The 113,034-nt window shown below is 66.8% G+C and carries 115 protein-coding genes, 2 tRNA genes and 1 pseudogene (2 of these 118 cut by a window edge); 47 read left to right on the top strand and 71 right to left on the bottom strand.

The genetic code is table 11. The features are described from left to right. The 6 genes from V6S02_RS04930 to V6S02_RS04905 form a co-directional block, all read right to left on the bottom strand. Positions 1-619, bottom strand: partial view of an aldo/keto reductase gene (locus tag V6S02_RS04930; RefSeq protein WP_336400082.1) — the 5' portion only. It extends 374 nt beyond the left edge of the window; 619 of the gene's 993 nt are visible here — the first part of the coding sequence; it begins with the start codon at positions 617-619; the stop codon falls past the left edge of the window. Positions 620-684: 65 nt separating this feature from the next. Then, on the bottom strand, positions 685-1,608 hold the full coding sequence (locus V6S02_RS04925) for a L,D-transpeptidase (protein WP_336400081.1): 924 nt from the start codon (positions 1,606-1,608) through the stop codon (positions 685-687). Between the two features lie 41 nt (positions 1,609-1,649). Beyond that, complete coding sequence (locus V6S02_RS04920; protein ID WP_336400080.1) at positions 1,650-2,219, bottom strand: mismatch-specific DNA-glycosylase; 570 nt, start codon at positions 2,217-2,219, stop codon at positions 1,650-1,652. A gap of 39 nt (positions 2,220-2,258) precedes the next feature. Then, a complete protein-coding gene (locus V6S02_RS04915) occupies positions 2,259-2,630 on the bottom strand; it encodes a YchJ family protein (RefSeq protein ID WP_336400079.1) in 372 nt (123 codons plus the stop codon). After that, complete coding sequence (locus V6S02_RS04910) at positions 2,627-3,022, bottom strand: VOC family protein (RefSeq protein ID WP_336400078.1); 396 nt, start codon at positions 3,020-3,022, stop codon at positions 2,627-2,629. Before V6S02_RS04910 ends, V6S02_RS04915 begins: the two co-directional genes overlap by 4 nt. Before the next feature lie 12 nt (positions 3,023-3,034). Beyond that, the gene (locus V6S02_RS04905) at positions 3,035-3,301 is read right to left on the bottom strand and encodes an ArsR/SmtB family transcription factor (protein ID WP_124292980.1); all 267 of its coding nucleotides are present in this window, start codon (positions 3,299-3,301) and stop codon (positions 3,035-3,037) included. 67 nt (positions 3,302-3,368) lie between these two features. On the opposite strand from V6S02_RS04905, the gene V6S02_RS04900 reads away from it, so the two are divergent. After that, positions 3,369-4,223, top strand: a complete 855-nt coding sequence (locus V6S02_RS04900) for a MerR family transcriptional regulator (RefSeq protein WP_336400077.1) — start codon at positions 3,369-3,371, stop codon at positions 4,221-4,223. A 13-nt stretch (positions 4,224-4,236) separates the two neighbouring features. On the opposite strand, the gene V6S02_RS04895 is transcribed toward V6S02_RS04900, so the two are convergent. After that, a complete protein-coding gene (locus V6S02_RS04895) occupies positions 4,237-4,449 on the bottom strand; it encodes a multidrug transporter (RefSeq protein ID WP_124292979.1) in 213 nt (70 codons plus the stop codon). A 149-nt stretch (positions 4,450-4,598) separates the two neighbouring features. Here V6S02_RS04895 and V6S02_RS04890 point away from each other — a divergent pair, with 149 nt between their 5' ends. Beyond that, positions 4,599-5,687, top strand: coding sequence for an alkene reductase (locus tag V6S02_RS04890; RefSeq protein ID WP_336400076.1), 1,089 nt, complete (start codon positions 4,599-4,601; stop codon positions 5,685-5,687). Positions 5,688-6,425: 738 nt separating this feature from the next. Here V6S02_RS04890 and V6S02_RS04885 read toward each other — a convergent pair. The 4 genes from V6S02_RS04885 to V6S02_RS04870 form a co-directional block, all read right to left on the bottom strand. After that, entirely contained in the window at positions 6,426-7,331 is a 906-nt protein-coding gene (locus V6S02_RS04885; RefSeq protein WP_336400074.1) for a hypothetical protein, read from the bottom strand. 34 nt (positions 7,332-7,365) lie between these two features. After that, on the bottom strand, positions 7,366-8,817 hold the full coding sequence (locus V6S02_RS04880; RefSeq protein WP_336400072.1) for a hypothetical protein: 1,452 nt from the start codon (positions 8,815-8,817) through the stop codon (positions 7,366-7,368). Beyond that, a complete protein-coding gene (locus V6S02_RS04875) occupies positions 8,807-12,295 on the bottom strand; it encodes an AAA domain-containing protein (protein ID WP_336400071.1) in 3,489 nt (1,162 codons plus the stop codon). Before V6S02_RS04875 ends, V6S02_RS04880 begins: the two co-directional genes overlap by 11 nt. Positions 12,296-12,528: 233 nt before the next feature. After that, entirely contained in the window at positions 12,529-13,122 is a 594-nt protein-coding gene (locus V6S02_RS04870) for a hypothetical protein (RefSeq protein WP_336400069.1), read from the bottom strand. Positions 13,123-13,165: 43 nt separating this feature from the next. Between V6S02_RS04870 and cmtR (V6S02_RS04865) the strand changes: the two genes are divergently transcribed. Genes cmtR (V6S02_RS04865) through V6S02_RS04845 form a run of 5 tightly spaced genes read left to right on the top strand, consistent with a single transcriptional unit; the run spans position 13,166 to position 16,902 of the window. Next, the gene (cmtR, locus tag V6S02_RS04865) at positions 13,166-13,525 is read left to right on the top strand and encodes a Cd(II)/Pb(II)-sensing metalloregulatory transcriptional regulator CmtR (RefSeq protein ID WP_336400068.1); all 360 of its coding nucleotides are present in this window, start codon (positions 13,166-13,168) and stop codon (positions 13,523-13,525) included. Further along, entirely contained in the window at positions 13,522-15,438 is a 1,917-nt protein-coding gene (locus V6S02_RS04860; RefSeq protein ID WP_036297919.1) for a heavy metal translocating P-type ATPase, read from the top strand. Before cmtR (V6S02_RS04865) ends, V6S02_RS04860 begins: the two co-directional genes overlap by 4 nt. Further along, positions 15,438-16,046, top strand: coding sequence for a cadmium resistance transporter (locus V6S02_RS04855; RefSeq protein WP_036297875.1), 609 nt, complete (start codon positions 15,438-15,440; stop codon positions 16,044-16,046). The genes V6S02_RS04860 and V6S02_RS04855 overlap by 1 nt, the downstream gene beginning before the upstream one ends. After that, positions 16,043-16,573: a signal peptidase II gene (locus tag V6S02_RS04850; RefSeq protein ID WP_036297873.1), complete on the top strand. Its 531-nt coding sequence runs from the start codon at positions 16,043-16,045 to the stop codon at positions 16,571-16,573. The genes V6S02_RS04855 and V6S02_RS04850 overlap by 4 nt, the downstream gene beginning before the upstream one ends. An 11-nt stretch (positions 16,574-16,584) precedes the next feature. Continuing rightward, entirely contained in the window at positions 16,585-16,902 is a 318-nt protein-coding gene (locus V6S02_RS04845; protein WP_058631820.1) for a hypothetical protein, read from the top strand. Here the strand turns inward: V6S02_RS04845 and V6S02_RS04840 are convergent, their stop codons facing one another. The 4 genes from V6S02_RS04840 to V6S02_RS04825 all read right to left on the bottom strand — a co-directional run bounded on the left by V6S02_RS04840 (position 16,903) and on the right by V6S02_RS04825 (position 20,836). Continuing rightward, positions 16,903-18,174, bottom strand: a complete 1,272-nt coding sequence (locus tag V6S02_RS04840; RefSeq protein ID WP_336400066.1) for a hypothetical protein — start codon at positions 18,172-18,174, stop codon at positions 16,903-16,905. Positions 18,175-18,857: 683 nt separating this feature from the next. Then, positions 18,858-19,193: a helix-turn-helix domain-containing protein gene (locus V6S02_RS04835; RefSeq protein WP_058631822.1), complete on the bottom strand. Its 336-nt coding sequence runs from the start codon at positions 19,191-19,193 to the stop codon at positions 18,858-18,860. Further along, positions 19,183-20,238, bottom strand: coding sequence for a tyrosine-type recombinase/integrase (locus V6S02_RS04830; RefSeq protein WP_336400781.1), 1,056 nt, complete (start codon positions 20,236-20,238; stop codon positions 19,183-19,185). The genes V6S02_RS04835 and V6S02_RS04830 overlap by 11 nt, the downstream gene beginning before the upstream one ends. 202 nt (positions 20,239-20,440) lie before the next feature. Beyond that, positions 20,441-20,836 (bottom strand): hypothetical protein, encoded by a 396-nt coding sequence (locus tag V6S02_RS04825; protein ID WP_336400065.1) that lies wholly within the window; start codon positions 20,834-20,836, stop codon positions 20,441-20,443. 137 nt (positions 20,837-20,973) lie between these two features. Here V6S02_RS04825 and V6S02_RS04820 point away from each other — a divergent pair, with 137 nt between their 5' ends. Further along, positions 20,974-21,180: a hypothetical protein gene (locus tag V6S02_RS04820; RefSeq protein ID WP_336400064.1), complete on the top strand. Its 207-nt coding sequence runs from the start codon at positions 20,974-20,976 to the stop codon at positions 21,178-21,180. Positions 21,181-21,309: 129 nt separating this feature from the next. Here V6S02_RS04820 and V6S02_RS04815 read toward each other — a convergent pair whose 3' ends face one another. The 3 genes from V6S02_RS04815 to V6S02_RS04805 form a co-directional block, all read right to left on the bottom strand. Continuing rightward, a complete protein-coding gene (locus tag V6S02_RS04815) occupies positions 21,310-21,690 on the bottom strand; it encodes a sulfate permease (RefSeq protein WP_336400063.1) in 381 nt (126 codons plus the stop codon). 83 nt (positions 21,691-21,773) lie between these two features. Then, positions 21,774-25,259, bottom strand: coding sequence for a MobF family relaxase (gene mobF, locus V6S02_RS04810; protein WP_336400062.1), 3,486 nt, complete (start codon positions 25,257-25,259; stop codon positions 21,774-21,776). A gap of 185 nt (positions 25,260-25,444) precedes the next feature. Continuing rightward, positions 25,445-25,819: an ArsR/SmtB family transcription factor gene (locus V6S02_RS04805; RefSeq protein WP_336400061.1), complete on the bottom strand. Its 375-nt coding sequence runs from the start codon at positions 25,817-25,819 to the stop codon at positions 25,445-25,447. Positions 25,820-25,920: 101 nt separating this feature from the next. Here V6S02_RS04805 and V6S02_RS04800 point away from each other — a divergent pair, with 101 nt between their 5' ends. The 3 genes from V6S02_RS04800 to lgt all read left to right on the top strand — a co-directional run bounded on the left by V6S02_RS04800 (position 25,921) and on the right by lgt (position 28,644). After that, on the top strand, positions 25,921-27,174 hold the full coding sequence (locus tag V6S02_RS04800; RefSeq protein WP_336400060.1) for an MFS transporter: 1,254 nt from the start codon (positions 25,921-25,923) through the stop codon (positions 27,172-27,174). A gap of 73 nt (positions 27,175-27,247) precedes the next feature. Further along, positions 27,248-27,844 (top strand): cation transporter, encoded by a 597-nt coding sequence (locus tag V6S02_RS04795; protein WP_336400059.1) that lies wholly within the window; start codon positions 27,248-27,250, stop codon positions 27,842-27,844. A gap of 47 nt (positions 27,845-27,891) precedes the next feature. Then, the gene (lgt, locus tag V6S02_RS04790; protein ID WP_442927896.1) at positions 27,892-28,644 is read left to right on the top strand and encodes a prolipoprotein diacylglyceryl transferase; all 753 of its coding nucleotides are present in this window, start codon (positions 27,892-27,894) and stop codon (positions 28,642-28,644) included. A gap of 265 nt (positions 28,645-28,909) precedes the next feature. Here the strand turns inward: lgt and V6S02_RS04785 are convergent, their stop codons facing one another. The 4 genes from V6S02_RS04785 to V6S02_RS04770 form a co-directional block, all read right to left on the bottom strand. Then, complete coding sequence (locus V6S02_RS04785) at positions 28,910-29,314, bottom strand: four-helix bundle copper-binding protein (protein ID WP_336400058.1); 405 nt, start codon at positions 29,312-29,314, stop codon at positions 28,910-28,912. 278 nt (positions 29,315-29,592) lie between these two features. Then, positions 29,593-30,423, bottom strand: a complete 831-nt coding sequence (locus V6S02_RS04780; protein ID WP_336400057.1) for a F510_1955 family glycosylhydrolase — start codon at positions 30,421-30,423, stop codon at positions 29,593-29,595. A 68-nt stretch (positions 30,424-30,491) separates the two neighbouring features. After that, positions 30,492-31,103, bottom strand: a complete 612-nt coding sequence (locus tag V6S02_RS04775; protein ID WP_336400056.1) for a DUF305 domain-containing protein — start codon at positions 31,101-31,103, stop codon at positions 30,492-30,494. A 96-nt stretch (positions 31,104-31,199) separates the two neighbouring features. After that, positions 31,200-31,637, bottom strand: a complete 438-nt coding sequence (locus V6S02_RS04770) for a DUF6153 family protein (protein ID WP_336400055.1) — start codon at positions 31,635-31,637, stop codon at positions 31,200-31,202. 255 nt (positions 31,638-31,892) lie between these two features. Between V6S02_RS04770 and V6S02_RS04765 the strand changes: the two genes are divergently transcribed. From V6S02_RS04765 to V6S02_RS04730, 8 genes are all read left to right on the top strand, one after another. Next, positions 31,893-32,102, top strand: a complete 210-nt coding sequence (locus tag V6S02_RS04765) for a heavy-metal-associated domain-containing protein (RefSeq protein WP_336400054.1) — start codon at positions 31,893-31,895, stop codon at positions 32,100-32,102. 41 nt (positions 32,103-32,143) lie between these two features. Continuing rightward, positions 32,144-33,064 (top strand): hypothetical protein, encoded by a 921-nt coding sequence (locus tag V6S02_RS04760; protein ID WP_336400053.1) that lies wholly within the window; start codon positions 32,144-32,146, stop codon positions 33,062-33,064. 35 nt (positions 33,065-33,099) lie between these two features. Then, positions 33,100-35,373: a heavy metal translocating P-type ATPase gene (locus V6S02_RS04755; protein ID WP_336400052.1), complete on the top strand. Its 2,274-nt coding sequence runs from the start codon at positions 33,100-33,102 to the stop codon at positions 35,371-35,373. Between the two features lie 52 nt (positions 35,374-35,425). Next, positions 35,426-35,668: a YHS domain-containing protein gene (locus tag V6S02_RS04750; protein WP_336400051.1), complete on the top strand. Its 243-nt coding sequence runs from the start codon at positions 35,426-35,428 to the stop codon at positions 35,666-35,668. Positions 35,669-35,935: 267 nt separating this feature from the next. Continuing rightward, positions 35,936-36,154, top strand: a complete 219-nt coding sequence (locus V6S02_RS04745) for a YHS domain-containing protein (protein ID WP_336400050.1) — start codon at positions 35,936-35,938, stop codon at positions 36,152-36,154. Positions 36,155-36,225: 71 nt separating this feature from the next. After that, a complete protein-coding gene (locus V6S02_RS04740) occupies positions 36,226-37,446 on the top strand; it encodes an NAD(P)/FAD-dependent oxidoreductase (RefSeq protein WP_336400049.1) in 1,221 nt (406 codons plus the stop codon). A 4-nt stretch (positions 37,447-37,450) separates the two neighbouring features. Beyond that, a complete protein-coding gene (locus V6S02_RS04735) occupies positions 37,451-39,634 on the top strand; it encodes a heavy metal translocating P-type ATPase (RefSeq protein ID WP_336400048.1) in 2,184 nt (727 codons plus the stop codon). A 16-nt stretch (positions 39,635-39,650) separates the two neighbouring features. Next, a complete protein-coding gene (locus tag V6S02_RS04730; RefSeq protein ID WP_336400047.1) occupies positions 39,651-39,965 on the top strand; it encodes a metal-sensitive transcriptional regulator in 315 nt (104 codons plus the stop codon). Positions 39,966-40,486: 521 nt separating this feature from the next. Here V6S02_RS04730 and V6S02_RS04725 read toward each other — a convergent pair. Genes V6S02_RS04725 through cmtR (V6S02_RS04710) form a run of 4 tightly spaced genes read right to left on the bottom strand, consistent with a single transcriptional unit; the run spans position 40,487 to position 44,324 of the window. Further along, positions 40,487-41,095 (bottom strand): DsbA family protein, encoded by a 609-nt coding sequence (locus V6S02_RS04725; protein ID WP_336400780.1) that lies wholly within the window; start codon positions 41,093-41,095, stop codon positions 40,487-40,489. Then, entirely contained in the window at positions 40,980-41,846 is an 867-nt protein-coding gene (locus tag V6S02_RS04720; protein ID WP_336400046.1) for a TlpA disulfide reductase family protein, read from the bottom strand. Before V6S02_RS04720 ends, V6S02_RS04725 begins: the two co-directional genes overlap by 116 nt. Continuing rightward, on the bottom strand, positions 41,839-43,950 hold the full coding sequence (locus V6S02_RS04715; protein WP_336400045.1) for a heavy metal translocating P-type ATPase: 2,112 nt from the start codon (positions 43,948-43,950) through the stop codon (positions 41,839-41,841). Before V6S02_RS04715 ends, V6S02_RS04720 begins: the two co-directional genes overlap by 8 nt. After that, positions 43,947-44,324 carry a Cd(II)/Pb(II)-sensing metalloregulatory transcriptional regulator CmtR gene (gene cmtR, locus V6S02_RS04710; RefSeq protein ID WP_336400044.1) on the bottom strand — a complete coding sequence of 126 codons (378 nt, stop codon included), beginning with the start codon at positions 44,322-44,324 and terminating at the stop codon, positions 43,947-43,949. Before cmtR (V6S02_RS04710) ends, V6S02_RS04715 begins: the two co-directional genes overlap by 4 nt. Positions 44,325-44,613: 289 nt before the next feature. On the opposite strand from cmtR (V6S02_RS04710), the gene V6S02_RS04705 reads away from it, so the two are divergent. Both V6S02_RS04705 and V6S02_RS04700 read left to right on the top strand, forming a co-directional pair. Next, positions 44,614-45,204, top strand: coding sequence for a vitamin K epoxide reductase family protein (locus V6S02_RS04705; protein ID WP_336400043.1), 591 nt, complete (start codon positions 44,614-44,616; stop codon positions 45,202-45,204). A gap of 228 nt (positions 45,205-45,432) precedes the next feature. After that, positions 45,433-46,288: pseudogene (locus tag V6S02_RS04700) on the top strand (IS5 family transposase). Between the two features lie 297 nt (positions 46,289-46,585). Here V6S02_RS04700 and V6S02_RS04695 read toward each other — a convergent pair. Continuing rightward, positions 46,586-47,521, bottom strand: a complete 936-nt coding sequence (locus V6S02_RS04695) for a cation diffusion facilitator family transporter (protein ID WP_336400042.1) — start codon at positions 47,519-47,521, stop codon at positions 46,586-46,588. Next, positions 47,521-47,910, bottom strand: coding sequence for an ArsR/SmtB family transcription factor (locus V6S02_RS04690; RefSeq protein ID WP_336400041.1), 390 nt, complete (start codon positions 47,908-47,910; stop codon positions 47,521-47,523). The genes V6S02_RS04695 and V6S02_RS04690 overlap by 1 nt, the downstream gene beginning before the upstream one ends. A 208-nt stretch (positions 47,911-48,118) precedes the next feature. Between V6S02_RS04690 and V6S02_RS04685 the strand changes: the two genes are divergently transcribed. After that, entirely contained in the window at positions 48,119-49,441 is a 1,323-nt protein-coding gene (locus V6S02_RS04685) for an Nramp family divalent metal transporter (RefSeq protein WP_442927895.1), read from the top strand. Between the two features lie 163 nt (positions 49,442-49,604). Here V6S02_RS04685 and V6S02_RS04680 read toward each other — a convergent pair whose 3' ends face one another. The 21 genes from V6S02_RS04680 to V6S02_RS04580 all read right to left on the bottom strand — a co-directional run bounded on the left by V6S02_RS04680 (position 49,605) and on the right by V6S02_RS04580 (position 69,330). After that, on the bottom strand, positions 49,605-51,605 hold the full coding sequence (locus tag V6S02_RS04680; protein ID WP_442927894.1) for a cytochrome c oxidase assembly protein: 2,001 nt from the start codon (positions 51,603-51,605) through the stop codon (positions 49,605-49,607). Positions 51,606-51,755: 150 nt separating this feature from the next. Beyond that, positions 51,756-52,439, bottom strand: coding sequence for a DUF305 domain-containing protein (locus V6S02_RS04675; RefSeq protein ID WP_336400039.1), 684 nt, complete (start codon positions 52,437-52,439; stop codon positions 51,756-51,758). Continuing rightward, positions 52,436-53,128 (bottom strand): DUF3105 domain-containing protein, encoded by a 693-nt coding sequence (locus V6S02_RS04670; protein WP_248242379.1) that lies wholly within the window; start codon positions 53,126-53,128, stop codon positions 52,436-52,438. Before V6S02_RS04670 ends, V6S02_RS04675 begins: the two co-directional genes overlap by 4 nt. A gap of 40 nt (positions 53,129-53,168) precedes the next feature. After that, on the bottom strand, positions 53,169-54,185 hold the full coding sequence (gene ccsB / locus V6S02_RS04665) for a c-type cytochrome biogenesis protein CcsB (RefSeq protein WP_248242378.1): 1,017 nt from the start codon (positions 54,183-54,185) through the stop codon (positions 53,169-53,171). A gap of 80 nt (positions 54,186-54,265) precedes the next feature. Beyond that, positions 54,266-54,898, bottom strand: coding sequence for a M23 family metallopeptidase (locus tag V6S02_RS04660; protein ID WP_248242377.1), 633 nt, complete (start codon positions 54,896-54,898; stop codon positions 54,266-54,268). 270 nt (positions 54,899-55,168) lie between these two features. Next, positions 55,169-56,572: a M23 family metallopeptidase gene (locus tag V6S02_RS04655; RefSeq protein WP_336400038.1), complete on the bottom strand. Its 1,404-nt coding sequence runs from the start codon at positions 56,570-56,572 to the stop codon at positions 55,169-55,171. Further along, positions 56,569-58,188 carry an apolipoprotein N-acyltransferase gene (gene lnt, locus V6S02_RS04650; protein ID WP_336400037.1) on the bottom strand — a complete coding sequence of 540 codons (1,620 nt, stop codon included), beginning with the start codon at positions 58,186-58,188 and terminating at the stop codon, positions 56,569-56,571. Before lnt ends, V6S02_RS04655 begins: the two co-directional genes overlap by 4 nt. Before the next feature lie 3 nt (positions 58,189-58,191). Next, positions 58,192-59,133 (bottom strand): cytochrome c oxidase assembly protein, encoded by a 942-nt coding sequence (locus tag V6S02_RS04645; RefSeq protein WP_336400036.1) that lies wholly within the window; start codon positions 59,131-59,133, stop codon positions 58,192-58,194. Beyond that, on the bottom strand, positions 59,130-60,824 hold the full coding sequence (gene resB, locus V6S02_RS04640) for a cytochrome c biogenesis protein ResB (RefSeq protein ID WP_336400035.1): 1,695 nt from the start codon (positions 60,822-60,824) through the stop codon (positions 59,130-59,132). Before resB ends, V6S02_RS04645 begins: the two co-directional genes overlap by 4 nt. Continuing rightward, entirely contained in the window at positions 60,805-61,572 is a 768-nt protein-coding gene (locus tag V6S02_RS04635) for a cytochrome c biogenesis CcdA family protein (protein ID WP_336400034.1), read from the bottom strand. The genes resB and V6S02_RS04635 overlap by 20 nt, the downstream gene beginning before the upstream one ends. After that, complete coding sequence (locus tag V6S02_RS04630; RefSeq protein ID WP_336400032.1) at positions 61,569-62,171, bottom strand: TlpA family protein disulfide reductase; 603 nt, start codon at positions 62,169-62,171, stop codon at positions 61,569-61,571. The genes V6S02_RS04635 and V6S02_RS04630 overlap by 4 nt, the downstream gene beginning before the upstream one ends. Next, positions 62,168-62,503, bottom strand: a complete 336-nt coding sequence (locus tag V6S02_RS04625) for a DUF6804 family protein (protein ID WP_336400030.1) — start codon at positions 62,501-62,503, stop codon at positions 62,168-62,170. The genes V6S02_RS04630 and V6S02_RS04625 overlap by 4 nt, the downstream gene beginning before the upstream one ends. Next, positions 62,500-63,012, bottom strand: coding sequence for a signal peptidase II (locus V6S02_RS04620; protein WP_336400028.1), 513 nt, complete (start codon positions 63,010-63,012; stop codon positions 62,500-62,502). Before V6S02_RS04620 ends, V6S02_RS04625 begins: the two co-directional genes overlap by 4 nt. A gap of 28 nt (positions 63,013-63,040) precedes the next feature. After that, the gene (locus V6S02_RS04615; protein WP_336400027.1) at positions 63,041-63,775 is read right to left on the bottom strand and encodes a copper resistance CopC family protein; all 735 of its coding nucleotides are present in this window, start codon (positions 63,773-63,775) and stop codon (positions 63,041-63,043) included. 13 nt (positions 63,776-63,788) lie between these two features. Beyond that, a complete protein-coding gene (locus tag V6S02_RS04610) occupies positions 63,789-64,808 on the bottom strand; it encodes a flavin-containing monooxygenase (RefSeq protein WP_336400026.1) in 1,020 nt (339 codons plus the stop codon). Next, positions 64,808-65,476, bottom strand: coding sequence for a DsbA family protein (locus tag V6S02_RS04605; protein ID WP_336400024.1), 669 nt, complete (start codon positions 65,474-65,476; stop codon positions 64,808-64,810). Before V6S02_RS04605 ends, V6S02_RS04610 begins: the two co-directional genes overlap by 1 nt. Positions 65,477-65,561: 85 nt before the next feature. After that, positions 65,562-66,014, bottom strand: a complete 453-nt coding sequence (locus tag V6S02_RS04600; RefSeq protein ID WP_336400023.1) for a hypothetical protein — start codon at positions 66,012-66,014, stop codon at positions 65,562-65,564. A 202-nt stretch (positions 66,015-66,216) separates the two neighbouring features. Next, positions 66,217-67,362 carry an alpha/beta hydrolase family protein gene (locus V6S02_RS04595; protein WP_336400022.1) on the bottom strand — a complete coding sequence of 382 codons (1,146 nt, stop codon included), beginning with the start codon at positions 67,360-67,362 and terminating at the stop codon, positions 66,217-66,219. Further along, complete coding sequence (locus V6S02_RS04590) at positions 67,359-68,378, bottom strand: hypothetical protein (RefSeq protein WP_336400021.1); 1,020 nt, start codon at positions 68,376-68,378, stop codon at positions 67,359-67,361. The genes V6S02_RS04595 and V6S02_RS04590 overlap by 4 nt, the downstream gene beginning before the upstream one ends. Then, positions 68,378-68,842, bottom strand: a complete 465-nt coding sequence (locus V6S02_RS04585; RefSeq protein WP_336400020.1) for a hypothetical protein — start codon at positions 68,840-68,842, stop codon at positions 68,378-68,380. Before V6S02_RS04585 ends, V6S02_RS04590 begins: the two co-directional genes overlap by 1 nt. Positions 68,843-68,907: 65 nt before the next feature. Then, entirely contained in the window at positions 68,908-69,330 is a 423-nt protein-coding gene (locus V6S02_RS04580) for a hypothetical protein (RefSeq protein ID WP_336400019.1), read from the bottom strand. A 399-nt stretch (positions 69,331-69,729) separates the two neighbouring features. Between V6S02_RS04580 and V6S02_RS04575 the strand changes: the two genes are divergently transcribed. The 18 genes from V6S02_RS04575 (at position 69,730) to V6S02_RS04490 (ending at position 85,871) form a co-directional block, all read left to right on the top strand. Continuing rightward, positions 69,730-70,827 carry an ArdC family protein gene (locus V6S02_RS04575; protein WP_336400018.1) on the top strand — a complete coding sequence of 366 codons (1,098 nt, stop codon included), beginning with the start codon at positions 69,730-69,732 and terminating at the stop codon, positions 70,825-70,827. Further along, positions 70,827-71,714 carry a bifunctional DNA primase/polymerase gene (locus tag V6S02_RS04570; protein WP_336400017.1) on the top strand — a complete coding sequence of 296 codons (888 nt, stop codon included), beginning with the start codon at positions 70,827-70,829 and terminating at the stop codon, positions 71,712-71,714. Before V6S02_RS04575 ends, V6S02_RS04570 begins: the two co-directional genes overlap by 1 nt. After that, a complete protein-coding gene (locus V6S02_RS04565) occupies positions 71,714-72,367 on the top strand; it encodes a DUF2637 domain-containing protein (protein WP_336400778.1) in 654 nt (217 codons plus the stop codon). The genes V6S02_RS04570 and V6S02_RS04565 overlap by 1 nt, the downstream gene beginning before the upstream one ends. A gap of 423 nt (positions 72,368-72,790) precedes the next feature. Continuing rightward, positions 72,791-73,690: a hypothetical protein gene (locus V6S02_RS04560; RefSeq protein WP_336400016.1), complete on the top strand. Its 900-nt coding sequence runs from the start codon at positions 72,791-72,793 to the stop codon at positions 73,688-73,690. Further along, entirely contained in the window at positions 73,687-74,697 is a 1,011-nt protein-coding gene (locus V6S02_RS04555) for a ParB/RepB/Spo0J family partition protein (protein ID WP_336400015.1), read from the top strand. The genes V6S02_RS04560 and V6S02_RS04555 overlap by 4 nt, the downstream gene beginning before the upstream one ends. Continuing rightward, positions 74,697-75,377, top strand: a complete 681-nt coding sequence (locus V6S02_RS04550; protein WP_336400014.1) for a hypothetical protein — start codon at positions 74,697-74,699, stop codon at positions 75,375-75,377. Before V6S02_RS04555 ends, V6S02_RS04550 begins: the two co-directional genes overlap by 1 nt. A 183-nt stretch (positions 75,378-75,560) precedes the next feature. After that, on the top strand, positions 75,561-76,565 hold the full coding sequence (locus V6S02_RS04545) for a M23 family metallopeptidase (protein ID WP_336400013.1): 1,005 nt from the start codon (positions 75,561-75,563) through the stop codon (positions 76,563-76,565). 5 nt (positions 76,566-76,570) lie between these two features. Continuing rightward, positions 76,571-76,837: a DUF6112 family protein gene (locus V6S02_RS04540; protein ID WP_336400777.1), complete on the top strand. Its 267-nt coding sequence runs from the start codon at positions 76,571-76,573 to the stop codon at positions 76,835-76,837. Positions 76,838-76,933: 96 nt separating this feature from the next. Continuing rightward, complete coding sequence (locus tag V6S02_RS04535; protein ID WP_028495551.1) at positions 76,934-77,203, top strand: DUF6112 family protein; 270 nt, start codon at positions 76,934-76,936, stop codon at positions 77,201-77,203. A 231-nt stretch (positions 77,204-77,434) separates the two neighbouring features. Beyond that, positions 77,435-78,586 (top strand): conjugal transfer protein TrbL, encoded by a 1,152-nt coding sequence (locus V6S02_RS04530; RefSeq protein WP_336400012.1) that lies wholly within the window; start codon positions 77,435-77,437, stop codon positions 78,584-78,586. Further along, the gene (locus V6S02_RS04525; protein ID WP_336400011.1) at positions 78,583-80,046 is read left to right on the top strand and encodes an SCO6880 family protein; all 1,464 of its coding nucleotides are present in this window, start codon (positions 78,583-78,585) and stop codon (positions 80,044-80,046) included. The genes V6S02_RS04530 and V6S02_RS04525 overlap by 4 nt, the downstream gene beginning before the upstream one ends. Before the next feature lie 107 nt (positions 80,047-80,153). Beyond that, entirely contained in the window at positions 80,154-80,585 is a 432-nt protein-coding gene (locus tag V6S02_RS04520) for a hypothetical protein (RefSeq protein ID WP_336400010.1), read from the top strand. Next, positions 80,582-82,075 (top strand): ATP-binding protein, encoded by a 1,494-nt coding sequence (locus V6S02_RS04515; RefSeq protein ID WP_336400009.1) that lies wholly within the window; start codon positions 80,582-80,584, stop codon positions 82,073-82,075. The genes V6S02_RS04520 and V6S02_RS04515 overlap by 4 nt, the downstream gene beginning before the upstream one ends. Next, positions 82,072-82,662, top strand: a complete 591-nt coding sequence (locus V6S02_RS04510) for a hypothetical protein (protein ID WP_336400008.1) — start codon at positions 82,072-82,074, stop codon at positions 82,660-82,662. Before V6S02_RS04515 ends, V6S02_RS04510 begins: the two co-directional genes overlap by 4 nt. After that, the gene (locus tag V6S02_RS04505) at positions 82,659-84,431 is read left to right on the top strand and encodes a type IV secretory system conjugative DNA transfer family protein (protein ID WP_336400007.1); all 1,773 of its coding nucleotides are present in this window, start codon (positions 82,659-82,661) and stop codon (positions 84,429-84,431) included. Before V6S02_RS04510 ends, V6S02_RS04505 begins: the two co-directional genes overlap by 4 nt. Positions 84,432-84,485: 54 nt before the next feature. After that, entirely contained in the window at positions 84,486-84,914 is a 429-nt protein-coding gene (locus V6S02_RS04500) for a single-stranded DNA-binding protein (protein ID WP_336400006.1), read from the top strand. Between the two features lie 7 nt (positions 84,915-84,921). Then, positions 84,922-85,497 (top strand): hypothetical protein, encoded by a 576-nt coding sequence (locus tag V6S02_RS04495; protein WP_336400005.1) that lies wholly within the window; start codon positions 84,922-84,924, stop codon positions 85,495-85,497. 286 nt (positions 85,498-85,783) lie between these two features. Continuing rightward, positions 85,784-85,871, top strand: a tRNA-Ile gene (locus V6S02_RS04490). 938 nt (positions 85,872-86,809) lie between these two features. Here V6S02_RS04490 and V6S02_RS04485 read toward each other — a convergent pair. Both V6S02_RS04485 and V6S02_RS04480 read right to left on the bottom strand, forming a co-directional pair. Further along, positions 86,810-87,946, bottom strand: a complete 1,137-nt coding sequence (locus tag V6S02_RS04485) for an AAA family ATPase (RefSeq protein WP_336400003.1) — start codon at positions 87,944-87,946, stop codon at positions 86,810-86,812. Further along, on the bottom strand, positions 87,936-88,760 hold the full coding sequence (locus tag V6S02_RS04480; protein WP_336400002.1) for a DUF6414 family protein: 825 nt from the start codon (positions 88,758-88,760) through the stop codon (positions 87,936-87,938). Before V6S02_RS04480 ends, V6S02_RS04485 begins: the two co-directional genes overlap by 11 nt. A 271-nt stretch (positions 88,761-89,031) precedes the next feature. Between V6S02_RS04480 and V6S02_RS04475 the strand changes: the two genes are divergently transcribed. Together V6S02_RS04475 and V6S02_RS04470 are read left to right on the top strand one after the other, a co-directional pair. Beyond that, complete coding sequence (locus tag V6S02_RS04475) at positions 89,032-89,760, top strand: hypothetical protein (RefSeq protein ID WP_336400001.1); 729 nt, start codon at positions 89,032-89,034, stop codon at positions 89,758-89,760. A 76-nt stretch (positions 89,761-89,836) separates the two neighbouring features. Continuing rightward, positions 89,837-91,225 carry a hypothetical protein gene (locus V6S02_RS04470; RefSeq protein WP_336400000.1) on the top strand — a complete coding sequence of 463 codons (1,389 nt, stop codon included), beginning with the start codon at positions 89,837-89,839 and terminating at the stop codon, positions 91,223-91,225. A 139-nt stretch (positions 91,226-91,364) separates the two neighbouring features. Here V6S02_RS04470 and V6S02_RS04465 read toward each other — a convergent pair whose 3' ends face one another. The 5 genes from V6S02_RS04465 to V6S02_RS04445 form a co-directional block, all read right to left on the bottom strand. Continuing rightward, positions 91,365-92,333 (bottom strand): hypothetical protein, encoded by a 969-nt coding sequence (locus tag V6S02_RS04465; protein ID WP_336399999.1) that lies wholly within the window; start codon positions 92,331-92,333, stop codon positions 91,365-91,367. Next, positions 92,326-92,601, bottom strand: a complete 276-nt coding sequence (locus V6S02_RS04460) for a hypothetical protein (protein WP_336399998.1) — start codon at positions 92,599-92,601, stop codon at positions 92,326-92,328. The genes V6S02_RS04465 and V6S02_RS04460 overlap by 8 nt, the downstream gene beginning before the upstream one ends. Positions 92,602-92,992: 391 nt before the next feature. Beyond that, complete coding sequence (locus V6S02_RS04455) at positions 92,993-94,180, bottom strand: tyrosine-type recombinase/integrase (protein ID WP_336399997.1); 1,188 nt, start codon at positions 94,178-94,180, stop codon at positions 92,993-92,995. Between the two features lie 4 nt (positions 94,181-94,184). Next, a complete protein-coding gene (locus tag V6S02_RS04450) occupies positions 94,185-94,424 on the bottom strand; it encodes a helix-turn-helix transcriptional regulator (protein ID WP_336399996.1) in 240 nt (79 codons plus the stop codon). A 182-nt stretch (positions 94,425-94,606) separates the two neighbouring features. Continuing rightward, a tRNA-Pro gene (locus V6S02_RS04445) sits at positions 94,607-94,680 on the bottom strand. A 97-nt stretch (positions 94,681-94,777) separates the two neighbouring features. Here V6S02_RS04445 and V6S02_RS04440 point away from each other — a divergent pair. From V6S02_RS04440 to V6S02_RS04430, 3 genes are read left to right on the top strand one after another with little or no spacing between them, the layout of a single operon-like run. Then, entirely contained in the window at positions 94,778-95,479 is a 702-nt protein-coding gene (locus V6S02_RS04440; protein ID WP_336399995.1) for a lysoplasmalogenase, read from the top strand. Continuing rightward, positions 95,476-95,844 (top strand): RNA-binding S4 domain-containing protein, encoded by a 369-nt coding sequence (locus V6S02_RS04435; RefSeq protein ID WP_124292976.1) that lies wholly within the window; start codon positions 95,476-95,478, stop codon positions 95,842-95,844. The genes V6S02_RS04440 and V6S02_RS04435 overlap by 4 nt, the downstream gene beginning before the upstream one ends. A 41-nt stretch (positions 95,845-95,885) precedes the next feature. Then, positions 95,886-96,473 (top strand): GNAT family N-acetyltransferase, encoded by a 588-nt coding sequence (locus V6S02_RS04430; RefSeq protein WP_336399994.1) that lies wholly within the window; start codon positions 95,886-95,888, stop codon positions 96,471-96,473. Here the strand turns inward: V6S02_RS04430 and V6S02_RS04425 are convergent, their stop codons facing one another. The 15 genes from V6S02_RS04425 to V6S02_RS04355 all read right to left on the bottom strand — a co-directional run bounded on the left by V6S02_RS04425 (position 96,474) and on the right by V6S02_RS04355 (position 110,855). After that, on the bottom strand, positions 96,474-97,388 hold the full coding sequence (locus V6S02_RS04425) for an NUDIX domain-containing protein (RefSeq protein WP_336399993.1): 915 nt from the start codon (positions 97,386-97,388) through the stop codon (positions 96,474-96,476). Between the two features lie 64 nt (positions 97,389-97,452). After that, the gene (gene der, locus V6S02_RS04420; RefSeq protein ID WP_336399992.1) at positions 97,453-99,006 is read right to left on the bottom strand and encodes a ribosome biogenesis GTPase Der; all 1,554 of its coding nucleotides are present in this window, start codon (positions 99,004-99,006) and stop codon (positions 97,453-97,455) included. Continuing rightward, a complete protein-coding gene (gene cmk / locus V6S02_RS04415) occupies positions 98,996-99,685 on the bottom strand; it encodes a (d)CMP kinase (RefSeq protein ID WP_124292972.1) in 690 nt (229 codons plus the stop codon). The genes der and cmk overlap by 11 nt, the downstream gene beginning before the upstream one ends. Then, positions 99,678-100,811 carry a prephenate dehydrogenase gene (locus tag V6S02_RS04410; protein WP_336399991.1) on the bottom strand — a complete coding sequence of 378 codons (1,134 nt, stop codon included), beginning with the start codon at positions 100,809-100,811 and terminating at the stop codon, positions 99,678-99,680. The genes cmk and V6S02_RS04410 overlap by 8 nt, the downstream gene beginning before the upstream one ends. After that, positions 100,808-101,572 (bottom strand): pseudouridine synthase, encoded by a 765-nt coding sequence (locus tag V6S02_RS04405; RefSeq protein ID WP_336399990.1) that lies wholly within the window; start codon positions 101,570-101,572, stop codon positions 100,808-100,810. The genes V6S02_RS04410 and V6S02_RS04405 overlap by 4 nt, the downstream gene beginning before the upstream one ends. After that, positions 101,569-102,177: an SMC-Scp complex subunit ScpB gene (scpB, locus tag V6S02_RS04400; protein ID WP_336399989.1), complete on the bottom strand. Its 609-nt coding sequence runs from the start codon at positions 102,175-102,177 to the stop codon at positions 101,569-101,571. The genes V6S02_RS04405 and scpB overlap by 4 nt, the downstream gene beginning before the upstream one ends. Continuing rightward, on the bottom strand, positions 102,167-103,012 hold the full coding sequence (locus tag V6S02_RS04395) for a segregation and condensation protein A (protein WP_442927893.1): 846 nt from the start codon (positions 103,010-103,012) through the stop codon (positions 102,167-102,169). Before V6S02_RS04395 ends, scpB begins: the two co-directional genes overlap by 11 nt. Next, complete coding sequence (locus tag V6S02_RS04390) at positions 102,996-103,901, bottom strand: ParA family protein (protein ID WP_124292968.1); 906 nt, start codon at positions 103,899-103,901, stop codon at positions 102,996-102,998. The genes V6S02_RS04395 and V6S02_RS04390 overlap by 17 nt, the downstream gene beginning before the upstream one ends. A 57-nt stretch (positions 103,902-103,958) precedes the next feature. After that, complete coding sequence (xerD, locus tag V6S02_RS04385) at positions 103,959-104,882, bottom strand: site-specific tyrosine recombinase XerD (RefSeq protein WP_124292967.1); 924 nt, start codon at positions 104,880-104,882, stop codon at positions 103,959-103,961. 34 nt (positions 104,883-104,916) lie between these two features. After that, complete coding sequence (locus V6S02_RS04380) at positions 104,917-105,513, bottom strand: NUDIX hydrolase (RefSeq protein ID WP_336399988.1); 597 nt, start codon at positions 105,511-105,513, stop codon at positions 104,917-104,919. Continuing rightward, positions 105,506-107,194 (bottom strand): CTP synthase, encoded by a 1,689-nt coding sequence (locus V6S02_RS04375; RefSeq protein ID WP_336400775.1) that lies wholly within the window; start codon positions 107,192-107,194, stop codon positions 105,506-105,508. The genes V6S02_RS04380 and V6S02_RS04375 overlap by 8 nt, the downstream gene beginning before the upstream one ends. Further along, positions 107,181-108,920 carry a DNA repair protein RecN gene (gene recN, locus V6S02_RS04370; RefSeq protein ID WP_336399987.1) on the bottom strand — a complete coding sequence of 580 codons (1,740 nt, stop codon included), beginning with the start codon at positions 108,918-108,920 and terminating at the stop codon, positions 107,181-107,183. The genes V6S02_RS04375 and recN overlap by 14 nt, the downstream gene beginning before the upstream one ends. Continuing rightward, positions 108,917-109,885: an NAD kinase gene (locus tag V6S02_RS04365; RefSeq protein WP_336399986.1), complete on the bottom strand. Its 969-nt coding sequence runs from the start codon at positions 109,883-109,885 to the stop codon at positions 108,917-108,919. The genes recN and V6S02_RS04365 overlap by 4 nt, the downstream gene beginning before the upstream one ends. Further along, positions 109,882-110,682: a TlyA family RNA methyltransferase gene (locus V6S02_RS04360; RefSeq protein WP_336399985.1), complete on the bottom strand. Its 801-nt coding sequence runs from the start codon at positions 110,680-110,682 to the stop codon at positions 109,882-109,884. Before V6S02_RS04360 ends, V6S02_RS04365 begins: the two co-directional genes overlap by 4 nt. Further along, entirely contained in the window at positions 110,679-110,855 is a 177-nt protein-coding gene (locus V6S02_RS04355; RefSeq protein WP_164478169.1) for a hypothetical protein, read from the bottom strand. Before V6S02_RS04355 ends, V6S02_RS04360 begins: the two co-directional genes overlap by 4 nt. 148 nt (positions 110,856-111,003) lie before the next feature. Here V6S02_RS04355 and V6S02_RS04350 point away from each other — a divergent pair, with 148 nt between their 5' ends. Both V6S02_RS04350 and V6S02_RS04345 read left to right on the top strand, forming a co-directional pair. Further along, a complete protein-coding gene (locus tag V6S02_RS04350) occupies positions 111,004-112,557 on the top strand; it encodes a LuxR C-terminal-related transcriptional regulator (RefSeq protein WP_336399984.1) in 1,554 nt (517 codons plus the stop codon). Positions 112,558-112,777: 220 nt separating this feature from the next. Next, positions 112,778-113,034, top strand: the start of a protein-coding gene (locus tag V6S02_RS04345; RefSeq protein ID WP_336399983.1) for a glycosyltransferase. Its footprint extends 787 nt past the window's final position; only the first 257 of its 1,044 coding nucleotides appear in the window; it begins with the start codon at positions 112,778-112,780; the stop codon falls past the right edge of the window.

Genomic DNA, 113,034 nt, shown 5'->3' with positions numbered 1-113,034 from the left:
GGCCCGACGCCAGGGGCACCCGCGCGAAGACGGCCACCTGTGCAGCGGCCGCCGCAGGGAGCACCTCGTCGAGGGGCTTCAGACGGAACGGGTTGAAGATGATCTGGATGTTGGTGACGTGCGGTCGTGCGATGGCGGCGAGCGCCTGCGCGACGGTCTCGACGGAGACCCCGTAGGCGGCGATCCGGCCGTCGGCGACGAGCGCGTCCAAGGCGTCGTAGACCGCGTCGGATTCGATCACCTCGGTCGGGGGGCAGTGCAGCTGCACGAGGTCTAGGGTCTCGACGCCCAGATTGGCGCGTGAACGGTCGTTCCAGGCCCGGAAGGCCTCGGGCGTGTAGTTCTCCGCCCTCTGCTCCACGCGACGCCCCATCTTCGTCGCCACGGTGATCGCGTGCCCGGGGCGTGCGGCGAGGAATCGTCCGATGAGCGATTCGCTCCGCCCGTCGCCGTAGACGTCTGCGGTGTCGAAGAGGGTCACACCCCGGTCGACCGACGCCTCCAGGACGGCGAGCGCGTCGTCCTCGGAGACATCGCCCCAGTCGGCGCCGAGCTGCCAGGTGCCGAGGCCGATGGCCGAGACGTCGCGACCGGTGCGGCCGAGGGGACGGTGCTGCATGGGAGACGACCTTTCGGGAGAGCGGAGCAGTGGCCAGCGTAGCGGCCGGCACCCGGGATTCGGGGTCAGGGGAGGATGAGGACGGGCGTTCCCATCGGCAGCTCGGCGAGCTTCTCGATGGCTGCGGGGTCGAGCCGGATGCACCCGTTCGAGATGGCCCCCGAACGCGCGTCGTGGTAGTGGAAGGCGGTGATCGCGACATCGGCTCCGCCGAATCCGTCGAGGGTCGGCGACTGCACCGAGAGGTACACCAGTGGGTAGCCGCGGGTGTATCCGAAGGAAGGCTCGACACGGGTGGTCATGATGAACGAGCGCCCGGTCGGCGTCGGGGTCCCTTCCACGCCCGAGCCGAAGTCGGTGGCGATGCGTTCGCTGCCGCCGGGGCGCACGATATCGATCGTGCGTGCCGAGAGCGACACCTCGACCCGCGCGTCCACCGCGGCGAAGGTGACGTCTTGCGCCCGCAGCCACCCGGTGAGCTGACTCGGGTTCCCCGTCGAAGGCGTCGCCTGACGTCCGGTCAGAAGCACCCGGACCCAGTGCTCCTGACGCTCGATGACGGGGACGGTGGTACCCCCGTAGACGTAGTCGGCCGGGAGGACGGCGACGGGATCGCCGGCGGGATCGGCGAAGACGGGCGCCCCTGCACCGGCGGCGGTGACGACCTCCCCCGTCGGGGCGCTCGCCGGATCGGGGTCGACCGGCAGCTGCGGGAGGACGGCGAACACATCCACCTGCGGCAGGGTGCCGAGGTCGTACGATGCGGTGTTCGCGGCGAATCCGACCGGGGGAGGCGTCGGTGTCGCCACAGGAGTCGGCGTGGCCGATGGTGTGACCACCGTCGGCGTGGGGACCGGAGCCGCGACCGGCGTGGCGTCGGGGCGCAAGAGCCATGCTCCGGTGAATCCGGCCGCGACGACGACGACGCCGATCGCCACCGCGATCCAGGCGCGCGGCGATGGGGGGCCGGTGTCCGGTGATGCGCTCACTCCCCCATGTTCTGTCGGCGGGGGCGGTGGTGCAACTGCGTTCACGCGACCACCCCCGCCGCACGCGCCGGATCGGCGTACGCGCGCGCGAGCGAATCGACGGTGTCATGGGCGTTGAGCCCGCTCGGATTGGGAACCACCCACAGCCGGGCCCCCGCGAGCTGCTCGGGCTGCTCGCCGCTGACGGCGCGGGGCCGGCCGAAGCCCTGACGGTAGGCGGTGAGCCCGACGACGGCGACGACCGGGGGGTGCCGCGCGGCGACCAGTGCCGTCAGGGCGCGAGCGCCTGCGCGAAGCTCCTCACGCGAAAGCTCGTCAGCGCGGGCTGTGGCGCGCCGCACCAGGTTCGTGATGCCGATGCCCTGCCGCACGAGCATCTCCCGGTCCTCGCGCGCCATCCCGTCGTCGGTGATGCTGGGGAGGTGCGGCAGGATGCCCGCCGCGACGAGCGCGGGGTAGAACCTGTTGCCGGGGCGGGCGAAGTGGGCTCCCGTCGCAGCCGTCCACAACCCCGGATTGATCCCGACGAACAGCAGCCGCAGCCGTTCGGGAAGGAGGTCGGGCACCGTCTCATCGCGGAATCGCTCGAGTTCGTCGGCGCGGAATCCCATGCCTCCAGTGTGGATGCTGCCGCCGGTGCGCGGGCCGCATCAGCTGGCGCGGACATCCCCGTCGACGTAGAACCACCGGCCGCGTTCGCGGACGAACCGCGACCGCTCGTGAAGGATGCCGACGCCCTCGTCGGTTCGGTACGTGGCGCGGAATTCGACGATGCCATCGGCGTCGTCGATGCCGCCCCCGACGGTGTCGACGATCTGCAGGCCCCGCCAGAGGGGGTTGTCATCGAGGTCCAGTGTCGCGGGCCGCGTCGAGGGATGCCAGGTGCGCAGCAGCCAGGTCGCGTCGCCGTCGCGGAACGCCCGGAATCGCGATCGCATGAGCTCCTCGGCGGTCTGCGGCTCGATCGGCACCGAACCACGGGTGTTCGGGTTCTGCGGGATGTCGCCCTTTCCGCCGATCACGCCGGGCTCACCAACTGCACGAGGTTTCCGCAGGTGTCATCCAGCACCGCCGTCCGCACGGGCCCTCCGGTCGTCGGAGCCTGCAGGAACGTCACCCCTGCGGCGACGAGCTCGTCGTAGGCGACATCGACATCGTCGACGGTGAACGACGCCGCGGGGATCCCCTGCTCGGCGAGCGTGCGCGTGTACTCCTGCGCCGCAGGATTCTCGTCGGGCTCCAGAAGCAGCTCGACCCCGTCGGGTGCATCGCTGCCCACGACGGTCAACCAGCGGTACTCCCCGAGCGGGATGTCGTTCTTGACGACGAATCCGAGCCTGTCGGTGTAGAACCGCAGCGCCTTCTCCTGGTCGTCGACGAACACACTCATCACATGCAGCCGTGCCTTCACCATCACTGTCTCCTGTCATTCGAGAGGCCATCGCGCGGCGATCTCGCGGAGCGGCTCGCGGTGCATCCGGTGGATCTTCGTGCGGCCGACCCGTGCCGTGTGCACGAGGTCGCACTCTTCGAGAACGGCCAGGTGCTGCGACACGGCCTGCCGAGACGAGGTCGTGCCCGCGGCGACGAGCCGGGTGCAGATCTCGAAGAGCGTCATCTCCTCGCCTCCCGCGAGCAGGTCGAGGATCTGACGGCGGGTCGGATCGGCGATCGCCCGGTACACGTCGGCCACACCGGCACAATAGGCAAGTGATCACTTGCCTGTCAAGATCTCGGGATCTCGGTTTGACCCTCACACTGTGTCATGGTCGAGTGTGGACTCCGTCATGCACTACTCGATCGGAGAATTCGCCGCCCTGGGACGGGTGAGCGTGCGGATGCTGCGCCACTACGACGCCATCGGTCTGCTCGTGCCTGCGAGCGTGGATGCGCACACCGGCTATCGGCGTTACGCGACGGAGCAATTGCCGCTGTTGATCCGGATTGTCGAGTTACGAGACCTCGGTGTCGGGCTGGACCGCATCACGACCCTGGCCCGATCGAGCGAGCCGGATGCCGACTTGCGAACGCTGCTCGTCGAGCGTCGCGCGCAGCTCGAAGCATCCGTAGCAGACGACCGCGCACGTCTCGACCGGATCGAGCGGCGACTCCGACACCTGAACGGAGAGACCATGTCCTCAGTCGCCTATCGGCGCGTCGAGCCCGTCACCGTCTACGCGGCCCGCACCGTCGCCCCCGGCAGCGGGCCGGAACACGTCGGCCCCGTCGTTGGCCCTCTCGTCGCTCAGCTCGACGACGCTCTGACCGCGGCGGGACGCCCGCTGATCGAACCAGGGATTTTCTGGTACGAACCCGCCGATGACCACCTCACGGTCTCGGTGTCGTACATCGCCGAAGACCATCCGACACCCGGTGCGGGGTACGACATCATTGCTCTCCCCGAGGTCGCGGAGGCGGCGACCATGATTCATCTCGGTGAGCTGGAGACGATCGGGGAGAGCTGGGCCACGCTCATGGAACAGGTGGTCGCCGATGGGTACCGCATCATCGGCCCCACCCGAGAGGTCTACCTTGTCGCCGACGGCCACGATCCAGGACCGAATTGGGTCACCGAGCTGCAGGCGCCTGTCGCCAGACGTCGAGCCGGCGGCTGAGCGCACCGGGGGGTCAGTTCGCGTCGGACCCGTCGTCGTCGAGTCCGGTCTGTCCCATTCCCGGGCGCACGGGGGCGTCGGGGTCGATGTCGATGCGGCGGACGCCGTCGTGGTCGCTGACACGGATGCGAGGAGCGGCATCCGCCTCCGTCGCCTCGGGTGCTCGCGTGAGCTGGTCATGCCGGTCTTTCGCGCGCTGCGCGTCATCCTCGGTCGGGGTCACCATGACCCCACCGTAGGGGGCCGGAGGACGGATGCCGCGGGCTTGACATCCCGCCAGGCGGACGACATTCGGGAATAGCGAGCGGGCCGACGGGGTTGGGTCGCCCGGAACGGTGTCATCCGGAACACCGTCGACGAAAGGACGATCCCCCCGTGACTCTCTTCTCCCCCACCACCGTCGGATCCTTCACGGTGCAGAACCGCCTCTCGCTGGCGCCGATGACACGTCTGCGGGCCGACGAGAACGGTGTGCCCGGCGACCTGGTCGCCGAGTACTACGCGCAGCGTGCCGGCATCGGCCTGCTGGTCACCGAGGGGGTGTTCCCGAGTGCGGAGTCCAAGGCCTACCCGGGTCAGCCGGGCATCGCCAGCGCGGCGCAGGCCGAGGGATGGGCACGCGTCGCGTCGGCCGTGCACGCGGCAGGGGGCACCGTCTTCATGCAGCTGATGCACGGTGGACGGGTCTCGCACCCCGGAATCACCGGAACCCCGCGCATCGTCGCGCCGTCGGCGATCGCCATCGAGGGCCAGACGCGGCTGGCCGACGGATCGAAGGTCGACTTCCCGGTGCCGCACGCACTCGAAACCGCCGAGCTCGAGGCGGTGCGGGAGGAGTTCGTCGCCGCCGCGCGCCGCGCCGTCGACGCCGGGATCGACGGGGTCGAACTGCACGCCGCCAACGGGTACCTGCTCCACGAGTTCCTCTCGCCGGCGTCCAACCGGCGTGAGGACGGGTACGGCGGGTCTCCGGCCGAACGCCCGCGTTTCGTCATCGAGGTCGCCCAGGCCGTCGCGGCGGAGGTCGGCGGCGAGCGCGTCGGCATCCGCATCTCGCCCGCGCACAACATCCAGGACGTGTGGGAGCACGACGCCGACGAGACCCGGGCCACCTACCTCGCGCTCGTCGAGGGCCTTGCCCCTCTCGACCTCGCGTACCTCAGCATCCTTCACGAGAACCCCGCCGATGATCTCCCGCAGGAGCTTCGACGGGCTTTCGGCGGCACCTTCATCGCCAACACCGGCTTCGGTCGCGTGACGACCCGTGACGAGGCGATCCGCACCGTCGGGGACGGCGTCGCCGACCTCGTGGCCGTCGGTCGCCCGGCGATCGCGAACCCCGACCTCGTAGAGCGGTGGGAACGGGGCGCCGAGGAGAACCCCGTGGACCAGGCGACCGTCTACGGCCCCGACGAGCGCGGCTACACCGACTATCCGACGCTGAAGGCTGATCGCGCGGCCTAGCGGCCATCGACGGAGCGCCGCCGCCCGGGACGGGCGGGAGCCTCCCCCTCGCGCCCCGACCCGTCAGAAAGTGCGGCTCCCTCCTCGAACGGACCGCAGAAATCGACGGGTCGCGCTCCGTGGTGGGGTGCCGCCAGACACTACGCCGAGGAATGCGAAAGGGCCGGCCATTCGGCCGACCCTTTCGCATTCCGGTCGGGATGACAGGATTTGAACCTGCGACCCCTTGGAGGATTCGGGCGATTTCCGAATCGCACCGGTTGTCTTGAGAACCCTCGTGTTCCCTTGTGTTTACAGGGAACCGGACGGTTCGAATGCTCCGATTGTATCGGGTTAGCGGCGGTCGTCACTCGGTGATTGCGGTGGGAAAGTGGTGACCTCCGCGCCGCACACAGCCAGACGCCGCGATCGGTCGACGCGCCCCTGACGTAACGTCCGCTGTCGCGTCTCCCCCGTCGCCCCGACGACGATCAGTTGAGCGTCGCCACCGAGCCAGGTGGCGAGTACCAGTTCCGGGTGACTCGACGCGACGGGCGTCTTGTCGTAAAGCCGGTGGTGCGAAGCCAAGGTGGCGACGTCATATCTCGTGCTGCGAAATAGTCGATATCGGACGATTTCTCACTGGCACAATCGGCGACGCGGGCTAGGACGCAGTTGCGATTGCCACGAGAGCGGCGCCCCCAGGATCCCTAAACGGACACTGCGCGGTGAGGGGAGGTCGTCGTGCTGGCACGAGGCCTACGCGGTGGAGTCCGTTCTGGCTCCGCGTTCGTCGAAAGGTGGGGTTCTGCGAGCGACTATCGCTCCTGCTGCTTCTATCGCCGGGCAAATCACATCTCGGAACAGCGCAGTTGCGAGCGCCCATTGGATGTCCGGGTCAGCACCGACCGTGCGTTGATAACGGCCGTCTGCATCGATTCCGCGTGTGACGAAGGCGCCGTGGAGTTCTGCTGGAAGACGCATTCGGTGCACATGCCCATCTCGCATGTCCTTACCGAAGAGGAAGATCTCGCTTCGGCCGAGCCCGTGCAGGGTTTCCCACTCTGGGTCCGCGCTGAAGACGGTGGCGAGGCGGTCAAGGTAGTGGGCGCGAAAGGCCGGCATCCTTCGAGAGTCGATGCGACCGGCGATGCAATGAAGAAGGATCGCGACACGGTCGAGCACGGCGATGCCCCGGATGATCGCAGAGTCCAGGAGCTGCGCCGCCCACCATCCACCTAGCACGCGATGGCCGCCGAGAGTAGCCGTCGGGTCGAGGAGGAGTTGGTCCGGCGGCAGGTTATTCTGGCCATAGCCCGCGAGAAGGGCGAGCACCTTTGGCGAAATACCGACGTTCTGCGGCCAGAGCTTGTGCGACTCTCGTAGCGGTCTGATCTGCTCCCGAACTCCGCGTGCGTACATGGCGCCAACTGAAGCGCCAAAGCGGAACTCTTCCAGAAGCCGCACGAGGTCGACGAGAGTCTCGTCGTAGAGGATCTCTGCGGGCTTCATGTCAACCTCGGGCCCTGTTCGCACTCCCTGAACGAGCTGTTCGAGGTTCGGGGGCAGGAACACGGTGTTGAAGTACTCACGGGCCAGGTCGCGTGTCTCCTGGTCAGGGATCCATACCCCGCACTGTCCTGCGAGGTCCACTGTTTCGGGCATGGGGACATCGTCTCGCAAGCGGACGACATTCCTCTTAGCGTCGCCGGGGGGTTCCTCGCGAGAGTTCGGCGGTGCGGCCTCGCTGAGTGGGGACAGTTGCGTGCGCAGCCGACACAACGGCCTGCACCAACTCCGCTCCGCGCACAATCGTGGGCCTGTCATCCCCGAGTCGATCTGAGAGCGTCGCGAGTTCAGCGAAGGGGGTTCCGGGGAACACGGTCATCGATGTCTGGTCGATCACGATGAAACTGGCTTCATGCGCCGGTTTGGTGTTGCTGAACTCGATGCCGCGTTCGGGGAAGTCTCCCGCCAGCTGCTCCAGTGTGGCCGCATCCGTCTTTGACAACTGCTGGCGGGACGGAGTCTCTAGTGTGATGGGGCACCCGGCCTGCAGCAACTGCCGGATCACCGCGACGAAGTGCTCGGCGCGATGGGTCGGCCACAGTCTGGACGCGGAAATCAGAACGCCCTGCTCGGCGGCGAGCAGCGCAACTTCGGTGTCCTCCGCGGCTTCCCTCACTGACAGGCGTCGCACCGGCGCGGCTGCCAACTGAGTGCGGATCTTCGAGCGCCGTGCGTCGAGTGCGTTCTCGTCGCCGTTCTCCGCGGTGATGGGGGTCAGACGTCGCAAATCCTCGAGTGCGTCCTCGATGAGGGCATCCGGAGCCCTTGCCTCGAGGACCTCGCCCGGTAGGAGCCGGTCGACGCGGCGCCGGTCCTCGTCGATGCGCTGCGTCAACCGCATCGAGTCCAGCAGCCCGTGCTCGCGCACGAGCGTCTCGATTCGCTCGTCCTGACGACCGTCAACGCATACTCGCAAGTATCGGTCCTGCGGGTCCGTCTCGGACTCGAACAATAGCGCCGTCGCGGCCAGGTACTGCTTGGTTGTCGATTCCACCCCCAGCACGGACAGCAGTGTGCTCTCCCGCTCCGGGCGGACCGGATCGACACCGAGAAATCGCGGAGTGTCATCGGGACCGTAGTCGATCTCGATGTCGGAGTCGGGGTTGAGGACCAGTCGGGGGTCGTCGTCGAGATCATCGGCGGTCAGCACCAGGTCGCGTTTCACAGAGACAGGTTCTCCGGACAGGCCATCGATCAGGTATGCCACGGTCCGTTCGATGACGCGCTCCTGCACGAGCGTGCTCACCAGCGTCTTACCCGTCGGACTCAGTTGCAGAACCGCCTCGTCCGCGGTCGCGTTCACCGTCAAGTATCGATCGAACAGCAGGTCGGCGATTATCGCGTCAACCAGCCGGTCTGGCACGTTCAGGAAGCGGGCGATGTCTTCGGCGCGTTCGACACCGACGCTGATGGCTCGCAGCACGAACTCGGTGAACGTCGTTACCGGGCTCTTCTTCAGAATGCGGCACCGCACCACGGCCCGCCAGATTGGGATCGCCGCACTCCGCGTCGACAGCAATCGGAACCCGTCGCGTCGGAGTAGGACGTCCGGGTTGGCGCCCAGGCGGCCTTCAACGTCCATTGCGACCTCCCGCAGCAGTGATCGCGCGTGCTACCTCGGCGAGCTTGCGAGACCTCCGGCGATCACCGGATCCATCCGCCATCGCCCGGTTACCGACGATCACCAAACCGTCGCGTGCACGTGAGATTGCGACGTTCAACCGTTCCGGAGAGCCAAGGAAACCGACGTCGCCGCGACGATTGCTCCGAGTCAAGGAGACGATACAAATGTCCGCTTCTTGGCCCTGGTACGAATCGATGGTCGCAGCCTTCACCCGTACCACCTTGAGCTTCGATTTCGTGCTACTGAGCACTTCCTGCAACGTGCGCACCTGCGCCGCGTATCCGGCGATCACCGCTACCTCCACCTCGTCGAGGCCCAGCAGTACGGCGTAGTTGTCGATGTTCCCCACCAGCTCCGCCACGATGCGGGCCTCGGCCCGATTTTCGTAACTTAGCCCAGACCGCCGTTCGCTTTCCTTGCGTCCGGTGTCCCGCCAGGTCACCGCACCTCCCAGAGCTCGCTGGACCAGCGATGACACCTCCCGAGCGCTCGAACGCAGCTCGCCGCCGTAGAACACGTCGCTGACCACCTTGCCGATCGCGGGATGCATCCGGTGCTGGTGGCTGAGCACCGCGACGGATTGTGCGGGGAGCCCAGCCCCCAGTTCGGTGAACAGTCGCTCGTCGACCTCAGCGCGTATCAACTCTCGTTCCGCGAGGAAGTCGGTCTCGACCAGCGCCGAGTCCAGGAACGGCGGCAGCTGCTTCTCATCGCCGACAAGCACCCACTGCCGGGCGTTCGCCATCGGTACCATCAGTTCCGTGGGTGTCGCCTTGGACGCTTCGTCGATTATGCATAGGTCGAACTCCACCCGCTCGGCCCCCTTAGAGCCGGTCAGCGCCACGCACGTGGAGGCCACCACGGAGGCGCGGAATAGCAGCGCGACTCGGAACTCGCCGGTCGGGCGGAAACGCTCCAGCCATTCCTCCGCGACCACCTGCAGGGCCTGTACTCGTTCGTCGTCGGCTGACATCGATTCGTCGATCCGATGCAGCATGTCTTCTTCGTCGGCCGCGTCAGCGAGATCGTCGACCGCCCGCAATTCGGCCACGGCGCGCTGGGTGTCCTCCTCCAGCTCCGTCAGTCGCTCACGGAGCTGGACGACACGCTCACGCAACCCCTCCAGTTGCCGGATCGCGGGCGACCGTTGCTCGAGATCCACCCCTAACTTCTCGACCGCGTCAGTCAGCCGCGCGAGGTCGCGGGCGACCGCATCTGCGCTATCCGCCGGGGTGGTGTCGAGCTTGCTGACCGCAGCGAACAGCTTCTCGATCGCCGCTCGCGTGGACTCCTGTTCCTCGCGCGCCGCGCCGAGGGCCGCTTCCGCCTCGGCCAGCTCCGATTCTGTGCGGGTGCGACGTTCCACCTGGGCTCGCAGCCGTGTGGCGGTGCTGCGAGTCTGCACGTCGAGGACGCCGGCGGACTGGAGGTGGTCCTGTACGAATGAGGTGACGGTTTCCTCGGTCTCTGCCCGCCAGGCCTCCAGCTGGGACGGCACGGTCCATGCTTCGGAGCTCGCCGACAGCTGATCCGGCGATCCGATCCGCAGCACGGAGGCCGCCGGGGTCACATTCGCCACCTTGCTGAGCGCGTGATCAAGAGCGATGTGTGTCTGCGACGCGAGAAGGATCTGCGCGTCCGGCTTGATCCGTAGCTGTTGTGCGACGAGTTCCGCGATGAGCGTGGTCTTCCCTGTGCCCGGAGGCCCTTTTACCAGACTGATGCCCTTCGCGCCGAGCACTGACGCGACGGCGTTGCGTTTGGCGTCATCCAAGTGGTCTTGGACGAACTCCTCCACGTGGTATTCGACGGGAAGCGGGTTTACGGCAGGGTTGCTCAGAATGTCCTTGAGGTCGGCGCGAACTGCCCGTCCTTCGAAGACGCGACGGACCGCGTCCTGCTCCCGCCGCAGCTTCGAAACCGTGCGTTCCGCGTCGACAGCCAGCACGCCCTTGCGTGGCAGGTCGTCCGGGTTTCCCTCGTTCACATAGAACACCACCGCGTTGCCTTCGATCGCTTCCACCTCGCCACGCACGAACCGCCCTGTCGTGCTGCGGATCACCCGCAGCTCTCCCAGTTGAGGGTCCGCGGAGCGGTCGGTCGTAGTCAAATAGACCCGTGCGCCCTCAACCCGCAGCGCGGAATAGGTGACGTCCTTGCCGCGCTCACGCGCGATCGCGAACTTCGCGTCAAGAACCCTCTCCCACCGGTCGTGAACCTCCACACGGGTGTGCTGCTCACGGTTGGCAGCTTCCCGTTCCGCGAGGACTCGAAGGAGCTCGCTGATCGCAGCATCCGCTTCCAGCGGGCGCATCGGTGTCGCGACCCAGCGGATCGTCGCCCCGACGCCCCGCTTGCGCAAACGCTCGAGGTGCGCGACCGGGGGCCGCCACACGTGCTTCACGAAGATCGACCCGGTGCGTGACTCGTGCGGTGCGACCGCTGCAAGCAACGACTGCCCGATGAGCAAGAGGCCCTGCTTGTCCACCGACTTCGGGTCACGGATGAGACGGACCCGCGGTCCGAATTCGCGACGAAACTCTTCGAAGCCGGCCGTCTCGGCGAGGGTGACGTCTCGGAAGATCTGGGTCACGTTGACGGGTAGGTGGATCCCAATTTCCGGGACGTCCTGCGCGACGGCTTCGCCCTTGGCGATCTGCTCGATTTCGGCGAGCACCACTCCGGCGCTCCCTGGGCGTTGCTCCTCCTCGTCGCTCAAGCATCTGGCCAGCAGCAGCCGGATGGCTTCCGGCACGGCCACTCGGCCTAGCGCCGCGGCGGGGGTGGTGCCGTTGAGTTCGAAGTCACCCAGCAGGCAGCAGATCACTAGAACGGCGAACGAGTAGACGTCGTAAGCAGGTAACGGGTTCTCTGTTCCCGACTCCGGCGGGCAATAGGGGCGCGTGCCCAGTTGGCTCATCGTCTTCCCGAAGCTCGTGACCTCCCGGTAGCGCATGGTGCCGAAGTCGGCCAGCTTCACCAGTGCACCGTCTACCAGCACGTTGCCGGGCTTGAGGTCTCGGTGCACCCAACCTCTCGCGTGGAGCACACTAAGTCCGGCGAGGATCTCCAACGCGATAGGCCGCAACTGCTCCCAGCTCAGAGCCTCTCGGGTCACTACCACGCCAAGGTCCTCACCGCACCATTCGAACGCGATCCACGGCACACCGTCGGCGGGAGTGCCAAACCCGACCACCTGCAGCAGGTTGGGATGCGGGTCGAGCCGGTTGTACACGTCGAGCTCATTGCTCCACGACAGCCCCAACGTCCGCGGATCCACATGCGCGACTGGAGCGAACAGCTTCACCGCTACATGCGCCCCGGTCTCGTTGTCGTACGCCTTGAAGAGCCGCGCGTGACCTCCGGAATGCAGCTCCTCGCGCGGCAGCACAAAACGATTGTCCAGAACAACCGGACCGGTCCCCACACCACCCATCCCCAGAGGCTATCGCCCACGTGCGACAGGGCGGAGGGACTCCTGCTCGCGAGTCACGGGCGGCCGGCTAAATGGCCTTGAGTGTGTCGCCGGCCCGTAGGTTCGTTCCCGTGCCGTGGTTGCCGGTCCTCGCAAGCGGACGACCCCCCGCAGTCGGTCGTCTGCCGGCAACGCGGGCGGCCATGCGCTGGAACGCCTGGCGAGCGCAAGAGCGAGTTGCTCGACTGTGAGCGCTAATCGGCGAGTCGACCTGATTGGTCGAGAAGAATGTGCAGCACGGTCACGACGCGACCGGCGAAGTAGTCGTACGCGTCCTCGGGCAGCTCGGCTATGTGCGTCTCGTGGTGGCGGACGCGGAACGTGTTGCCGAGCTCGGTGACGGCGATCATGTCGGCGCGAACCACGTCACGTAGCGGAACCGACTCGATGTGGGCCAATAGTGCTTCGGCACTGACCTTCTTTTGATTCCTACCAGGGATCTCGACTGTCTTGAGTCTCTCCAGCGCGCCCCATAGCGACTGAATGCCGGCGAGTCTTTCAGTTGATCGCCGAGACGCCACCAATCGGCGTCCATCTTCGATCAGTTTGTCTAGCTCCGCGTCGCCTGTGTCAGGGTTCAGAGTTGACAGCGCTTCGCGCAGTTCCGCCGGTCCGAGGTGGCTGATCGTCAGGTTGCTCTGCATCTCGAAGGCGGCCCCACCCCGCGCGAGAATCTCGTTCACGTCGTCGCGATACTGCTTCGCGCCGGCGAGCCTTGGTAGCGCCGATTGTTGCTGAGTTGCGTATTCAGCGGCTTCCGACTCTTCTCCCAATGAATGGTGGGGCACTGATCACCAATGATTGATCAGCGCTTGCTGTATAGTTCAGTACATGCTGACTATTGCTTCGCGCCTCGACGTCATGAACCGGCTCGGCCGGGCCGTGGCGGACCCGACGCGCTCCCGGATCTTGATGACTCTGCTGAACGCCCCGAGCTATCCGGCCGTGCTCTCGCGCGAGCTGGAGCTGACCCGCTCGAACGTCTCGAACCACCTGACGTGCCTGCGTGACTGCGGGATCGTGGTCGCCGAGCCTGAGGGTCGCCAGACGCGCTACGAGATCGCTGACCCGCATCTTGCGGCTGCGCTCGTCGCGCTCGTGGATGTGACGCTGGCGGTCGATGAGCACGCGCCGTGTGTGGACTCGTCGTGCACGGTGCCGGGCTGCTGCGGTACAGGGGCGGACGCGTGAGCGCGGCGTGTAGCTGCGAGCACGAGCCTGCCACTGCGGCGGAGGATGAGACCGAAGAGGTGGAGCGGCCCTGGTGGAGGGACCGTGGGATCATGGTGCCGGTCTTCTCCGGTGTCGCGTTCCTGGCTGGTCTGATCCTTGAATGGTCCGGGCTCGAGATCCCGGCGCTCGTACTGTTCTGGATCGGCCTGCTGCTGGGCGCGTCGACGTTCACTCCTGGCGCGATTCGGAAGCTGTTCAAGGGCAAGCTCGGGATCGGGCTGCTGATGACGATCAGCGCGATCGGCGCGGTCATCCTCGGCTATGTGGAGGAGGCCGCTGCTCTGGCGTTCTTGTACTCGATTGCTGAGGCGCTTGAGGACAAGGCGATGGACCGTGCCCGTGGCGGCCTGCGGGCGCTGCTGAAGCTCGTGCCGGAGACGGCGACCGTGCTGCAGAGCGGCGTCTCTGCGCAGGTGCCGGCGAGGGAGTTGACGGTCGGCCAGGTCATGGTGGTCCGCCCGGGCGAACGGATCGCAACCGACGGGATCGTCCGCTCTGGCCGCTCAAGCCTGGACACCTCGGCGATCACCGGGGAGTCGATCCCCGTCGAGGTCGAGCCCGGGGACGCGGTGTCGGCCGGCGCGATTAACAGCTCCGGCGTGCTGGAGGTCGAGGCGACCGCGGCCGGTACCGATAACTCGCTTACGACGATCGTGGAGTTGGTCGAGAAAGCGCAGACGGAGAAGGGCGAGCGTGCGCGTCTCGCGGACCGGATCGCCCGCCCGCTCGTACCCGGTGTGCTGATTCTCGCAGCGCTCGTCGCGATCATTGGGTCACTGCTGGGCGACCCGGAGGTATGGATCACTCGTGCGCTCGTCGTGCTGGTAGCGGCCTCTCCGTGCGCGCTGGCGATCTCGGTGCCGTTGACGGTCGTTGCCGCGATCGGCGCGGCGAGCAAGTTCGGCGTGATCATCAAGTCCGGCGCGGTCTTCGAGCGCTTCGGCACGGTCCGGCACGTCGCGGTCGACAAGACCGGCACCCTGACCCGTAACGAGCCCGCGGTCACCGCGGTCCTCACTGCGAACGGCATTGCCGAGGAGCAGGCGCTGGCTTGGGCGGCGGCTCTGGAGCAGCACAGCACGCATCCCCTTGCGGCGGCGATCACCGCTGCAGCCCCGGGTGTTCCCGTGGCCGCGGATGTGACCGAGCAGGCCGGGCACGGCATCGACGGCACCGTCGATGGCGCTCGTATCACGGTCGGCAGCCCCCGCTGGCTCGACGCCGGCGAGCTCGGCGACCGGGTTGCAGGGCTTGAGGAGCAGGGCATGACTGTCGTGATCGTGCACCGCGACGAGGCACCGGTCGCGGCGATCGGCGTCCGCGACGAGCTGCGTCCGGAAGTCCCCGAGGTGGTCCGCACGCTTGCGGATCAGGGCGTCGGCATGACGATGCTCACCGGGGACAACGCCCGCACCGCTCGTGCGCTGGCTGCGCAGGCCGGGATCGCTGATGTGCGCGCGGAGCTGCGCCCTGAGGACAAGGCGACCGCGATCGGCGAGTTGTCGAAGGCGGGATCGGTCGCGATGATCGGTGACGGCATCAACGACGCCCCGGCCCTGGCGTCCGCGGACATCGGCATCGCGATGGGAGCGACCGGCTCCGATGCGGCGATCGAGTCTGCGGACGTGGCCTTCACGGGTCATGATCTGCGGCTCATCCCGCGGGCGTTCGATCACGCGCGGCGGGGCCGGCGGATCATCAACCAGAACATCATCCTGTCCCTGCTGATCATCACCGCACTGCTCCCGCTCGCGCTCTTCGGGGTCCTGGGGCTCGCGGCTGTCGTCCTGGTCCACGAGGTCGCGGAGGTCATCGTGATCCTCAACGGCCTGCGCGCCGCACGCACCCGCACACCACGAATGGAAAGCTGATGCTCGCAACCATCGGGTCGGCGATCGGCCTGTTCGCGGCGACCAACATCGACGACATCGTCGTGCTCACCGTGCTGTTCCTCGCCTCCAGCCGGGGAAAGCCGCGACCGTGGCAGATCGTCGCAGGCCAGTACCTCGGGTTCATCACACTCGTCGTGATCAGCGTGATCGCCGCGCTCGGTCTCACGATCGTCCCGGACGAATGGGTCGGCTTCCTGGGTCTGATCCCGCTCGGCATCGGCATCTGGACGCTCATTCGCGGCCTGCGCCGTAACGGCGACGACGATGATGACGACTCCAAGATCACCGCGGTCGGACTATGGGGGGTCGCCGGGATCACGATCGCCAACGGGGCCGACAACATCTCCCTCTACACGCCGATCTTCCGCACCAGCTCGCCCGGCGACGTCGCGGTCATGATCGTCGTGTTCCTGATCCTCGTCGCCGTCTGGTGCGCTGCCGGGCGACTGATCGGCACCCACAAGGCCGTCACCGAAACGCTCGAACGTGTCGAGCACTGGCTCGTCCCCGTCGTGTTCATCGGCCTGGGCCTGTTCATCCTCATTGAATCCGGCGTTATCGTCCGTCTCTTCGAGGCCCTCGCATGACCCCGGACACGAATACCGACGTTGAGTCGGCATCGGCGTCGGGAGAGCGTCCGCAGAGAGGACGCTGGCGGCTCACTGCCTGGGCGCTTCTGATCGCCGTGGTCGTCGTCGTGATCGATCAGGGAACGAAAGTGTGGGCCGAGGCCACCCTGTCGGAGCACGAGCGCATCCCGCTGATCGGCGACCTGTTGGGCCTGCAGCTCGCGTACAACCCCGGCGCGGCGTTCTCCTTCGGGGAGAGCTTCACCTGGGTGTTCGCTCTCATCGCCGTCGCGGCCACGGCCACCGCGATCGTGTTCGCGTTCCGGGTCCGACGCCCCGGGTGGGCGATCGTGATCGGTGCGCTCGGCGGGGCCGCTGCTTCGCACGCCGGCGACCGGCTTTTCCGCCAACCAGGATTCGCCCGGGGGCACGTCGTCGACTTCCTCGCCTACGGCAACTGGTTCATCGGGAACCTCGCCGACATCGTGATCGTCACCGCTACGATTGCCGGAGCGCTCCTGATGCTCCGCGGCACCGAGAACTGAGAGGGCCAACCATGGAGATCACCCTGCAGTACTTCGACGGCTGCCCGAACTGGGAAGTACTCGACCGCCGGCTTGCTGAGCTGCTCGACGGTCGATCAGATATCCGCGTCACACGACAGTTGGTCGAGACCGCCGAGGACGCCGAGCGCCTCGGATTCCACGGGTCACCGACCGTCCTCGTCGACGGCGTCGATCCCTTCGCCGACGAGCACACGCCGGTCGGGCTCGCCTGCCGGGTGTTCCGTACCCCTGCCGGGCTGGGAGGCTCTCCGACCGTCGAGCAACTGCGCGAAGCGATTTCCGGCCCGGCTCTGACGGGTGATGCTTGATCAGGGGTGGGTGGAGCGGAGAGCCGGGTAATCGGACCACTCGCCACCGGCGAGACGCGACCATGAGGCAGCGGATGCCGTCGTGATGCCGAGGAGATCCGAGACGATCCGGGGATGCAGTTGCCGGGTGAGCTCGATGAGCGCTGTCGTGCGGGCGCTCCCGGCAAGCAGGCCTTCGGCGCGAAGGCGACGGCTGAGCGGCCCCGGGGTGAGGTGACGGCCCGGGTTCCGGCCGGGGAACAACCACCCTTCAGGATGGCCCTTTGTGGCATCGACGAGCTCGACGATGGCGTCGCCGAGGATCGCGGGGACCTCGATCGGCTCGGCCCCGACGGTGAGCGTCACGGGCCGCGAGCTCGTGTCGACCTGTGCCCGGGTGATCGTGACGATGCGGGTCAGCTGGATCCCGTAGAGCAGCACGAGGAGACCCGCGGCCCGGGTCTTCGGGTCCATGTCGGCATCGGACAGGAACCTGCGGGCCATCTGCCATCGGTGATCAGAGGCGTAGTCTCGCCCCTCGAGGCGATGGGCTCGAAACTCGACCCGAAGGGTGCTCAGCCGGTGTTTTCGCAGCCAGCGAGTGAACGGTGCCAGCGCGTCGCGTTGGCTAGGCGAATCGGTCAGATACGCGTCGAGTAGGCGCTGCGGGAACGTCGCCAGCGTCTCCTGCTGCGCCCGGATCTCCCCGAGGAACGCGGCGCAGTACTTCAGTGCAGCCCTCTGCCTCTGGAAGCCGGAAGCAGGGCTGGACGCGCTGCGCAGTGTCCGAGTGGATCGGAGGAGCTCCCAGGTGCAGTAGCGGCGCAGGATCGGCCGGTCCTCGGGATGGTCGATGCCACCGAGCCAGTCGTTGAGCCAGTGGTCGAAGCGCGTGCCCTCGACGTCGAGCTCCGGCAGCACGCCGGAACGGACCAGCAGTGAGAGGAGGAACGCGACCGACTGCCCCGACCGGGCTCGGGTGATGATCGCCTCGGCGGTGAGCGGCAGGGTCCCGTCCGCGAGCTCGCGGAGCACCATCGCGCACTTGCTCTTGTGCAGCCAGCGTTCGAGCGACGCCGCTTTGCCATGGTGCGTGAGCAGATAGTCAGCAAGCGGGTGGAGATCCTCACGGATCTCTCCCGCATCGTCGGCGAGCAGCTGTTGGATCGCGACGGGCCGGCGGCACTCGACGCAGAGGTGATGTTTGCGGATTTCCTCGATCGAGCCGCATCCAGGGCAGGCCATCGTGATCGGAGTGCCCGCGCAGTCGGCGCAGACCTTCTGGCCATTCATGAACCCGGTGAGGAACACTCTGCGCGCGCACTCGGGACAAGGTTGGGGTCTGCGCATCGCGTAGTAGCAGCGCGCGCATACTCGTCGTCCGTCGAGGTGCGAGGCGACGCGGCCAGGTTCTCCGCAAAGACCACAGGTCTTGATCGGTGCGGTGTAGCAGGCCAGGCAGACGAGTTCCGGGCGACGGACGATGATGGTCGCGTGCTGACCGCACCGCGAGCAGTCGCCGAACGATCGAGGGTCGGCTCGCCAACAGTCACGGCAGAAACGCTGTCCGTCGATGGTGCGCTGCACGGGCCGGACCCGGCCACAGGACGCGCAGGAGACGGACCGGGCCTTCCGCTCGCATCGGGAGCAGTGCCGACCACCGCCCGGCGTCTTGTGGGGCATTCTCACCGCGCGTCCGCAGGACTCACACGTCGGCAACACCACCCGGCTCGCCCCCTCTTTGACCAGCGCATGGGCCAGATTCTGAACGGTCGCTGGCACGTTCGCATGCTGCCCCTCCAGGACTCCGGGCTGCTTGATCAGCGCGAGCTCAAGAAGCCGCTGCGTGAGGGGTACTGGCGCGACCGTATGCACGATCTCAGTGAGTCGCTCGGGAGAGATCTCGGGAACGAGAGGGCGGACGAGAGCGACGACTTCAGCGACTCGCGGCAGCTGCGGAGGCTTGGCCACCGCGGCTACTTCGTACGCGGCCGACGGATCGCCGCGCGAACAGGACGGAGATCACCGATCGCCCCCCGTGTCGCCTCCTCACCCACCGCCACCGGGGTCGAGGCCTCCCGGCGAGTGATCGTCACGAGATCGTCGAGCGAGCACTCCAGCGCATCGCACAACGCCGCCAACACGTCGAGACGCACCCGCTGGGGCGGCTGAGTCACCAGCCGATACACCTGCTCCCGGGACAGGTCGATGCCGCGCTCTTCGAGTAGGGGTTTCAGTTTGGAGGTCTGGAAGATCCCGCGCGACGCCATCACGCTGCGCAGATTCCAGCCGGTGTCGAGCTCAACGGTCATCAGCTTCTCCTTCGATGAGGGCCTTCAGCGCTTCGGCGAGCACACGGTTCTTGTAGTCCGAGCTGACGGAGGCGTAGATCGAGGTCGTCGAGGCATGCATATGCCCGACCTGCTCTTGGACGAATCGATCGGCGTACCCGAACTCCAGAAGGTGCGTGACATAGGAATGCCGGAGGCTGTGCAGCGTCAGATCCTTCGACAGGCCGGCTTCATCACGCAGCTCTGCGAACCTCCGGTCGAGATACCCAGCAGACAGACGCGTACGGCGCTCGGTCACCCAGAGCGCGTCGAGGCGGTCTCCGGGCGCGAAACGGGCCCGGGCCTGCTCGAGCCATTGCTGCATTCCGGGCACCCACCAGTCGAACTCCGGCACCAGCAGCACCGTGCGACGTCGTGGCGCGCCACCGCCCGCCGCCTTCGCCCATCGCACGTGAACCGCGCCGTAGCGCCCCCACTGCCGCATCTTCGCGTTGTGGTGCAAATCGACGGTATCGAGCATCACCGCCTCAGTGCGGCGCAGACCGAACGCGTAGACCGTCTTCAGCAACTGGGCATCCCGCAACGCGCCGAGCGCACCCTTTCTCCCGGAGCTCACGAGCAGCTCGACGCGGGCGTCGGCCGTGTCAAACAGGCGCTCAATCTCGTCGTACGTGAACGGGCGACGCTTCCCATCGCCTTCAAACTCGAACCGGTGCGCCACCGTGTTCCACGGCAGACACACCTGCGAGGGGACCTCCCCAAACTCGCGATCGCAGATCTCCATCCAGTCGTACAACGGGTTCGTGATGTAGTCACAGAACCCACGGATAGACCCATGGTTGGCGCGCATCGTCGACAGCGTCCGAGTGCGACCGCCAGACTGAGCAGTGAACTCATCCACATCCGCGACAGTCCACCTCCAAGGCGGTTTGTCCACGAAATCACGGAACCGTGTCACCGTCGCCGTCCAGTTCCGGATCGTCTGCTCACGGAGCCCGCGCGACAGCTGCTGGTTCCGCCAACCATCGATCATCGCACTGAAAACCTGCGCTTCCGGGTTCGCCAGTGCGACGTTCGATGCTGACGTGATCAGCCGAAGCACCGCTGGAGAAGCCTCAAAATCTTGCATTAGATGCAACAAAGTATGGGACAGTGCATCACTGTGTCAACCCAGATCTCCGCATCCGCGAGATCACGCTGTTATGGTCGGAACACTTCGACACCGAAGGAGCCGAATAGGTATCGATTGCAAGCACGGACAGTTGCATTCACTGCAACATGCGAGGGTTGTCGAAGCTCAGAGCGTGGTGGCCGTAGAACCCGTGATTGGCGCCCTCCGTGGGGAGTGCCACGAAACGTCCGACCAGTTCCAATAAGTCGAAGAGTGTGTCGTCGGAGATCTCGCCACGGTTGCGCCAGAGCGGCGTCTGAAGATTCGGAATGAGCGCCTGTGCGCGGCTTTCGAACGCGTCGACATTCGTTGCGAAGATGTGGCTCTTGTCGGGGTCGGGGCAGCGCTCGGGGAATTCTGCGGCGAGCCAGTTGCCGTCCAGGCGCGACATCACCAGTGCGAGCAGACCATCGGCGGTCTCGCGAGTGAGGTTCTTCAGAGCGCGCGGGGTCTCCCCATTCACACGGTCGGAGTAGAAGGCGTTCGCAGTCATGTGGCCATCATGGCGGAAGATGGGTGCCGCCCTTGCTGCTGTTCCAGGCAAGACCGCGGCCAGCCCCAGCCCCCTGCAGCAGCAGTGCTTGTATGGTCGAGGGCCCCAAGCCGACGCGGTGTGCGAGGGTCGACCTCATGAGCGACACAACGCCCCTCCGGCATCTTCTCGAGCCCGGCGAGTACCGGGTGCAATGGACGATCCCGTCTCGTGAGCGCGGAGAGATCACCTTGGAAGAGGGGCTGGTTCGCGGACACCTGCTGAACGGCCAGTGGAGTTGCCGCCAATTGGCGGTGCTCTGTGATCGCTGCGTGACGCGCCATCCCCGGCCCGAGCGCGCGTAAGCCGGTCCTCCCCCGGGCACTTCGCCGCGCACCACCCCGGACGCCATCACCGAAGCTACGTTTAGCCCGTGATGATCGGATAACCCGTTCGCATTAATGCCCGATGATCGTCGCCGAACGAGCGCCCGCTCACTTAGAGCGCTCTGCCGCAGCACGATAGTCCACGGGCGGCTCCGGAGTTCGTGCGTCGAGCGTCTCGTCCCCGTAGCGCCGTTCATACGACTGCACGCGAGCCAGCCGAACGAGCGTTACCGGTCCGTTGATCGCGAACTTGACCGCGTTCCACAGGCAGAGCAGCACGAGCAAGTTGATCCATCCCGGCGCGCCGCCGGCGACCCACTGCGCGAGTGCGGCGGCGATCACGATGTAGACGACGGCAAGAAGCATCGCGGACACGCCCCACTTGAGCCCGCGGCGGGTGTGCGTGGCGCGGATCAGGATGTTCGTCGGCATGCTCCGCTGGAAGAACGCGTAGATGCGACTCACGAATGCGATGAGCAGTTGGAACATCGTCCAGGCCTCTCCTATGGGCGTGGGTCTCCGTACTGCGTTCAGGGTACGCCCGCCTCTCCGTGCGCGGATAGAACCCTCGACTACAGACTGTGGACGGGACGCGCGCGACCGGGCGCCCGCTGAGCCTGTGCAGGAGCGAAATCATGCGAGAGCCAGATCGCGCGATCACGCGCCGCACCTGCGGCCGCAGCATCCATTCGGTGGTTTGGCGATGTAGCGGGAGCGCCGAGCGCGTCATCCTCGAAAACGCGGTACCGGTCACGATAAGCCGCGACAATGCTCGCCTGGCGACGCCAAGCAGCCGCGCTCGCCGCGCCGACGGGTACGCGCCCGAGCGACGCAATCCAGTTCTCCCGCGTCGTCAACGCGTTCTCGACCAGCGCCGTGGCGCGCTCCTCGATGAGATGTGCGCGTTCGTCGAGGGCACGCCGCATGTCGGCATCCATCTCCCCGATCGCCGCGGGGATGAGACCGGCGATCAACCGGCGTCCGTTCCCCCGCGAACTGCCACTCGACGGCTGAGTCAGAACTCGCTCGAGACGTTCGTGGAGCACGGCCGCGGCATCCTGAGCATCCTCGAATCCACGCGCAGAAGCGATACGCGGGAGCAAAGCGTCGACATTGTGCCCGAGCGCTTCGGCGCGTCGAAGGCCGGCAGTCAATGGACCGAACGCGTCCGAAGCGATCGCGGCCTCGGCCAATGCGGCTGGAAGTCCACATGCGTAGATGAGGTTCGTCCACCGTGGCCGTTGTGCGGACGAAGCGATCGTCTCGTACTCGGCAGCCAGTTGCGCGATCGCCCCCCAGCTCTCCTGCTCGCTGACGAGCGTCTCGTGGGCCGACAGTTCGGCTCCCACATGGCCAAGCACGCCAACGAGGACGTCGTGGGCCGTCGCATCCAGACGATTTCCGGGATGACGCGCGGAGTGATTGTCGTCGGGACGCGATGTGACCACGTAGGCAGTGTTCGATGCTCTCCCCCGCGTCATCGCGACGTACAGGTTCTCGCGCGTCGTTCCAGGCTCGATGACTGCGTGCGCCGTGTCGGTCGTGATGCCCTGCGCCCGGTAGGCGGTCACCGCGTAACCGAGGTCGGTGTTCTCCGCCACGTACTCGGCCGGCAGCCAGATCGGGCGAGCCCCGATGCGGTCTATGTTTCGCACGCGCAGCGAGCCATCGCGACGAATCGCGACGACCCGCCACCGCGAACCATTGCGCACCCAGCTGCCTCCCGATCGCAGTCGGCGGTCGTTCCTCCGGCTGATGACTACGTCGCCGACGGATGCTGCCATGTCATCGCGCAGCGGCGCCTCGGCGCTCGCATCCACGACGCCGGAAAGTATCAGCTCGGCGCGCGCACGTCGGTTGAGTTCACCAACCGCTTCCCCCGTGTCGGCGACAAGCACCGACGACATGCCGGAACCCATGTCGCGTAGCCACGCGCCGTAGGCAGCATCGGACATTGCATCGGCATTGCCTCCGACGATCCTCCCGTGCGCGCCGTATGCATCCAGGGCGTGTAGTCGCCCGTTCCTGAGGTCGAGCGACGCGTCCTTCTCCCATGCGTTCCGGAAGCGATGGACGTCTGCGAGCTCGGGAGCATCGGAACGTGCTTCGACCAGCATCCGGAATGCGCCGCCTGCATCGACCGACTGCAATTGCGCCCAGTCCCCCACCAGGAGGACCTTCGCACCCGCGTGCATCGCGACAGTGCAGATGCGATCAAGCGTCAGCGTGCCGGCGAGGGATGCCTCGTCGATGACGACGAGTTGACCTGCGCGCAGCGGCGCGTGCCCCTGGCGATTGTCGTGCAACCACTTGGCCGTGTTCTCGGTGGAGATTCCGAGGTCGTCGGCAAGCTCGCGAGCGGCGGCAGCGGAAGGCGCGAGCCCGATAACCGAGCCACGCCCGTGCTCGTGCTCCCACGCGAGTCGCAGAGCATGCATCGCCGTCGTCTTGCCAGCACCGGCCGGGCCGATCAAGACATCGAGCTTGCGCGATGAGGTTGCGATCGAATGCAGGGCGTTGCGCTGATCCTCTCCGAGGACGATCCCGTGATTGCGGCGCGCTCGCTCGGCGTGCTCGAGGGTTGCAGCGCCGACGACCGGTCCAGCGGTTGATTGCGACGCGGCGAGCAGTCGCTCCTCGGCATCCAGGAGAGTGATCGACGAGTAGCGCTCGGAGTTTCTCGGACGGAAGACGCTCGTGCCATCCGCACGTCGGAACTCGGCGGGCGAGAGTGCAAGTTCGGGCGGTGTGAGCCGAACGGAGCGTCTCTCTGCGGCATCCGTAATCATGCCCACGATCGCCTCTCGGTCTTCGGTTGCGATGAAGTGCCATCCCATGGTCTGCCGCGCGGCTTCGGCGTACAGGTTCCAGCGGCTCCAGGTAGAACGGCGCTCGCTTGCGGCCTCGACCACCCGCGCCGCGAGTTGGTTCAGGATGCTGTGCGACACGTCTTCCGCGCGCAACGGCGTCGGGGCATCTGACTCTCGAATCTCATCTCGCGCCCATGTTGTCGCGTCGCGGCCGAGCAGTCGACTCGCGCGGATGCGCCACTCGTGCGCAAGTTCCGCGAGCGATCGGAGTTGCTTTTCAGGGCGAGTCGACAGCGTCGCCTGCTGGCGCAGCCGGATGACCGTGACCTTCGACGGCTCGCGCCCGTGCGCAGCGATGTACTCGTCGATGAGCCGATCCTTCTCAATGTCGATATGACGCGAGCGCGACGAGAACTCGGCTGCGAGCTCCTCGGGAACGGCTGCGATCGCCCAGACGGGATTGCGATCGGCTTCGCGCTCGCGCCGCTCCCATCCGATGCCGAGAGCCCGCGTCAGGTGGTCGGCGAACACGGCGTTGTGCAACTCGGAGAGCGCCACGGTTGCCGCGTGCAGCGGTCGCCCATCGAGCGAGCGCCACTTGTCGTCGAACACTGTGCGCACCTTGTTGCTCACCACGACATGCGTGTGCAACTGCGGGTCGCCCGCACGCGAGTCGAAGTGATCGAACGCGGCGGCGATCAACCCTGTGACCTCGACCTGCGCAACGGCACCGTTGCGTGCTGACTCGCCGGCACGCGTCGCGGCAAGTTCGCGCTCCATGAAGGCGAGTACGTCGTGGATCGCCCTGTGATGAGCGTCCGCGATCTTCTCCTGAGTATCGGCGTCGGCGATCGCCCACAGGACCGATGCCGACTTCGGCAGGGAAAAGGTGAAATCGTAGCCGGCCACAGCGCGGCGGCGGGGCTGTTGCGAGGTCGTCGACCCGCGTGAGGGCTCGCTATCTGGCCCGGATTCTGGGGCCGCATACTCGGGGTACGCCCGACCGAGAGCAGCACCAGTTCCGGGGTCTCGCCCCATCCCCAGCAGCAGCTCAAGTTGGGCTTCGGAGACCCGCGATCCCGCGTCGATCCGCCCGTCGGCTAGCGTCGGCAGCCCGCTCCCGAGCCACCGCCCCGGTGGCGTCCCCGCCTCTGCGTAGTAGCGGGTCAGCGGGGTGGAAAGCGGCCGTTCCCCATCAGCCGCGGCAACCGTGCGGAGGAGGTACTTGTATCCATCCCCGGCGCTCATCACCCGTATCGACACCGACACCCGGCACCGCCTCTCGTCTGCCAGAGAGGTGCGCCGCCGTGCCCGCGTCAGCGCGCACGGCCCTCGATCTGCAAGACGTGTGGACGCTCGGAGTGTCCGTGGCGGTGGGTCAGAAGATCGCCACCTATGTGCGCGGTCCGTGTTGGGCGCCAGCTTCCTATCGCTTACAGTGTGGAACCGGGATGCCGTGGCACGGCGCTGTGGTGGTGGGGTTGGTCATCGACGGCGTGCTCTGCTTGAAAGACAGCTTCAGTGACCAGTCGGCGGGCGTGTTCGTCGGTGAGGCGGTAGAACATGGTGGTGCCGTGCCGGCGGGGTTGGACCAAACGAGCGAGGCGCATCTTGGCGAGGTGTTGGGAAACGACGGTTGGGGTCTTGTCGACGATGTCGGCGATGTGGCTCACCGACAGCTCGCCCGCCCGCAATGCGAGGATGATGCGGATTCGGGTGGGGTCCGAGAGCATCCGGAAAATCTCGGCCGCGATGTCGACGTAGGGGCTTTGCACATCGAACGTGCAGGCCTGCGGGTCTTCGCTCATGTGTCGATCGTGCCATACCGAACGTATTATATGCATATGCGTGAAGGTTTGAAGGTTTGTCGTGTCCGCCCGCCGGCAGCGTCAGCTCGAGGGGCGTACTGATGCTTGGGGTGTTGCGCAATGGCACGTACCGCGCTTTGTTTTCGGCGCAGGTGATCGCCTTGGTCGGCACGGGGTTGCTGACCGTGCCGTTGGGGTTGCTGGCGTTTGATCTTGCCGGTGCGGCGGCGGGGGCGGTGCTGGGGACGGCGTTGACGATCAAGATGGTCGCCTATGTCGGGGTCGCCCCTGTGGTGGCGGCGATCGTTGATCGGCTGCCGAAGAAGGCGGTGTTGGTCGGCGCGGATGTCGTTCGGTTGGGGATCGCGTTGCTGCTCCCCTTCGTCACGGAGGCGTGGCAGATCTATGTGCTCGTGTTCATCTTGCAGTCCGCGTCGGCGACCTTCACTCCGGCGTTCCAGTCTCTGATTCCCGCCGTGCTGCCGGATCTGCGGGAGTACACGCGCGCGCTGGCCCTGTCGCGGCTGGCGTACGACCTGGAAGCGCTGCTGAGCCCCGTGCTCGCCGCAGCATTGCTGGCTTTCGTTAGTTACAGCAGCTTGTTCATGGGCACCGCGTTCGGGTTTGCCGGATCGGCAATCCTCGTGCTGATCGCGGCGATCCCACGGCACCCTGACGACCAGCCGCCGTCGACATTCTGGGAGCGACTACCGGCGGGGGTGTTGGTGTTTGCCCGGACCCCGACGCTCCGCTTCCTGATCTTCACCAATGTGGTCGTGGCGGCGGGCACCGCGGTGGTGCTGGTCAACTCTGTCGTCTACGTGAAGAGCGTGTTCGGGCTGGGCGACGCCGCGCTGGCGGTGACTCTCGGCGCGTACGGGGCCGGGTCGCTTCTCGTGGCGGTCAGCATTCCGCGGATCGTTGACCGGTTCGGGGTCACTCGGACGATGCTCACCGGGGTAGCGGTGGTTGTCCTGGGGTTGGTTGCGGCGGTCCCAGTCACGATTGTGGCGGTGACGGCGGGGATGGGGTGGTGGGCGCTGCTGGTCGTGTGGGCGGTGCTCGGCGCGGGGACGTCGCTGATCAACACCCCCTCGTCCCGCCTGCTGGCGGCGGCCTCTACCCCCAGCAACCGCAACCTCGTCTACACCGCCCAGTTCGCGGTCTCCCACGCTTGCTTCCTCCTCACCTACCCGCTCGCCGGATGGGTCGGCGCGGCAAGCCTCCCCGCCGCGACCGCGCTGCTCACCGGCATCGCCCTGATCGGAGCAGTCGGGGCGATCGCAATCCGACGGCACGCCGACCGGACGGGCCAACCATGGCAGACCAGCGCGATCCCGGTCGCCACGCCATGACAATGGCAGGGCACGTCTTCATCGTGGACTGCACGGGCGGCGGATCGGGCTACCAGCCGGGAAGGACGATGTGGTGACGCGCCTGCCGGCTTTCCGCCGGATTGTTCTGATCGTCGCGGTGCTGAACGTGGCCTACTTCGGTGTGGAGTTCACCGTCGCGGTGACGATCGGCTCGGTCGCGCTGCTGGCTGACAGCATCGATTTCCTCGAGGACGCGGCGATCAACATGCTGATCTTCATCGCCGCGGCGTGGCCGATCGCGCGGCGCGCCAAGGTGGGCAGCGCACTGGCGTTCGTGATTCTCATCCCCGCGCTGGCAACAGCGTGGGTGGCGATTTTGAAGATGCTCGACCCGGTCCCGCCCGCACCCCTGCCGCTGTCGATCACGGCGCTGGGCGCGCTGGCGGTCAACCTGACGTGCGCGTTCTTGCTGGTCTCCCACCGCCACCATCAGGGCAGTCTGGCGAAGGCGGCGTGGCTGTCGGCCCGCAACGATGCCCTCGCGAACGTTGCCATCATTGCTGCGGCCGCGCTGACCGTCTGGTTCGCCACCGGCTGGATCGACATCATCATCGGCCTCGGGATCGCGTTGCTCAACGCCGACGCTGCCCGCACCGTCTGGCGTGCCGCCCGAGCTGAACGGCTGGACGCCGCACCGCCGCCGCCCTGACCTCACTTGCAGCGCGATGACCCGTCGCGCGGGGACAGAGCAAGTGAGTGTTCTGCCGTGGAGAGGGAGATGATGAGAGAACCGAACACGGCGGGGACTACTTCTACCCGGGCGCCAACCTGTGGGGGGTGTTCGCGATCTGGGATGGCGGCAACGCGCTGTACGGGTCACTTCTCGGCGGGGCGGTGGGAGCGTGGATCGGATGCCGCCGAACCGGGATCCGGCTATGGTCCTTCGCGGACGCCCTGGCCCCTGCCATGCTCGTCGCCCAGGCGATCGGGAGGATCGGGAACTACTTCAACCACGAGCTGTTCGGTCTGCCGACCACCCTGCCGTGGGGATTGGAGATCCTGCCCACCGACACCATGTTCCCCCCGGAGCTTCCCGCCGGGACACTGTTTCACCCACTGTTCCTCTACGAAATCATCTGGAACCTCATCGGCGTCGGCATCATCCTGTTCGTTGAACGCCGGTTCGAGCTGCGCTGGGGTCGAGCGTTCGGGGTGTATCTGATCTGGTACGGACTCGGCAGGAGCTGGCTGGAGGCGATCCGGATCGATCCGACCAGCGACATGCTGATCGGCATCCCGGCCAACGTCTGGGCCTCATTCGTCGTTATCGTGCTCGGGGTGACGTTAATCATGCTGCAGTCCGCACGGCACCCGGAACTCGAGACGTCGGTTCACAGATCAGGACGAGGCCCTCGAGCCGACGCGTCACCCGGCAAGGGCGGAGTAGAGGCCTCAATCTCCATGGTTGCGCGTAAGTGGTCGGCGACCGGTACCGACGGACGACGCTGATCAGCCCGGACGACCGCAATGGTCGCCAGGCGGACCCGCGTCGAGTGGGCATTCGTCGGGCAATCCGGCTGAGCGATAGCGTATTTAGCACGTTGCTTTGGTGTGGCGGGTGGCATCGGCTGTCCTCGTGATGGGGGCTCTGGCCGATACGGAGATTCCGGTCCGCGGCGTGATCAGTTACTCACCCCTGTGAAGAATTCGCGACACGCCCGCCACGGTGGGGTGGTCGACGTCGTTTGCAAGGCCCACCCTGACGGCGCCGAAGCTAGATGGCGCGAAGCAGTTCATCGCATGCCTGTTCGCAGCGTCGGCATGCTTCGGCGCAGACGCGGCAGTGCTCGTGCATGTCGGCGTGGCGCTCGCATTCGTCGGCGCAGGCTTTGCAGGCGGCGCGGCACGCCTCCACTGCGGCGCGTGTGATGTTGACGTCGTACCCGGTGTGTCTGGAGAGGACTCGTCCGGCGGCGTCGCATAGGTCGGCGCAGTCGAGGTTGGTGCGGATGCATTTGGTCAGTTCCGCAACCATGTCTTCACTCAGGCACGCGTCCGCGCAGGCTGTGCATGCTTGCGCGCATTCGATGCACGCGTCGATACAGCGAGCGAGGATTTCCTGGTTGACGCCTCCGAGGTCCTTGGGGTAAGTGCGCAACATATCTTGCGTAACCGTCATGGCCGTCTCCTTTCAGGGGATTCACTCGGCACGGTAACCATGACGGCGTCGTTTCCTCGAGGGTCTTGCATGCTTCACCGGGGTACGGTATCCGCTGGATCAGCAGGTCGCGTAGAACCGCGGCCCCGGAAGTGGGTCAGGCGGAGGCGGGCTTCGCGTCGGGTCAGTGCGGGGAGAGTGCTGGACGAAGTGGCGGGCGAGCGCCGGCGGGCGGGTCGTCGCCGGGTCGCGCTGTCGGCCGCGGTGTGGTCGAGCAAGCTTCGGTTCGTTTCGGGTGGTTACTGGCTGGGCGGGGGCAGGCGGCTGAGTCCGCTGTCGTCAACGACCAGCACGGCACCGTCGTCGGTGATGGTGATGGCTTCGGCCGGGCCGTGCACTGTGCCGATGTTCTGCCATTCCCCACTGGCGGTGCTGGTCCAGATGGTCTCGTCGTTGTCGACGCCGATCAGCCGCTGGTGGTCTGGGGAGGCGGCGATGAGGAACAGGCGGGGCGCGTCTGCCATCGGGCTGAAGGTGGCGCCTCGGTCGGTGCTGGCCTGGGGGCCGTCCGGGGTGACGGCGATGATGCGTCCGTTGGCGTCGACCGCGAGCCCGAAGGCGAGCAGTGTGCTACCGGTTGGAGTCCAGGTGGCCCCCGCGTCGGTGCTGGTCAGCAGCATGTTACTGCTGGCGTCTTGCCCATAGAGCGTGTCGTCCGGCCCGGCGGTGAGGGCGTGGAAGTCTTTCTCCCCGGTGAAGGCGACCGGTTCCCAGGTTTCCCCGCCATCCTGGCTGCGGATGATGCCGAGGTTCCCCTCCCCCAGTTCGGGCGGGGTGCTCCGACCGGGGTGGCCGGAGGCGATGAGGTCGTCGCCGAGGGCGGTCAACCCCATCGCGTCGAGGTCGTCCCCGCCGACGCGGATGCCGATCTCTCCGTCCGCGGTGGCGGTGTAGATGCCCTCGTGGGTGCCGAGGAGAAATCCGTTTCCGTCGGGCGCGGGGACGATCGCGTGCACGTGTGCGGTGACGGGGGGTGCGTGATCGGCGCCGGTGGACGGGGGCGTCGCGGTCGCGCAGCCGGTGAGGGTCAGGGTCAGAAGCGCGACGAGCCCGGTCGCGCGCAGGGGCATGCGCAAACCGCACCCTTTCACGGTCGGGGGTGAGGACGCCCTCGGGTGGGGCGTCCTCACCGGGTGCGTCAGAGCTGTGCGAGCAGCTCCTGCATGGTGGTGATCTCGGCGGTCTGTGTGTCGATGATGGTCTGCGCCATCTCGACCGCCTCCGGGTCTTGGCCGTTATCGACCTGATCCTGGGCCATGTCGATCGCGCCTTCGTGGTGCACGATCATCTGCTCGAGGAACAGCCGCGACGCCTCGGTGCCGGTGGTGGCTTCCAGCGCCGCCATGTCGTCTTCGCTCATCATGCCGCCGCCGTGGTCCATTCCCTCCATGCTGTCCATGTCGGGCATGTCCGCTTCCCACTCGCCCAGCCACGCTTCCAGCTGATCGATCTCGGGCTGCTGAGCGGCCTTGATGTCCTCGGCTAACTCGCGCACGCCGTCATCGATGCCGTCCTTGGCGAGGACCATGTCGGACATCTCCACGGCCTGCTGATGGTGAGGGATCATCATCTGCGCGAACATGACGTCCGCGTCGTTGAAGTCCGCCGCGGGTTCGGACGAGGACGAGTCGTTACCGTGGTCCATGCCCGGCATGGACTCGGAGCCGGAGCCGGCGGTGTCGGCGCATCCGGCAAGGGCGAGTAGTGCGGTGAGGGTGAGGGCGGCGATCGCCGCGGGACGATTCTTCATCAGGGTTCTCCAAATAGAGGTACGTGTGTGAGTTGCCGGTCAGGGTGACGGGCGAGCGATAGCGAAGCCGGGCGCGGTGTGCCGGCTTCACACGCATCACGTACGGCTGATGCAGAGAGCGGTGAGTGAAGGCGGTCGCGTTCCCGACCGCGGTTTAGCAGGCGTGACGATCGGTTTTGGCCGCGGCAGGACCGACAACCACCGCGATCCGCCTCGCGGTCGTGCCAGGAGCAGCACGGTCGCAAGCAGGGCGAGCACGCACGCCAGAGTCAGCATGTCGGAGTGGCCACCCGCTCCGCAGTCCGCGCACGGTTCGTCCGCCGCAGTATTGCCGGCATGGTGGTCATCCGCCGCGACGTCGGCTGCGGCGGAGATGGTGGTGGGGTGGCCGGCGTCAGTGGCGGTGTGGGTGTTGAGGGAGTGCATGGCCAGAAGGCCGACGATGATAGCGGCGGTGACCACGATCAGCAGCAGCAGGCTGCGGGCAATCGACCGGCACGCATACAGCCTGTTCGTCAGCGCGATCATCGACATGTCACTCCTCCCTCGTGTCCACGGTACGTCACATTCCATCGATGACCGATGACGGCGTCTCGGCGGCGGTCATCCCAACCAGGTCGCCGTGGCGTTGTAAGCGAGTCCAGATGTACACATCGGTGCTTCTTTTTTGCTCGCCTCGGCCAAGTTCGCCAATGATATCTTCGTTCAGGGAATACCGTAGGGGGGTACGGTGTATGTTCAATACAAGTCCCGTTCGGGAGCATCACACAGGCGGAAGGAAAGCCGATCATGGGCACCAGCGAGTATCAGGTCACCGGTATGACGTGCGGGCACTGCGAGATGTCTGTCCGTGAAGAGGTCTCTCAGATTCCCGGCGTCGACGAGATCCAGGTGAGTGCACAGACCGGCAAGCTCGTCGTCTCGTCCACCCACCCGCTTGATGATGCCGCCGTACTGGCCGCAGTCGATGAGGCCGGCTATTCGGCGGTGCGCGCCTGATGAACGCTGCGGGACGACTAAGCCTGTATGGTGCCGGCGTCGTGGTGGCATTCGGTGGAGCGTTCGGCATCGCGGCGGCTGTCGTACCGGACAGCGCCGTGACGAGCTGGACGGCCGCCGCGAGCGACAGCTCTATGGCCGACCACGGCGGCATGAGCAGTGCCGATACCGCGGAGACCGTCACCATTCCCGGGGTGTCCCTGTCCGCATACGGGTATGAGCTCAGCCCGATCACCGCGCCGACGGGCATCGGTGAGTCTGGCGAGTTCAGCTTCCAGATCCTCGACGCCGCCGGGACACCGCTGACCGGGTACGAGAGTTCGCACGAGAGGGATCTCCACCTGATCGCGGTGCGCACCGACGGAACCGGGTTCCGGCACGTGCATCCCACGCTCGATGAGGCCACCGGAACGTGGTCGATACCGTGGGAGTGGGCGGACGCCGGCACCTACCGGGTGTACGCGGACTTCGTGCCGGATGTGGCAGACGGCCCCGATAAGGTCACCCTTACGCGGACGATCGATGTCGCGGGTGAGTTCACCCCGACTCCGGCTACCACGACGTCCATCACGAGCGTTGTCGACGGCTACACCGTCACCCTCGACGGGAACCTGACGGCGGGGGCGAGCTCCGAGCTGACCCTGTCCGTCACCCGCGCCGGGGAGCCGGTTACCACCCTGCAGCCGTATCTAGGCGCGTTCGGGCACCTGGTCGCGTTGCGCGACGGTGACCTGGCCTACCTGCACGTGCACGCGGAAGGCGACGACCCGGAGGACGGCGACACCGCCGGCCCCGACATCCGGTTCGCTGCCGAGGCGCCCACCGCCGGCCGCTACCTGCTCTACCTCGACTTCCAGGTCGACGGGCAGGTCCGCACTGCCCCGTTCGTCGTCGACGTCGGTCACGGCACCGAGGGCACTGGCACGGATGACACACACAGCGATTCGGGCGACGGTCACTGACCGCCCCCTGACGATCTGAGAGAAGAAGGATCACCATGAGCACCACAGCCCCTGCAGGTGCGGCCGCGGAATCCGCGGTCGAACTCCAGATCGGCGGGATGACCTGCGCCTCCTGCGCGATGCGGATCGAGAAGAAGCTGAACAAGCTCGACGGCGTTGCCGCGACAGTGAACTACGCCACCGAGAAGGCGAAGGTCACCATGTCGGCCGGGTACGACCCGGCGCTACTGATCGCCGAAGTCGAGAAGACCGGTTATACCGCCGCGCTCCCGGCGCCGAAGAAGACGAAGAACGACGCCGCGGAGGACGGGGACACGGACGACGCCGACCCGGAGTTGCGCAGCCTGCGCACTCGGCTGATCGTTTCGATCATCCTCAGCGTCCCGGTCATCGCGATGGCGATGATCCCCGCGCTGCAGTTCACCTACTGGCAGTGGGCTTCTCTCGCGCTGGCGGCGCCGGTGATCGTCTGGGGCGCGTTCCCGTTCCACAAGGCCGCCTGGGCGAACCTGAAGCACGGCACCGCGACGATGGACACCCTCATCTCGATGGGCACCACCGCGGCGTTCCTGTGGTCGCTGTACGCGCTGTTCTTCGGCACCGCCGGAATCCCGGGCATGACACACCCGTTCGAGCTGACCCTAGCTCCCTCCGACGGGGCGGCGAACATCTACCTCGAGGTCGCCGCGGGGGTGACGATGTTCATCCTCCTTGGCCGCTACTTCGAGAAGCGGTCCAAGCGGCAGGCGGGAGCGGCGCTGCGTGCGTTGCTCGAAATGGGCGCGAAGGAAGTCGCGGTCCTGCGCGACGGGGTCGAGACCAAGATTTCCATTGACGACCTGCAGGTCGGTGATCAGTTCGTGGTTCGCCCGGGCGAGAAGATCGCCACCGACGGCGTCGTGGTCTCCGGCACCTCCGCGGTGGATGCGTCCATGCTGACCGGGGAGTCCGTTCCGGTCGAGGTGGGCGAGGGTGACCCGGTCACCGGCGCCACCGTGAACGCGGGCGGCCGCCTGGTCATCCGTGCCGTCCGGGTGGGCTCCGACACGCAGCTGGCCCAGATGGCCAAGCTCGTCGAGGACGCCCAGACCGGCAAGGCCGAGGTGCAGCGCCTGGCCGACAAGATCTCCGGTGTGTTCGTGCCGATCGCGATCCTCGTCGCCGTCGTCGCCTTCGGTGCCTGGTGGGGCGCGGGCTTCCCGATCTCCGCCGCGTTCACCGCCGCCGTCGCCGTCCTCGTGATCGCGTGCCCCTGCGCGCTGGGACTTGCCACCCCGACCGCTCTGCTGGTCGGCACCGGTCGCGGCGCCCAGATGGGCATCCTGATCAAGGGTCCGGAGGTCCTCGAATCCACCCGTAAGGTCGACACCGTCGTGCTGGACAAGACCGGCACCGTCACCACCGGCAAGATGACCCTGATCGACGTGATCGCCGAGCCCGGCACCGACCGGGACGAGCTGCTGCATCTCGCCGGCGCACTCGAGGATGCCTCGGAGCATCCGATCGCTCAAGCGATTGCGAAGGGCGCGACTCAGCAGACCGGCACTCTGCCTTCCGTGGGAGGGTTCACGAACCTCGAAGGCAAGGGCGTGCAGGGCATCGTCGATGGGCGAGCGCTCGTCGTCGGTCGCGAGTCGCTGCTGGCCGAGTGGTCGCTGCACCTGAGCGGAGAGGTCGCCTTGGCGAAAGCGCAGGCCGAGAGCGAAGGCAAGACCGTCGTGGCGGTCGGCTGGGACGGAACCGCCCGGGGAATCCTGATCGTCGCGGACACCGTTAAGCCGACCAGCAAGGAGGCTATCGCCCAACTCAAGGCGCTGGGTCTGACCCCGGTGCTGCTCACCGGGGACAACGAGGCAGTGGCCCGCCAGATCGCCGCCGAGGTCGGCATCGACCAGGTCATCGCCGAGGTCATGCCGAAGGACAAGGTCGATGTCGTCACCCGCCTGCAGGATGAGGGCAAGGTCGTCGCAATGGTCGGTGATGGCGTCAACGATGCCCCCGCCCTCGCACAAGCCGACCTGGGACTGGCGATGGGCACCGGCACAGATGTCGCCATCGAAGCATCCGACATCACCCTGGTCCGCGGCGACCTGCGCAGCGCAGCCGACGCGATCCGCTTGTCCCGCAAGACCCTCGGCACGATCAAGACCAACCTGTTCTGGGCCTTCGCCTACAACACCGCGGCGATTCCGATCGCCGCTCTCGGCCTCCTCAACCCGATGCTCGCCGGCGCCGCCATGGCCCTCTCCAGCGTGTTCGTCGTCGGCAACAGCCTGCGACTGCGCGGATTCACAAGCATCGCGCGCTGACCGGGCCACCTCGCCAGCGCACCCACCACCCACATCGAAAGGAATCCCACCCATGTCCAGCTGTTGCAGCACCAGCGCCTCCACCCCCGGCGGACGCGAGAACCTTCTCGACGGCACCACGGGCGCCGACATGACCACCTGTCCGGTTATGAGCGGCAGCCCCGTCAACAAGGCCACCGCCGAGGCTGCCGGCCTGTTCCGCGACTACGACGGCGAACGGTACTACTTCTGCTGCGCCGGCTGCGGTCCCGCGTTCGACGCGGACCCGGCCAAGTACGCCGCCGCCATGGCGTGATTCCCCGTCCCGGGGTCCCCGACATCTGTGTCAAGGGACCTCGGGACATCGGACGCCGACTACCCCCAGGGCACCAAAACATCGCCCCTGTGAGGCACGAAGACCTGGTTCACTACCGCGAGTGGGGATTTTCCTACGGAAGGAACATCAATGGTCCCACCTGTTCTAATACCCATACGGGGTAAAGCTAAGTGACGTCTGCGACGCACACCGCGCCGGACCGACGGCGTCACCCGCTCTCGACGAACAACAGAAAGAACACCCGCTATGAGCCACGATCACGGCCACGACCACCAGCACGAGGCCCCCGCCGACGCTGAAGACGTCGTCGTCTGTCCAGTGATGCCCGGCAGCACCGTCAGCAAGAGCGTCGCGGAAGCACAGGGTCTGTACCGGGACTACGAGGGCGAGCGGTATTGGTTCTGCTGCCCCGCGTGCGGTCCGCTGTTCGACGCCGACCCCGAAAAGTACGTCAAGGCCGCCTGACCACGCCCGCCCGGGTGCCCCGTACGACGCAACCGTCCCGGGGCACCCCCATCATCTTTCAAAGGAACGACATGTCACCCCAGAAAATCCTCATCCTGGGTGCTGGCGCCGCCGGCACAGCCGCCGCCCGCATCCTCGGGGGCTCGGACGCGGTGACCGTCACTCTGATCGGCCGGACTGGGGAAACCCCGTACAACCGCACTCTCGTCAACAAGGGCGTCGCGATCGGCGTCCTCACCCTGGAACAGGCCAGCATCCCGGGTGTCAAGATCACTGCCGGCGACACCGCCCTGGAGGTGGACCCGGAGGCGAAGACCGTCCGATTCGCATCCGGTCGCGTCGAGCACTACGACGCGCTCGTCATCGCCACCGGCAGCGCACCACGCCACCTTCACGACACCATCCCGGGTGCCGCGGGGACGACCCTCGACCGCGTCCGCACCCTGCACTCGTTGGACGACGCGGTCGCCGTCCGAGACCTTCTCGCGAGCCTGGGACGACCCGCACGGGTCGTCATCTCCGGCGCCGGGCTCGTCGCGGCCGAGACAGCGACGCTGCTGCAGGAACGTGGCCACCACGTCACCCTCCTCGCCCGCGACAGCACCCCTGGAGTGAGCGTGTTCGGCGACGAACTCGCGCAACGCTTGAACGATGCACATCGCCAGCACCTGGACACCGCATTCGGACGCACCCTCGCGACCATCCGGGAAAGCGGCGACCGCCTCGAACTGACCCTCGATGACGGCACCGAGCTAACCGCCGACCTTCTCATCGTCGCCCACGGCACCAGTCCCACTGCCCCGTCACCCTGGGACGGGGCAGTGCTCGTCGACGCCAGCCAGCGCACCGCGGCGCCGAACGTCTACGCCGCTGGCGGGGTCGCCGTGCACGACGACCCCGCCCTTGGGGTGTGGCGGATCGACCACTGGGCGGACGCGGTCGCACAGGGCGAGCACGCCGCGCGCACCCTCCTCGCCGACTTTGGCAAGGGAGAGCAGCTCGGCAGCTACCAGCCCCGCGCCCCGTTCACCGCAACCGTCCACGGCGCAATGATCGCCGGAGCAGGACTGACCGGCAACCGCACCGCCACCCGCATCGACAGCTCTGATCCGCTGGTGGTCATCCACGAGCACAACATGGCCCCGGTCGGTGTCCTGGGCTTGGACGCTGCCCCCGCCGTGTTCGGGTGGATGCCCAGGCTGCACACTCCCGTCGCCCTCGACCGGGAGGCCCTCGCCTCCACCGGGACCGGCGCGGCACACTTGCACAATCGCCTAGCCACAGGGAAGTGAACTCATGACCGACCCGCACGCACATCACAACAACCACTCCGCCGCGAAAGCCGCCGCCACCGCCACCGGTGAACACACCCCCGAGCCGCCCACCCAGCACGACACCCACACCGGCCACGAGGTGCAGCCCAGCCATGGCGAGCACGCGGGGCGCGGCGCCCAGATGGATCACTCCGGGCACGGCAGCGGAGGGCACGGAGGACACGCCGGACACGGCGACCATGTCGGTCAGTTCCGGCGGCTGTTCTGGATCAACCTGATCATCGCCGTCCCGGTCGTGGCGTTCTCACCGATGTTCGGGATGATCCTCGGCTACGAGGTGCCCGGGTGGGCACTATGGATCGCCCCGGTCGGCGGCACCGTCATGTACGTGTGGGGTGGGTGGCCGTTCCTGACCGGCGCGGTCAGTGAACTGCGCTCCCGCAAGCCCGGCATGATGCTACTGATCGGTTTGGCGATCACGGTTGCGTTCTTCGCGTCCTGGGGTGCCACCCTCGGGCTGCTGCACCACGAGCTGGAGTTCTGGTGGGAGCTGGCGCTGCTGATCGTCATCATGCTGCTCGGTCACTGGATCGAGATGCGCTCCCTCGCGCAGACCAGCTCCGCGCTGGACACCTTGGCCGCGCTGCTCCCCGATGAAGCCGAGCGTGTCGAAGGCGATCAGATCGTGAAGGTCACGCCCGCAGAGCTGCAGGTGGGAGATGTCGTGGTGGTCCGCCCCGGGGGCAGCGTCCCCGCCGACGGGAGAATCGTCGACGGCCGCGCCGACATGGACGAGTCGATGGTCACCGGCGAGTCACGCCCTGTCGCGCGCGGCACCGGTGACCCGGTGACTGCCGGCACGGTCGCCACAGACTCCGGTCTGCGCGTGGAGGTCTCCGCCACCGGCGAGGAGACGACCCTCGCCGGTATCCAGCGGCTGGTCACCGAAGCGCAGAACTCCTCCTCCCGCGCTCAGCGGATCGCCGACCGCGCCGCAGCGCTGCTGTTCTGGTTCGCGCTCATCGCGGCCGCCATCACCGCGGTGGTCTGGACTCTCGTCGGAAACCCCGACGCCGCCGTCATCCGCACCATCACCGTCCTGGTGATCGCCTGCCCTCACGCGCTGGGCCTGGCGATCCCGCTGGTCGTCTCCATCGCCACCGAGCGCGCTGCCCGCGGCGGGGTACTGGTGAAGGACCGCCTCGCGCTGGAGAGCATGCGCACCGTTGACACCGTGCTGTTCGACAAAACCGGCACACTCACCAAGGGTGAGCCCACCGTGTCGGCCGTGGAGCCGGTCGGCGACCTGGACGCGGACATCGTCCTCGCCATCGCCGCAGCTGCTGAGGCGGACAGTGAACACCCTCTGGCCAAGGCGATCGTCCGCGCCGCCCAGGAGAGAGGCCTCGCCCTCCCCAAGGCGACCGGGTTCACCTCTTCGCCCGCTGTGGGCGTCACCGCCACCGTCGACGGCGCTGAGATCCGCGTCGGCGGTCCTCGCCTGCTGGAGGAGGTCGGAGCCACCGAGGTCGACCGGGCAGACGCGTGGCGCGGCGAAGGCGCGATCATCCTGCACGTCACACGCGACGGGAAGGTCATCGGGGGACTCAAGCTCGCCGATGAGATTCGCCCGGAGTCGCGCGAAGCGATTGAGGCGCTGCACGAGCTGGGCGTCCAGGTGGTCATGATCACCGGCGATGCCGAAGCGGTCGCCACCGCCGTCGGGACCGAACTGGGCATCGACCGGGTATTTGCTCACGTGCGCCCCGAGGACAAGTCCACCAAGGTCGCCGAGTTGCAGAAGGAAGGCCGCAAGGTTGCCATGGTCGGTGACGGCGTCAACGACGCCCCTGCCCTCGCCCAGGCCGACGTCGGCATCGCGATCGGGGCGGGCACGGATGTCGCGATCGCGTCCGCCGGGGTCATCTTGGCCAGTTCCGATCCGCGATCGGTGCTGTCGGTGATCCAACTCTCTCGCGCCGCGTACCGAAAGATGAAACAGAACCTGTGGTGGGCCGCGGGTTACAACCTGATCTCCGTGCCGCTCGCCGCCGGCGTGCTGGCTCCGGTCGGATTCGTCCTTCCCATGTCGGTCGGTGCGATCCTGATGTCACTGTCCACCGTCGTCGTCGCCCTGAACGCGCAGCTGCTGCGCAGGATCGACCTCGCACCCGAAGCCAGCACCCGCGCTGTGCTGCAGCGCTGAATCGAAGGAAGCAGCCTTGTCCACACCCACAGTCGAAACGACGCCCACCCCACACGGGTACATCACCGACAAACAGAAGTACCTCAACCGGCTCAAGCGCATCGAAGGTCAAGCGCGCGGAATCTCCAGGATGGTCGGTGAAGAGCAATACTGCATCGACATCCTCACCCAGATCAGCGCCCTGAACAGCGCTCTGCAGGCTGTCGCCATCGGGCTGCTCGACGATCACCTCAAGCACTGTGTGGTAGACGCAGCCCGGATGGACGGGAACCAGGCCGACCAGAAAATCAAAGAAGCCAGCGACGCCATCGCCCGCCTCGTCCGGTCCTAACACGGGGCAAATGGACTATCCAACTTGCTCTCCCGGAGCACGTTCCGCACCGGCTCGCCGACCATCTGGGCTCGATGACCCGCGAGTCCCCGGCTGATCAAACTCAAAATCGCCCTGGGTTCAACGGAGAACAAGTTCTCCCGCGCCGGCTAGTGCGGCAATTGCTTTCCCGGTAGGGCTCGTCCTTCGCGCTAGATGTAGCGTGTCCGATCGATGAGTGCAGCCGTTTCGGGTTGCACCAATGCACCCAGGACAACGGCGCGAGTTTGAGCTAGTCGGCGGTCCGGAGAGATCGTCGATGTTCACGCACTCAGTCGTGCAGAGCCCGATGACACTCTCCACCATGGCGTAGTCACATCTGTCGTTGAGCGAGCCCCTTTTTGCGATCACGCCGACATCAGCAGGCGTCTCGGCGTAGCGAATCGCCGGTGCATTGCCTGGGTTCAACCGATCGTCGCGACACCGCGTCCCTGAAGCGAGCGTAGCTGCTTCTCCGAACTGTGCCGTGGTGTGCCGGGGTGTCACTCCTCGATGGCACGGTCGAGAGCATTGGTGAGGTCGGCGAGGGAGTTCAGCTCGAGCCGTTCGCCGTCCAGGAAGAACGTCGGGGTTCCTTGTACGCCCATCGCTTGTCCCTCGGCGAAGTCTTCCTCGATCCGGGTCTTCGTGGCCGGGTCGGCGACGGTCTGGTCGTAGGCGGCCATATCCAGGCCGAGCTCCTCGGCGAAGCTGCGGAACAGGTCCGCTTTGGACACCTGCTGCTCACCCCACGAGGCCTGCGTCTGAAACATCTTGTTGTACATGTCTTCGGCGCGGTCCTGCTGCGCGGCGGCCTCGACGGCGAGGGCGGCGTTCATCGAGTTCAAGTGGCTGGGGATCGGGTAGTAGCGGAAGGCGTAATTGATCTGCCCGGCGTAGTCCTCGCGCAGCTGCTCGATCACCGGGTAGACCGCCCCGCACGCCTCGCACTCGAAGTCGAGGAACTCCACCAGCGTCGGTGCATCCGGTCCCACCTCATCGAACACGTGCGTGTTGGTCCGGGTGCCCGGCAATGCCCCCTCGGCGCCGGTCGGGTCGGGGGCCTGCGGGCGGGTGGCGATCGTGTAGACGATCGCGGCGATGACCAGCACGATCACGACCGCGATGGCGATGATGGTGGCCTTGACGGGGGTGGTCATGCCCTTCTTCTTGGACGGGGCGGCGGGTCGGGGTGTCGTACGGGTGCTCATGTAGGTGTCCTTCGGGCGGCTGGTCGGTGGGCGGGGGGTCAGGGTTCGTCGACGGCGTCTTTAACGAGCGTCGACAGGATCGACGCGGCTTGCAGCTGCCCGATGATGCGGGCGGCCACCCTCCCCTGCTTGTCGATGACGAGGGTCGTCGGGGTGCTTGGATCGGGGTGACGGCAGCGAACGCGAGCTTCACGGCCCCGTCGTTGACGTCGATGACGCTGGGGTAGGTGATGCCGTAGTGCTCCGCGAACGACAGCGCCGTCGCCGGCTGGTCGTACGTGTTGATCCCAAGAAACCCCACCCCACCAGTCTGGTGTTTCTGCCAGACCTCTTCCAACATCGGAGCTTCCACCCGGCACGGCCCGCACGCCGCGTACCAGAAGTTCACCACGTACACCCGTCCGGTGTAATCGTCGCTGCTGACCGGTTCGTCCCGTTCAGTGACACCGGCGAACGCAACCGGTTCACCACGCTCGGCGGCGGGGATCTCCTCGACCCGGAAGTCCCCGGAGGTGTACCCCTGACTGTTGCCGGCCTGGGCGGCGACGTCGTCGGAGGCGGCGCACCCGGTGGTGACTGTGATCAGTGTCGCCGTGAGGAGCGCGGTGATCCCGGCGCGCAGAAGGTGTCGGCGTCGGTCTCCCTTACGCATGAACTCGGGCGGGCTCGGGCGTCGGCGCGCTGGCGGGCATTCGCATCGCAGCGGGACGGCGGGCGGCGCTGACACCGTTGAGGATGACGACGACCTCCGCGATCTCGTGCACGAGCACCACCCCGGCGAGCCCCAGGATGCCGAACAGGGCGAGAGGGAATAGCACGACAATGATCGCCAGGGCGAGGCCGATGTTGATGGTCATGATCCGTCGTCCGCGGCGGGCGTGGGCGAGGGCGCCGGGAATCAGGCGTAAGTCGTTGCCAGTGAACGCGATGTCGGCGGATTCGATGGCCGCCGCAGAGCCCTTCACACCCATCGCAATGCCGACTGTCGCGGTGGCGAGCGCGGGGGCGTCGTTGATGCCGTCGCCGACCATCGCGGTGGGTCCCTCCGCGACCAACGCGGCGATCGCGTCGGCCTTGTCCTTCGGGAGCTGTTCGGCGCGCACGTCGGTGATCCCGGCCTGATTGGCGAGGGCGCGGGCGGTGCGCTCATTGTCTCCGGTGAGCATCACGGTGCGGATGCCCAACCGGGTCATCATCGCGATCGTCTCGACCGCTTCGGGGCGCAGCTCGTCTCGCACTCCGATCAGCCCGGCGATCTGCCCGTCGGCCTCCACGACCACGACGGTCATCCCGGCGCCCGCCATGCTGTCCGCGTCTTCCCGCAAGATCTGCGGGTCAAGCCACCGGGTATTGCCGACCCGAACGGTGACCGCACCCACGCGACCGGTGATGCCGTGACCGGCCTCCTCGGCGACATTCTGCGCAGCCGGGGCACCGGGCGACGCGGCGGTGATTGCTGCGGCGAGGGGGTGGGTGCTGGTCGCTTCCAACGCCGCGGCCAACGCGAGCACGTCCTTGTCGGTGCGGCCAGGGGCGGTAGCGACCTCGACCACCTGAGGTTCGTTGCGGGTGAGGGTGCCGGTCTTGTCCAGCGCGACGGTACGAATGGTGCCGAACTGCTCGAACGCCTCACCCGACTTGATGATCACCCCGAACTCGGAGGCGGCACCGATCGCGCTGATCACCGTCACCGGGACGGCGATCGCCAGTGCGCATGGGGATGCCGCGACGAGCACGACGAGGGCGCGTTCGATCCACAACTGAGAGTCGCCGACGATGAACCCGAACACGGCGACCAGGGCTGCCGCGAATAGGACGATGGGGACCAGGGGGCGGGCGATACGGTCGGCGAGGCGGGCGCGTTCGCCCTTAAGGGCGTGGGCCTGCTCGACGAGCTTGACGATCTGGGTCAGGGAGTTGTCCCGTCCGTCCGCGGTCGCCTCGATCCGCAGCGTCGCCGACCCGTTCACCGACCCCGCGGCCACTGCGTTGCCGGGACCGACCTCGACCGGGATGGATTCACCGGTGATCGCGGAGGTGTCCAGGCTGGAGCGGCCCTCGACGATCACGCCGTCGGTGGCGACGCGTTCGCCGGCGCCGACGACGAGGATGTCGAGCTCCTGCACCTCCGCCGCGGGAATCGTGACATCCCCGTTCAGCTGGGACACGCGCACGGTGTCGGGGATCAGGGACAGCAGGGCGCGCAAGCCCTCCTTGGCGCGGTCCATCGCCCGGTCCTCGAGCGCTTCGGCGAGGGAAAACAGGAACGCCAGCGTCGCAGCCTCCCCAACGTGACCGAGTGCGACGGCGCCGATCGCGGCGATCGTCATTAACAGGCCGACACCGAGGCGCCGGCGCAGCAGCCGACGGATCGCGCCAGGCACGAACGTGTACGCACCGGCCAACAGCGCGATCCACTGAAACACCAGCGCAGGGATCGGTAGCCCGACCCACTCGAAGACGTAGCCAACCAGCAACGTTACGCCCGCGATCGCCGAAGGCAGCAGGGCGGTGTCGCTCCACCACGGCGGCCGCACTTCGGCACCGTCGCCGTGGTCGTGCTCATCATCGTCGCCGTGCTCGTCGTGGTGTGTCTGCTCGCCGTCGTCGTGGTGGCGGCCCTTCGCGGGCGCGGCGGTGTCGTCGGGGCCGCAGCAGGCGTCGCCGGTCGTGAGCGGCTTGCTCAGCTGCAGCCGCCGCACCATCGTGGTGGCGGGCTTGCGGGGGTCGTCAGGGCCGCAGCATTCCTCGCTCATCGGCCGAACTCCAGGTTCGTCTCGTCCGCGGGGGTGCAGCACAGCGGCACGTCGCAGTTCTCGTTCGCGCACTCTTCGCCGTCATCGAAGGCGAGAACCGTGTCGACCAGGATGGTGATCGCGCGGGTGAGATGCGGGTCGGCGATCTCGTACCGGGTCAGCCGGCCTTCCGGGGTGGCGACGACAATGCCGCAGCCGCGCAGACACGCAAGGTGATTGGAGACGTTAGTGCGCGTCAGACCCAGCTTCTCGGACAGCCGGGCGGGGTACCCTGGCCCGGACAACAGCTCCAGCAGGATTCGAGATCGGGTCGGATCCGCCATCGCACGACCGAGACGATTCATCACGTCAACACGCGAAGCAATAGTCAGCACACAGTGACTATACATCGCTTACTGTATTATTGCCAGCAGCGTCCCGTTCACCGACGGCCCAGGCGCTATGGTGCCATGCCGAACCCCACCTCGCCGCCCGAAATCGTTCGGATTGCCGACCCGCGGCGTGAATCGTCCACTGAATGCCCGGTGGGGGTGGCGGCACTGACCAGAGTGCGCACCGCGCTGATCCTTCCCGCTGTCAATGATCGTTCAGTCCCCCGATTGCTGTTCCCGCAGTTCACCGCCATAATGACGCCCGCGACCACCCCGAGGCAGGAAACGCTCTATGACCGCATCGACTGTTCGCGAGCCCTACTTTGCCGGCTTTCTCACTGCCGTCGGCGTGATTGGCCTAAGCGCAGCCCTCGCCCTATCGATCGAGAAGCTCGAGAAGCTTCAGAACCCGGACGCCGCTGTCAGCTGCGACCTGTCCGTCCTCGTGCAGTGTTCGACAAACCTCGACAGCCCTCAAGGCGCCGTACTCGGATTCCCTAACCCCTACCTCGGGCTCATCGGCTACGCCCTCGTCCTTTGCGCCGGCGTCGCGTTATGGGCGGCACCACAGTTGGCGCGCTGGTTCTGGATCACCTTCAACATTGGCGTAGCTACCGCACTCGGGTTCGTCGTGTGGCTCATCAGCCAGAGCATCTACGTCCTCGGCGTCCTCTGCCCGTGGTGTCTCGTCGTGTGGGCCATCACGATTCCGCTGTGCCTTTTCACCACTGGCAGAAACGCCCGGCGCGGTGTGTTCGGGCAACGACTTGCGCCGGCCGGGCGGGCGGTGTGGCCGTGGCTGACGCTCGCTACCTTGGTGTGCTATCTGGTTATCATCGTGCTCGCACAACTCCGGCTGAACGTTCTCGCTTCCCTATTCTGAATCGATCGCGTCGAAGCATTGGAGACCGCACGGACGGCGCCTGCTTCCGACGATCACAGGCACGAGAAAACTACAATGACGAGGATTGTTTAGAGAGAGTGAACGTGTCGCGTGCCGTTCGAGATCAGTAAGCGCCACTAGGCCGTGTTGATCAAGAGGTTTCGCTCCTCGTGGGGTGAGTCTTGAACGGTGGCGCGACAGGAGATCTCTGACGAGGTGTGGTCGGTGATGGAGCCGTTGATGCCGACGGTGACGGGCCGCTCGAGGCCGTGGACGGATCACCGGCTCGCGACCGAGGGGATGGCGTGGAAGTACCGGACCGGTGCGCCGTGGCGGGATGTGCCGGAGCGGTTCGGGAAGTGGAACTCGATCTACAAGCGGTTCAACCGGTGGGCCGAGGACGGCACGTGGGAGAGGCTGCTCGCCGAGGTGCAGAAGCAGGCCGACGCGGCCGGGAAGATCGATTGGGTGGTCTCGATCGACTCGACGATCGCTCGTGTGCATTAGCACGGCGCGACCCTCGCCCGGGACACAGGGGGCTCTGCCGAATCACAAGAATCCGTGGTTCGAGCCGCCTGATCACGGGATCGGCCGCTCCCGCGGCGGGCTGACGACCAAATTGCATCTGGTCTGTGACGGCCGCGGCCGGCCGTTGGGAATGATGATCACCGGTGGAAACATCAACGACACCACGATGATGACCGCCGTGCTCAAGGACATCCGCGTGCCGCGCGCAGGGAAGGGCCGACCCCGCACCCGCCCCGACCGGGTGCTCGCCGACAAGGGCTACCCGTCCAAGGCGAACCGGGCATGGTTACGCGACCGCGGGATCGCGGCGACGATCCCGGAGCGCGACGACCAGATCGCGTACCGCCGGAAGAAGCCGGGCCGGCCGATCGACTTCGGCGACCAGCAGCAGGAACGCTACAAGGGCCGCAACGTCGTCGAACGCTGCTTCAACAAGCTCAAGCAATGGCGCGGCATCGCGATGCGCTCCGACAAGCTGCTCCGCAGCTACCGGGCCGCAGTCAGCCTCGCCGCCACACTGATCTGGACCAAAACAGACTTGATCAACACGGCCTAGCAGCGACAGCGCTGTGCTGATGAACACAAGCGGCGCCACGTCGCCACCTCCCCTCTTCTTGGCTCGCGACGTTCTCGTCGTACTCAACCACTGCGGTCGATGCCGGAAGACCTGTCCAAGAAACGCTCGGATTGAAGCGCGGCGAACAGAGTGGCAGAGTCAACGTCGTCCGCGAACAGATGCGTTGCAAAGAGCACGGCTCACCGCCCATCAGCTGGATGGACCTCATCGGGAGCGCACCTCTGCACCGCCGCCCTCCTGAATTGATCACGCCACTCTTGTTGGCCGCTGGCGAAGCTAAGCGTGGGTGACGGAGGTCGACTCCTCCTCCTGTATGTGAGCCGTTTCAATTTGGAAGGTGGAATGGAGAACAGAGATCTCGAAGTGATGAGCGACGCATTCCTTCACCTCTTCCAGCACGCTGGCAGCGTGACCGTCCGAGAAGCACCCGTCTTCAACCACCACGTGAGCGCTGATTGTGGGCAACCCAGTAGCGACGACCGAAGCGTGAAGATCATGGACGTCTTTGACATGGTCGAGATTGAGAATGTGCGCACGAACTTGGTCGAGATCCAGGCCCGGAGGCGTGAACTCCATCAGGACGCTGGTGGTGTCACGCAGGAGCCTAAATGCGCGCGGCACGATGAGTGCGGCGATCAGCAAGCCGGCGATCGCGTCAGCCTGCATGAAGCCTGTGGTCGCGATCACGATCGCTGCCGCGATAACTCCAAGCGATCCAAGTGCATCGTTGAGGACTTCAAGGAACGCGGCGCGCATGTTGAAGTTCGCTCTGCGGGTTGAGGACAGGAGGACGATCGCGACGATGTTGGCTGTGAGACCGATGATGCCAAATACCAGCAGCTCGATTCCAGGAACCTCAGGCGGTTCAAATAAGCGGCGTACGCCCTCGATCGCGGTGTAGGCACCGACGACCAGGAGCAAGGTCGCCTGCCCCATCGCCGCGATTACTTCGATGCGTCGAAAACCCCAGGTGCGTTTCGCGTTGGCCGGGCGCAACATGAGAGTCGCAGCAATCAGGGCAACGAGAAGACCAGAAGCGTCCGCAATCGCGTGCGCGGTGTCGGTGAGCAGGGCGAGGCTCCCGGTGACGACCGATCCGATCGCTTGTGCCGCCACGATGGTTGCGGTGAGGCTGAAAGCGATCCAGAGCCTCCTACGGTGATCGCCCGCGTGGCCAGCCGCGCCGGAACCGTGACTGTGCCCTGCGCCCATCAGCGAATCTCCGTTCTCTCGTCGCCAGCAGTATGGGGGTGACTCAGGTGCGTGTGCAGCTGAGCGTGAGTCCCGGTGGCGCGAAGGAGCGATTGAGCCGCGTTGATGAGGGCGGCGGTCGAAGCTGGCTCGGTCAGTGCGTACCACGACGAGCGGCCCTCCGGGCGGACAGCGACGAGGCGACACTCGAGCAAGAAGCTCAGGTGCCTACTCACCGTGGACTGTGCGAGACCGATGTGCTCAACCAGATCCCGTACTCGATGCTCGCCGGAGGCGAGGTGCTGCAAGACGGCCAATCGAGTCGGGTCTCCGAGCGCGTCGAACAGATGCGCATACACTTCGGTAGCGTCGATATCAAGTGTGGGTAACAGCCGGCTTTTGATCGTCATAAAGCGATGATATCGCTCTTTGCGGTCCAATACACCGACGCGATGAGGCTCGGCCAAGCTCGATGTCTGTCACGGCACGGCGCCGAGGCCCGACCCATGCTGACCCGCATCGCCCTCGGCGAGCTGCTACGGCGGACAGTCTGCGCCTGTTCGACTTGGAGGAGGGCTGGTCCTTGTTTTCGGTGTACCGAAAAATTAGCCTTGCGAGGTGCCGCAATCGTTCTCGCCCGAATCTTCGCGTTTCCGAGCAGCGCGCCGCGTAACGACCACACGTGTGGCGTGGCTGGTCGGGCCCGCGATTGTCGCTGGCGTGGCGTACCTCGACCCGGGCAACGTGGCGAGCAACATGACGGCGGGCGCACGGTACGGCTATCTGCTGGTGTGGGTCGTCGTGCTCGCCAACGTCATGGCATGGCTCATCCAGTACCTTTCGGCGAAGCTTGGCGTCGTCACCGGGCGGAGCCTCCCCGAAACTATCGGGCGCCGCATCCGGAATCCATGGGTGCGCCGTGCGTACTGGTTGCAGGCTGAGCTCGTCGCGATGGCGACCGACATCGCCGAGGTCATCGGTGGGGCGGTTGCGCTTTACCTACTGTTCGGCGTTCCGCTCTTTTGGGGTGGACTTATCACCGGAGCCGTCTCGCTCGCTCTCCTCCTCGTGCAATCGCGCGGCGGCGCAAAGCCGTTCGAGTTCGTCGTGATCAGCCTCGTGATCGTCATCGCAATCGGCTTCACCTATGGGGTTCTCGTCGGACCGCCTGACCCGGCGCGCATCGTGGCCGGATTCCTTCCGCGTTTTGACGGCACCGACTCCGTACTCCTGGCTGCGTCGATCCTCGGCGCGACGATCATGCCGCACGCGATCTATGCGCACAGCGCCCTCGCGCGCGATCGATTCGCGCCACCTGTGTCGACAGACGTGGATCCGACAAGCGCCGTACCCCGAGGCGCCGCGCTCGATGATGTTCGCGGGATCTCGACGTCTCGCCTGCTGCGCGCGACCCGCTGGGACGTCACGATCGCGATGCTGATCGCCGGCACCGTCAACCTGTGCATCCTGCTACTGGCCGCGGCCAATCTCGCCGGAGTGCCCGGCACAGACACCCTCGAGGGTGCGTACGCGGCTCTCCATGACGGAATCGGCCCCGTTGTCGCGACCCTCTTCGCAATCGGACTACTCGCCAGCGGGCTGGCAAGCACGTCCGTCGGCGCGTATGCGGGCGCGGAGATCATGCGGGGCTTGTTGCACATCCGGGTGCCGTTGCTCACGCGCCGGCTGGTAACGCTCGTGCCCGCACTTGTTCTGCTCGCGCTGGGCGTCGATCCTACTCTCGCGCTCGTACTGAGCCAGGTGGTGCTGTCCTTCGGCATCCCGTTTGCGCTTGTGCCGTTGATCGCAGTCACAGCGAAGACTGAGGTGCTTGGCCCTTTTCGCAACCATGCAGCGACCACGATAGCGGGAATCGCCGCATCCGTCTTCCTCATCACCCTCAACGGTGTCCTGCTATGGCTCGTGCTCACCGGGGCGTGAAGCCGACGATCGTTTGACCTGTCTCACGCTGACGACGGTGACTGTACGCGCCGAGGTTTCACGCTGCGATTGATGCGGCTACGCCGTAATGTGCGCGCTGCCTGGGTCATTGCCAGTCCAAAAGTCGGATCCGTCGTCGGCCATGATCATGATCGGTGTAGTGTCATTTCCGGCGCCGTGTGTCGCGCTCGGCGAGCGCCACGAGATGGGCGTTGTAAGCCTCGAGCTCGGCGTCGTCGGTGCGATCGGCGTGGCGGTCGCTGCGCTTCTGGTCGCGGGCGTCGCTGCGGCTCCATTGGGTCGCCACGGTGATCGCGAGGATGAGCGTCGGGATCTCGCCGATCGACCACGCCAGGCCGCCGCCGATGTACTGATCCTCGAGCGGTGTCGGCCCCCAGGTGCGGCCCATCGACCCGAACCACTCCGCGACCATGAGCCCCGTCTGCATCATCATGGCGACGCCGAAGAACGCGTGCATCGCCATGACGCCGATGAGGAGCAGCAGGCGTCCGGGATACGGCAAGCGCCACGGCACCGGGTCGATGCCGATGAGGGTGAGGGCGAAGAGGTAGCCGGTGATGAGGAAGTGGGCGACCATCCACTCGTGGCCGAGGTGGTCGTACAGCGTCCAGCGGAAGAGGTCGGTGTAGTAGAACACCCAGAGTGACCCGATGAACAGTCCCGCGGCGACGAAGGGGTTCGTCAGCACGCGGGCGACGGGAGTGTGCACGGCCCAGAGGATCCACTCGCGGCCGCCGCGGGTGCCGTCCTCGCGCTTTCGGATCGCGCGCGCGGCGAGGGTCACCGGAGACCCCGCGACGAGGAGAGCGGGGATTGCCATCGACAGCAGCATGTGCCCGAGCATGTGCACGCTGAAGAGGTAGTCCTGGTAGACGTTGATTACTCCGCCGGTGACCCACACCAGCAGCACCATGCCAGTGACCCACATGATCGTGCGGTGTAACGGCCATGCGTCGCCGCGGCGGCGCAGCCGCCATACCCCGGCAAGGTAGAAGAAGATCGCAAACCCGGCGATCACCGCCCACAGCAGATCGATGTTCCATGCGGTGACCCACCGTTCGATCGTGAGCTCGGCGGGCAGCGGTGCGCCGGTGAGGCGTTCCGCTGGCGTCGGGGTCGCAGGAAGCGGGGCCGGGTTCGGGGGAGGGGTGCGGGCTAGCGCTGCAGCGGCACCGCTGGCGACGCCCATCAACGCTAACTCGAACACGATCAAGATCCAGAAGGGGCGGGATGCCCTTTCAGAGCCGCGCATCTTGCCGATCAGCCGCATGCGATACCACGCGCCGAAGAGCCCGAGACCGACCAGCGTTGTGGCCTTCACGGCCAAGATTGCGCCGTAAGGGGAGAGCAGGTCCGACCACTGCTGCAGGCCGATAGCCGCGCGCACCGTGCCGGACACGGCGACGAGCACGAACGCGGCGAAGGCGATGCTTGAGTAGCGGGCGACGACATCGGCGATGCGCTGCCGCTGGAGGACCGGACGGATGACGACGAGCAAGAGGAGACCGCCGAGCCACACCGCGGCGCCGATGATGTGCAGGATGAGCGCCATCATCGCCTCGTGGTGAAGGGCGTCATCACCGGAGTGCCCTTGCGTGCCCATCGGCACGAGCGAGGAGACCGCCAGCAGGGCGACCAGAAGCGTTCCAACCCAGGACCGCACCGCGAATGTCAGAACGGTGAGTGCTGCGCCCGCGACCGTTGTGATCAGCCACGTCCGGCCCACCTCGAGTTCGACGAGAAACCGTCCGAGCTGGGCACCGAACTGCGGTCCGACGTCGATCGCGGGGTTGAAGACGCTGAGAAACGTGAGGAACCCGGTCGTACCGGCCGCCACGGTGAACACGGCGGCGGAGATCGAGGCGGTATCGAGGGCAATATCGAACTCGCGCTCACCCGTCCGCAACGTGAACAACGCCGTCACGAGCACACCGACCATTCCCGCCGCGGCGAGGTTCACGATCAGCTTCGCGGCCGGAAGCCCCCAGCGTACGACCGGGCCGGCATCACCGAGGGGGAGCTGTGCAGCGCCGCCACCGAATGCCAGTGCGCCGACCAGCACAGCGAGTGCCACCCCAACGAGGATCGTCGGCCCGAGTACCCGCAACGTGCGGTAATTGATCTCTCTGCTGCGCGACATCATTCGTGCACGGTGTGAATCGGGTTGCTCGCCGCGCGCTCGCCCGCGAGACGTTTTCTGGGCGTTGGGGTCACGGTGGTTCTCTCGGGTCGGGATCATTCGCAGCCAGGCGGAGCAGGTTTGCCGCACCCGCCGCGGAGGTGCAGTCGGGTGCTATTCGCAGCCCATTCGCGCCTGCATGGATTTCATCGCGTTAATCTCGGCGGTCTGTCCGTTCTTGATGTTCTCTGCGACGGTCAGGGCACGTGGATCTGTGCCGAGTTCGATGAGCGCCTCCGCCATAGGGATGGCTCCCTCGTGGTGGCGAATGAGCAGCCCGAGGAAGAGACAATCGGCTTGCTGCCCGATCGCACCCTCCAAAGCGGAAATCTCTTCGGCTGAGGCCATGCCCATCGCGAGGCGCGTCTCTTCCTCCGTCATTGCCGCACCGTCAGACATCGCATGGTCGCTCCCAGCCGGAGCGGCATCCATCCACTGCATCATCGCGCCACCGGACTGCGACAGCCCCCACTGCACGAGCCAGTCGTACATCTCGCCACGCTGGCCCGCCTGCCCGGTGGCGATGTCATACGCGAAGATCCTCAGCTCCTCGTCGGATGTCTTGCGGTATATCTCCATAGCCATCTGGATGGCCTGCGCGTGATGCACCTGCATGTCGCGTGAAAAGCTCGCCTCGGGAGAGTCGGTACCCGGCGGGATCGCGCCCTGCGACCCGAAGGTTGAGAAGCGTCCGACAGCGAAGGTCAGCGCGCCGACCGCGAGCAGGATAAGGAGGACGATCCACCACCGCGGCCGCCCTCGGGATGGGGACGCGTCGCTGGTTCCACTGCGGTTCATTGCTTTCCCGGTGCGTCGTATGCGCCAGTGCAGGCGGCGTTCGGCTCAGGCGCGTTCTGGCTGCGCCAGTACTCTTCGAAAAAGGCGCCGATACGCTCGTCGTTCGCCGAATCAACCTTCAGCTGCTGGTTCCAGTTGGACATCACGATCGGCGCATCCAGTCCCTCATAAGGCGAGAGAACGACGTAGGTTGCGGGCAGAAGGCTCTTGAGGGTTCCGAGTTGTTCACCGGCGACCTCGTCGGGGTTGTAGGTCACCCACACAGCGCTGTGCTCCATGGAGTGGACCGCGTTCTCATTCGGGACCGGTTGGTCATAAATGCCGCAGTTCAACCAGACGGCGTTGTGCGGGCCGCCCGCTGGAGGGCTTTGCTCGTACTGGACAGCACCGGCGACGTGCTCAGCCGTGTTCTCGAAGGTCTGGACTCCTTCAATGGTTGCCCCTTCGCTGCCGGCTTCGTACTGTCTTGGCGGTAACGGTGCGAGCACGACGGACGCAACGACGAGGCCGATGATCACCACAGCCGCCGTTGACCCGACAACCCACCAGACCAGTTTGCTGCGACGGCGTTTGGCGAGCTGCTTCTGATACTTGGCCAACTTTTGTTGGCGCTTTTGCTCACGCTGTTGTTTGACGGTCACCGGCCCATGTTGAGACCTGTTGGTCGAGTTCGAGCGGTTCGAAGGCATAGGTGTGCTTCCAGTTCATGTGAGGAGTTGCGGAAGAGGATCAAGTGAGGCCGGAGTAGGAGTGGAGGCCCTGGAAGAACATGTTCACGATTGTGAAATTGAACAACACCGCGACGAACCCGATGATGGACAGCCAGGCGGAGCGGGTGCCACGCCACCCCCGGGTCGCGCGGGCGTGGATGTACCCGGCATAGACCACCCAGATCACGAACGTCCACACTTCCTTGACGTCGAAGCCCCAGTAGCGACCCCAGGAGTCGTTGGCCCAGATCGCACCGGCAATCAGGGTGAAGGTCCAAAACACGAACCCCACGATCGCGAACCGGTAGGCGAGGGACTCGAGCACGTCGGCGGTGGGCAGAGTGCGCAAGAACCCGGGACCGGCGGGGTGGGCAGTATCCGAGGATGCTCGGGCGCGGCGCTCACGGCGGGCCTGCAGGAGCTGGGTGATGGAGATGCCGCAGGCGATCGCGAACAGGGCGGTGGCCAGGGAGGCGACGAAGACGTGGATGACCAGCCACACGCTCTTGAGCGGATCCATCAGCGGCACAACTTCGACGTAGAACGAGATTGTCGCCCCGCCGAGCAGCAGCACCACCATGCCGATGAGAAACGCACCCAGGAAGCGGAGGTCGTAGCGGCGCAGCACCAGCAGGTAGACGGCGACGATCAAGACGGTGCCGGTTAGCGCAAACTCGTACATGTTCGCCCATGGCACCCGCTCTGCGGCGATCCCGCGCAGGATGGTGCCGGCCAGGTGGAACAGGAACGCGAGGACCGTCAGCGACGTTCCGATCCGTGCCCACAGCAGCCGTTGCCGCTGTGGAGGCGGCGTGCGAACGCTATCCACCGCCCCACTCTGGGCCTTTTCCGTCTGCTGGCTCGCCCGGGCGGTAGCGCCGGCCAGGACCGGCTCTTGCTGTGGGACGCCGGCGGGGACGGAGCGTTGAGCCAGGTCGATGGTGTACGCGATGAACGCAAGCAGGTAGGTGCCGATCGACGTCCACACCAGCAGCAGTGAGATGCCGTCGAGGGAGAGCGGGTCGGTTCCGGTCATGGCAGGGTCGTCCTCTTCGTTATCTCGGTCAGGGAGTGCCCGCGAGCGGGGTGGTGCGGAAGATCCGTGCGGCACATGGGTCAGCCCGCGTTCGCTTCCAGCCAGGCCAGCGAGTCCACGGCGGTTCCGTCGAGGTAGACCTCAAAGTGCAGATGGTTCGCGGTGGAGCGGCCCGTGCTGCCCACGAGTCCGACGGTCTGCCCGGCCGTGACGGTCTGACCGGCGGCGACCTGTCGGCTGCCGGTTTGCATGTGGGGGTACACCGTCCTCACCTGTTGCCCGTTCAGAACGGATTCCACGACGACGGTGACCCCGTATGCGCCGTAGCTGTCCTGTGAAATCCGCACGACACCGTCGACGGAGGCGTAGACGGGGGTGCCGCCGGCAGCGACCATGTCGGTCCCCATGTGCGCGCCGCCGCGAGCTCCAAACCTGTCTGTCACAGTGAACGGGCCACCGACCGGCCACCGCACGGCTCCGCTGCCAGGGGGCACCATGCCGTAGTCGAACGGTACCGACGCGACCTGCGCGGACGCCCGCGCACGCTCAGCGGCTGCTTGTGCCGCTGCTTCTCGCGCCTTTTTCTGATCAATCTCCTCCTGACTGGTGGCAGCGTAGCTGTCGCGGGTGAGCTGCGCTGCGCCCGCATCGGACGCGACGACCAATGACTGCGCGTCCTCCAAAGCGACCTGCTGCAGTGAGCGGGTTTCCAAGTCCGCGGGCTGCCAAGCCCCGTACGCCGGGAGAGCAAAAGTGGCAACGAGACCAGCAACCATCGCAAGGACTACCAGCGTCCGTGCTGGGCGCAACGACGTCGGCCTACGCAGAGCACTTGCTGCACTGGGCGCGCGCGACGTCACGGATGCGCACGAAGCGGGAGGCGGTGTCGCGAGCCCTCGAAGACTGCGTCGTGTCGGGACCGACTGGAGGTGATCCCCCGTTGGGGTGGTCCGTTCAGCCATGGTGTCCTCCTTCATTTCGGGTCAGATGGAGACGCCGCGAGCGGCGAGGAAAGTGGCGGGGTTGACCGGGGAGCCGCCCACGTACACTTCGAAGTGGAGGTTGCAGCCGAACGCGTTGCCGGTCTCTCCCTCACGGGCGATCAGGTCGCCAGCATTCACGCGTTGCCCGTACCCGACGTAGAAGCCGCCGTTGCGGATGTGGGCGTACCCGGTGCCGATCCCCTCGCCGTGGTCGATCTTGATGTAGTTGCCGTAGCCACCGTTGTACCCGGCGTAGACGACGGTGCCCGCCGCGACGGCATAGATCCCCGCGCCGCAGCCGCCGCTGAGATCCACGCCGTAGTGATAGCTGGTCGAGCAGTACCCGTTTCCGCACTGGGAGCTGCGCGGCCCGAACCCCGACGTGCGATTCCCTGATGTCGGCCGTGCCCATCCGGAGCTGACCACACCCCCGCCGCCGCCCGAGGCGGCGAGCCGTTCTGCTTCGGCACGCTCCGCCGCTCGCCGCTGCTCCTCGGCGATGCGGGCAGCCTCGATTCCAGCCTGATAATCGGCGATGGTTTTTGCGGTGGTGTCCTCGAGGGCGGCGAGCTGGGCCTGCAACTCGCCGAGATGGAGAGTCTGCGCGTCCACCGCGGCCTGTGCGGCATCCGCGGCCTGCTGCGACTCGAGCATCTTCTGCTCGGCGACCTGCTGCAGCCGGTCCCGTTCGTTTCGGGCGACCACGGCCTGATCGGTGAGGCTCTGCGCAGCATCGCGGGCGGTGATCGCGGCCGCATACGCTCCCTGGTTGCGTTCCAGCAGCTTGTCCATCACGCCCAGCCGGGACAGGAGATCGTCCGCGGTCGCTGCCGACCCGGAAAAGAACAGTTCAAGGGAGGCTGTGTCGCCCCCATCGCGGTATAGCTGCGCGGCGATGCGGCCGGCCTTGTTCGCCGCATCGGCCGCGTTTTGCGCTTCCACGTCGGCTTGGGACTGCAACGTGTCGGCCCGGAAGGAGGCGTCGAAATACTCCTGCTGGGCGGTGTAGAACGCACCAGCGGCCTGCTCGGCGGCGGTGCGGGTGCGCGCCACCTCACCGTTCAGGCTCTGGATAAGGCCCTGGATCCGCTGCACCTCAGCGGCTTTGGTGGCCTCCTTTGCTTTCGCGGCTTGCACGTCCTCCCAGGACGGATAGGTCGCCGCGAACGCTGGCGGCAGCAGCGGGCCGCCGACCAGGACGGCGACCGAGCTCAATATTCCCGCGGTCAGCAGAGTGCGCCGGCCCACACCAGCCCGGAATGCGCGGCTCTCCGCGGGCGTGGGCGCGCACCCGCACTCCTCCGCCATCAAATCATCAGGAAGGGTGAGATCACTGCCCGTCGCCAGCATTCGCCGCGACCCGGCAAGTCGACCTCCGGCAGGCCGCTCCCGTGGCGTGTTCATGACTGCCTCCCCGGATTAGTCGAACGATCTGCGCCGTCCGCACACGTGCGAGCACGGTGGGAGACCCCCGCCGCTGTGAGAGCGCCGACGGCGGCGAGGATGATGAGAGCCGTGAGCCAGGGACCGAGGATCACCGCGGGGGTGAGTCCGGTGCGCAGTGGGACGGCGCCGATCGAAGCGCCTGCGGTGTCGACGCCGATACTGTCGAGGGTGGTGCCGTCAGGGGCGATCACCTGACTGGTGCCCACCGTCGAGACGTTGACCACGGCGCGAGCGGTTTCGATGGCGCGCATCCGGGCGAACGCGAGCTGCTGCAGATTCTCGTCGGTCCCACGGAAGTCGGCGTTGTTGGTCTGGAACACGAACACCTCCGCGCCGGCGCGGGCGCCCTCCCAGATCACAGCGTCGTAGATCACGTCGAAGCAGATCGCCAACCCCACCCCGACATCGCCGACCCGCACAATCGGCGAATTGGTGCCTGGGGTGTACTCCCGCTGGATCAGTCCCACCAAGTCGGGGACGATCAGCTCGTAGAACCACCGGTCGGGCACGTACTCCCCGAACGGGACCGGATTTACCTTGTCATGCCACTGCCGGTCCGCAGGATCCGCAGTCCACAGCAGGGAGGTGTTGAAGACATCGTCGCCGCGGGTCGTGGCGGCGTTCATCAGCAACGGCGCCCCGGCCGAGCGCACAACGCGGTCCAACGCCTCGGCGGCGGCGGGATCACTGAGCGGGTCGGCGTCGACGCCGCCCTCCGGCCAGGCCAGCAGATCCATCGGCTGCCCGTACAGAGGGCGCGTCGCAGCGGTCTGCGCAGCCACGACGTCCCCGGGCGCCTTATCGTCGAAGTACCCGGTCGGGCCGTTGCCCTGCACCCACCCGACCCGGAACTCCCCGGCCGGCGCGGTGGGGAACTGCGGTGTCACGACCAGGAGAACAGCGACGCTCACGGCAGGGTGCAGCCCCAGCATGAACCGGAGGCCGCCAGCGCGGACCCACTGCACCACAGAGGCGCACACCACGACAATCAGCAAGGAGAGGCCGTTCACGCTGGTCCACGACGCGACCTCGGCGAGCGGCCCGCTCACTTGGGTCATGCCGAGGCGCGCCCACGGGAATCCGGAATACGGCCACGCGCCCATCACCACCTCCCGGGCTGTCCACAGAACCGCGATCAGCGGCGGCACCACGAGCAGCTGCACGGCCCCGCGGGCCGGATATCGGGCGGTCCACCGGTAGGCGAGGGTGATCGGCACCGCACCGGCGCCAAACAGGACCGCTTCCAGCCCGGCGAGGGCAAGCCACGGCACCGGGCCGAGGAACTCCCCCACCCACACCAGATGTGTCATGTAGAACACGGCGCCGAAGACGGTGCCGACCAGCAACGCCCCGCCGGTGCTGCGGCCGATCAGCGCCACTAGGGCGACCGTGACGCTCACGAACGTCAACGGCCACCACCCCACCGGCGCGGATGCGAGATCCAGCAGGAGGCCGGCGGCCCCGGATGCCAGCACCGCCCCCCACACCGGCAGCGACCACGCCGCAACGGTGCGGCGCGGCGCCTCCAGCTCCGGCGCGGCGGCCGACGCAGGGGTGGGCAGGGTCGTGCGCATGGTTCAGGTGTCTTTCTGGTGGAGTCGGGCGAGGTAGTCGTTGTAGGCGTCGAGCTCGGGATCTCGGTGGACGTCGGCGCGGCGGTCGGCGGCGACCGCCTGGGCGGTGTCGTCGCGGAACCAGCGGTGCATGACGTAGATGAGCATCAGCAAGGTGGGGGCCTCGCCGTAGGACCAGGCCAGCCCACCGGCGAGGCCCTGGTCTTCGATTGGGTCGATGCCCAGCGCGCTCGTCGGGCCGGCGAACCCATCGATGAGGGTGGTGGTGGCCATCATCAGGAAGACGCCGAAGAACGCGTGCAGGGCTGCTTCGGCGAACACGTCCAGGGCGCGGCCGCCGTGACTCATCCGCACCGGCAGCGGGTCAGACGACAGGATCGGGATGGTGAACAGCATCCCCGCGACCAGGAACCCGACCTCGAGGAGGGTATGCCCGGCGATAGTGGACAGGATCGGGTCGGCGAAGTTCGCCAGGTACAGACCATAGAACGCGGCCAGGTACAGCGGCACCGCCAGCCACGGGCTGAGCAACCACCGCGCGGTGCGACTGCGCAGCCCCGCGTGCGCGGCACGGAGCACCAGGAGACCGGGGCCGTGGTGCGGAGTAGCGCGCAGCAGCAGGGTGCCGGGAGAGCCGAGAACCAGCAGCGGAGGGATCGCCATCATCAAGGTGAGCTGCTGGAACATGAACACCGAGAACAGGGCGTACCCATAGTTCTCCACCGCCAGCCCAGTCACGGCGGCGAGGGCGACGCAGCCGAGCAGGAAGCTGATCGTCCGCCACACCGGCCAGCCGCGGCCGCGCGCCCACATGCGGATCGCGCCGGCCAGGTAGGCGACCGCGAGCAGCCCCGCGAGGATCGGCAGCACCGGGGCCGGAAGTGGGGCCGGGGTGAGGAACCCGCCGAGGGTCGGCGGGGCGTCCGGAATCCACACGGTCGTCACGGCGTATCCTTCGCCGGCGGCTCGACGCCGAGGGTCTGCGCGTGGCGGGCCGCGAACTCGTCGACGGCGCGTGCCAACGCAGGGTCTTCGCCGCGGGCCAGCCCCGCGTATTCGACGTGCACGCCACCCGGGGTGGTGTGCGCTTTCACCCAGAGCCGCCGGCGGGGCACGAACAGGCCGGCGAACAGGCCCAGGGTGGCAAGGACCGAGAACGCGAGCACCCAGCCGCTGCTGGGGTCCCGTTGGATCTGCAACGACGCGAACCGCTTCACCGGCTCCTCCGCCGTGACCTCCTCCCACGTGATGGTGCCCCACCCGTTCGGCAGGTCCACTGTGGCGCCGGGAGTGAGCTCGAGCGAATCGACCGCGGTGTCGCCGCCGGTGTGCTGGGTCAGCCCGTCCACTTCGAGCGTGTACACCGATCTCGGAGTGCCGTCGTCGATGCCCAGATCACCACTGAACACATTGAGCGTCATCACGGGATTGATGACGTCGGGGTAGATCGAGGTAAACGCGCCGGAGGGCAAGACGCCCTGGGTGGGGTAGAAGAACCCGACCAACCCGACCTGTTCGGGTAGCCCATCCGGGATCTTGATGATCCCTAGCGAGGTCATGTTGCCGTCCTGCGGCAGGAACGGCTGCGACTCGCTGTACACCACCTCGCCGGCGGCGTCGCGGATCGTGAGGGTGGGGGCGTAGCCGTTGCCGAGCAGGTAGATCCGGTCACCCTCGACGGTGATTGGGTAATTCACGATCACGTTCTGCGGCCGGTCATCCTGCCCAGGCTGGCGGATGGTGACGTCCGCGGAAAAGTCGCCGGCCTGGCCTGCGCCCGGGGTGCCAGGGAGCCGGTAGGAGACCTGGAAGTCCTCGAGGGTGAGCGAGTAGGGGGCAAGACCTGTGCCGTCGACGAACCGGCCGGGGTTGAACGAGGAGTAGTCGCTGAGCGCGTTCACGAACGTGGTGCCTTCCACCACCACTCGTTGCCCCGTGTACGCGAACGACCCGCCGATTCCCACCGAGACCAGCACCCCGACGAGGGCGACGTGGAAGATGAGGTTGCCGGTCTCCCGCAGGTATCCGCGCTCGGCAGACACCGACGCGGCGCCGCGGGCGTCGTAGCGTTCCACCCGGTACCCGGACTTACGCAGCTGCTCTGCCGCGACGTCAACCGCGTGCGCGGCGACCTCGGGCTGCGCGTCCCCTACCGGGATGGTGACCTCTCGGTACTCGGACAGGCGTGATAGCCGCGCCGGGGTGCGCGGCGGGCGAGTGCGCAGCGCCTTGTAATGGTGCTTGGCGCGTGGAATCACGCAACCGATCAGGGAAGTGAACAGCAGCAGGTAAATCGCGGAGAACCACGGCGACAGGTACACGTCGAACAGCCCAACCGCGTCCGCCAGCGGGAAGACATCGGGGTTGTTTCGCTCCCACTGAATGACCCCGTTGGGGTCGGCGCTGCGTTGCGGGAACAGCGACCCGGGCACGGCGGCGATGGCGAGGAACAGCAGCAGCACCAGCGCGGTGCGCATGCTGGTCAGTTGCCGCCACGCCCACCGCAGCCAGCCCGTGATGCCGAGCGTCGGCTGGGTGATCTCGGTTGCGGCATCGACGTCGGTGTCGGCGTGATCGCCCGGGCGCAGCGGATCGGCCGTCACGTCCGTGCCCGTGTTAGAGCGGGAGGGGGACATTGATCACCACCTGTTGCAGCTGCGACATCAGCGCCGTCCACAGTCCCGTGACCATCAGCAGGCCGAGGGCGATGAGCATGGCCCCGCCGATGATGTTCAGCGCCCGGATGTGGCGGCGCAGGAACGTGACCGATCGGGACGCCCAGCCCCACCCGGCCGCGAGGATCAGGAACGGGATGCCCAGGCCCAGCGAGTACGCCAGCCCGAGCAGGCCTGCGCGGGCGGGGTCGCCGAGGTTCCACGACATCGAGATGATCGCCGCGAGCGTCGGGCCGATACACGGAGTCCAGCCGACGCCGAGCGCGAACCCCAGAAGCGGCGCCCCGATCAGCCCGGCCCTGCCCTGGGCGCGCGGGCGGAGGGTGCGCTGCGCGATGCCGAAGAAACCGAGGAACACGAGCCCCAGGGCGATGATGATAATTCCGAACACCCGGGTGAGGATGCCTGCGTACTGCAGGAGCAGGTATCCGAAGGTGCCCCCGAGGATCGTGACGGCGACGAAGACGACAGTGAACCCGGCGATGAATAGCGTCACGCCCAGCAGCAGCCGGGCGCGCTCCGCAGTGGCGGTGCGCGCGCCGTTCGCGGAGGGGGATGTTGTCGTGGTGGTGGTGCTGCCGAGGTAACCGAGGTAACCGGGCACCAGTGGGAGAACGCACGGGGACACGAAGGAGACCAGCCCGGCGAGGATCGCGACCGGGATCGCGGCCCACAGGGCGCCGTCGACGATGACCGCTCCCGGGTTCACGGGGTGTCCTCGGCGAGGGTGTCGGCAACCAGAGTGGACAGGATCGACGCGCTGGCCAACTGACCGATGATCCGCGCCGCGACCCGCCCTTCCTGGTCGATGACCAGGGTGGTGGGGGTGGCCTGAATTGGGGTGACCTGCGCGAATGCGAGTTTCACTTTGCCGTCGTTCACGTCGATCACGCTCGGGTAGGTGACGTTGTTGTCGCGGGCGAAAGACAACGCGGTCGCGGGCTGATCGTAGGTGTTGACCCCGAGGAACCCGACACCCTGCTCCTGGTACTCCTGCCAGACCTCCTCGAGCAGAGGCGCCTCGACGATGCACGGCCCGCAGGCGGCGTACCAGAAGTTCACCACCAACACCCCGCCCCGGTAGTCGTCACCGGACACCGTCTCCCCGGTCTCGGTGACGCCCTCGAACTCGACCGGTTCTCCGCGGTCGGTTTCCGGGATCTCTATGACCTGAAAATCGCCGGCGATGAAGCCCTTCTCGTTTCCGTTCCGGTATTGCTGCGCGAGCGAGTCGCTAGATCCGCATCCTGCAAGCAGCACGGCAACAAGTAGGACCGAGAACGTTACCGTCAGAGCGCGGTGGTTCATGGTCGCTTGACCTTAATCAGTGCACCGGCCATCAGGAACACGACTGCGGCGACCGGTTGCGCGGCGGTCCACACCGGACCGGTGAACGGCAACGGGAACACCGGGTTCCAGATCACCACAATCGCTGCGAACACGGGCACCCACCACCACTGCCGCGCCTGGATGGCGAACCAGCCGACGATGACTGCGAAGATCGAGGTGACGAACAGCACCAGCGTGAACCAGTCCCCGCCCATCAGCACCGGTGCGAAGAACAGCACCGCGGCGGCGAGCAGCCCCGGAGCGAACGCGTTCCGCTGATACACGGACGCGGTGCGCTGCTTAGCCATCATGACCCGCTCGCCGCCGATCCCGCCGCCGGCGCCGCCCCGCCGGTCATCCCGTCATTCGTTGTGCCCGCGCGGGCGCGCCGGTGGCGGATCCAAAGGTTCAGGCCGAGCACGATCACGCCAGCGCCGAGGGCGACATCGGCGAGGTTTCCGATGAAGAGGGTCCCATAGGCGAGGAAGTCGGTGACGTGCCCGACCCCGAACCCGGGCGGGGAGAACAGCCGGTCGATCAGGTTTCCGACTGCGCCACCCAGGATCAGCCCGATTCCCACCGCCCCCCATCCCGTCCGTGCCCGCGCCGCAACGACGATCAGCAGTATCACGGCTCCGACGCCGAGGAGAGTGAGTAGCCCTGTGAAGCCGGAGCCAAGAGAGAGGATTGCGCCCGGGTTGAACGCGAGCCGCAGCCCGAGCAGATCGCCCAGCAGCGGGACGCGCTCGTCCGGGCTCAACCCGCTGAGCGCGGCCGCTTTCGTCGCCTGATCAATCAGAACCACCACACCGGCGGCCAAGCACGCGAACGCGAATCGTCGGGACTGCTCACGACTCATGGGATGACACGTCCTTCCCTGTGTCGCCCACTTCGCTGCCCTGGCCGGACGAAGCAGCTGCGGCTGCTCTGTCGCGGCGGCGGCGCTCTCGAGCCACCATGAGTACGACAATCAGAGCACCGCCGACAACGATCACACCGCTCACGACCGCGAAGACGGGTAAAAGCTCCCCACCTCCGGAGGGGCCGTTGTGAACCTCTGCGGAGGACGCGGCCGGCGTCGTCGCAGACGGTTCGGGTGTCCGTTGCTCGGTCGCTTCGGGGGTGGGGGTACTGGTGGGCACCGCGACGGCTTCGACGGTGTACTGGTACTCGTTGCTGATCGGGTGGCCGTCGCTGGAGACGACCCGCCACCGCACCGTGAACACCCCAGCCTGACCCGGCCGCACAGCCTGGGTGACGGTGGTCCCGTCAATGATCGGGTCCCCGGACGCGAGGTTCTGCCCATCAGCGGCGGCGACCTCGATGATCACCGCGTTGAAATCGGTGAGAATCTCCCCGCTGAAGGTCAGCGAGATCTCCTCCGGGACCACGGTGATCGTGGAACCGGGTTCCGGGGAGGACGAGACGATCTCATCGTGCGCGGCCGCGGGAGCTGCGACGGCGAACAGCAGACCGGCGGTCAGCAGCAGCGCCGCCAGGCCGGGCAGAACGGAGCGTCGACGGACCCCGGGGGTGGGTGATCGGCGCCGGGATGCGCGGTCGGCGACGGGTAGACAAGTCATGGTCTCGGTCCTTTCAGGGCCGGTTGATGATGTGCTGGGCGATCGTCGTCGCGTCTCTCCAAACCCCTGCCACGGTGTCGGAGCCGCGACCGCCGTACTGCGGCATCCCCGCCACGAACAACCCGGGAAGACCGGTCATGGTGCGCTGAGGCCGTGCAGAACTGGGCGGTTGCGGCAGCCAACGATCACCAGGGTCGTAGCCGGTTGCGAGAATCACCGATCGGGGGGAGAAGTGGGTGCTGTCGGCGAAGGTCACTACCGCGCCGTTAGCGGCTTCTACGGCGGGGGCGATCGTAACGCCCGCACGGCGAAGCCGCTCGTAGCTGTCGCCAAAGATAGGCTCGGGTCGCCTCTTCCGCGACAATAGCGACACGCTTTCACCTGCTGCGGCGGGGTAGCTTCTCTCAGGCCGATGCTGCCGCGGAGTGCGCACGGACAGCGTGACGGTGTGCGAGACAGACAATTCGCGGGCCAGCTGCACACCGCTGTTTCCGCCGCCGACGATCAGCACGTCGCCGGCGGGGATCTCTTTTGGGTACAAGTACTCGCTGCTGTGCATCACTACCCCTGGCACCGTCAGCCCGCTCGCCCAATCGGGAACCCGGGGGTGAGTGTGCGCACCGGTCGCGCAGACCACGTTGCGGGTCTGCACCTCACCCGCTGTCGTCGACAACAACAACGTCGAGCCATCTCCCCGATGCTCCACCCTGGTCGCGCGGACGCCCCAGACCGTCTCCACACCAAAGCCTGCTTCTACGAAAGTCAGATAGTCAGCCATCTCATCCGCCCGCGGATACCGGTGTTGATCACCCAGCAGCCGTCGAGAAGGCAGCGCGCTGTGGCGAGCGTCGCTGAGCAGCTTCATCGAATGCCACCGCGACGCCCAGGAACGGTGCCCAGGCGGGGCCGCGTCGATCACCACGAAATCCTGTTGCGGCCGGAGCCCTCCCGCGCTCAACGCCGCAGCGACCGCCAGCCCGGCCTGCCCAGCGCCGACGATGATTACCCGTCGATGTGATAACCCCGCCCGCATCACTGACCACCGCTCACCGCGGCCTGGATGAGGTTCTCAAGGTCGTCCCACTCCTGCAACTGCGCGAGCTCGCCGTCGACGAAGAATGTCGGTGTGCTGCTCACCCCCAGCGCGCGACCCTCTTCAAAGTCCTGATCGACACGCTCACTCGTCGACGGGTCCGCTACAGCGGCGTCGTAGGCGACCATGTCCAGCCCGAGTTCCTCCGCGAATCCGCGGAACAAGTCGGCCCGAGACTCCTGCGCCTCACCCCACTCCACCTGTGACTCGAACAAGCGGTGATACATGTCCTCGAACCGGTCCTGCTGCGCGGCCGCTTCCGCCGCGATCGCGGCGTTCTTCGAATTGAAATGACCCGGAAGAGGGAAATAGCGGACCACATAGGTGATCTCTCCGGCGAACTGCTCCCGCAGATCCTCCACGATCGGGTAGAACGCCCCACATGCCTCACATTCAAAATCCAGGAACTCCACCACCGTGACCGCTCCCTCACCTCCGCCATCGAGAATGTGCGAGTTCTGCCGCACCGGCTGCGCCGACGGTGCGCCGCCCCCGGACGAGGGCAGAGCCGCTTTGCTCTGACTGATAAGGACATAGATCAACGCGGCCACAACAAGCACCACCACAACGGCAACACTGATCAACGTTGCCTTTACTGACGTTTTCATCGGGTACTCCAAACCAAGACACGGCACAGATCCCGGGCACACAGCCCGGGGCGAAGCGCCACCCCATGGGGCGGCGTGCCAAATGTCAGGTTCGCGAAAGCCCTAGTTGCGTCAACGAGAACACGATCGGATGCGCGCGCGCCGCCGACGCAGGAGGCAGCGAAAGCATCCGTGAAACCTCGCCGAGAACAGGTGGCATTCGTCGACGCCATAGTCTTTGCAGCACCACCATGAACGTGATGCCGCACAGCACACCGAATACACACAACGCCGCACCGATAAGGGCGTTCGACCCCGACCAGGAGCCATCAGCGACTGCCTCATGCTCCGCCCCGGTGTGTGCTGATGGCGCCACATGCGAGTCCAGCAACTCGGAGACCACGAGAGGAACAGGCGCCGCCGTGTCCAGCTCGGTGTGGGCTGTCGCCGCCAGTCCGAGCATCATCAGCAACGCCAGTCCGACGCTTGTAATGAGCCTCATTATCAACAACTGCTCAGTCAACGTCTCGGAGCGCGGGGTCGGAGCCGACGAGACCATCCCCTACAGCATACCTTCCGACGAAACGTCGCCCGAGTGGGGACGCTACGACATCCGCGCGACCTGCTTGCAGTTCTGCTGGAGGAAGACCCAATCTCGCCGGACTCACGCTCAGCGACGCGCCGGCCGAGCACAATTTGGTGGAAGTCTGTACTCGCCTCGACGGCTCAGAGGCATTCGAACTCCGTTGGCACGACAAGTCTCAGGATCGGTGGGCTAGCCAGGCTACGACAGTGGACCGCCAACGCTCTCGATCGGCGTTCCACGTCATCGTGTGATCGGCGTCGAAGATTTCGAGCTGAACGAGATCTGGACGCAGTGCTGCAAGCTTGCGAGCGACGGCAGGCGGCGCCGAGTCGTCATCCGCTCCGTGGAGGATCAGAGTAGGGACTGCCAGCTCCTGCGCTCGCGCGATCCAGTCCAGATCCTCGAGAGGGATGCTGCCAGGCAGGCCGGCAGCGCGTGCAAGCAATGGCGATGTGAGCCACGGGAGCGCGAGAAGCCCTGCCGCGGCGGGCAGCCCGGCGCGAGCGCAGTTCGCCTTGATCGTCGCGACCCAATCGAGAACGGGCGACTCAAGCACGAGCCCGGCTATTGGCCGCCCGTAACGCGGCCGTGCAGCGAGCTGGAGTGCGACCTGTGCTCCCATCGACCAACCGAAGAGAACGACCTGACGCGCGCCCTGATTGATGGCGTACTGCATCGCAGCGTCGACGTCGTCGACTTCAGTGGCGCCGAGGGTTGACCGACCACTTCCGCGCCGCGGGCCCTCACCGTCATTCCTATAGGTGACGACGAGGGACGTGTAGCCCAGCTCGGCGGCGACCTGCACACCCCGTAGCGTTCCTGTTCGCGGGCTGCCGAGCCCGTGGATGTGGATTGCCCACCTCGTTGACTGCGAGTCGCTCCCATCGATGCGCCACGCTGGCGCGGGCCCCGACGGCGTGGGGATGGCGAAGCCGTAGGCTCTGAGGCCCGCATCGACGGGCGTCATGAAGTAGATACCGCTCCAGGACGCGCGCTCTTCGGCTGCCGGCGTGAACCCCGCTGCGGTTCCTGTCACTGCACGTGCGAGGCGCCCAGGCCCGCGATCAAGTACCTCGGCAGCCAGCTGCACCCACTGGCCACCTGGAAACAGCAGAGCGAACTCACCTGGGGACTCAGTTTGATGCGTTCGATCGAGCACGATTGCTTGCCGGTCGCCATCCTGTTCGACGCCACGGATGGACAGATCGAATCGGCGCGGGCTCGAAGGGGCGGTCAGTTGCCGCGCGATCACTAACCCGAGGCCCAACGATAGGGACGCTGCGGCGGCCATCACGCCTGCCAGCGCAATCGGGCCTCTCATGCCGCTCCTCGTTGAGAGTTGCTCCGTGTGGCCGGCGCAGCCGACGTATGAAGTCGAGCTTCGTCGGTTCCGAGGAGATGCTGCTCCGCTCGTTCAAGGACGAGACGAGCGCTCGCGCTGAGAGAGAACGACACGCGCGGGTCGATCATCGCGTCGCGGATCTCCACGACCTGTCTATGCAACTGCGTCTCGAGGCCATCGGTTTGCACGGACGCCGCATCCGTCTGACTCAATCCCGGGCGAACGATCGTCGCCGCTCGCCATGCAGGCAACAGTTCCTTGATGAGCGTCCGTGTTCGTGCCGCCCGCCGGCGTGCGCTCAGGTAGCGCACCGTCGGCTGCCCAGCGAGTCCGACGCAGAGGAAAAGGAAGGTCAGTATGTAGAGCGGTCCATACGCGACAGACACGTTAGCCATGACGTCTACACGCCCGGAAAGGTGTGCGATGTCCATGATGAGGACGACGACACAAAGAGCGACTCCGAGGATCGCGCCGACGACGAGACACCCGGCAGGCAAACGCTGTAGACCAACACTCAACCGATACTGACGACTCGCAAGGACTGCCATGGTGCCAACGACGATCCCGTAGTAGGTGAACTGAATCATGGAGTACGCAGCTGCGGCAGGCTGCGCTCCGAGATCAATCATGAAGTTGGTCGTCGTAGCGCCACGGTCGATGAGCAAGAAGGCGACCCCGACGCCGCTCAGCGCAACAAGGAGGGTTGTGGGGCCCAGCGCAATGCGGACAGGGCCGGGCTGATACTCCCCCGCTTTCATGATCCCTCGGCCAAGGAAGAAGATCCCGACCATGAGCGCGCAGTCCCCGATGAGGGTGGCGACATTCGAGCCATGGAGGAGTGCATCGATGAAGCGGTAGACCGTATCGACATTGATAGTCATCGCGACAGCGATCGTGATCGCCGCGTAAGTGATGCTCCGCTCGGCTCGTCCGCGGCGCAAGATGAGCAGGCTCGCCACGAGTAACCACATCAGCACCGCGACGAAGGTCTGCATCACCCGAAGATCTCGAGGTAGCGCGATTCGCCGTATACCGAGCCTCTGATCGCCGCAGCGAGATGATCAGCCAAGGCCTCCGCCGCGATCTCGGTGTGAGAGTCCAAATCTTGACGAGTGAGTAGTCGACGTCGAGTCCGGGCGGGGATGTCGGGAAGCAGGAAGTCTTCCGTCGAACATTCGTCGTCTTCTCCATGCCCGAGGATCATGTGGGCGAACTCGTGCAGGACGAACTGCTGGCGATGGAGGACGGAGTCGCTGTGCGCGTGAAGGACGAGGTCTTCGTTCTCGGTGATGAGCCACACCGCGCAGATACCATCGTGGTCGCCGAGATCCGCAAGTTCCACGATTCGGAGCGTGCGCTGCCGGTGATCCTGAAGTGCCCCAACAAGATCGTCAAAGGTGAAGGTGCTACCCAGCGCAAGGTCGGCGACGGCCGTCGACACGGTCTGCTCGATATTCACGATGTCACTCCCGTCCGGGGAGCATGTGCCGGTGGGGGGTCACAACGGACCGGCAAGGGCACTGCTCAGGTGTGTGTCATTTCCTCATCCAGGAATCTGCTGATCGCCTGAAGGGCCTTCGGTGAGATATCTCCCAGCGTGCGCGCGGCGTAAGACTTCACCTTCGCGGCTCGCATCGCCCGTACGAGATCCAGTTGCGCGGTGACCTTATCAGGGGTTGCTACCCCGTCCTCGCCCAGCAGGAAAGCGGCATCCACGTCGAAGAACGCAGCAAGCCCTTCGAATAGCGCGGGGTCTTGCACGTAGCGGTGACCGTTGACCATGTATGTCCATCGAGATCTCGACAGGTTGATGCCGCGCTTCTCGAGGAACGCCGCGATCTGAGCGTAGGTCGGTTCGGAACCCGACTCGGTGATCGCGACGTCGAGGAGCAGCCTGAGGCGTTTCGCGAGGTCCTCCGCGGCCACTTTGCTCTCTTCTTCTGTCATTTCGGTAGACCACCCTTCCCCTCGGGTGAGGCAAGGCTTGTCGTTTCGGAACGCCTGTCGACGGGCGTTGAGGATGCTGAATTTACTCGTTGGTCATGCTCAAATCAACCGTTGCGCATGCTCAATCTCGGTGCTAGAAACGACTGTAAGGCCATTTGAGCATGCTCAAAGAGGAGGTCATCGCCCAGGACGGATTAGCGGAGTTGCCGGCACTCCGCCCCCACACAGCCGGCGCGCGGGCGCGCCCGAACTTAGTCACGGCGCCGCCCGAGAGCGTGAGAAGTTGTGCGAGCGTCTCGGAGCGGTTGTTCGCGCGCTCGCTCGTTGGCTCCGGTGAGATGGCGCGTACCTCCCACAAGAAGCCGCTACGTCGGCTGATCAGAAGGAGGTGCCCACGCCATGACTCACCAACCCCCCACCGTCGGTTTCACTGAGGCGAAGCTCGAACGGTTGCACGCTCAGCTGGCGGATGCTGTGGCCACGCTCGTGACCGGCGACTGGGTGCGGGCTCTGAAGTTCGCCGCGCGATTCCGCTCTCGTTCGTTCAATAACACCGTGCTCATCTGGATGCAGCGCTGCGCCGCGTTCGAGCAGGGCAGAGTGGCCGAGCCAACTCCGACGTACGTCGCGGGGTTCCGGCAGTGGCAGGCACTTGGCAGGTCGGTCGACCGCGGCCAGACCGGCTACATGATCTTTGCGCCTGTTCACGCGCGGTTCGCCTCGCCCACCCCAGAGGTCGCGGAGTCCTGGCGTCGTCTTGCGCGCCGCGAGGTCCCGAGACCCAACGACGAAGTGCGCACGCGAATGGTCGGCGTGCGACCCGCGTACGTGTGGGATGCGTCGCAAACGAGCGGTGTCCCGAGTCCCCACGTGCCCGTTCCGCAGTTGCTCGCGGGCGAGGCGCCACAGGGTCTCTGGGATGGTCTGGAGTCCTTGGTACGCGGACACGGGTACACACTGCGCATTGTTGGGAGCGATCGCGATCTCGGCGGAGCCAACGGCATGACTGATTACCTCACTCGGAGCGTTGCCATTCGGGGAGACATTGACCGCGCGGCGCGCACGAAGACGTTGGCGCACGAGTTGGCGCACGTGATGCTGCACGGCCCTGACAACGCGGATGCCGCACTCCATCGCGGGATCGGGGAGGTCGAAGCGGAGTCAGTTGCGCTGATGATCGGAGCGGCCCACGGACTCGACACATCGGACTACACCACCCCGTATGTGGCGACCTGGGCAACATCCGTCGGTGGCAAGACACCGGTGGAAGTGGTGCAAGCCACTGGTGAGCGAGTGCGGACGACAGCAGTCACGATCCTCAGGGAGTTGCCGACGTTGCAAGCCGGCTCGGGTGACCCGCCGGGTCTGACGGGGGAAGCGCACCGGAATGCACTTCAGCCTCTCGTCGCTGGGCCGGTGGCACGATTCGATAATGTCCGCCGCGTGAAGGTCCGGCACTCGTCCACCGATTCCGTGATCTCCGCCCGGGATCTGTGATGGACACCGTCGCCCTGTTCGCTGGAATGATCGGCCTCTCGCCGCGGGAAGGCGCCGCTCGATTCGCTGCGGCAGGAGTCCCGATCTTCCCCTGCAAGCCAGCGGAGAAGCGGCCGCTCACAGAGCACGGATTCCGCGATGCGACCTCCGACGACCGGCAGATTGCCCGATGGTGGTCTCGATGGCCCGAAGCGAACATCGGAATGCCGACTGGGCGCGCTTCCGCCGTCGAGGTCGTAGATATCGATGTGCACGGGCGGGTGCGCGGATTCGCTGCCTTCGAACTCGCTCGCCGGGAAGGTCTCGTGGATCGCTGGCAGGCGCTGGTGAAGACGGCATCCGGTGGGATGCACGCCTACTACCCCGCAGACCCTGATCGCGTTCAGGCATCGTGGCAGGCCGCCCGCGCCGGCATCGACTTCCGGGGTGAGGGCGGCTACGTCATCGTGCCACCGTCGCAAGTGCTGTTCGAAGGCAACAGGTCTGCGTATGAGCTGATCGGCGCCGGACGCGGGGACGCCGTGTCTATCGACGGATCGGCGCTTCGACAATTCCTTGACCCGAGGCCGACCCCTGCTGCGATGCCCGCGGAGGCCCGCCCCGATGTTGACGCGGAGCGTCTCGCGGCGTGGCTGGCCGGACGGGCTGAGGGCGAGCGGAACCGCGCCCTGTACTGGGCCGCATGCCGGCTCGCCGAGAACGGCGTCACTGATCAGAGCGCGCGCAACGTCCTGGGGCCTGCTGCGGAACACGCGGGGTTGCATCAGGCTGAGATCCTGACGACCATCCGATCTGCGTACCGAACGGTGGTGAGGCAGACGCCACCCTTTCGCATCAGTGGTGGCAACTCAGCATCCCGCTCGCTCAGCGGGCAGGTGATCTCGTGATCCCCGCTACGACCCACCCGCGGTCAGGACGGATTGCCGTATGGACCGCGGTAGTCGGCACCGTGTTCATCGCTGTCGGTGCGTTCTGGTTGTCGTTCACCGCTCTCACGGATCTCGCCGACGCGGCCGGCATCGCGGTGACGCAGGCGTGGGCGTGGCCGCTCATTGTGGACGGAATCATCGTCGTCGGAACCGTTGCCGTCGTCGCGCTGGCCGGACAGCGGGGTGCGTGGTATCCGTGGATGCTGCTCATGGCCGGCGCTGGGGTGTCGGTCGCCGCCAACTCGATTCATGCCGTCGTCGCGGCCGATGCCGATGTTCTTCCCGTGCTTGCAGCGTCGATTGCCGCAGTACCGCCGCTGGTGCTTCTCGCGATCACTCACCTGACGGTCGTTCTCACCCAGCGATTCCGGCTTCACGTTTCCTCCACAGCAGATTCGCCACGAGACCTGTCCACAGAAGTCGTTCCGATTCGCTCGCTGTCCGATGTTCCGGAGAAGGGTGCCCGCAGAGACGTTGCCGCGCTGATGCGTCAGCGCGGGATGTCGAACAAGGAGATTGCGAGCGCCACGGGAGTTCATCCGTCGACAGTCGGCCGATGGTTCGCGGGGGCGATCGGCACACCTGAGGTACAGAAGGGAGCTACGTCATGAACGAGTACGAGCGAGTCGATCAGTCTCGTTTGCCACTACGCCCGGACACGTCGGAGCGGCAACGGGATATCTCTGGCAAGCCGTCCCCCGAGGAGGCCTCCGAACTGGCGCGGCACGGCGATCCTTCACTCGCGAGGCAGCCACTCTCCCGCTCCGGCGCCGAGCAGGTGCGAAGTGAGGTCGTCTGGATGCGGCCTACGGAACTCGTTTCCGCCGTCAGTGGGCGCGTCGCGGGGCAGGGCATCGACCTCGAGTCCTCGCTCGCGCGGCGAGCGCTCGCCATCCCGACGCAGGGAGTCGCAGCAACTCGCCTAGCGATCCGTGAACGGGCGCTTCACCTCCCGCCAGTGGAGGCGTTTAGGAACGGTCGCACTCTTCACGGATCGGCCCGCCGATCTGGAATCGGTCGTTAGCGAGGTTGCCATGTCGAGCCAGGGTTTCCGCTCACCTGCCGCCGCATCGGTGCACTCGCCGCGCATTCCGGACTCCTCCGAGTCGGCGAGCGTGCCCGCCGCGTTCGAGAGCCCGGAGGGGCTGCGTGAAGTGCTCGAACGCCTCGCCGCGCAGGACCACGGCGCCTGGCGTCGCGACGCCGAAGCCGCAGCGCTCATGGAGTATGTCGTTCGGCGTTACGCAAAGCTGGCGCGCAAGCACGGACTCGATCCATGGGATGCCGCCGCGGCCGCATTCGACGCAATGCGCTCGTCGGCCGTGCGCAATGCCGACGACCCCTGGGCGGTGGTCACTCGGGCCGTGCAGGTGACGCTGATCGCGGAGGAGCGGGCGAACGGCCTGCTGTGCTCGGTCTACCAGGCGCGCCGACCCGAGTTCTCGTCGTTCCATGACCCCGAGCGATTCAGCGACCGGGAGAACCCCCTGAGCGACTATCACCCGTCGCTGCGTGTCCAGGGGGCCGGCGACGCGCTCGATGACGGCTGCTCATCTGACGGCGCTGGGATTGGAGAGGCAGTGGAGAATGCGATCGCCTTCATGACCTTGCTCGGCTGGCCGCGCACGCCCGCGCGCACCGCGATGGAGTACATCTGTGCACGACTCAGTGAGGTTCCCTCGCGTGCGACCGCTTGGGAATCGCTCCGCCGCGACGTTCACGGAAGAACCCTGCTCGACCTGTCGTCCGCATCGTGGAACGGATTGCTCCGCGCTGTCCTCGGCAACCCGGAACCGGAGGTCGCCCGGACGACAGCCGGACGCGGCATCCTGCTCCGCCTGCTGATCGGCGAACCGTTGCGTTCGCTGCTGACGGATGACGATCTCGTCCTCGCGGTGAGTCTCGCCGCCGCCGCCGAGCGATCGAGGCGGTGACCGTGGGAACCAGAGTCGGCCACATCGAGCTCGAACGATCGATCGAATCGATCATCGTCGGGAAGCGGCACCGTACCGAGTTCGGGGACATCGACGAGCTTGCCGAGTCGATCAACCGCGACGGCCTGCTGCAGCCGGTCACCGTGACACCGGAAGGCGTCCTGGTGTGCGGCGCTCGTCGGCTCGAAGCGCTGAAGAGGCTTGGTGAGAAGACGATCAAGGTGTGGGTGAGGTCCGGGATCTCGGATCGGCTCGCCGAGTTGTTGGCAGAGCAGGCAGAAAACCTCCTCCACAAGCCGCTCACGCCGACCGAAGCCGCAGCGCTCTACACCGAGTTGAAGGATCACATCGCCGACGACGCGACTCGCCGGCAGGCCGCGACGCGCTTCAGCCGTCCGGATGCTCGGGATGGAAGAGACGGCGGTGCCACCGTGGCACCACCGCGGTTCAAGTTCGGCAAGAGTCGCACACAGGCGGCCCAGATGGTCACCGGCAAGGCGTCGTACACCACGCTGGAGCGGATCGCCGAACTGCAGCGCCTTGTCTCTGACCCAGGTGCAAACCCCGCCTTGCAGGCGAAGGCGAGTGAAGAGCTACGGCTGATCGACGAGGGCGGCAGTGTCGCGGCGTCACACGCGCGATTCCGACAGTTACTCGATCCCGGGCCGCCGCAGCAGTTCGAGGACTTCGAAGCACCCGACGACTTCGAGCCGCCCGACGAACTCGAGCAGTTGGCGAATGCGGCTCTCGCAAGAGTCAAGGAGGCCAAGCGCAAAGGCCGAACATCCAAGTCTCGTGCCGCTACCGCACATGTCTTTCCCGTCCGTGCGTTCGTGCGTGTGTGGGAGGACCTGGATCTCTGGTGGACCCATTTCGACGTGGCGGCTGTGGCTACTGAACTGACTGACGAGCAACTCGAGCAGTTCGAAGCGACGCTCGCTTCGACCGTGAAGTTCTTCGCGGCGCTCCGCAGCGCACGTGTCCAACGGGGACGGGAGATCGCGTGATGGCCGCCACCGTGCGCCCCGGGCGGCGCCTCATCGTTCTGCTAGCGGTTGGTGTCGGTGTGATGGCAGCTCTGGTCGGCGTCGGCTTGTACGGCCTGACGTTGGCGCCAACGCCGAGCACGCCGACGACCGCCGCCGAGCCGACATCCCGTGCTGAATCGACAGTTGATCCTGAACCGAGCGCCTCGAGCGCGACCCTTCCCCCGATCCGCTCGACATCGGATGCCGAGTCCTTCGCGCGTGACGCGGCCTACGCGCTCATCAACTGGGACGCCGCCACCGACTTCGATCCGGCCGACTATGCCCAGGTCATCGTCGACGCAGGGGATCCCTCTGGTACCGAGACAGCCGGGCTTGCCTCCGATGTCCGCACCTATCTGCCAACGGCGGACGCCTGGTTGACGCTGCGCACCTACGGAACGCGTCAGTGGCTCATCATCGATGAGGCGTTCGTGCCAGCATCCTGGAGCGACGCGGTCGACCAAGCGGCCCCTGGCCAACTACTCCCCGGAACCATCGCGTACACGATCACGGGAACACGCCATCGGGCCGGCATCGTGGGGACGCAGGCTCAGGAGACGTCTCGACCAATCGCGTTGACACTCTTCATCGCGTGCGAGCCGAGTTTCGACGAATGCCGCCTGCTCCGGCTGTCCGAGGTCGACAACCCGCTCCGGTGACGGGCGCCGAACATGAAGAAGCTAGTGATCGCTCTCGCCGTCGCGGTTTTCACACTGCCGTTCGCAGGCTTGATCGCAGTCCCACTCGTTCTCTCCCCCGCCACACTCGCTGCCTGCCAGACATCCGGTCCCCTCGTCGTCACTGAAGTGCCGGAGAACTTGACTGCGGTGCGGAGCGACGGCGTGTCGGTGACCCTCGGGCACACACAACTCACCCGCGCCGCGACGATCATCACTGTCGGCAGCGGTATTGAGGGTGTGGGGCGGCAGGGGGTTCTGATCGGACTTATGGCTGCGCTCACGGAGTCGACCCTGCGGATGCTGGCGAACGCCACCCATCCCACTTCGCTCGGCATGCCCAACGACGGCGTCGGCAGCGACCACGACTCACTCGGCCTGTTTCAGATGCGCCCGACCTCCGGCTGGGGCACTGTCGAAGAGCTCATGGATCCGGACTACCAGGTGCGCGCATTCTTCGGCGGACCAGAGGGACCCAACTTTCCCTCCCCCGCTGGGCTCCTCGACATCGCGGGGTGGCAGTCAGCTGATCCCGGCTCGGCTGCGCAAGCTGTCGAGCGCTCGGCTTTCCCCGACCGCTACCAGGATTATCAGCCCGTCGCGGAAGCCCTCCTCGTCGCGCTGACCCGGCCGATCGCGTCGGTGACGGGAAGGGCCGCACCTCTGGATTCCGTCCCCGAGACCACCCGCATCGTCTTTCCCCTCCCGAGCAACACGTGGGTGCGTGCCAGCGGCTATGGCGGGCGAACCGACCCCATGACGGGTCGACCTGCGTTCCATGCAGGAACCGACTTCTCCGCGGCAGACGGCACACCAATCTTCTCGATCGCCGACGGGATCGTCAGCTGGGCTGGACCGTATGGGGGTTACGGACAGCTGATCGTCATCGAGCACACGGTCAACGGAGAGCGGGTGGCGTCGGCGTACGCGCACATGTGGGCGACCGGCGTACACGTGACGGTCGGCGAGCGCGTCACCGCTGGCCAGCACATCGGAGACGTAGGGTCATCCGGCAAGTCCACGGGATCTCACCTTCACTTCGAGATCCGTCCGGGTGGTGCGTTCGAGCCGGCCATCGATGCAGACCCGTGGCTCGCCGAGCACGGGGCGGAAGGATTGGATGCCGCTGGCTCCGGCAGAACGGCTTGCGCGATAGGCGCACGAGCGTGACCGGAATGGACATCTTTCCGGACTTCGGTGCAGTTGGAGGTAGCGGTGACCTCCGCGCGATCGTTGGTGCGCTCCTGATGTACGTCCTGATTTTCGCGGTACTCGCGATCCTCATCTGCGTCGCCACATGGGCGATCGTGTCGACGAGCGGAAACTACCAGTCGGCCATGCGAGCGCGTACCGGCCTTCTTGTTGCTGTCGGCGCAGCGGCGCTTGCCGGCGCGGCGGTCGCCTGGATGAACTTCCTCATTGGGGTCGGCCAACAGCTCTAGCCAGAGTGTGCACGGACTGCGGGGGTCGACGGATCTCGGGGACGCCGCACGCACCTTGTACGCAGGTTCGTTTCTGCGCAGACAAGGAGCACGACCGTGATCGACATCGTTCCCAACGGGTCAGGCCTTCCGGGCATCGAGCAACTCCGCGTCATCGTGGGTGCGGTGATGACTGTCGGGCTCATTCTCGCCGTGCTCGCCCTCATCATCGCCGCTGTCGCGTGGGGGTATGGAGCCAACTCATCGAACCCCCATCTCGCCTCTCGCGGCAAGCTCGGCGTTCTGGTGGCGTGCGGCGCGGCACTCATCTGCGGGGCGTCGGTCACGCTCGTGAACTTCTTCTGGGGTGTCGGCCAGTCCGTCTGACCGAGAAGCGGCCGATTGAGAGGAACGACGCGAGTGGGCGGAGTTTGCGATATCCCGGCGATCGCCGAGGTATGCCAGACCGTCGGGTCGGGTGTCACTTCGCTCGTTGCCGCGCCCTTCGATTGGCTCGCCCATACGCTCGCCGCAGCCGCCGGGTGGTTCTTCGAAGCCGTCTGGGCGGTGTTCGACACGACTACCCTCGTCGACGTCACCGGTGACCAGTACACGCAGGTGTACAACCTGCTTTTCGGCGTCGCGCTGTTCGTCATGCTCGTGTTCTTCTGCCTGCAACTGATCACTGGATTGGCGCATCGCGATCCGACTGCGCTCTCCCGTGCTGCTGTGGGGCTCGGCAAGTCCGTGCTCGGATCGTTCGTCGCAATCGCCCTGACGGCGACGCTGCTGGAGGTCACGGATCAGCTGGCCATCGGGATCGTCCAGGCAACCGGAAACACGATGGAGGGAATGGGCGACAGAATCGCCCTGATGGCCGCCGGGCTGGTCGCGATCAACATCGCGAGCCCCGGCGTCGGCGCGATCATGACGATCTTCCTCGCAGGACTCGCGATCGCAGCCACCGCGATTGTGTGGTTCTCGCTCCTCATCCGCAAAGCCCTGCTTCTGGTGGCGATCGTGTTCGCGCCGATCGCACTGGCCGGATTCTCCTGGGATGCTACCCGCGGCTGGTTCGGCAAGTGGGTGGCGTTCGTTGTGGCCCTCGTGTTCTCCAAGCTCGTGCTTGTCGTCCTCTTCCTCGTCGCGATCAACCAGACCGCGGCGCCGATCGACCTTGATCTCGCCTCCATCAGCGATCCCGTGGCCGGAGTCGTGCTCATGCTCGTCGCAGCCTTCGCGCCATACATGACCTACAAGTTCATCTCGTTCGTCGGCGTCGATATGTACCACGCGATGTCGACCGAACAGGAGGCTAAGGGAGCGCTGAATCGGCCCGTCCCGGTGCCGGTTAGCCCCGCGACTGCGAAGTCTGCGAAGTCGATTCTCGACGGAGGTGGCACCTCGAGCGGGTCGGCGGCCCCGGTGGCAACGAGCGCCGCCGGCAGCGCCACCGGATCGGGTGCCGGCGCGGGAGCGTCTGGGGCAGCAGCGTCAGGCGCAGGAACTTCAGGAGCTTCGGCGGCCGCCGGCCCGGCCGCCGCAGTCATCGTAGGCGGTCAGGTGGTCGGCAAGGCTGCGTCCGCCGGACCCAAGCTCGGCAACGCCACCGGATCAGCAGCCATGGGACACGCCGAGGTTGCCATTCCGGCAGACATACCACCTGCACCGACAGGCTCGCCGGCTGCCGGGCAACCGATCCCACAGCCGCGCGCACCGAACCCGCCCCCGCGACCGATCCCCACTCCGCGCGAAAGGACGACAGCATGACAGCGAACAACCCCCCGCGCGCGAACCAGCTGCACCCGGTTCAGTTCTCCCGTCTGTCCAAGCGAGGCGTGATGCTCGGCCTCTCGATGGCACAGCTCGTGACGCTCGCCATCGGACTGATCGCGTTCACCAGCGCCGTGTACCTGGGCGGCGGCATCCTCTTCGGCCTCACGTCACCGATCTGGATGACAAGCGTCGCTCTTGCCTTCGTCCCCGTGGGTGGTCGGAAGCTCATTGAATGGGTGCCGATTTCAGTGCGCTGGGTGTGGCGAAGCGTCGGCGGCCAGCTGCGATTCCGCGCGGACTTGGTCAAGCCGCGCCCCGCGGGCACGCTCGCACTCCCTGGCGACGCCGCCGCGCTCCGAGAGTGGGTCGACCCCGAGACGGGCGCCGCCATGATCCAAGACCCTCACGCTCAGACCCTGACGGCGATCGCCGGCATCACGCATCCTGCTTTCGTTCTTCTCGACAGCGGCGAACAGGAGCGTCGGGTGGCCGGCTGGGGGCGAGTGCTCGCGACGGTCTGCCGGTCGGGCCGCATCGCGCGCGTGCAGATCTCCGAGCGCACCGTGCCCACCTCCGGAAGCGGTCTCGCCGAATGGTGGGCCCGGCACGGCATCGACGATGATTCCTGGCCAGCGGTTACCTACAAGGAGCTCATTGAGCGCGCCGGCCCCGCAGGCGAACGACACGATACGACAGTCGCCCTCGCGCTCGACATGCGCGCGGCGGCCCGCCAGATCCGCGCCGCCGGGGGTGGCATGAAGGGGGCCGCGAGCGTCCTGCGGCAGGAGATGACGACTTTCGCGGCGGCACTGCGGGCAGCCGATCTGACGCCCACAGGCTGGCTCAGCCCAGGCGAAGTCGCGGTCGTACTGCGCTCCGCATACGATCCCGCCGCTGCTCCCGCTCTGGAGCGACACGGCGACATCGGCAGGTCCCTCGCAACGGCTGGACCCATCGCGGTCTCCGAAAACTGGGACCGGCTTCGTACCGACTCGGCCCACCACGCGGTTCTCTGGATCTCGGAGTGGCCGCGGTCACAGGTGTACCCCGGCTTTCTCTCCCCCTTGCTGCTGACCTCCGGCATCCAACGCACATTCACCCTGACGTGCACGCCTGTCCGAGCCGACCTCGCCGCGCGGGACATCAGGAGAAAGAAAGTGGGGCTTCTCTCGGATGCCGCGCAGCGGGCGAAGGTCGGGCAGATCGAGGATGCCGCGCGCACCGCCGAATACAACGACGTCGTGCAGCAAGAGTCAGATCTCACGGCTGGTCACGGCGTGCTGCGCTTCACCGGGCTCGTCGCAGTGTCGGCGCCGAGCGTTGACGAGCTGGATGCCGCAGTCGCGGCGATCGAGCAGGCCGCCGTGCAAGCTGCCTGCGAAACACGGAGGCTCGTGGGTCAGCAGGCGCAAGCGTTCACCGTCGCCGCGCTGCCCTTGTGCCGAACCGTATGACGCGCGGGGACACCTCGCGCACCTGACTGACGACTTCTGTTTCAAGGGGACACGCAATGCCTACATTTCAGGATCCTGTCGTCGATGGCGAGGAAGCGTGTCACGCATTGCGCGCTCTCGCGCACGCCACGCGCACGTTCGATGACCCGGCACAGACCTACGAGGTAGTCGGGGATCTGCTGGGCGGCCTGAGATCGCTCGAACAGGTGCTCGATCAGCTCGCGTTCGCGCACACCAGCTCGGACGCGATCGCCCGAACTGACGACGGCGATCACTGGGCCGGGGTGGAGGAGGCCCATGCAGCCGCCCTCGCGCTGCGCCGTGCGTCGACGCTTGTCGCTCGAGCCGGCCTGGCCCTGGATCGGGCATCTCAGCACTCGGGCCGAATTGCATGGAGCTCCTCCTCCTCCGCCGCGCCGCCGGTCTCGGAATCGCTCGCGCCCCGCGTCAATCCGAACGACTCGTTTCAGCGCCCTGACCACTTCGCCTTCCAAGGGTCTGGTGCGAGAGTTCACCGCCGCAACGGGATGTCGCTGTGAACGCGCAAGGGGGTGAGCGCATACACACCACAACGCTCGTGGACCCGGCAGGCGAACGCAGGAAGGAGCGTCGCGCCAGACGAAAGGCATCCCAGCGTCTCAGTGCCGCCACCCGCGCTGCCACCACCACATCCGACCGTGCCGAGGCCGAAGCACAGCGCGCGGATCTACGCGCGACGGCTTACCTGCCCGCCGTCGGGGAGTCGCGGCCCGCCGCGCTGCGAACCCCCGGCCGCCTGCGGATACCGCGCCACCAGGACACCAGTGCGACCCTTGCCGGAGCGTACCCGTTCCTCGCCGAAGGCGGACTCGGCTCGCAAGGTGTCTTCGTCGGCCAGGACCTGTACTCCGGCGCGTCGTTCGTCTACGACCCGTGGGTGCTCTATTCACGTGGAATGATCACTGCGCCGAACATCGTCCTAGCCGGGATCGTGGGGTCCGGCAAGTCGTCACTCGTGAAGAGCCTCTACACGCGCTCGATCCCCTTCGGCCGCCGCGTCTACGTGCCTGGCGACCCCAAGGGCGAACACACTGCCGTGGCGGAAGCCGTCGGTGGGCAGGCGATCGTGCTCGGGCATGGCATGGCGAACCGACTCAACCCGCTCGATGAAGGCCACCGCCCATCCGGAGTCTCCGACGAGACCTGGTCCGGTCAAGTCGCCTCTCGTCGCCGTGACCTCATCGGGGCCCTGACCGAAACGGTGCTCGAACGACCACTCAGCCCGCTGGAGCACACCGCGATCGACCTTGCTCTCGCGGATACTGTCCGCTCCTGCGAGACCCCGATCCTGCCGATGGTCGTGGAACGCATCCTCTCTCCGGACGCATCTCAGCAAGCCGACCGCCGCCTCGCCGAGGACGGCAGGGTCGTGGGGCACGCACTCCGTCGGCTGGTCGCCGGAGATCTCGCCGGCCTGTTCGACGGTCCCAGCACCGTCACCTTCGACCCGAGCCTGCCGATGATCTCGCTCGACCTGTCGCGCGTTGCCGAGAATACGACGCTCGTTTCCGTCCTCATGACGTGCTCGTCCGCTTGGATGGAATCCGCGCTCCTCGACCCTCACGGTGCGCAGCGTTGGGTCATCTACGACGAAGCCTGGCGCCTCATGTCGCATCCCGCCCTTCTGCGACGAATGGACGCTCAGTGGCGACTCGCCCGCCACTACGGAATCGCGAACCTGCTCGTCTTCCACAAGCTCTCCGACCTCGACAACGTCGGCGACCAGGGCTCCGCGATGCGCGCGATCGCCTCCTCCCTCCTCGCCAACGCGGAGACCCGAATCATCTACCGGCAGGAAGCGGACCAACTCGGAGCGACTGCGACCGCGCTGGGCCTCACGGGCACCGAGCAGAGCCTGCTGCCCGGCTTGGCAACTGGTCAAGGTCTCTGGCGCATCAAGGACCGAAGCTTCGTGGTTCAGCACCAATTGCACCCCGCGGAGTTTGCAGCATTCGACACGACGAGCCGGATGACGGAGGGCGTGAGATGACGACAGCGCACGCATTACGACGATCCACCGACGCGATCCACGTGCCGGCGGTCCTTCCCGTAATCACCATGACGATCTCGGCGGACGGCACGATGACCGTCGCCGTGGATGGGACGCCGTTCGAACGGCCTCGGTTCGGGGCACCCTGGGCCCGCGCGTCCTTTGCGGAAGTCATAGACGCGGTCCTGCTCGCTCACGGGTCGCCGGTGCGGGTCGTCGTCCACGAGGCAGACGGCACAGTCTTCACCGACCTCATCACCCGGCCACTGCAGGGCTCGGTCGCCCCGAGTGCGCCGTCGCAGGTCCGGGACGGAGGGTCGAGCGCTCCGGCGGAGCCACTGGCCGCACCCGCAGCACTCATCGATGCGACGCCCGTGATCGAGCCGCCTCGCGTTGTCTGCGGCGAAGAGGGTTTCCTCCCGGGCGAAGACGTAGCCCTAGCGATCATCGTGCGTCACATCAAGGCTTCTGCGGACGGATCCGCTCGAGCGTTGCTGGAACCGGGGCTCTGTCGCATGACCGCCGAGGGCGAGATTGTCCTCGTGGGGAGAATCTCCGGCACGTGTGTTTTCGGGATCGTCACATGACGGGTCCCCACGGTGTCGGTGTCTCCGGTCCCGACGGGCTGACCAACGTCGCGTTGCTCGCTCTCGGCGGGGCCGTTGCGATCGCCGGCATCCTCCGTGTGGGCGGCAATCTCGCCGCCTTCGTATCAGGAGCGGAGCAGCCGACAGGTGGTCTGGCCGCGGGGCTCGGTGTCTTCGGCTCCCCCGCTGACCCGGGGGCGGCACTCGGATCTCCTGGGCTCAACGCCGTGGCGTACTGGGCTGTCGTCGTGGCGTTCGTGGCGCTGCTCAGCGTTTCGGGGTGGTGGGTCTGGCGCGTCATCCGAAACCACACTCGTCACGCCAGCTCCGACCCGAACCGGATTGCTGGGATCGCGACGTCGGGCGACGTGCGCCGCGCTGCCTCCGATCACGCGTTGCTGAAGCGCGCTGCCCACCTTCGCGCGTCCGTCGACAAGCCGCGATCCGAGGAAGTCGGCTATCTCGTGGGCGTGGCACGAGGAACGAAGGTGTGGACGTCGGTCGAGGATTCGATCCTCGTGATCGGCCCTCCCCGGTCGGGCAAGGGCGCCCACATCGTCATCAACGCGATTCTCGACGCGCCAGGCTCGGTCGTCACGACCTCCACCAGGCCGGACAACCTCACGACCACCATTCGCTCGCGCATGAGACGGGGGCCGGTCGCCGTGTTCGATCCGCAGCATCTTGCTCCGGGCGTACCGGCGGGCTTGCGGTGGTCGCCGGTACGGGGTTGCGAGCTCCCACTAACCGCGATGATTCGCGCCGCGGGACTCGCAGCAGGTACAGGCCTGTCGAGCGTTGGGGTGGAGAACGGCGGCTTCTGGGAGGGCAAAACCCGTACAGCCCTTCAGTCGCTGCTGCACGCCGCGGCGCTCGACGGCCGCTCGCCTAGTGAGCTCTTTCGCTGGACGCTCGACCCGGCCGCGGCGAAGGATGCCGTCGCGATCCTCACATCCAACCCTGCCGCCGCGACGGGATGGGCCGAGTCGCTTGAGGCAATGATCGACGCCGACCCACGCACGCGCGACTCGATCTGGCAGGGCGTCTCCCTGGCGTTGGCGGCTCTGGCTGACCCTCGTGTTCTCGATGCGGTCAGCCCGAGCGAGGACGAGCAGTTCGATCCGGAGACCTTTCTCCGACGCAACGGCACCCTGTACCTTCTCGCGACGGGCGCTGGCGCCGGCGCTTCCTCCTCCCTCGTCGCCGCGCTGGTCGAAGACCTCGTCGAAACCGCGAGGCGCGTTGCCGCGAGATCCCCAGGCGCCCGCCTCGACCCCCCGCTGCTTCTCGCGCTGGATGAAATCGGCAACCTTGCCCCTCTGCCGTCGCTGCCTGTCCTGATGGCCGAAGGCGGGGGCACAGGTGTCACCACGATGCCGGTGCTTCAGTCGCTCGCGCAGGCCCGTCAGCGGTGGGGCGACAACGCAGCCACGGCGATCTGGGACGCGAGCATCGCCAAGATCGTGCTCGGTGGCGCCTCAGGGTCTCGAGACCTCCAAGACATCGCCACCCTGATCGGCGACCGCGACGAGGCCACCGACTCGATCACCATCGGTGAACGCGGCATGCGCTCCAACCAGCGATCGACGCGCCGCGTTCCGATCATGCCGCCCGACGTGATTCGCACGCTGCCGTATGGCACGGCGCTCCTCCTGCTGAGGTCGGCGCCACCAATCGTCACGCGCATGCGCGAATGGACCGCCCGCCCCGACGCCGCAGACCTCCGTGCCGATCGGGCTCACGTCGAAGAACAACTGCGGCGGGGATAGGCGGCGCACCTACCAGGTGATGGCCGACCTGCGGCCCTTCGGTAGGAGCATCCGATGACTATCCACACCCAGCAGTCTCTCTCCGGGTTCATCGCGTCGCAGCCCCAACTCGCATTCAACGCGAAAGGCGAAGCGCGCCTCTGGGTGCGCATCGGACAGGAGCACTTCGAACGCAAGGAAGACGGCACCTTCACCCAGACGGAGACCACGTATCACGACCTCGTCATGTTCCGGCGCAACGCGGAACGGGCCTACGCGATGTTCAACAAGGGAGACGTATTCATCGCCGAGGGCTACACGCACACCTCGACGCGGGAACGCGACGGCGAAATCGTCGAGACCGAGGAGTTCGTCGCGAAGCGCCTCGGCCACGACTCCGCGCGCACGAACTACATCCTGCAACGCCGCCGCAACGCGCTTCCGGCGATGGCGGCATCCGCCCCATCGACGGCAAAGCCGGCGGTCCGACCTGTGGCTATCTGAGCGACTGATGACCGCCGACGAGCCCTTGCACTTTCCGGGTTACGAGTTCGAGCCACCGACGCCGGACGGCCCTGAGGGTGAGGTCGATGGCCTCCCGAGCGTGCCCCGCCCGGTGAACTGGAACGTGCTCACTTCGGATCGAGCGGCATTCGAGTGGGTCGAGCTCGACAGGTGGGTGAACTGGCTGCGACGCACCTACGGACTCGGACCGTCGATCGTCCCGCCGCTGTGGCATCGCCACTGGGAGCTGGTTTGGGAACTGTCTGCCTTGCACCTGCACTGGCTCTGCGCCTACGACGAGGAGCAGCATGGCTCCGCTCCCCTCGGCTGGCACCGGGACTTTGCCGAGGCGCGCGAGCGCCTGCACGACTGGGTCGCCGCCTGCGGGTCACGCCTCGACCGCGACAGAGCTACACGTCACACCGCTTGGCCCGGGGAGGATCCGGCACCGTCGGTCGAAGAGATCCCCATCGAGGACCGGTCGGCCGACTTTCGCAGGTTCGTCGTCGAAGACGTCGCGCGCCGGCGGGCCGTGGAGGATGCGTTCATGGCTGCAGCTGACGATTCGCATCATCACCCCTGAACCCCGCTCGGTTGGGGTTGGCGAGTGCTGCCCGTTTAACCGAGCATCACCGCGCATGTGGGCGTGCGGGTCATGCGATCGAAACTGGGGTCTCTGATCGAGACCGTTGCGAACCTCGCACCCCTGGCCCAACTCATCGTCGGGCTCGCGCGCTGATCGACCGGCTTGCGCGCCGCAAGGACGCGCGGCGGGAGAGCGTAGGTCTGGCATAGTTAGAGATCCACCGCACAAGCGGAGGCACCTCGCTGGCGGATATGTGGACTGCACCCACCGCGCAGCGTGCCACGGAGGCATGGCTCGAGCGGCCTAAGGCGCCCGACTGATAATCGGGTGGCGGTGCAAGTCGCCCGCGGGTTCGAATCCCGCTGCCTGGGCCGCTCGCCAGCCCGCCGGCGATCGCAAGGTACTGATCATGCGTAGCTAGGCGGCTGGCGAAGCGCCGGGCTGATGCGGGTCCACGCTCTGGCCGCGACAGAGTGCTTGGCTCTTGGTGCGCCGCGGAGCGCCTGCTCGAGGTTCCAGGCGCTGCGCTCCTCATCAGGGTGCCAGGAAGCAGCACTCGCCCTACGAGTGGCCCAACCGGCGCCCACATACCCACATCGCCGAGTCCAACCAGGGGGCGGCGCATCAGGGGGTTTAGTGGATACAGCTCGACGTCCCGATCCCGATTTTGGGCGCTTGTCGTAGGACCTTTCCTCCTTCGCCAATTCGGCGACCGGCGCCGTCAACTATTGAACCAACCGCTCGACGTCTCCACGCGGCGTGTGCGGCTCCGTCCGAGGATCGGAGTAGACAGAATCTAGGCGGGCGGGGTCCCATCGACCGTCGTTGCTGTTCACCCAAGCGCAAGAACGAAGGACGCCCCTATCGCTTCCACAACCGAGATCCCTAGTACATCGCGCCAGGGATAGACGGATCCGAACGACTCATCCTCGGACAGACTGACCGCACGGTCCACTCCGGGAGCAGTGGGATCCGCCACCACATCTGATCGTGCACGAGCGGGCCGATCGCCGCGCTGAGCGTCGGCTTGGAAGGTTCGACGAAGACCCGGTGGTGTAGCTGCGCGAGGCGCCGTATGTCATCCGGAGTCGCGGTGGCGCTGCGAAACTCAGTTCCCCGCACAACCGACTCTCGCGCGATTGCCGCTGCCACCCACGGCGGGAACGCGCGCACATCCTCGAATCCGTTGAAGTTCGGCTCTGCGCGCACCGCCATGGGGGCGAGGACGGGAAGGATCTGCGAGGGGCGATACTTTCTAACCGCTTGCGTGAATGCTGAATAGTTCGGTGGCGGGAAGAAGGGCTGGGATTCATTCGGGGTTCGCCACTCCGCCCAGCAGCGCCTCGACCAACAGCAGGGAGATGACCTCACTGACGAGTTTGCCAAGTCTGCGAACATTCGCACCGTCGCGCGCCAGGATATCCAGGCGCTGCTTGACGTTCTCGGGATCAAGAACTTCTCGCTCATTGCTGTCCAGCTTGTCGAACTGGCGATCGACGAGGTCGCTGATCACAGTACGAACTTCGCTCGCTGACAGTGGCTGGAACGGAATCAATGCATCGAACCGTGAGTGGAGCGCGTCGCCGAGCGCGCTTCGAATCTCCTCTTCAGACGCATAGTTGGAGGTGCAGATGATAAGCGCTCGCCCGACATCGACGCTGTAGTTCTTGTCCTCGAAGACACCACCGTCGAAGAACTGGTAGAACGCGCTGTGGAAAACCGCCGCCGCCTTGTCAAACTCGTCAATGAGTACGACGCCAGATTCTCTGTCCAGCAGATCTCGCGCGAAGGAAGCCTCCGAGTGGCGACCGCCAAACAAATAGGACGCGAAGTTCTCGCTATGGAACATCGAGAACTGCTTCCGCATCAGCTCGCCGCCGAGGAGACCGTTGACGAACTGAGCAGTCTCAGTCTTCCCGACCCCGGACGGTCCATAGAACATAATGACCACGGGCTTGTCGCGATTCGACCTCGTCAGCGGATAGAGAGATGCAAGAAGCGCCTCCCGCACCTCGGATTGGCCGACAAGGTGACTGGCGAACCCATCCCTAAGATCCGCGAGGGTCTGTCGGGTGGCTGTCGGGTACTTATATCGCTTGACTGCTGTGTCCGGGAAGGCGCGGACGAGGTGAGTCCGGATCTGTTCCGGCGGATTGTGGAGATCGAGCCTAACGGGGTTTAGCGTTCTGATCAGCCCCGGGAAGTTTGAGATGACATGCTCGTTCAGGCTTGCATAGTCACCCGACTTCGCGACGAGGCGCGGGGGGCGTTCGATCGGGTTGCGACTTGCCGGCTCGACACCGTCCTGCACGATACGGAACTCCCGGCGTTGCTCGTCATGCTGGAACACCGCCTCGAGAAGCCCGTCACCTTCGCTTTCTTCGACCTTCCTTTCGAACCACGAGAGGGGGCCGTAGTAGATGGTGATCTTCGTCTTACGCGGCATATTCGACGCCAGCCAAGAGCACGTCATAGACGTCCAAGCGATCGTCCGCTACCGCGGGAGATTCCATGCGGACGATTTGCCGGGCGGAGATCTCAGCAGGCCGAGTGGGCGCCGCGGGGGACATTTCCGCCTGCATGGTGAGGCTTGCCTGTGATGCCCTGCCGACGCGGACGCCGTGAAAGACAAGGTCCATACGCCCAAGGTCAGCAAGCCCATAGTTGTTGCGAAACGCCTGGATGTTGAAGCGAAGGATGTACTTGGCGCCTCTGTCGTCGTTCGCGACCAATTCGTAGTAGCCCTTGGCGGCTTCGAGCGCATCATCCAGCGCTGCGAGATTCATGGGGAGCTCGTCCGTCTTCAGCATTGCCATGTACGGGGTGAACATCTTCATCCAAGCCGCAGAGTCCTTGCGAGCTGCAACGCGCAGACCAGGAAGCCGTTCGACCCCACGCAACGTCTCGAGCTTCCCCAGGTAGTCAGTGAGGATCGTGTTGGAAAGCGTCTTGTTGAGGATGCTTTTCCCAAGAGCCGAAGCGCTAGCGGCTGCGCCGATCTCAGCGGAGCCGCCAAAGAACGGCAACCAGTTGAACTTGGCAGCCGCCTTGGCGCTCGCGCTTGCTTCAACCTCGGCTGCTCGTTCCCGCGTCTGCTCGCTCGCCGTCGCCACCTTGCCGCCGGCCGCGATGTCAAGCGGTCGGATGCTGATTCCTCGTCGAAATAGACCACCTTGACGAGTGTGTAAGATTCGCTGGCCGCGTCTACCAATTGCCGACTCCCCCGTGCTTGAGCTATCAGGTCCCGTAGAGCTGCGCATTCCTTGCCGCCGCCGACCTGGAACCGTTTCTCAATCTACTGATGGGCAGCGACACCTCAACCGCCCACCGGACTACGACACCCATCTTTCGAGGCGACCGGGTCGCGGGGATTTCTGACGGCGTTCACTCGACCCGCCGCGATCGCTTCTCCTCGGCTGGCTGGCAATAGTTCGGTCGCGCAGGGACGGGACGATGCGGGCAATCCCCCGCATCGGCGCTTGCGAGGGCGCAATACACCGTCGTCATGTGGACCTCTGCCACCATGTCGCCATGGGGAAGCAGTTTGACGACGACCTGACCCTGCTACAGGGCACGCATCTGATCCAGGAGTCCGATTCTGCAAAGCATCTGCTGGCGTATGGCATTCGAGCGCTCCGAACGGCGGCGTTCATCGAGACGACTCGCGACCCGATCATGACGATGCTCTCGATCGGGGTAGAGAAGATGCTGAAGCTCGGTTTGGGACTGAACCACATGGCAGCAACTCGCGTCTGGCTTCCGCTGTCTGTGCTCAAGAACGACTACAGACACAATCTCATCAGGATGGAGGAGCTTCTGCGCGAGGCGATCCGAGCCAACGTCGGTCGTGCGACTCATCCCTACTATGTGAACGAAGCGCTTGCCGCCGTCGACCACGACCCGGTGTGGCCCTCGCTCGTCATCGCGCTAAACCGATACGGGCAGGAGGGAAGGTTCTACTTCCTCGACGCGCTTGCGGATAATCCTCAGCGTGAGCCCAGCCCTCAGGCATTCTGGGATGCTGCCGAGCGCGTCGCGCTTGAGAATGATCCCGAACTCAACGAGCTCTTCAACCGCATGATCAGCGACTACTCCCTCTCAGAGAGGTTCTACCGACGGCTCAACGAACGTGCCGCGGATAGCTTGCAGCGGTTCTGGGATCTAGTTGCCATGGCAGGCGTTCAGGGCGTACTTGGGGATCGTGGCAAGGGATGGGGACACGATTTCAAACTCATCGGGCGTCAGGTCGCCGGCGAATGAGCGAGCGCGCGGCAAGGCGTCAGAGCGGGCTCCTAGCGATGGTTCGCCGGGCTGACATCAACTCGGAGGCGGTGCAATGAGCACGATGCGATCGCGTATGCCACTTGGAACCAAGATGGCGGGTCTTGTCGCCGACCAGACGGAGGGCGCGCCGTGGCTATCAGGCGAACTGACGATCGGCGCCATCGAGGGGATTCACCTGGAGATTCCCTTTGTTCATAGTCCCGACGGTGAGCAGTTCGAAGCCGCGCGACGATGGTTTCGAGAGAAATCCGGACCCCCGCATCTCGCGTTCCAGGCGCCTGGACACAGCGTCGGACTGTACGGATGCACCTACACCTGGGGAAGCATCGGAACTGGGGCGTCTGTCGTGCGGGTGCACGCAAAAGCGGCAGTGCTCCGCGCCTCCCTAGAGGTTGACGAGCGGCTCCGCGCGATCGGCGTCACCTCGCTAATTGACGGCCTCCAGGAGTGGACGAGGTTGAGTTCCGTGTCCGTGCGCGTGGATGCCGATGCCCACCACTCGTCTGGGCCGCGCGCTTCCATCAACGTTGCCGCCAAGCCAGGCCCAAGCTGGCGCGATAGAACTCTCGAGCTGTCCCTCTCCACGCGATGGCTCATTCCACAGGGTCGCTCCCCGCTCTCGATACACGATGACGTAGCCCTTCGTTCGGTGGCAGAGCATGCAATGCCGATAGACCAGCACCTCGATGCGCATCGTACGATTCGCGATCTTGTCAGTCTCGTTTTCGGCGCTCCATGCCACTACCGCGGACACGAGTTGACGCACCCTGACTTCGTACCGACTGCCTTCGCGCCGCCAGAGGATCCAGACGCCCCACGCGCACTTGCAGCCGAGTTCTTCCACCACACGACCATCGCGGATGAGGCCGCCCCTCAACCAGAAAGCCACGCCTTCCTGAATCCGATCATTCAGTTTGACGAAGTCGGGGCATCGGGACTCGAAGGGTGGACGGCCACCTGTCGACGCAGCCCCCGTGCCGTCGCGCTCACGGTCGGCCTCCTTCGACGACAACCAGTCATCGAGGACTTGCTCGTCAACTCGTGCATGGCGATCGAGGCATTGGGGCGGACCCTGACGTCGAGCGAGGGCGAAGAGCATACGCTGAACCGTGGCAATCCCACGTTCACCACGTACGCATTCCGGTGCCTTGATCGCGCGGGGTTCACGGCCGACACCTTTGGGGTGCCGCTCCACCGTGTTGCCCGCGCGGTTGGCCGCCGATACGCGGACACCAAGCACCCCAACACAACGGAACTCCCAGACTCGATGGAGACCCTCGTGGTGGCTCAGATCGCCTTCCTGGCAATGCGAGTCTGCCTCGTGACATTCGCGTCCAGTACGGGTTCGATTATGGATAGGCGCGGCATCAACCGAGACATCGCCTACTGTTCAAGCCGAGCGTCGGGGTTGGGTATCGACCTCGCACGCCTGCTGGGGTGACGGTTGGGTCACTTGGGGCTGATACGCGCAGTAGGTACCCCGCTGATCCGGCTTGCGAGCCCGCGAAGGAACCCCGATCGCGCGGACACGGCCCCGCACCCGACGTGCCCTCGTCGCGCAGTGCCCGGTAGGGGATCGATCAAAGCGCGATGTCGGGTCGCTGTTGGGCGTATTCAGTCGTGAGCCAGCGAAAGATCATCAGCGATGATGTCGGGGAGGCTGCGTTGGCGCGGAGATAGCCTCGGCTTGCGAACTCGAGAGCCTGACGACGTGGCTCCGTGTAGACGTCGAGCGGCAGCATCCCGCCACGGAAGCGCGCGCGGGATACCTCGGCGACCCTCGCCCGCAACTCGACCTCATGATCGGCGAAGTACTCCTCGGCGATCGTGAGGATCTCGCGCACGACACGTCGGTTCTCCGAACGCGCCTGCCACGCGTGCACCAGATCCGGAGGAGTCGCCTCGTCCTGATCTCTGATTTGGGCGATGTCCTCACCGGTCCGCTTCTGCGCGAAGAATGCGTCCGCCGCGGCATCGTTGTGACGTCGCTCTGGCGCGTGAACCCGGTGAAGCTGTCGCTCGGGCAGGCCGGCACGTGCGCGGCGGCGCTGCAGGCGCCTTGCCTCGTTCTCGCGCTCACGGTGGGTCGCGCGTTGGTCAGGAGTGGGCGACCATGCAGGGGCGCGGCCGGCACCACGGGCACGGTCGACCGCGCGGCGTCGCGCCTCGTTCGCCTTCTCTGGGTCAGCAGCCTCACGTGCCCGCCGGCGCTCAGCGATCGCTTCGCGATTGCGGTAGTAGTAGTCGCGCTGCGCCTGCTTGTACGTCTCCGGGTGCTTCTGCTTGTACCGCTCGCGCGCCTGCTGGCGTTCCTCCGGGTGTTCCCTGGCCCAGACCTTTGCGCGATCGATCCCCTTCTGGCGGCGCGCCTTCTCCTCCCGCTCACGTTGAGCACGGTCACGCTCCCGCTCGCGGTTCTTCCGGCGGATGTCCTCGCGATTCCGCTCACGGTATTCCGCGTAGTAGGTCGGGTGCGCGTCGTTCCATGCCTTCCGCTGTGCGGCCAGGCGCGCTGCCCGCTCGTCGTCGCTCGGCCGCGCGTCACTCATGGTGGTCCACTGCGAGAACGCCGTCGAGCTCCACGAGCGCCGTGAACAACTCCTCGCGCGTCGCGGTCGGGTCGGTAATCGCTAGTGCGAAGAGCGCGCGCATCCGTTCCCGCTCTGCGTCGGACACGTCACCGAGCCGTACGAGACACCATTCGATGTCGTCGGCGAGGCTGTAGCTCGGATCATCCACCTCGATGCCGGGGTAGTACATGAACGCGAGCACAGCCACGTGCTCAAGGACGGCGTCAGCGCGCTCACGATCGCTCATGCCAGAAAGGTGCGCGCCCAGCGCCCACAGTCCGCACAGCGATGTCGGCTGGTCGGTCTACTGTCATACATGTTCGGCCGGAGGAGGAAGCTCAATGGTCGAACCGAGCCGATGGCACCCGCTCCTCGCAGCGCAGGAAGGTCCCCCCGGCACGTGGAGCTTGGTCGACGGCTTCGGCCGGGTTTACGGCACCATCGAACTCCGTCGAGTGAACGCCACTGAGGTTCGCTACCGTGCCAGCTTCCGGGACGACGTCATCGGCTGGTCAAACACCCTCCGACTCGCGTGCGAGCGGGTGCACGCCGAGTTCCTGCGGAACCACGGCCCGAATGGAGGACCGATCGCGAGTTGGGGCACGACGAAGCAAGTGCAGTGAGCACGGGCCTCCTGCTCACGTCGGCTGATCCTTGGCGAACGCGCGGTCGAGCATCGCGGCAGTGGAGGGGTTCACTATCTCGTTCCGCCGAATGTAGTGCTGGACGGTGATCTTGGGATCCGTGTGGCCCAACAGCTCTGCAGCAAGCTCCACACCCGCCTGTTCGTTGATCGCGGTCGCGACCGTGCGGCGGAATGCGTGGGGTGTGACTCCCGAAATTCCGACCATCTCCATAACTCGTCGAAGCTGGCGCCGCACATTGTTCGTCGTCAACGGGGTGCCCTCCCGGCTGCAGAAGAGCAGCGCGTCGAGCGACGGATCGCTGAGACTCGCCAAACGCCGACGGACTGCCTCGGCCGTGAACGTCGGAATCGCGATAGTGCGTCGCGACTTCGCGGTCTTCGGGTGATCCTGCCGCTGGGTCGGCTCACCTTTGTTGCTGACGATCGTGCCTGCGATGCGAATCGACGGCACCGCGCTCGTGATGTCAACATCACGACGTCGAATCGCGAGCACCTCGCCGATTCGGGCGGATGTGCCGAGCATGACCTCGACGATTCCACCGAGCTGTCCATCCGGCTTCGGCCCTGAGATCGCACGACCGCTCTCCCACACGGCGATCGCCGTGCGGATCGCCGTCACCTCAACCGGCGTGAGTGCGTCGGGCGTGGTTGTCTGCCGATTCAGTCGAGCGACATGGTCCATCGGATTACGCGACAGGACCTCGTGACGGACAGCGAGGCCGAACGCCAGGCGAAGTACCACGCGCGCGTGCTTTGCTCGGCTGTAGCTCCGCTTGTTCAGCTGCTTGAGGAGTTGATCGCAGCGCGCGACGCCAATTTCACGCAGCGTCAGATTGCCGATCGCAGGCAAAACGAGGGTTCGCATATTGCGCTCGTACAGCTGCCGTGTCGTCGTGGAGAGACGACCCTCCTGATCCAGGTCTTCAAGCCAGTAGTCCACGAGATGTGAGAACAGGCTGTCGGGCGTGAGCGTCGTTGTGCTGGGCTGGAACAAGCTCCGCGTTGAGAGCTTCACTTTCAGTGCGCGCTCGGCCAGCGCGCGAGTTTCTGCGGTGACCTGTACGAGCCTGGTGCGGCCATCCCAATCGCGATATCGAACTCGGGCAATCACTCGACCGTGTTCGGCGGCGAGGAACCCAATCTCGCCGGACGTGCCGATCGCGAGGCGCGCGCGGCTCATCGTGTCACCGCGAGGCGGCGGACGGCGGGCTGTCCGTCTCCCTGTGCGCGGCCACCCAAGCCCGCACATCCGCGGCCGCGAACGTCAGATGCTTCCCGTAGCGATGCGCGAGAGGCGCCTGCCCCTTTGTCCGCCACTCGTAGATGGTCGACACAGGGACGCGAAGATAGGCCGCGAGCTCGTTGATATTGAGGAGTCTTTCCAGCCCCCAGAGCTCGAGCGTCAGGTTGTCTACCGCGTCCATGCCTACTAGGTGCGCAGTTCGTCGCCCCAGCGTTCGGAGGTAACCGGAGCGAAGTCGAGTCAGTCGAGGCTTCGCGCCGCGACAGGGCGCCAGAGCGGTCAATTCGATGGCATTGCGATGACGTGGTCAAGTTTCACCAACTAAGAAGTCCCGGGAACCCTTAGGTTCCCGGGACTCTCCGGTCGGGATGACAGGATTTGAACCTGCGACCCCTTGACCCCCAGTCAAGTGCGCTACCAAGCTGCGCCACATCCCGATGTCCCCGCCGAAACGCGGACAACTCCCCCATCCTACCGGCTCGTCGGAGCGCTCGCGAACGCGCGTGAGCACGGTGCGGCCGGTACTCTCCCTCCATGGCCTCGACGCGGACTTCCCCGCCCCCGACGACCCTCGGCCACCTCCTCGTCCCGTTCACTCCGTATGCGCTGGTCGCGGCCGTCCACGTCATCTCCTTGACAGCCGGCGCGTCGGCGGTCGCCGCGCCGACCAAGCTTCTCCTCATGCCCCTTCTGGCCGTCGGCGTCGCCTGGGCTCTCCGGGGTGCGCTCGCCCGAACCCCCGTCATCCTGCTCCTCACCGCGCTCGGTCTCTCGTGGCTCGGAGACGGCGCGGGCACGTTCTTCCCGTTCGCGCCGACCGTCCCGATGATGCTCCTCTGCTTCGGCCTGGCGCACGTGGCCTACATCGTGCTGTTCTGGCGCTTTCTCTCGCGGAATTCGGTGCCACCGTGGGCCGTCGTGTACGCCCTCTGGTGGGGAGTCCTCCTCGCGACGCTCTGGCCGCACCTCGGCGCGCTGCTGCTCCCGGTGGCGGTCTATGGTCTCGTGCTCGGCGGCACCGCGATCGCCGCCTCCCGCGCGGGGGCGATGATCGCCGTGGGCGGGGCGCTCTTCCTCGCGTCCGACTCGATTCTCGCCTTCGACCTGTTCTGGCCCGGTGCGCCGACGGCCGTCACCGGCCCGCTGGTCATGCTCACGTACACGATCGGGCAGGGTCTCATCGCGCTCGGCGTGGTGCGATCCCTCACCTCCGGCGCCGGCGGAGGCCGACGATGACCGAGGGCTCCACGCGCGTCGATGCCTGGCTGTGGGCGATCCGCGTCTACAAGACGCGTTCCGCTGCGACGACGGCGTGCCGTGCGGGGCATGTCCGCGTCAACGGGGAGCGGGCCAAGGCCGCGGTGCAGGTCAAACCCGGCGACGAGCTGCGTGTGCGCATCCAGGGGTTCGATCGGATTCTCGTGGTGCGCCAGACGATCTCCAAGCGCGTCGGCGCCGCGGTCGCCGCCTCCGCCTTCGAAGATCGCACACCGCCTCCGCCGCCGCGGGAGCTCGCCGGATCCGTACCCGTGCGCGACCGTGGCGCCGGGCGGCCGACCAAGCGCGAACGACGCGACCTCGATCGGCTGCGCGGACGCTGACCACTGATGCGGGTGTCCACGGCTGCCGCTACCGTCGCCCCATGAGCGTCGAGATCCTGCCCGCCACCTCCGACCGCCACGACGATGCGGTGCACGCCATCGCGCACGGCGACGGGCCGAGCTGCCAGTGTCAGTGGTGGATGGTCCGTCCCTCCGATTTCGCCGCGCTGACCCAGCAGGACAAAGAGCGGATGCTGCGCGCCGACCTGTCGGCCACGGTGGCGCCGGGTCTCATCTCCTATCGCGACGGCGAGGCGGCCGGCTGGGTCAGAGTCGGCCCTCGCCCCGCCCAGACGCGCATCGCACGCACCCGGGCGATCGTCGCCCATTCCCGCGAGCCCCTCGATGACTCCTCCGTCTGGGCGGTCACCTGCTTCGCGATCCGACGCGAGCATCGCGGCGAGGGCCTCATGCGGGATCTCCTCGATGCCGCTGTGGCCCACGCGCGCGCACACGGCGCGCGGGTGATCGAGGGCTATCCCCTCGATCCGAAGGTGAAGAGGCGCGGCGCCAACGATCTGTATCACGGCAACGTCTCGGTCTTCGAGGGTGCGGGGTTCGAGGTGATCGCCCGCCCCCGACCCGACACGGCGATCGTCGCGCTCACCGTTCGCGATACGACCGGCTGACTACGCGCCCACGCCATCCGGCAGACGGTCGAGCAGCCATCGTGCACCGTGGGTCGTCGCACCGAGCGCACCCACGCGCGCAGCGAGCTGGCGATCACTCGTGATGACCGTCACCGCTTCTCCTCGAGCCACCGCCGTCGCCGCCGTCGTGACGATCTCGTCGTCCCCCACCGCAGGAGCGAGGACGACCTCCAGACCCTCCGGCACCTCGGCGCGCCGCGCCTCGCCCTCCACCACGCCGACGATGCGCGGGAACCACAGGTCGCCCCGGAGCCCGAGGGCCTGCGCGTCGACGCCGGTGTCGGCGAGATCGCGCAGGCGGCGGAGCATCCGATCCGCCGCGCCCGCCCGATCGCGCCACCACCCGTCGGCGAGCGCACCCACGACGTTGGCCACGTCGACGATCACGGTGGGGTGTATCCGCAGGCTCTCCCGCAACGACGGCCAGGCCGCTCCGAAGCCGGGATGCAGCGGATAGTCCTCGACCTCATCCACCCCGACCCATCCGAGCTCCAGGCTCTCCGGATCGGCGATCACGGGCTCGAAGGGCACCACCACCTCGGCGACGACGGTCGTATAGGTCCAGATCTCCACGTCGAGCACGCTGACGAAACGGGGGCGGACGGCCCCGGCAGGGACACCGGCTTCCTCCCGCGCTTCGCGCAGCGCAGCATCGGTGGCTCCCTCCCCCTGGTGCCTCGCTCCCCCGGGCAGTCCCCACGTGCCGCCGAAATGACTCCATCCGACGCGATGTTGCAGGAGCACGCCACGCTTCGGATCGACCGCGAGCAGCCCGGCGGCGCCGAAACGACCCCAGTACCGCTCACCGGACTCCGCCACGACCCACGCGTCACCCGGATCGCGCGGCCCGCTCGGGCGACGCGGCTCACCAGGGGCCGGGGGTTCGATGGTCACGCATTCAGCCTGTCACAGCGCTGGAGCCCCGGGCCTCGGCCGCGTCATCGGATGTCACGGCGCATCAGCGCTGGCGGCGCTCCCGCACACGCATGTTGAGGACGATCGGCGTGCCCTCGAAGCCGTACAGCTCCCGGAGGCGGCGCTGGATGAAGCGGCGATACCCGGGATCGAGGAACCCGGTGGTGAACAGGACGAAGGTCGGCGGACGCGTCGACGCCTGCGTGCCGAACAGGATGCGAGGCTGCTTGCCCCCGCGAAGCGGATGCGGGTGCTCGGCGACGAGCTCGGAGAGGAACGCGTTGAACTTTCCGGTGGAGATGCGCTGGTCCCACGACGCCAGCGCCGTCTCCAGCGCCGGGACGAGCTTGTCCAGATGCCGGCCGGTGCGCGCGGAGATGTTCACGCGCGGCGCCCAGGCGACGTGGGCGAGGTCCTGCTCGATCTCGCGCTCGAGGTAGCGGCGACGATCGGCGTTCTCGAGATCGGCATCGTTGAGCCGATCCCACTTGTTGAACGCGAGCACGAGCGCCCGTCCGGATTCGAGCACGAGGTCGATGATGCGGACGTCCTGCTCGCTGAGCGACTCCGAGACGTCGAGCACGACGACGGCGACCTCGGCCTTCTCCAGCGCCGCCGACGTGCGCAGCGACGCATAGAAGTCCGCGCCCTGCTGAAGGTGCACGCGGCGGCGGATGCCGGCCGTGTCGACGAACCGCCAGAGCTTTCCGCCGAGTTCGACGACCTCGTCGACGGGGTCACGGGTGGTGCCCGCGAGCTCGTTGACGACGACACGCTCCTCGCCGGCGGCCTTGTTCAGCAGCGACGACTTGCCGACGTTCGGTCGACCGAGGATCGCCACGCGACGCGGGCCGCCGATCTCCTGCTTGGCGACCGCCGAGACCTCCGGCAGCACCTTCATCATCTCGTCGAGCAGGTCCGCCACGCCGCGGCCGTGGATGGCCGAGACGGGGTGCGGCTCACCCAGACCGAGATTCCACAGGGCCGCAGCCTCGGGTTCCTGCCGGGCGTCATCGATCTTGTTGGCGACGAGGAAGACGGGCTTCCCGCTCTTGCGCAGCAGCTTCACGACGTGCTCATCCGTCGAGGTCGCCCCCACCATCGCGTCGACGACGAACATCACGACGTCGCAGAGGTCGATGGCGATCTCCGCCTGAGCGGCGACGGACGCATCGATGCCGCGGGCGTCGGGTTCCCATCCACCGGTGTCGACGATCGAGAAGCGTCGGTCCATCCATTCCGCCTTGTAGGTCACCCGGTCGCGGGTCACCCCCGGCGTGTCCTCGACGACGGCCTCGCGGCGTCCGAGGATGCGGTTCACGAGCGCGGACTTGCCGACGTTCGGTCGCCCGACGATGGCCACGACCGGCAGGGCCGGGAGGTATTCCACCCCATCGCCCTCGTCGAGAAGACCGGCCAGAAGCGCCGCATCCTCGTCCTCGAGGTCGTAGTCCGACAGGCTCGCCCGGAGCGTGGCTGCGCGCTGCTCGGCGAGGTCGTCGTCGAGGTCGGCGAGGGTCTCGGCGAGGTGATCTTCACCCCCGGCGTACTCCTCGTCGTCGGAAGGGGCGTCGGTGGGACGCGGGTCATCGGACATCGGGAACTCCCGTCTCCACGAGCGAGTGCACGACGCCGAGGACGGCGTCGACGGTCTGTGCGAAATCGAGGTCGGTCGAATCGACCACCGTCACCCCGGGGGCGGCGGTGAGGAAGTCGACGACCGCGCTGTCGGAGGTGTCGCGCCGCTCCAGCGCCGCCGCGACGGCCGCGGTGTCGTCGGTGTGCAGCTCGGCTGACCGGCGTGCGGCGCGCACCGCGGGCGCGGCGGTGAGAAGGATGCGGACCCGGGCGTCAGGCGCGACGACCGTGGTGATGTCGCGGCCTTCGACGACCACCCCCGGTCTGCCGGACCCGGCGATGAGGGCGCGGAAGAGCGAATTGACGGACCGTCGGACCGGTGCCACCCGCGCGACGCCACTCACGGCGTCTGTGACGCGCTGCTCACGGATGGCGGCGGTGACATCGACCGCGCCGACACGGACCCAGTAGTCCTCCGGGTCGAGGGAGATGTCGTAGTCGAAGTCGCCGGCGAGCTCGAGCACCGCGGTGGCGTCGGACGTGTCGGCCCCATGCTCGAGCGCATGCCAGGCGAGCGCCCGATAGGCGGCGCCGGTGTCGAGGTAGCCGAAGCCGAGGCGGCGTGCCACCTCCTTCGACACGCTGGATTTCCCGCTTCCCGCGGGGCCGTCGATGGCGACGACGAGGGGATCAGTCATGGGTGGTGCTCGCAATCTTCCAGCCGCGGGACTCCAGCCCCGCGATCGCAGGGCGGACGGCGCTGGGCACGACGCTGATCTCGGCGAGGCCGAACAGCGCGCCCGGCGAATGCTCCAGCCGCAGGTCTTCGACGTTCACGTGCAGTTCCCCGAGGTCGCCGAAAAGTCGGCCGAGCTGTCCCGGTCGGTCATCGACCATGACGACGACGGTCTCGAACCGGCGGTTCTGGCCGTGCTTGCCGGGCAGACGCTCGACTCCCTCGTTGCCACGACGGATCGTGTCGGCGATCGAGCGGCGAGCGCCGGGCGCTTCGGGGGCGCGGAGGGCGCCGGCGACGTCGGCGAGGTCGGCGGCGACAGCGTCGAGGACGGATGCCACGGGCGCGGCGTTCGCGCCGAGGATCTGCACCCACAGCTCCGGGGCGGAGGCTGCGATGCGCGTGGTGTCGCGGACACCCTGACCGGCGAGGCGCAGGAACCCGTCGGGGGCGTCGACGAAGCGCGCGGCCAGGAGGCTCGCCACCAGCTGCGGCACGTGCGACATGAGCGCGACGGCGGCGTCGTGTTCCTCGGGCGTCATCTCCAGCGGTGTGGCACCCAGATCGAGCGCGAGGGCCTCGACGACGGCGAGGTCGCGGGAGGGGGTCTCTTCGTCCCGACAGACCACCCAGGGCCGGCCCACGAAGATGTCGGCGCGAGCGGCGATCGCGCCCCCGCGTTCTCGTCCGGCAAGCGGGTGCGACCCGATGTAGTGGGTCAGATCCACGCCGCGCTCTCGAAGGGTGCGAAGAGGTTGCAGCTTGACGCTCGCGACATCCGTCACGACCGCCCGCGGGTGGCGACGCAGTTCCCGCTCGATGACGTCGGCGGTGACATCGGGCGGTACGGCCACCACGATGAGAACCGGATCGTCATCGTCACGGGTCGCACGCCCCGCGCCGTAGTCGATCGCGAGGCGCAGCTGCGAGGGTGAGGTGTCATCGAGGGCGACGTCGACGCCGAGCGCGCTCAGCGCGTGCCCGATGCTCGCCCCGAGCAGGCCCGAGCCGACGATGCGAACCGTCCCCTGAACCCGCGGCGCGAGCGGTGGGGCCGGGCGCGCGGCAGAGCTGTTCTCGAGGGTCACGGGTTCTCCTGGCGCGACAGGGTCAGAAGCGCACCGCGTTCCACTGTAGTCAACTCCCGCGCCTGTCCCACGGCGAGGGTTCCCAGGTGCAGGGGCCCGAACTGCCGCCGGACCAGCTCGACGACCGGATGCCCCACCTCGGCCATCATGCGCCGGACGATGCGGTTGCGCCCCGAGTGCAGGGTGAGCTCGACGAGGGATTCGTCTTCTGAGGGAGAGGATGACAGCAGGCGCGCCTTGTCCGCGGCGATGGGGCCATCGTCCAGCTCGACGCCGCGGGTCAGTCGGGCGATCGTCTGCGCGGTGACGCGCCCGGCGACCTTGGCGACGTAGACCTTCGTCACTCCGAACGACGGATGCGCCAGAACGTGGGCGAGCGCGCCGTCGTTCGTCAGCACGAGCAGTCCGCTGGTGTCGGCGTCGAGTCGGCCGACGTTGTACAACCGCTCCGGCCATACCGCGGTGAAGGTCCGCAGGTCGGGCCTCCCCCGGTCGTCCTTCAGAGAGCTCACCACCCCGCGCGGCTTGTTGAGCATCACATATCGCTTCGACTGATCCAGCTGCACCGCGACACCGTCGACGTCGATGAGATCGGTGTCGGGGTCGACGCGCGAGCCGAGTTCGGTCACCGCCTGCCCATTGATCCGCACCCGCCCGTCGACGATCATCTGCTCGGCGACCCGCCGCGAAGCGACGCCGGCGTTCGCCAGCGCCTTCTGCAGGCGCACGCCCTCGGTTCCCGGTTCGGTGGTCTCGCTCATCGGATGTCCTCGAAACCGTCCGCGCCGTCATCGAGCAGCGGGGAGATCGGCGGCAGGTCGTCGAGGGTGTTGATGCCCAGGTTCACCAGCAGCGCGTCGGTCGTCTCGTAGTGGATCGCCCCGGTGTCGGGGTCGGTGAAGGCCTCGGTGATGAGGCCGCGGGCCAGAAGGGTGCGGACGACCGAGTCGACGTTGACGGCACGGATCGCCGCGACCTGGCCCCGGGTGACGGGCTGCTTGTAGGCGATGACCGCCAGGGTCTCAAGGGCCGCCTGCGACAGTCGTGCCGGCGCCTGGCCGCCGACGAATTCGCTCACCAGGTCATCGTGCTCGGCACGGACGTACAGGCGCCACCCGCCGCCGACCTCGCGGAGCTCGAAGCCTCGGCGGGGACCGCCTGTCTCGCCGTCGTAGTCGGCGACGAGCGCCTCGATGGCCTGGCGGACGGCGGCGACAGGTGCACCGACCGCCGTCGCGAGGCTCACCAGGCTCTGCGGCTCCTCCACCACCAGCAGGATGGCCTCCAATCGCCGTGCCACGGACGCCGGCGTCGGCGTCGACTCAGCCGGCGGGAGTGGATCGGTCAGGGTCTGCTCATCGGTCATAGTCGGCTCCCAAGCTGGCGAGACTCTCGTCGCTCCAGCGATCAGCGGTCCAGCGCAGGGTCAATTCGCCGAGCGGCTCGAGCTGCTCGAACGACAGGGCGGCGTGACGGAACAGCTCGAGGACGGAGAGGAACCGCGCGACGACCACGCCGGGCTGATCGACGCCCGCGATCAGCTCGCGGAACGACAGCGATCCTGCGCCGCGAAGGGCCGCCACCACGACGGCAGCCTGCTCGCGGATGCTGACCAGTGGCGCGTGCAGATGATCCAGGCGCACGTGGGGGATCTCCTTCGGAGTCAGCGCGAGGAGGGCGAGCGCGGCGAAGTCGGCGGCGCTCAGAGTCCAGACGAGTTCGGGGGTCGAGGCGCGGTGGCGTTCGTCCAGTCGCACGGCCCGGGCGTGACGGTGATCCTCGGCGTGCAGGCGCTCGGCGAACCAGCTCGACACCTGTTTGAACGCGCGGTACTGCAGCAGTCGGGCGAACAGGAGGTCACGGGCCTCCAGCAGCGCCACCGACTCGGCGTCGACGAGCTCCCCCTGCGGGAGAAGTCCCGCGACCTTCATGTCCAGGAGGGTCGCGGCGACGACGAGGAACTCCGAGGCCTCCTCGAGTTCTTCATCGGGGTCCAGCCGCCGCAGGTAGGCGATGAATTCATCGGTGACCGCGCTGAGCGAGACCTCGGTGATGTCGAGCTCGCGCTGGGAGATGAGGGTCAGCAGGAGATCGAAGGGGCCGTCGAAGACGCTGAGCGAGACGCGGAACCCGTCCCCGTGTCCGTCGGGCGCGTCTGACGCCGCCGGCAGCCCGTCGGGGGTGTCAGGCGACGGCGCCACGCGCGACCAGCTCCCGCGCGAGCCGCAGATAGGCCTGCGCCGCGGCGTGCTCGGGCGCGAACTCGGTGATGGGCATTCCCGAGACGGAGGCGTCCGGGAACTTCACGGTGCGTCCGATGACCGTCTCCAGCACCTCGTCGCCGAATGCGTCGACGACGCGCTCGAGCACCTCGCGGGAGTGGAGGGTGCGGGAGTCGTACATCGTGGCGAGCACACCGTCGAGCGTGATCGTCGGATTCAGCCGATCACGCACCTTGTCGATGGTTTCGATGAGGAGGGCGACACCGCGAAGGGCGAAGAACTCGCACTCGAGAGGGATGAGCACGCCGTGGCTCGCCGTGAGCGCATTGACCGTCAGGAGTCCGAGGGACGGCTGGCAGTCCACGAGGATGACGTCGTAATCGGCCGACACCTTGCGCAGCACGCGGGCCAGCGTCGTCTCGCGCGCGACCTCGTTGACGAGGTGGACCTCGGCGGCCGAGAGGTCGATGTTGGCGGGGAGGACATCGAGGTTCTCGACCCGGGTGGTCACGATGACCTCGGCGGGATCGCGCTTGGTGTCCAGGAGCAGGTCGTAGATCGTCGGGATCTCGTGGGTCTGGATGCCGAGACCGGCCGACAGCGCGCCCTGGGGGTCGAAGTCCACAGCCAGGACGCGACGACCGTACCCGGCCAGCGCCGCGGCGAGGTTGATGGTCGTGGTGGTCTTCCCCACCCCGCCCTTCTGGTTGCACAGCGAGATGATGCGCGCCGGCCCGTGGCCGTCGAGCTTGGGAGGGGTCGGGAATCCGCGATAGGGCCGACCGGTGGGACCGATCGGGACGTCGCTGACAGCGGCCTTCTTCGCGCTCCGCGTGCTACCGGCCACGACTCTCCTGACTTCCGACATGTCTGATCGATTCTAACGACGCGCGCCCCCAGGCCCGGGAGGCTCACCCATCACGGCTCACCGGGCGCGCGGATGACTGGTCGCGTAAACGTCGCGCAGGGCGTCGACGCTCACGTGGGTGTAGATCTGCGTCGTCGTGACCGACGCGTGTCCCAGGAGCTCCTGCACCACACGCACATCGGCGCCCCCCTGCAGCAGGTGCGTGGCGAAGGAGTGCCGGAGAGTGTGGGGCGAGACGTGAGCGGTGAGTTTCGCCCGCTCCGCCGCCTGTTGGATCACCAGCCACGCGCTCTGACGCGACAGCGGCGCGCCGCGCGCGCCGAGGAAGAGCCGCGGAGTCGCCCGACCGCGTCGCGAGAGCTCGGGGCGGGCACGGGTGAGGTACGCACCGAGCGCCGCCTGAGCGTACGATCCCACCGGCACGATCCGCTCCTTGGCGCCCTTGCCTCGTAGGCGGAGCACCGCGGGGTGTGCCACGTCGTCGAGATCGAGCTGGACGGCCTCCGAGACCCGCGCTCCGGTGGCGTAGAGCAGTTCGAGCAGCGCGCGGTCTCTGAGGCCCACCTCATCACCCGGCTGCGCGGCGCCGGGCGCCGGCCCCGCGGCATCCAGCAGCTGCTCCACCTGCGCGACGGTGAGTGCCTTGGGCAACCGCTGCGGAGCTTTCGGGGGGCGAAGCGTGCCGGCGGGGTCGGCGTCCTGGACTCCCTCCTGCACGAGGAAGCGGTGCAGACCCCGAACCGAGGACTGCAGACGCGCGAGACTGGATGCCGCCGGCGGTGGGACTTCGCGTGCGCGCTCGGCCACGAACTCCTCGAGCAGCTGGGGAGTGACCTCGCTGAGATCAGGGATGCCACGCCGTCCGAGCCACTCCCGGTAGACGCCGAGATCGCGGCGGTACGCCGAAACGGTGTGGTCGGAAAGCCCCCGCTCGACGGTGATATGGCGAAGGTAGGCGTTCACCGCCCGTTCCGGCGTCATCGGATCGGCCAGCCTGCGGGGCTCATGGTGCCGTTCAGCCTGCCGCGCGCTCGCGCCGGAGGACCTCCGCGGCGGCGAGCGCGCCGGTCGCCAGGATGCCGTTGCGGAACCTCCCGGCGATGACGGCGTCGACGACGTCGGCGAGCGCGATCCACTCCACGCGGATGTCGGCCTCCTCCTCACCACGGGCGTGCACCTCGGCGGCGGCGGAGAGACCGCGGGCGAGGAAGAGGTGCACGAGCTCGTCGTTCCCGCCGGGGGTGGTGAAGATGCTCACCAGCGGATCCCACCGCTCGGCGACGAGGTCGACCTCCTCGGCGAGCTCCCGCTTCGCGGTCTCCAGCGGCGGCTCTCCCTCGACGTCGAGGAGTCCCGCCGGAATCTCCCAGTCGCGATGACGGATGGGATGGCGGTACTGCTGGATGACGATGATGCGGTCCTCGACGTCGAGAGCGACCACGGCGGCCGCGCCCGGGTGCGCGACGTACTCGCGGACGAGTTCGTCGCCTGCGTAGCGGACGACGTCGCGCTGGACGTTCCACACCCGGCCGGTGTAGACGCGCTCTGCGGAGGCGACCTGGGGCGTGACGGGTTCGTCGCCGAGGCGCTCCGAGGTCGCGGGCTCAGCCATTGTCGACGTCGAACAGTTCGCTGGCGCGGTGACGGTCGAGGGCGGCGCCGATGAGACCCCGGAAGAGCGGATGCGGCTCTGTGGGCCGGGAGCGCAGCTCGGGATGGGCCTGCGTGGCGATGTAGTACGGGTGGACCTCGCGAGGCAGCTCGACGTATTCGACGAGGTTGCGGTCGGGTGAGAGCCCCGAGAACACCAGACCCGCCTCGGCGAGCTGCTCGCGGTAGGCGTTGTTGACCTCGTAGCGATGACGGTGCCGCTCGAGCACGCGGTCGGACTGGTAGACCTCGGCGGCCACGGAGCCCTCGGCCAGCTGCGCGGGATAGAGCCCCAGGCGCATGGTTCCGCCGAGATCGCCGCGATCGAGGATGTCGACCTGCTCGGCCATCGTCGCGATCACCGGGTAGGGCGTCTCGGGGTCGAACTCGCTCGAGGAGGCATCATCGAGACCGGCGATGTTGCGCGCGTACTCGATCACCATGCACTGCAGACCGAGGCAGAGTCCGAGCGTCGGGATGCCCTGTTCGCGGGCGAACCGCAGCGCGCCGAGCTTTCCCTCGATCCCCCGGATGCCGAATCCGCCGGGAACGATGATCCCGTCGAGATCGCCGAGCGCTCTGGCCGCGCCCTCGGGCGTCTGGCAGTCGTCGGAGGGGATCCATCGGATGGTCACATGCGTCTCGTGCGCGAAGCCGCCGGCCTTCAGCGCCTCGGTGACGCTGAGGTAGGCGTCGGGAAGGTCGATGTACTTTCCGACCAGGCCGATCGTCACCTCGTGCTTGGGGTTGTGCACCGCCTGCAGCACCTTGTCCCACCGGGACCAGTCCACGTCGGCTGCGGTCTCCAGGCCCAGGGCTCGGACGATGTAGGCGTCCAGCCCCTGCTCGTGCAGCATGGTGGGGATGTCGTAGATGCTCGGCACATCGACGGCGTTGACGACCGCGTCCTCGTCGACGTCGCACATCAGAGCGATCTTGCGCTTGTTGCCCTCGGTGACGGGGCGGTCGCTTCGAAGGACGAGCGCGTCGGGCTGGATGCCGATGGAGCGGAGTGCGGCCACCGAGTGCTGCGTGGGTTTGGTCTTCTGCTCGCCCGAGGCGCCCATGAAGGGCACCAGCGACACGTGCACGAAGAAGACGTTGCCTCGCCCCAGCTCGTGTCGGATCTGCCGAGCGGATTCGATGAACGGCTGCGACTCGATGTCGCCGACGGTTCCGCCGATCTCGGTGATGATGACATCGGGCCGGGGCTCTTCGCTTGCCTGCAGGCGCATCCGGCGCTTGATCTCGTCGGTGATGTGCGGGATCACCTGAACGGTGTCGCCGAGGTACTCCCCCCGGCGCTCACGAGCGATGACCTGGGAGTAGATCTGCCCGGTCGTGACGTTGGCCGCCTGGCTGAGATCGATGTCGAGGAAACGCTCGTAGTGCCCGATATCCAGATCGGTCTCGGCACCGTCATCGGTCACGAACACCTCGCCGTGCTGGAAGGGGTTCATCGTGCCCGGATCGACGTTCAGATACGGGTCGAGCTTCTGCATCACAACACGCAGACCTCGGGCGGTGAGGAGATTGCCCAGACTTGCGGCGGTCAGCCCCTTGCCCAATGAAGAGACGACACCGCCCGTCACGAAAATGTGTCTGGTGGTGTCGTCGTTCGGTCCCGCCTCAGGAGTCTGCATCACGGGCTTCGATCCTATCAGCCGGTTGTGGTGACGCTGCGGTCGCAGCGCCGAGTTCGAGGAGTTCTCTGGCGTGGGTCAGCGCCGCATCGGAGTCGGGCATGCCCGAGAGCAGGCGCGCCATCTCGGCTTCCCGGTCTGTACCCGACAGCCGCCGCACGCTCGAGGCGGTGACCGAACCGTCGCTGGCCTTCTCCACCGTCAGATGGTTGCCCGCGAAAGCCGCCACCTGGGCGAGATGGGTGACCGCGATCACCTGCGCCGATCGGGCGAGCACCGCAAGGCGACGGCCGACTTCGATGGCGGCGGCGCCGCCGATGCCCGCGTCGACCTCGTCGAAGACGAAGGTGGGCACGGGATCCGCTCCTGCGATGACCACTTCGATCGCGAGCATCACCCGGCTGAGCTCGCCACCCGAGGCGCCGCGCGCCACCGGCCGGGGCTCCGCCCCGGGGTGGGCGGCCAGGAGGAAGGTCACCTCGTCTCGGCCGGACGCGCTCCCCGAGGTCTCGGCGACGTCGACCCGCACGAGCGCGTCGGGCATCGCCAGGGCGCGGACCTCTGCCGTCACCGCCTGCCCCAGCCGCTCTGCGGCATCCCTCCGGGCGGCCGACAGCGCCGCGGCTGCGGCGTCGAGCTCAGCAGCCGCCTCATCGCGGTCCGCAGACAGGCGCGCGACCCGGTCGCCGTCGTCGTCGAGCTCCATGAGCCGCGCGGATCCCGACGCGAGGAACGCGATCGCCGCGTCGAGGGTGCCGTGTCGACGCGCGAGCGCTCCGAGGACCGCGCGGCGCTCCTCCACCTGCTCGAGCTCACGCGGCCCGGACTCGTCGAGATCGGCGAGGTAGGCCGAGAGGGCCGTGGCGGCATCGACGATGCGGTACCCGATGTCGGCCAGCTCATCGGCGTGGGCGCGCAGCGCCGGATCATCCACCCGCTCCAGCGCCTGCCGGGCCTCGGCGACCAGCGTCGCCGCATCGGGCACGTCGAGATCGCTCGAGAGGGCGTCATGGGCAGCGGCGGCAGCCAGCCGCAGCTCCTCGGCGTTGGCCAGGCGCTCCGCACGCACCGCGAGTTCGACGTCCTCCCCCTGCTGCGGATCGGCCTGCTCGATCTCGGCGACGGCAGCCCTCAGGTCGTCGGCTTCCCTGGCGCGGGTCTCGCGCGCCTCGAGGAGGACACGGAGCTCGTCATCGAGCTGGCGGTGTCGGTGGAAGACCTCCCGGTAGACCGCGAGGGCGGAGCGCACCGGCTCCCCGCCGAAGCGGTCGAGGGCATCCCGCTGGGCCGCGGTCGAGCGGAGGCGCAGCTGGTCGGACTGACCGTGCACGACGACGAGATGGTCGGCGACGTCGGCGAGCACCCCGGCGGGGGCCGACCGACCGCCGACACTCGCGCGGCTTCGACCCTCGCTGGTGACGGTCCGGCCGAGGAAGAGCTCGGCCCGATCGTCGTCCAGAGGTTCGACCTCTCCCCCGGCCTCCTCGACGCGGGCGGCGACCGGGCCGCGCGCGGGTACTGTCCAGACCCCGTCGACCGCGGCCTGACCGCTTCCCGCGCGAACCACCGACGAATCGGCGCGCTGACCGAGCAGCAGACCGAGCCCGGTCACCACCATCGTCTTCCCGGCTCCCGTCTCACCGGTGATCGCCGTGAATCCGGGACCCAGAGGCAGGGTGGCCTCAGCGATGACGCCGAGACCGCGCAGACGCATCTCCTCGATCATGACGGTCGCTCGCGGCCCGACGCGGTGCTCGGGCCCCGCCAGCCCTCGACCGGCAGACGGAATTTGCGCACCAGCCGGTCGGTGAAGGCCGCTGGATGCAGGCGAGCCAGCCGGACCGGATGCGTGGCGCGACGCACCACGACACGGGCACCCGGGGGCAGGTCGTGGGAGCGGCGTCCGTCGCACCACAGAATGCCGGTGTCGTCGGTGCGATCGAGCACCTCGATCGCCACGGCGTGCTCGGGTCCGACCACAAGAGGCCGCGCGAACAGAGCGTGCGCCGAGAGCGGCACCACCGAGATGGCCTGCACGGTCGGCCAGATGATCGGGCCGCCGGCGGAGAAGTTGTACGCCGTCGACCCGGTCGGAGTCGACACGACGACCCCGTCGCATCCGAAACTCGACAGCGGTCGCCCGTCGACTTCGATCACGACCTCGAGCATCCGCTGGCGGCTCGCCTTTTCCACGGTCGCCTCGTTCAACGCCCATGTGTCGTACACCACGGCACCCGAGGCATCCTTCACCCGAACCGACAGGGTCAAGCGCTCCTCGACCTCGTAGTCGCGCGCGATGACCATGCGCACGGCGTCGTCCATGTCATCCGGCTCGATCTCAGCGAGGAAGCCGACGTGGCCCATGTTGATCCCGAGGACAGGTGCGCGGCCGTCGCGGACGAGTTCGGCCGCGCGGAGGATCGTGCCGTCGCCGCCGAGGACGATCGCCAGCTCGATGTCGTCGATCGCGACGTCGTCGCCGAGCCGGCCGATGCGGGCGCGCGATGCCTCCGGTTCCTCGGCGCGGAACAGGCGCTCGGTCAGCAGGCGCATCTCGGCCGTGTCGTCGGCGGGAAGGACGGGACGGGCTCCGGCGGCGTTCAGCGCCGTGATCACACGGGTCGCCGCGTCGATCGTCGCAGGCCGATGCGCGTGCGCGACGACGAGGATGTTGCGCTCCGGCTCGGTCATCGCTCCCCTGCCACGTCGTTCACGGTCCCGAGCCATTCTGTCGGGTTTTGCCCCGCCCCCGGTCGGAGGTGGATGAGGAACTCCCTGTTGCCACGCGCACCGAGGAGGGGCGAGGCGATGACACCCTCCGTCCCGAAACCGCTGTCCCACGCGCTCCACAGCACACCGGCGACCGCGTCGGCACGCGCGGAGGGGTCTGTCACCAGCCCCTCCCTCACCCCGGTCCTCCCGACCTCGAACTGCGGCTTCACCAGCAGCACGACATCGGCCGATGCCGCCGCGACACGGGCGATGGCCGGGAGGATATGGCGCAGCGAGATGAAGGAGAGGTCCCCGACGACGATCGCCGGGCCGGTCGTGTCCGCCGACCACGACCGCCAGTCCTCAGGGGCCATCTCGCGTGCATTGAAGCCCTCCACGACGACGACTGCGGCGTCGGCACGGATGCGCCCATCGAGCTGACCGTGACCCACATCGACGGCGACCACCGTGCGGGCGCCTCGCTCGCGAAGCACCTGCGTGAAGCCGCCCGTGGATGCTCCGAGATCGAGCGCGACGCGTCCCCGGGGATCGACGTCGAAGGCATCGAGGGCCGCGACGAGCTTGACCGCACCGCGGCTGACGTAGTGATCGGCCGCGGCGACGTCGATGACCGCGTCGTCGGCGACGCGGTGGGAGGCCTTCCGGATCTCGATGCCGCCGACCCGCACCGCTCCGGCGGAGATCAGCGAGGCGGCATGCGTGCGAGAACGCGCCAGACCCCGGGCAGCCAGGGCCGCGTCGAGACGATCGGTCATCGGTGCGCCGGGTCGCCGGCGCCGAGGGTCTGGTCCAGGCGCCGGGCGAGATCATCGTGGATCGCGGTGAAGGCGTCGGCACGCTCGGCCAACGGCTGCGATTCGATGATCTCCAGCGCCGACAGCAACTCCGACGGTGCCGGGCCGTCGGCTTCCTGGGAGCCGCCTGTCATTCTCACAGAATACTTCGAATCCGATCCCGCACCCGCTCCGAACATTTAAAGTCAGAGGACTCTACGGCCGATGGCGTCGATCCGAACAGCGGGAGTGGGCACCCGTGTCGGCGATGTCGGCAGTGGATGACTGGAAGGAACCCGAACCTTGACGGTCTACGATCCGTCGTCGCCCATGCCCGGGGCGATGAATCCCACCGAGGCAGACGAGGGCTGGAATCTGGCCCTGAGCAGGGGGGACGCCGCGCTGCGCGCGTGGGTGCTGTCCCATCCCACGGATCTCTGGTCCGAGGACATAGGTCTCCTGCTTGCCATGGCCGCGACCTATCGATGGGAAGGAGCCGCCGGCGCGTGGCGGGCGTTGCCCTACCTCGAGAAGGCCGAGATCCTGATCGAGGCCAGGCCTGAGACGAGCGGCCGGCTGCGCGCGTCAGCTGCGATTCTGCGCTGCCTCGTGCAGCGCTCCCGCGGCGACCTGTTCGCAGCTCTCCACTCCGCCGACGCCGCCCTCGAGATCCTCTCCTCGTCGCACAGCGATATTCGCGATCGGCTCGACCTGCGGTCGGCCGCCCTGCTCAAACGGGGCACGATCCGCGTCCTGATGGGAGATCTGTTCCGCGCGCGCGGCGACCTCGAGCGCGGTCTGCGGGACGCGGACGCCACCCTGACTCCGCACAAGCGCATCGAAGCTCTCGGCTTCCTCGCGATCGTCGAGGTCTTCACGGGAAGCGTCACCGAGGCGGACAGGGTCATGCGCACAGCTCGACCCCTCGCCGACCGTATGCCCGGCGGGCTGTGGACAGCACCGCTGGAGATCGCCGAGATGCTCATCGCCGCCGAGCGCGACGAGCTCAGACACCACGCGCCTGCGCTCCGTCGTCTGATGAGCGAAGTGGACGGATCGGAATTCGAGTTCCTGGCGCGGCACCTGCAGGTACTCCTGGCGGAGGAGTGCGATGACCTCGAGGGCCGTTTCGAGGCGATCCGCCGGATGCGAGTGATCGAACGCGAGAGCACAGGGGCGGGCCTCCTCGGCGTCATCCGCATGGGAGATCGCGCGCAGGCGCTCATGCACGCCGGCGACCTCGCGCGGGCTGCCGTCGTGCTGCGTGACGAATCCGATCCCGCACACCTGGTGTGCGGCGCAGCCCTGCGGGCTCGCGCAGCGCTCGCGATCGGCGAACCGCACAGGGCGGTGGACGAGATCCGGAACTGCTTCCTCGACGAGGATCACCCGATCCGGTCCCTGACCTACGCCGCGGCGATCGATGCACAGGCGCGCGTGCTTCTCGGCGATCTCCGCTCCGCGGACGCCGCCTTCCGATTCCTCCTTCGCGAGTGCGCCAGGAGCGGAGCCCTCCGCGCCTTCCGGAAGGTGCCCGGCAGGGTTCTCTCCCTTCTCATCGAACGAGCGACGCGCGGCGATCTCGACACGGCGGAGCGAGCACTGCTCGAGGTCTTGGCGTCGACCGTCGATGCTGCGGGCGACATCGCCGATGAAGCCATCGCGCTCAGCCCCCGAGAACGGATGGTCCTCGCGCGGCTCGCTGCCGGAGAATCACCGCGCACGATCGCACAGTCGCTTCACGTCTCCCTCAACACCGTCAAGACGCAGCTGCGAAGCGTGTATCGGAAGCTGGGAGCCTCCACGCGTGACGGCGCGCTCGAACGCGCGCGGAGTCTCGGTGTTCTGACCACCTGACGCGCACCGACAGAAACGACGAGGACCGACGGGGCTCATCCCGTCGGTCCTCTTCGTGTGTCCGCTCGCGACGGAGGGCCGTCGGGTTCACCCTCGATTCACCCCTCGAGCACACGTCGTTGTCACCCGTTTGACCCGAAAACAACCTCGAATCAGGCCTTTTCCGCCTCATTCTCACTCCATCGTTCACGTTCCACTGTGACGGACGAGAGGAGTGGTCATGCTTGTTGCGGTCATCCCGGCCCACAACGAGGCGGCGGGGATCGGCGCTGCCATCCAGGGGCTGCGACAGCAGAGCACGCCCCCCGATCACATCGTGGTGGTCCCCGACAACTGCACCGACGACACCGCTGCCGTTGCGGCGGACCTCGGTGTCGACGTATGGCCGACGACGGGCAACACCGCGAAGAAGGCGGGCGCCCTCAACCAGGTGCTCGCCGTGATGCTGAACGAGTTGGACGATGACGACCTCGTCCT

The organism is Microbacterium sp. CCNWLW134 (assembly GCF_037083565.1).
Classification (GTDB): Bacteria; Actinomycetota; Actinomycetes; order Actinomycetales; family Microbacteriaceae; genus Microbacterium.
The sequence above is the reverse complement of the archived record's forward strand: the minus strand, read 5'-3'. Positions and strand labels throughout refer to the sequence as shown.

Bases quoted from the DNA above. Each gene is read 5' to 3' on its own strand.
- V6S02_RS04720 (WP_336400046.1), bottom strand. From the start codon at position 41,846: ATGCGTAAGGGAGACCGACGCCGACACCTTCTGCGCGCCGGGATCACC.
- V6S02_RS04835 (WP_058631822.1), bottom strand. From the start codon at position 19,193: ATGACCGTTGAGCTCGACACCGGCTGGAATCTGCGCAGCGTGATGGCG.
- V6S02_RS04475 (WP_336400001.1), top strand. From the start codon at position 89,032: ATGGGGAAGCAGTTTGACGACGACCTGACCCTGCTACAGGGCACGCAT.
- V6S02_RS04405 (WP_336399990.1), bottom strand. From the start codon at position 101,572: ATGAGCGAGACCACCGAACCGGGAACCGAGGGCGTGCGCCTGCAGAAG.
- V6S02_RS04885 (WP_336400074.1), bottom strand. From the start codon at position 7,331: ATGCCCGAAACAGTGGACCTCGCAGGACAGTGCGGGGTATGGATCCCT.
- V6S02_RS04840 (WP_336400066.1), bottom strand. From the start codon at position 18,174: ATGAATGGCCAGAAGGTCTGCGCCGACTGCGCGGGCACTCCGATCACG.
- der (WP_336399992.1), bottom strand. From the start codon at position 99,006: ATGTCCGATGACCCGCGTCCCACCGACGCCCCTTCCGACGACGAGGAG.
- V6S02_RS04440 (WP_336399995.1), top strand. From the start codon at position 94,778: ATGGCCTCGACGCGGACTTCCCCGCCCCCGACGACCCTCGGCCACCTC.
- V6S02_RS04605 (WP_336400024.1), bottom strand. From the start codon at position 65,476: ATGAAAACGTCAGTAAAGGCAACGTTGATCAGTGTTGCCGTTGTGGTG.
- ccsB (WP_248242378.1), bottom strand. From the start codon at position 54,185: ATGACCGGAACCGACCCGCTCTCCCTCGACGGCATCTCACTGCTGCTG.
- V6S02_RS04680 (WP_442927894.1), bottom strand. From the start codon at position 51,605: ATGATGTCGCGCAGCAGAGAGATCAATTACCGCACGTTGCGGGTACTC.
- V6S02_RS04480 (WP_336400002.1), bottom strand. From the start codon at position 88,760: ATGCGCAGCTCTACGGGACCTGATAGCTCAAGCACGGGGGAGTCGGCA.
- V6S02_RS04500 (WP_336400006.1), top strand. From the start codon at position 84,486: ATGACTATCCACACCCAGCAGTCTCTCTCCGGGTTCATCGCGTCGCAG.
- V6S02_RS04775 (WP_336400056.1), bottom strand. From the start codon at position 31,103: ATGAAGAATCGTCCCGCGGCGATCGCCGCCCTCACCCTCACCGCACTA.
- V6S02_RS04895 (WP_124292979.1), bottom strand. From the start codon at position 4,449: ATGGTGACCCCGACCGAGGATGACGCGCAGCGCGCGAAAGACCGGCAT.
- V6S02_RS04600 (WP_336400023.1), bottom strand. From the start codon at position 66,014: ATGGTCTCGTCGGCTCCGACCCCGCGCTCCGAGACGTTGACTGAGCAG.
- V6S02_RS04785 (WP_336400058.1), bottom strand. From the start codon at position 29,314: ATGACGGTTACGCAAGATATGTTGCGCACTTACCCCAAGGACCTCGGA.
- V6S02_RS04510 (WP_336400008.1), top strand. From the start codon at position 82,072: ATGACGACAGCGCACGCATTACGACGATCCACCGACGCGATCCACGTG.
- V6S02_RS04380 (WP_336399988.1), bottom strand. From the start codon at position 105,513: ATGGCTGAGCCCGCGACCTCGGAGCGCCTCGGCGACGAACCCGTCACG.
- V6S02_RS04390 (WP_124292968.1), bottom strand. From the start codon at position 103,901: ATGTCGGAAGTCAGGAGAGTCGTGGCCGGTAGCACGCGGAGCGCGAAG.
- V6S02_RS04750 (WP_336400051.1), top strand. From the start codon at position 35,426: ATGTCCAGCTGTTGCAGCACCAGCGCCTCCACCCCCGGCGGACGCGAG.
- resB (WP_336400035.1), bottom strand. From the start codon at position 60,824: ATGTCCCCCTCCCGCTCTAACACGGGCACGGACGTGACGGCCGATCCG.
- V6S02_RS04910 (WP_336400078.1), bottom strand. From the start codon at position 3,022: ATGGTGAAGGCACGGCTGCATGTGATGAGTGTGTTCGTCGACGACCAG.
- V6S02_RS04780 (WP_336400057.1), bottom strand. From the start codon at position 30,423: ATGCCCCTGCGCGCGACCGGGCTCGTCGCGCTTCTGACCCTGACCCTC.
- V6S02_RS04740 (WP_336400049.1), top strand. From the start codon at position 36,226: ATGTCACCCCAGAAAATCCTCATCCTGGGTGCTGGCGCCGCCGGCACA.
- V6S02_RS04815 (WP_336400063.1), bottom strand. From the start codon at position 21,690: ATGTTCCAACTGCTCATCGCATTCGTGAGTCGCATCTACGCGTTCTTC.
- V6S02_RS04825 (WP_336400065.1), bottom strand. From the start codon at position 20,836: ATGACTGCGAACGCCTTCTACTCCGACCGTGTGAATGGGGAGACCCCG.
- V6S02_RS04455 (WP_336399997.1), bottom strand. From the start codon at position 94,180: ATGAGCCGCGCGCGCCTCGCGATCGGCACGTCCGGCGAGATTGGGTTC.
- V6S02_RS04615 (WP_336400027.1), bottom strand. From the start codon at position 63,775: ATGACTTGTCTACCCGTCGCCGACCGCGCATCCCGGCGCCGATCACCC.
- scpB (WP_336399989.1), bottom strand. From the start codon at position 102,177: ATGACCGATGAGCAGACCCTGACCGATCCACTCCCGCCGGCTGAGTCG.
- V6S02_RS04625 (WP_336400030.1), bottom strand. From the start codon at position 62,503: ATGATGGCTAAGCAGCGCACCGCGTCCGTGTATCAGCGGAACGCGTTC.
- V6S02_RS04670 (WP_248242379.1), bottom strand. From the start codon at position 53,128: ATGCCTTCGAACCGCTCGAACTCGACCAACAGGTCTCAACATGGGCCG.
- V6S02_RS04690 (WP_336400041.1), bottom strand. From the start codon at position 47,910: ATGACGATCAAAAGCCGGCTGTTACCCACACTTGATATCGACGCTACC.
- V6S02_RS04550 (WP_336400014.1), top strand. From the start codon at position 74,697: ATGGCCGCCACCGTGCGCCCCGGGCGGCGCCTCATCGTTCTGCTAGCG.
- recN (WP_336399987.1), bottom strand. From the start codon at position 108,920: ATGATCGAGGAGATGCGTCTGCGCGGTCTCGGCGTCATCGCTGAGGCC.
- xerD (WP_124292967.1), bottom strand. From the start codon at position 104,882: ATGACGCCGGAACGGGCGGTGAACGCCTACCTTCGCCATATCACCGTC.
- V6S02_RS04610 (WP_336400026.1), bottom strand. From the start codon at position 64,808: ATGCGGGCGGGGTTATCACATCGACGGGTAATCATCGTCGGCGCTGGG.
- V6S02_RS04880 (WP_336400072.1), bottom strand. From the start codon at position 8,817: ATGGACGTTGAAGGCCGCCTGGGCGCCAACCCGGACGTCCTACTCCGA.
- V6S02_RS04755 (WP_336400052.1), top strand. From the start codon at position 33,100: ATGAGCACCACAGCCCCTGCAGGTGCGGCCGCGGAATCCGCGGTCGAA.
- V6S02_RS04540 (WP_336400777.1), top strand. From the start codon at position 76,571: ATGGACATCTTTCCGGACTTCGGTGCAGTTGGAGGTAGCGGTGACCTC.
- lnt (WP_336400037.1), bottom strand. From the start codon at position 58,188: ATGCGCACGACCCTGCCCACCCCTGCGTCGGCCGCCGCGCCGGAGCTG.
- V6S02_RS04715 (WP_336400045.1), bottom strand. From the start codon at position 43,950: ATGAGCGAGGAATGCTGCGGCCCTGACGACCCCCGCAAGCCCGCCACC.
- V6S02_RS04360 (WP_336399985.1), bottom strand. From the start codon at position 110,682: ATGACCGATCGTCTCGACGCGGCCCTGGCTGCCCGGGGTCTGGCGCGT.
- V6S02_RS04365 (WP_336399986.1), bottom strand. From the start codon at position 109,885: ATGACCGAGCCGGAGCGCAACATCCTCGTCGTCGCGCACGCGCATCGG.
- V6S02_RS04505 (WP_336400007.1), top strand. From the start codon at position 82,659: ATGACGGGTCCCCACGGTGTCGGTGTCTCCGGTCCCGACGGGCTGACC.
- V6S02_RS04850 (WP_036297873.1), top strand. From the start codon at position 16,043: ATGACCCCGGACACGAATACCGACGTTGAGTCGGCATCGGCGTCGGGA.
- V6S02_RS04595 (WP_336400022.1), bottom strand. From the start codon at position 67,362: ATGAGAGGCCCGATTGCGCTGGCAGGCGTGATGGCCGCCGCAGCGTCC.
- V6S02_RS04525 (WP_336400011.1), top strand. From the start codon at position 78,583: ATGACAGCGAACAACCCCCCGCGCGCGAACCAGCTGCACCCGGTTCAG.
- V6S02_RS04695 (WP_336400042.1), bottom strand. From the start codon at position 47,521: ATGGGCGCAGGGCACAGTCACGGTTCCGGCGCGGCTGGCCACGCGGGC.
- V6S02_RS04355 (WP_164478169.1), bottom strand. From the start codon at position 110,855: ATGACAGGCGGCTCCCAGGAAGCCGACGGCCCGGCACCGTCGGAGTTG.
- V6S02_RS04675 (WP_336400039.1), bottom strand. From the start codon at position 52,439: ATGAACCGCAGTGGAACCAGCGACGCGTCCCCATCCCGAGGGCGGCCG.
- V6S02_RS04570 (WP_336400017.1), top strand. From the start codon at position 70,827: ATGGACACCGTCGCCCTGTTCGCTGGAATGATCGGCCTCTCGCCGCGG.
- V6S02_RS04735 (WP_336400048.1), top strand. From the start codon at position 37,451: ATGACCGACCCGCACGCACATCACAACAACCACTCCGCCGCGAAAGCC.
- V6S02_RS04920 (WP_336400080.1), bottom strand. From the start codon at position 2,219: ATGGGATTCCGCGCCGACGAACTCGAGCGATTCCGCGATGAGACGGTG.
- V6S02_RS04495 (WP_336400005.1), top strand. From the start codon at position 84,922: ATGACCGCCGACGAGCCCTTGCACTTTCCGGGTTACGAGTTCGAGCCA.
- V6S02_RS04435 (WP_124292976.1), top strand. From the start codon at position 95,476: ATGACCGAGGGCTCCACGCGCGTCGATGCCTGGCTGTGGGCGATCCGC.
- V6S02_RS04375 (WP_336400775.1), bottom strand. From the start codon at position 107,194: ATGCAGACTCCTGAGGCGGGACCGAACGACGACACCACCAGACACATT.
- V6S02_RS04450 (WP_336399996.1), bottom strand. From the start codon at position 94,424: ATGGACGCGGTAGACAACCTGACGCTCGAGCTCTGGGGGCTGGAAAGA.
- V6S02_RS04855 (WP_036297875.1), top strand. From the start codon at position 15,438: ATGCTCGCAACCATCGGGTCGGCGATCGGCCTGTTCGCGGCGACCAAC.
- V6S02_RS04485 (WP_336400003.1), bottom strand. From the start codon at position 87,946: ATGCCGCGTAAGACGAAGATCACCATCTACTACGGCCCCCTCTCGTGG.
- V6S02_RS04590 (WP_336400021.1), bottom strand. From the start codon at position 68,378: ATGCAGACCTTCGTCGCGGTGCTGATGTGGTTACTCGTGGCGAGCCTG.
- V6S02_RS04580 (WP_336400019.1), bottom strand. From the start codon at position 69,330: ATGACAGAAGAAGAGAGCAAAGTGGCCGCGGAGGACCTCGCGAAACGC.
- V6S02_RS04560 (WP_336400016.1), top strand. From the start codon at position 72,791: ATGTCGAGCCAGGGTTTCCGCTCACCTGCCGCCGCATCGGTGCACTCG.
- V6S02_RS04430 (WP_336399994.1), top strand. From the start codon at position 95,886: ATGAGCGTCGAGATCCTGCCCGCCACCTCCGACCGCCACGACGATGCG.
- V6S02_RS04770 (WP_336400055.1), bottom strand. From the start codon at position 31,637: ATGTCGATGATCGCGCTGACGAACAGGCTGTATGCGTGCCGGTCGATT.
- V6S02_RS04460 (WP_336399998.1), bottom strand. From the start codon at position 92,601: ATGAGCGATCGTGAGCGCGCTGACGCCGTCCTTGAGCACGTGGCTGTG.
- V6S02_RS04745 (WP_336400050.1), top strand. From the start codon at position 35,936: ATGAGCCACGATCACGGCCACGACCACCAGCACGAGGCCCCCGCCGAC.
- V6S02_RS04765 (WP_336400054.1), top strand. From the start codon at position 31,893: ATGGGCACCAGCGAGTATCAGGTCACCGGTATGACGTGCGGGCACTGC.
- V6S02_RS04800 (WP_336400060.1), top strand. From the start codon at position 25,921: ATGCTTGGGGTGTTGCGCAATGGCACGTACCGCGCTTTGTTTTCGGCG.
- V6S02_RS04655 (WP_336400038.1), bottom strand. From the start codon at position 56,572: ATGAACACGCCACGGGAGCGGCCTGCCGGAGGTCGACTTGCCGGGTCG.
- cmtR (WP_336400068.1), top strand. From the start codon at position 13,166: ATGCTGACTATTGCTTCGCGCCTCGACGTCATGAACCGGCTCGGCCGG.
- V6S02_RS04845 (WP_058631820.1), top strand. From the start codon at position 16,585: ATGGAGATCACCCTGCAGTACTTCGACGGCTGCCCGAACTGGGAAGTA.
- V6S02_RS04705 (WP_336400043.1), top strand. From the start codon at position 44,614: ATGACCGCATCGACTGTTCGCGAGCCCTACTTTGCCGGCTTTCTCACT.
- mobF (WP_336400062.1), bottom strand. From the start codon at position 25,259: ATGAGCGCCGGGGATGGATACAAGTACCTCCTCCGCACGGTTGCCGCG.
- V6S02_RS04820 (WP_336400064.1), top strand. From the start codon at position 20,974: ATGAGCGACACAACGCCCCTCCGGCATCTTCTCGAGCCCGGCGAGTAC.
- V6S02_RS04470 (WP_336400000.1), top strand. From the start codon at position 89,837: ATGAGCACGATGCGATCGCGTATGCCACTTGGAACCAAGATGGCGGGT.
- V6S02_RS04630 (WP_336400032.1), bottom strand. From the start codon at position 62,171: ATGAACCACCGCGCTCTGACGGTAACGTTCTCGGTCCTACTTGTTGCC.
- cmk (WP_124292972.1), bottom strand. From the start codon at position 99,685: ATGACTGATCCCCTCGTCGTCGCCATCGACGGCCCCGCGGGAAGCGGG.
- V6S02_RS04805 (WP_336400061.1), bottom strand. From the start codon at position 25,819: ATGAGCGAAGACCCGCAGGCCTGCACGTTCGATGTGCAAAGCCCCTAC.
- V6S02_RS04875 (WP_336400071.1), bottom strand. From the start codon at position 12,295: ATGGGTGGTGTGGGGACCGGTCCGGTTGTTCTGGACAATCGTTTTGTG.
- V6S02_RS04465 (WP_336399999.1), bottom strand. From the start codon at position 92,333: ATGAGTGACGCGCGGCCGAGCGACGACGAGCGGGCAGCGCGCCTGGCC.
- V6S02_RS04575 (WP_336400018.1), top strand. From the start codon at position 69,730: ATGACTCACCAACCCCCCACCGTCGGTTTCACTGAGGCGAAGCTCGAA.